General features: G+C 71.4%; 98 protein-coding genes and 2 pseudogenes (2 of these 100 only partly in view). 62 read left to right on the top strand and 38 right to left on the bottom strand.

Annotation, left to right across the window (positions count from 1 at the left end; genetic code table 11):
- Positions 1–274, bottom strand: partial view of an NAD(P)H-binding protein gene (locus tag OG453_RS42530; protein ID WP_266874154.1) — the 5' end (the start) only. It extends 554 nt beyond the left edge of the window; only the first 274 of its 828 coding nucleotides appear in the window; the start codon lies at positions 272–274; its stop codon lies off the left edge, out of view.
- 150 nt (positions 275–424) lie between these two features.
- The gene (locus OG453_RS42525; RefSeq protein ID WP_266874153.1) at positions 425–1,111 is read right to left on the bottom strand and encodes a restriction endonuclease; all 687 of its coding nucleotides are present in this window, start codon (positions 1,109–1,111) and stop codon (positions 425–427) included.
- Positions 1,112–1,331: 220 nt separating this feature from the next.
- Here OG453_RS42525 and OG453_RS42520 point away from each other — a divergent pair, with 220 nt between their 5' ends.
- Positions 1,332–2,507 (top strand): D-alanyl-D-alanine carboxypeptidase family protein, encoded by a 1,176-nt coding sequence (locus tag OG453_RS42520; RefSeq protein ID WP_266874152.1) that lies wholly within the window; start codon positions 1,332–1,334, stop codon positions 2,505–2,507.
- Positions 2,508–2,516: 9 nt separating this feature from the next.
- Here the strand turns inward: OG453_RS42520 and OG453_RS42515 are convergent, their stop codons facing one another.
- From OG453_RS42515 to OG453_RS42505, 3 genes are all read right to left on the bottom strand, one after another.
- Positions 2,517–3,248, bottom strand: coding sequence for a siderophore-interacting protein (locus tag OG453_RS42515; RefSeq protein ID WP_266874151.1), 732 nt, complete (start codon positions 3,246–3,248; stop codon positions 2,517–2,519).
- 93 nt (positions 3,249–3,341) lie between these two features.
- On the bottom strand, positions 3,342–4,232 hold the full coding sequence (locus OG453_RS42510; protein WP_266874150.1) for a serine protease: 891 nt from the start codon (positions 4,230–4,232) through the stop codon (positions 3,342–3,344).
- 121 nt (positions 4,233–4,353) lie between these two features.
- Positions 4,354–4,767 carry an SsgA family sporulation/cell division regulator gene (locus tag OG453_RS42505; protein ID WP_266874149.1) on the bottom strand — a complete coding sequence of 138 codons (414 nt, stop codon included), beginning with the start codon at positions 4,765–4,767 and terminating at the stop codon, positions 4,354–4,356.
- A 207-nt stretch (positions 4,768–4,974) separates the two neighbouring features.
- Here OG453_RS42505 and OG453_RS42500 point away from each other — a divergent pair, with 207 nt between their 5' ends.
- The 4 genes from OG453_RS42500 to OG453_RS42485 all read left to right on the top strand — a co-directional run bounded on the left by OG453_RS42500 (position 4,975) and on the right by OG453_RS42485 (position 10,008).
- Entirely contained in the window at positions 4,975–6,486 is a 1,512-nt protein-coding gene (locus OG453_RS42500) for a sigma-70 family RNA polymerase sigma factor (protein WP_266874148.1), read from the top strand.
- A gap of 108 nt (positions 6,487–6,594) precedes the next feature.
- Entirely contained in the window at positions 6,595–8,133 is a 1,539-nt protein-coding gene (locus OG453_RS42495; RefSeq protein WP_266874147.1) for an ATP-dependent DNA ligase, read from the top strand.
- Positions 8,134–8,255: 122 nt separating this feature from the next.
- Complete coding sequence (locus OG453_RS42490; protein WP_266874146.1) at positions 8,256–8,741, top strand: TrkA C-terminal domain-containing protein; 486 nt, start codon at positions 8,256–8,258, stop codon at positions 8,739–8,741.
- 4 nt (positions 8,742–8,745) lie between these two features.
- Entirely contained in the window at positions 8,746–10,008 is a 1,263-nt protein-coding gene (locus OG453_RS42485; RefSeq protein ID WP_266874145.1) for a cation:proton antiporter, read from the top strand.
- 162 nt (positions 10,009–10,170) lie between these two features.
- Here OG453_RS42485 and OG453_RS42480 read toward each other — a convergent pair whose 3' ends face one another.
- Genes OG453_RS42480 through OG453_RS42455 form a run of 6 tightly spaced genes read right to left on the bottom strand, consistent with a single transcriptional unit; the run spans position 10,171 to position 17,605 of the window.
- Entirely contained in the window at positions 10,171–12,015 is a 1,845-nt protein-coding gene (locus OG453_RS42480; RefSeq protein WP_266874144.1) for a gamma-glutamyltransferase family protein, read from the bottom strand.
- 11 nt (positions 12,016–12,026) lie between these two features.
- Positions 12,027–13,085 (bottom strand): ABC transporter ATP-binding protein, encoded by a 1,059-nt coding sequence (locus OG453_RS42475; RefSeq protein WP_266874143.1) that lies wholly within the window; start codon positions 13,083–13,085, stop codon positions 12,027–12,029.
- Positions 13,082–14,107, bottom strand: coding sequence for an ABC transporter ATP-binding protein (locus OG453_RS42470; protein WP_266874142.1), 1,026 nt, complete (start codon positions 14,105–14,107; stop codon positions 13,082–13,084). Before OG453_RS42470 ends, OG453_RS42475 begins: the two co-directional genes overlap by 4 nt.
- Entirely contained in the window at positions 14,104–14,988 is an 885-nt protein-coding gene (locus OG453_RS42465; RefSeq protein ID WP_266874141.1) for an ABC transporter permease, read from the bottom strand. Before OG453_RS42465 ends, OG453_RS42470 begins: the two co-directional genes overlap by 4 nt.
- The gene (locus OG453_RS42460; protein WP_323178752.1) at positions 14,985–15,938 is read right to left on the bottom strand and encodes an ABC transporter permease; all 954 of its coding nucleotides are present in this window, start codon (positions 15,936–15,938) and stop codon (positions 14,985–14,987) included. Before OG453_RS42460 ends, OG453_RS42465 begins: the two co-directional genes overlap by 4 nt.
- Before the next feature lie 56 nt (positions 15,939–15,994).
- Positions 15,995–17,605, bottom strand: coding sequence for an ABC transporter substrate-binding protein (locus OG453_RS42455; RefSeq protein WP_266874139.1), 1,611 nt, complete (start codon positions 17,603–17,605; stop codon positions 15,995–15,997).
- A 280-nt stretch (positions 17,606–17,885) separates the two neighbouring features.
- Between OG453_RS42455 and OG453_RS42450 the strand changes: the two genes are divergently transcribed.
- The 3 genes from OG453_RS42450 to OG453_RS42440 all read left to right on the top strand — a co-directional run bounded on the left by OG453_RS42450 (position 17,886) and on the right by OG453_RS42440 (position 21,507).
- On the top strand, positions 17,886–18,299 hold the full coding sequence (locus OG453_RS42450; RefSeq protein ID WP_266874138.1) for a VOC family protein: 414 nt from the start codon (positions 17,886–17,888) through the stop codon (positions 18,297–18,299).
- 130 nt (positions 18,300–18,429) lie between these two features.
- Positions 18,430–19,956, top strand: coding sequence for an MFS transporter (locus OG453_RS42445; protein WP_266874137.1), 1,527 nt, complete (start codon positions 18,430–18,432; stop codon positions 19,954–19,956).
- A gap of 33 nt (positions 19,957–19,989) precedes the next feature.
- The gene (locus OG453_RS42440) at positions 19,990–21,507 is read left to right on the top strand and encodes an MFS transporter (protein ID WP_266874136.1); all 1,518 of its coding nucleotides are present in this window, start codon (positions 19,990–19,992) and stop codon (positions 21,505–21,507) included.
- Positions 21,508–21,543: 36 nt separating this feature from the next.
- Here OG453_RS42440 and OG453_RS42435 read toward each other — a convergent pair whose 3' ends face one another.
- Positions 21,544–22,020 carry a GNAT family N-acetyltransferase gene (locus OG453_RS42435; protein ID WP_266874135.1) on the bottom strand — a complete coding sequence of 159 codons (477 nt, stop codon included), beginning with the start codon at positions 22,018–22,020 and terminating at the stop codon, positions 21,544–21,546.
- Positions 22,021–22,221: 201 nt separating this feature from the next.
- On the opposite strand from OG453_RS42435, the gene hemC reads away from it, so the two are divergent.
- On the top strand, positions 22,222–23,157 hold the full coding sequence (gene hemC / locus OG453_RS42430; RefSeq protein ID WP_266874134.1) for a hydroxymethylbilane synthase: 936 nt from the start codon (positions 22,222–22,224) through the stop codon (positions 23,155–23,157).
- Between the two features lie 35 nt (positions 23,158–23,192).
- Here the strand turns inward: hemC and OG453_RS42425 are convergent, their stop codons facing one another.
- Positions 23,193–24,107, bottom strand: coding sequence for a trans-aconitate 2-methyltransferase (locus OG453_RS42425; protein WP_266874133.1), 915 nt, complete (start codon positions 24,105–24,107; stop codon positions 23,193–23,195).
- 47 nt (positions 24,108–24,154) lie between these two features.
- On the opposite strand from OG453_RS42425, the gene OG453_RS42420 reads away from it, so the two are divergent.
- Entirely contained in the window at positions 24,155–24,727 is a 573-nt protein-coding gene (locus OG453_RS42420; RefSeq protein WP_266874132.1) for a helix-turn-helix domain-containing protein, read from the top strand.
- Between the two features lie 12 nt (positions 24,728–24,739).
- On the opposite strand, the gene OG453_RS42415 is transcribed toward OG453_RS42420, so the two are convergent.
- Positions 24,740–25,738 (bottom strand): YafY family protein, encoded by a 999-nt coding sequence (locus OG453_RS42415; RefSeq protein ID WP_266874131.1) that lies wholly within the window; start codon positions 25,736–25,738, stop codon positions 24,740–24,742.
- A 62-nt stretch (positions 25,739–25,800) separates the two neighbouring features.
- Here OG453_RS42415 and OG453_RS45295 point away from each other — a divergent pair, with 62 nt between their 5' ends.
- The gene (locus OG453_RS45295; RefSeq protein ID WP_323178746.1) at positions 25,801–26,778 is read left to right on the top strand and encodes a DinB family protein; all 978 of its coding nucleotides are present in this window, start codon (positions 25,801–25,803) and stop codon (positions 26,776–26,778) included.
- A gap of 33 nt (positions 26,779–26,811) precedes the next feature.
- Here the strand turns inward: OG453_RS45295 and OG453_RS42400 are convergent, their stop codons facing one another.
- Positions 26,812–27,564 (bottom strand): sulfite exporter TauE/SafE family protein, encoded by a 753-nt coding sequence (locus OG453_RS42400; protein WP_266874130.1) that lies wholly within the window; start codon positions 27,562–27,564, stop codon positions 26,812–26,814.
- Positions 27,565–27,820: 256 nt separating this feature from the next.
- Between OG453_RS42400 and OG453_RS42395 the strand changes: the two genes are divergently transcribed.
- The 10 genes from OG453_RS42395 (at position 27,821) to OG453_RS42350 (ending at position 38,007) form a co-directional block, all read left to right on the top strand.
- Complete coding sequence (locus OG453_RS42395; RefSeq protein ID WP_266874129.1) at positions 27,821–28,738, top strand: LysR family transcriptional regulator; 918 nt, start codon at positions 27,821–27,823, stop codon at positions 28,736–28,738.
- Between the two features lie 41 nt (positions 28,739–28,779).
- Positions 28,780–29,436, top strand: a complete 657-nt coding sequence (locus OG453_RS42390; protein ID WP_266874128.1) for a hypothetical protein — start codon at positions 28,780–28,782, stop codon at positions 29,434–29,436.
- 98 nt (positions 29,437–29,534) lie between these two features.
- A complete protein-coding gene (locus OG453_RS42385) occupies positions 29,535–30,707 on the top strand; it encodes an RICIN domain-containing protein (RefSeq protein ID WP_266874127.1) in 1,173 nt (390 codons plus the stop codon).
- 293 nt (positions 30,708–31,000) lie between these two features.
- Positions 31,001–31,942: an L-threonate dehydrogenase gene (ltnD, locus tag OG453_RS42380; RefSeq protein ID WP_266874126.1), complete on the top strand. Its 942-nt coding sequence runs from the start codon at positions 31,001–31,003 to the stop codon at positions 31,940–31,942.
- Positions 31,943–31,945: 3 nt separating this feature from the next.
- Positions 31,946–33,244, top strand: coding sequence for a 3-oxo-tetronate kinase (gene otnK, locus OG453_RS42375; RefSeq protein ID WP_266874125.1), 1,299 nt, complete (start codon positions 31,946–31,948; stop codon positions 33,242–33,244).
- Complete coding sequence (locus OG453_RS42370) at positions 33,241–33,924, top strand: aldolase (protein ID WP_266874124.1); 684 nt, start codon at positions 33,241–33,243, stop codon at positions 33,922–33,924. The genes otnK and OG453_RS42370 overlap by 4 nt, the downstream gene beginning before the upstream one ends.
- Before the next feature lie 75 nt (positions 33,925–33,999).
- Positions 34,000–35,304 carry an MFS transporter gene (locus OG453_RS42365; protein ID WP_266874123.1) on the top strand — a complete coding sequence of 435 codons (1,305 nt, stop codon included), beginning with the start codon at positions 34,000–34,002 and terminating at the stop codon, positions 35,302–35,304.
- Between the two features lie 47 nt (positions 35,305–35,351).
- Positions 35,352–36,191 (top strand): 2-oxo-tetronate isomerase, encoded by an 840-nt coding sequence (gene otnI / locus OG453_RS42360; RefSeq protein WP_266874122.1) that lies wholly within the window; start codon positions 35,352–35,354, stop codon positions 36,189–36,191.
- Positions 36,188–37,228 carry a D-erythronate dehydrogenase gene (gene denD, locus OG453_RS42355; protein WP_266874121.1) on the top strand — a complete coding sequence of 347 codons (1,041 nt, stop codon included), beginning with the start codon at positions 36,188–36,190 and terminating at the stop codon, positions 37,226–37,228. The genes otnI and denD overlap by 4 nt, the downstream gene beginning before the upstream one ends.
- Before the next feature lie 17 nt (positions 37,229–37,245).
- Complete coding sequence (locus OG453_RS42350; protein ID WP_266874120.1) at positions 37,246–38,007, top strand: FadR/GntR family transcriptional regulator; 762 nt, start codon at positions 37,246–37,248, stop codon at positions 38,005–38,007.
- An 87-nt stretch (positions 38,008–38,094) separates the two neighbouring features.
- Here the strand turns inward: OG453_RS42350 and OG453_RS42345 are convergent, their stop codons facing one another.
- Positions 38,095–39,246, bottom strand: a complete 1,152-nt coding sequence (locus OG453_RS42345) for a hypothetical protein (RefSeq protein WP_266874119.1) — start codon at positions 39,244–39,246, stop codon at positions 38,095–38,097.
- Positions 39,247–39,446: 200 nt separating this feature from the next.
- Positions 39,447–40,382, bottom strand: coding sequence for an NADP-dependent oxidoreductase (locus OG453_RS42340; protein ID WP_266874363.1), 936 nt, complete (start codon positions 40,380–40,382; stop codon positions 39,447–39,449).
- Between the two features lie 135 nt (positions 40,383–40,517).
- Here OG453_RS42340 and OG453_RS42335 point away from each other — a divergent pair, with 135 nt between their 5' ends.
- Positions 40,518–41,504, top strand: coding sequence for a GlxA family transcriptional regulator (locus OG453_RS42335; RefSeq protein ID WP_266874118.1), 987 nt, complete (start codon positions 40,518–40,520; stop codon positions 41,502–41,504).
- Positions 41,505–42,013: 509 nt separating this feature from the next.
- Here OG453_RS42335 and OG453_RS42330 read toward each other — a convergent pair.
- Complete coding sequence (locus OG453_RS42330; protein ID WP_266874117.1) at positions 42,014–42,163, bottom strand: hypothetical protein; 150 nt, start codon at positions 42,161–42,163, stop codon at positions 42,014–42,016.
- Positions 42,164–42,499: 336 nt separating this feature from the next.
- Positions 42,500–42,739, bottom strand: coding sequence for a hypothetical protein (locus tag OG453_RS42325; protein ID WP_266874116.1), 240 nt, complete (start codon positions 42,737–42,739; stop codon positions 42,500–42,502).
- A 443-nt stretch (positions 42,740–43,182) separates the two neighbouring features.
- Here OG453_RS42325 and OG453_RS42320 point away from each other — a divergent pair, with 443 nt between their 5' ends.
- The 21 genes from OG453_RS42320 to OG453_RS42220 all read left to right on the top strand — a co-directional run bounded on the left by OG453_RS42320 (position 43,183) and on the right by OG453_RS42220 (position 70,344).
- Positions 43,183–43,842 carry a DUF4255 domain-containing protein gene (locus tag OG453_RS42320; RefSeq protein WP_266874115.1) on the top strand — a complete coding sequence of 220 codons (660 nt, stop codon included), beginning with the start codon at positions 43,183–43,185 and terminating at the stop codon, positions 43,840–43,842.
- Positions 43,839–44,570, top strand: coding sequence for a hypothetical protein (locus OG453_RS42315; RefSeq protein ID WP_266874114.1), 732 nt, complete (start codon positions 43,839–43,841; stop codon positions 44,568–44,570). Before OG453_RS42320 ends, OG453_RS42315 begins: the two co-directional genes overlap by 4 nt.
- Positions 44,571–44,584: 14 nt before the next feature.
- Positions 44,585–46,426, top strand: coding sequence for a phage tail sheath subtilisin-like domain-containing protein (locus tag OG453_RS42310; protein ID WP_266874113.1), 1,842 nt, complete (start codon positions 44,585–44,587; stop codon positions 46,424–46,426).
- Between the two features lie 60 nt (positions 46,427–46,486).
- The gene (locus tag OG453_RS42305; RefSeq protein WP_266874112.1) at positions 46,487–46,945 is read left to right on the top strand and encodes a phage tail protein; all 459 of its coding nucleotides are present in this window, start codon (positions 46,487–46,489) and stop codon (positions 46,943–46,945) included.
- 13 nt (positions 46,946–46,958) lie between these two features.
- The gene (locus OG453_RS42300; protein WP_266874111.1) at positions 46,959–48,578 is read left to right on the top strand and encodes a phage tail sheath subtilisin-like domain-containing protein; all 1,620 of its coding nucleotides are present in this window, start codon (positions 46,959–46,961) and stop codon (positions 48,576–48,578) included.
- The gene (locus OG453_RS42295) at positions 48,575–49,090 is read left to right on the top strand and encodes a phage tail protein (RefSeq protein WP_266874110.1); all 516 of its coding nucleotides are present in this window, start codon (positions 48,575–48,577) and stop codon (positions 49,088–49,090) included. The genes OG453_RS42300 and OG453_RS42295 overlap by 4 nt, the downstream gene beginning before the upstream one ends.
- A gap of 74 nt (positions 49,091–49,164) precedes the next feature.
- Positions 49,165–49,389 carry a putative phage tail protein gene (locus OG453_RS42290; RefSeq protein WP_266874109.1) on the top strand — a complete coding sequence of 75 codons (225 nt, stop codon included), beginning with the start codon at positions 49,165–49,167 and terminating at the stop codon, positions 49,387–49,389.
- Positions 49,390–49,445: 56 nt separating this feature from the next.
- Positions 49,446–50,096 (top strand): LysM peptidoglycan-binding domain-containing protein, encoded by a 651-nt coding sequence (locus OG453_RS42285; RefSeq protein WP_266874108.1) that lies wholly within the window; start codon positions 49,446–49,448, stop codon positions 50,094–50,096.
- Positions 50,096–51,313, top strand: a complete 1,218-nt coding sequence (locus tag OG453_RS42280; protein WP_266874107.1) for a phage late control D family protein — start codon at positions 50,096–50,098, stop codon at positions 51,311–51,313. The genes OG453_RS42285 and OG453_RS42280 overlap by 1 nt, the downstream gene beginning before the upstream one ends.
- A 7-nt stretch (positions 51,314–51,320) precedes the next feature.
- Complete coding sequence (locus tag OG453_RS42275) at positions 51,321–52,052, top strand: phage baseplate assembly protein V (RefSeq protein WP_266874106.1); 732 nt, start codon at positions 51,321–51,323, stop codon at positions 52,050–52,052.
- The gene (locus OG453_RS42270) at positions 52,049–52,528 is read left to right on the top strand and encodes a GPW/gp25 family protein (protein ID WP_266874105.1); all 480 of its coding nucleotides are present in this window, start codon (positions 52,049–52,051) and stop codon (positions 52,526–52,528) included. Before OG453_RS42275 ends, OG453_RS42270 begins: the two co-directional genes overlap by 4 nt.
- Complete coding sequence (locus tag OG453_RS42265) at positions 52,525–54,684, top strand: hypothetical protein (protein WP_266874104.1); 2,160 nt, start codon at positions 52,525–52,527, stop codon at positions 54,682–54,684. The genes OG453_RS42270 and OG453_RS42265 overlap by 4 nt, the downstream gene beginning before the upstream one ends.
- A complete protein-coding gene (locus tag OG453_RS42260) occupies positions 54,681–56,840 on the top strand; it encodes a putative baseplate assembly protein (protein ID WP_266874103.1) in 2,160 nt (719 codons plus the stop codon). The genes OG453_RS42265 and OG453_RS42260 overlap by 4 nt, the downstream gene beginning before the upstream one ends.
- 3 nt (positions 56,841–56,843) lie before the next feature.
- Positions 56,844–58,316, top strand: coding sequence for a hypothetical protein (locus OG453_RS42255; RefSeq protein ID WP_266874102.1), 1,473 nt, complete (start codon positions 56,844–56,846; stop codon positions 58,314–58,316).
- Positions 58,313–59,695 carry a hypothetical protein gene (locus OG453_RS42250; RefSeq protein ID WP_266874101.1) on the top strand — a complete coding sequence of 461 codons (1,383 nt, stop codon included), beginning with the start codon at positions 58,313–58,315 and terminating at the stop codon, positions 59,693–59,695. Before OG453_RS42255 ends, OG453_RS42250 begins: the two co-directional genes overlap by 4 nt.
- Positions 59,692–60,831: a hypothetical protein gene (locus OG453_RS42245; protein ID WP_266874100.1), complete on the top strand. Its 1,140-nt coding sequence runs from the start codon at positions 59,692–59,694 to the stop codon at positions 60,829–60,831. The genes OG453_RS42250 and OG453_RS42245 overlap by 4 nt, the downstream gene beginning before the upstream one ends.
- A 12-nt stretch (positions 60,832–60,843) precedes the next feature.
- On the top strand, positions 60,844–62,052 hold the full coding sequence (locus OG453_RS42240; protein ID WP_266874099.1) for a hypothetical protein: 1,209 nt from the start codon (positions 60,844–60,846) through the stop codon (positions 62,050–62,052).
- 65 nt (positions 62,053–62,117) lie between these two features.
- Positions 62,118–62,708, top strand: a complete 591-nt coding sequence (locus OG453_RS42235) for a hypothetical protein (protein WP_266874098.1) — start codon at positions 62,118–62,120, stop codon at positions 62,706–62,708.
- A 43-nt stretch (positions 62,709–62,751) separates the two neighbouring features.
- Positions 62,752–64,800, top strand: a complete 2,049-nt coding sequence (locus OG453_RS42230) for a hypothetical protein (RefSeq protein WP_266874097.1) — start codon at positions 62,752–62,754, stop codon at positions 64,798–64,800.
- A gap of 1 nt (position 64,801) precedes the next feature.
- Positions 64,802–66,994: an ATP-binding protein gene (locus OG453_RS42225; protein ID WP_266874096.1), complete on the top strand. Its 2,193-nt coding sequence runs from the start codon at positions 64,802–64,804 to the stop codon at positions 66,992–66,994.
- A gap of 959 nt (positions 66,995–67,953) precedes the next feature.
- Complete coding sequence (locus OG453_RS42220) at positions 67,954–70,344, top strand: DNA/RNA non-specific endonuclease (RefSeq protein WP_266874095.1); 2,391 nt, start codon at positions 67,954–67,956, stop codon at positions 70,342–70,344.
- Positions 70,345–70,346: 2 nt separating this feature from the next.
- On the opposite strand, the gene OG453_RS42215 is transcribed toward OG453_RS42220, so the two are convergent.
- The 3 genes and pseudogenes from OG453_RS42215 to OG453_RS42205 all read right to left on the bottom strand — a co-directional run.
- A complete protein-coding gene (locus OG453_RS42215; protein WP_266874094.1) occupies positions 70,347–73,094 on the bottom strand; it encodes a helix-turn-helix transcriptional regulator in 2,748 nt (915 codons plus the stop codon).
- A gap of 421 nt (positions 73,095–73,515) precedes the next feature.
- Positions 73,516–73,917: a hypothetical protein gene (locus OG453_RS42210; RefSeq protein ID WP_266874093.1), complete on the bottom strand. Its 402-nt coding sequence runs from the start codon at positions 73,915–73,917 to the stop codon at positions 73,516–73,518.
- Between the two features lie 262 nt (positions 73,918–74,179).
- A pseudogene (locus OG453_RS42205) lies at positions 74,180–74,554 on the bottom strand (IS5/IS1182 family transposase); the annotation flags it as partial.
- Positions 74,555–74,901: 347 nt separating this feature from the next.
- Here OG453_RS42205 and OG453_RS42200 point away from each other — a divergent pair.
- From OG453_RS42200 to OG453_RS42180, 5 genes and pseudogenes are all read left to right on the top strand, one after another.
- A pseudogene (locus tag OG453_RS42200) lies at positions 74,902–75,534 on the top strand (ATP-binding cassette domain-containing protein); the annotation flags it as partial.
- Positions 75,535–75,620: 86 nt separating this feature from the next.
- On the top strand, positions 75,621–76,439 hold the full coding sequence (locus OG453_RS42195) for an ABC transporter permease (RefSeq protein WP_266874092.1): 819 nt from the start codon (positions 75,621–75,623) through the stop codon (positions 76,437–76,439).
- 16 nt (positions 76,440–76,455) lie between these two features.
- Positions 76,456–77,847 (top strand): sensor histidine kinase, encoded by a 1,392-nt coding sequence (locus tag OG453_RS42190; protein WP_266874091.1) that lies wholly within the window; start codon positions 76,456–76,458, stop codon positions 77,845–77,847.
- Between the two features lie 12 nt (positions 77,848–77,859).
- Positions 77,860–78,504: a response regulator transcription factor gene (locus OG453_RS42185; RefSeq protein ID WP_266874090.1), complete on the top strand. Its 645-nt coding sequence runs from the start codon at positions 77,860–77,862 to the stop codon at positions 78,502–78,504.
- 170 nt (positions 78,505–78,674) lie between these two features.
- On the top strand, positions 78,675–80,096 hold the full coding sequence (locus tag OG453_RS42180; protein ID WP_266874089.1) for a PP2C family protein-serine/threonine phosphatase: 1,422 nt from the start codon (positions 78,675–78,677) through the stop codon (positions 80,094–80,096).
- A gap of 35 nt (positions 80,097–80,131) precedes the next feature.
- Here the strand turns inward: OG453_RS42180 and OG453_RS42175 are convergent, their stop codons facing one another.
- Positions 80,132–81,631, bottom strand: a complete 1,500-nt coding sequence (locus OG453_RS42175; RefSeq protein ID WP_266874088.1) for a hypothetical protein — start codon at positions 81,629–81,631, stop codon at positions 80,132–80,134.
- A 232-nt stretch (positions 81,632–81,863) separates the two neighbouring features.
- Between OG453_RS42175 and OG453_RS42170 the strand changes: the two genes are divergently transcribed.
- Positions 81,864–83,003 carry an aminoglycoside phosphotransferase family protein gene (locus OG453_RS42170; RefSeq protein ID WP_266874087.1) on the top strand — a complete coding sequence of 380 codons (1,140 nt, stop codon included), beginning with the start codon at positions 81,864–81,866 and terminating at the stop codon, positions 83,001–83,003.
- 78 nt (positions 83,004–83,081) lie between these two features.
- Here OG453_RS42170 and OG453_RS42165 read toward each other — a convergent pair whose 3' ends face one another.
- Genes OG453_RS42165 through OG453_RS42140 form a run of 6 tightly spaced genes read right to left on the bottom strand, consistent with a single transcriptional unit; the run spans position 83,082 to position 91,872 of the window.
- A complete protein-coding gene (locus tag OG453_RS42165) occupies positions 83,082–86,219 on the bottom strand; it encodes a ThuA domain-containing protein (RefSeq protein WP_266874086.1) in 3,138 nt (1,045 codons plus the stop codon).
- Between the two features lie 50 nt (positions 86,220–86,269).
- Positions 86,270–87,142, bottom strand: coding sequence for a sugar phosphate isomerase/epimerase (locus OG453_RS42160; RefSeq protein ID WP_266874085.1), 873 nt, complete (start codon positions 87,140–87,142; stop codon positions 86,270–86,272).
- Positions 87,139–88,347, bottom strand: coding sequence for an ABC transporter substrate-binding protein (locus tag OG453_RS42155; protein WP_266874362.1), 1,209 nt, complete (start codon positions 88,345–88,347; stop codon positions 87,139–87,141). The genes OG453_RS42160 and OG453_RS42155 overlap by 4 nt, the downstream gene beginning before the upstream one ends.
- 5 nt (positions 88,348–88,352) lie before the next feature.
- Positions 88,353–89,363: an ABC transporter permease gene (locus tag OG453_RS42150; RefSeq protein ID WP_266874084.1), complete on the bottom strand. Its 1,011-nt coding sequence runs from the start codon at positions 89,361–89,363 to the stop codon at positions 88,353–88,355.
- Positions 89,360–90,328 carry an ABC transporter permease gene (locus OG453_RS42145; RefSeq protein WP_266874361.1) on the bottom strand — a complete coding sequence of 323 codons (969 nt, stop codon included), beginning with the start codon at positions 90,326–90,328 and terminating at the stop codon, positions 89,360–89,362. Before OG453_RS42145 ends, OG453_RS42150 begins: the two co-directional genes overlap by 4 nt.
- A 38-nt stretch (positions 90,329–90,366) precedes the next feature.
- Positions 90,367–91,872, bottom strand: a complete 1,506-nt coding sequence (locus OG453_RS42140; RefSeq protein WP_266874360.1) for a sugar ABC transporter ATP-binding protein — start codon at positions 91,870–91,872, stop codon at positions 90,367–90,369.
- A 191-nt stretch (positions 91,873–92,063) separates the two neighbouring features.
- Between OG453_RS42140 and OG453_RS42135 the strand changes: the two genes are divergently transcribed.
- Positions 92,064–93,263, top strand: a complete 1,200-nt coding sequence (locus tag OG453_RS42135) for an ROK family transcriptional regulator (protein ID WP_266874083.1) — start codon at positions 92,064–92,066, stop codon at positions 93,261–93,263.
- Positions 93,264–93,317: 54 nt separating this feature from the next.
- Here the strand turns inward: OG453_RS42135 and OG453_RS42130 are convergent, their stop codons facing one another.
- Entirely contained in the window at positions 93,318–93,569 is a 252-nt protein-coding gene (locus OG453_RS42130; protein WP_266874082.1) for a hypothetical protein, read from the bottom strand.
- Positions 93,570–93,731: 162 nt separating this feature from the next.
- On the opposite strand from OG453_RS42130, the gene OG453_RS42125 reads away from it, so the two are divergent.
- Entirely contained in the window at positions 93,732–94,568 is an 837-nt protein-coding gene (locus OG453_RS42125; RefSeq protein ID WP_266874081.1) for an alpha/beta hydrolase, read from the top strand.
- Positions 94,569–94,597: 29 nt separating this feature from the next.
- Entirely contained in the window at positions 94,598–95,419 is an 822-nt protein-coding gene (locus OG453_RS42120; RefSeq protein WP_266874080.1) for an alpha/beta fold hydrolase, read from the top strand.
- Here OG453_RS42120 and OG453_RS42115 read toward each other — a convergent pair.
- Positions 95,409–96,344 carry an SDR family NAD(P)-dependent oxidoreductase gene (locus OG453_RS42115; RefSeq protein ID WP_266874079.1) on the bottom strand — a complete coding sequence of 312 codons (936 nt, stop codon included), beginning with the start codon at positions 96,342–96,344 and terminating at the stop codon, positions 95,409–95,411. The two genes, OG453_RS42120 and OG453_RS42115, sit on opposite strands and share 11 nt — an antisense overlap.
- A 69-nt stretch (positions 96,345–96,413) precedes the next feature.
- On the opposite strand from OG453_RS42115, the gene OG453_RS42110 reads away from it, so the two are divergent.
- From OG453_RS42110 to fxsT, 7 genes are all read left to right on the top strand, one after another.
- Positions 96,414–97,016 carry a TetR family transcriptional regulator gene (locus OG453_RS42110; RefSeq protein WP_266874078.1) on the top strand — a complete coding sequence of 201 codons (603 nt, stop codon included), beginning with the start codon at positions 96,414–96,416 and terminating at the stop codon, positions 97,014–97,016.
- 145 nt (positions 97,017–97,161) lie between these two features.
- Positions 97,162–98,196 (top strand): permease, encoded by a 1,035-nt coding sequence (locus OG453_RS42105; protein ID WP_266874077.1) that lies wholly within the window; start codon positions 97,162–97,164, stop codon positions 98,194–98,196.
- Entirely contained in the window at positions 98,193–98,954 is a 762-nt protein-coding gene (locus OG453_RS42100) for a TIGR03943 family protein (RefSeq protein WP_266874076.1), read from the top strand. Before OG453_RS42105 ends, OG453_RS42100 begins: the two co-directional genes overlap by 4 nt.
- Positions 98,955–99,072: 118 nt before the next feature.
- Positions 99,073–99,420 carry a trypco2 family protein gene (locus tag OG453_RS42095; RefSeq protein WP_266874075.1) on the top strand — a complete coding sequence of 116 codons (348 nt, stop codon included), beginning with the start codon at positions 99,073–99,075 and terminating at the stop codon, positions 99,418–99,420.
- Positions 99,421–99,423: 3 nt separating this feature from the next.
- Positions 99,424–101,688: a hypothetical protein gene (locus OG453_RS42090; RefSeq protein WP_266874074.1), complete on the top strand. Its 2,265-nt coding sequence runs from the start codon at positions 99,424–99,426 to the stop codon at positions 101,686–101,688.
- Entirely contained in the window at positions 101,685–102,686 is a 1,002-nt protein-coding gene (locus OG453_RS42085) for a MoxR family ATPase (protein ID WP_266874073.1), read from the top strand. Before OG453_RS42090 ends, OG453_RS42085 begins: the two co-directional genes overlap by 4 nt.
- Positions 102,683–106,657: an FxSxx-COOH system tetratricopeptide repeat protein gene (fxsT, locus tag OG453_RS42080; protein WP_266874072.1), complete on the top strand. Its 3,975-nt coding sequence runs from the start codon at positions 102,683–102,685 to the stop codon at positions 106,655–106,657. The genes OG453_RS42085 and fxsT overlap by 4 nt, the downstream gene beginning before the upstream one ends.
- Before the next feature lie 20 nt (positions 106,658–106,677).
- Here fxsT and OG453_RS42075 read toward each other — a convergent pair whose 3' ends face one another.
- Both OG453_RS42075 and OG453_RS42070 read right to left on the bottom strand, forming a co-directional pair.
- The gene (locus tag OG453_RS42075) at positions 106,678–108,396 is read right to left on the bottom strand and encodes an HEXXH motif domain-containing protein (protein ID WP_266874071.1); all 1,719 of its coding nucleotides are present in this window, start codon (positions 108,394–108,396) and stop codon (positions 106,678–106,680) included.
- A 5-nt stretch (positions 108,397–108,401) separates the two neighbouring features.
- A complete protein-coding gene (locus tag OG453_RS42070) occupies positions 108,402–108,575 on the bottom strand; it encodes a hypothetical protein (RefSeq protein WP_266874070.1) in 174 nt (57 codons plus the stop codon).
- 536 nt (positions 108,576–109,111) lie between these two features.
- On the opposite strand from OG453_RS42070, the gene ssuE reads away from it, so the two are divergent.
- Positions 109,112–109,666, top strand: coding sequence for an NADPH-dependent FMN reductase (ssuE, locus tag OG453_RS42065; RefSeq protein WP_266874069.1), 555 nt, complete (start codon positions 109,112–109,114; stop codon positions 109,664–109,666).
- Between the two features lie 17 nt (positions 109,667–109,683).
- Here ssuE and OG453_RS42060 read toward each other — a convergent pair whose 3' ends face one another.
- On the bottom strand, positions 109,684–110,196 hold the full coding sequence (locus tag OG453_RS42060; protein WP_266874068.1) for a hypothetical protein: 513 nt from the start codon (positions 110,194–110,196) through the stop codon (positions 109,684–109,686).
- Between the two features lie 4 nt (positions 110,197–110,200).
- Positions 110,201–110,620, bottom strand: a complete 420-nt coding sequence (locus OG453_RS42055; protein ID WP_266874067.1) for a TetR-like C-terminal domain-containing protein — start codon at positions 110,618–110,620, stop codon at positions 110,201–110,203.
- Between the two features lie 108 nt (positions 110,621–110,728).
- Here OG453_RS42055 and OG453_RS42050 point away from each other — a divergent pair, with 108 nt between their 5' ends.
- Positions 110,729–111,175 (top strand): anthrone oxygenase family protein, encoded by a 447-nt coding sequence (locus OG453_RS42050; protein WP_266874066.1) that lies wholly within the window; start codon positions 110,729–110,731, stop codon positions 111,173–111,175.
- Between the two features lie 35 nt (positions 111,176–111,210).
- Here OG453_RS42050 and OG453_RS42045 read toward each other — a convergent pair whose 3' ends face one another.
- The gene (locus OG453_RS42045) at positions 111,211–111,618 is read right to left on the bottom strand and encodes a MerR family transcriptional regulator (protein ID WP_266874065.1); all 408 of its coding nucleotides are present in this window, start codon (positions 111,616–111,618) and stop codon (positions 111,211–111,213) included.
- 49 nt (positions 111,619–111,667) lie between these two features.
- Between OG453_RS42045 and OG453_RS42040 the strand changes: the two genes are divergently transcribed.
- The gene (locus tag OG453_RS42040) at positions 111,668–112,552 is read left to right on the top strand and encodes an NAD(P)-dependent oxidoreductase (RefSeq protein ID WP_266874064.1); all 885 of its coding nucleotides are present in this window, start codon (positions 111,668–111,670) and stop codon (positions 112,550–112,552) included.
- A gap of 8 nt (positions 112,553–112,560) precedes the next feature.
- On the opposite strand, the gene OG453_RS42035 is transcribed toward OG453_RS42040, so the two are convergent.
- A complete protein-coding gene (locus OG453_RS42035) occupies positions 112,561–113,217 on the bottom strand; it encodes a M15 family metallopeptidase (protein ID WP_266874062.1) in 657 nt (218 codons plus the stop codon).
- 350 nt (positions 113,218–113,567) lie between these two features.
- Positions 113,568–115,343, bottom strand: the 3' portion of a protein-coding gene (locus tag OG453_RS42030; RefSeq protein WP_266874061.1) for an AfsR/SARP family transcriptional regulator. It continues 1,281 nt past the right edge of the window; only the last 1,776 of its 3,057 coding nucleotides appear in the window; the start codon falls outside the window, past its right edge — the gene reads right to left on this strand; its stop codon occupies positions 113,568–113,570.

The raw sequence follows: 115,343 nt of genomic DNA, 5'->3' as shown, positions 1-115,343 counted from the left end.
CGCCACAGGACCGCGCGGCGTCGAGGACGCCGTGCACATCGCCGTCGGCCAGCGTGAAGTCGCCGGACGTCAGCAGGAACAGGGCGTCCGCACCGTCGAGCGCGGGCTTGAGCCGCTCCGGATCGGCCACGTCCGCCCGCAGATGCCGCACTCCCGCCGGGACGTCCGTCTCCGACACCGCACGCGAGACGGCCGTGACCCGTTCTCCCGCCGCGACGAGTGCCTTGACAAGCGGCCGCCCGACATTGCCCGTTGCTCCGGTCACCACGATCATGTTCGCTCCCCATGGGTTGGTCTTTCTGCCCGTCCGCTGCGGACTTGAAGGAAGCTATCTGCGCCGGGGCATTAGGTACCTAGGGGAAAGTAATGGGGAACGGGCCTGATGGTGACCGGGATCACAGTCCGCGGAGGGTGGCCGGCGGCACTATCCGTACGTCCTCTTCCAGCGGGCCCGGTGCCGGCCGTCGCCCTGCCCCGCGGCGCTGACGTCGAGGATCGAATCCAGCGGGGTTCCGCTGTTCCACAGGCCCAGATGGTCGCGGTGCACGGTGGCGATCGAGTGCGTCGCCGCGAACGCCGCGGAGGGACGGCTGAACCGTGTGGTCGTCACGAAGATCGCCACATCGGCCCCGAAGTGCACGCGGGAGCCCAGAAGATCGCGCAGTTCACGGCTGGCGATGGTGCCGCTCGGGGCGTACCGCTTGCACTGGACGACCATGCTCCGGCCGTCCGGAAGCCGCCCGATCACATCGGCGCCCTGGTCGCCGGCGCCACCCACGCGGCGCACTTCGGTGCATCCGTCCCTGCGGCACAGCCCGGCGACATGCTCCTCGAAGGCGGTGCCGGTCATCACGTCCACATCCGCGAGGGTCCGGTGCCCCGCCCGTACCGCCTCGTGTTCGCGCCACTCGCGATCCCGCCCGCGCGCCATGCGGTCCGTGCGCCACAGCCACCACGCCACGGCTCCGAGGCCGCCGACGAGCAGCACGGCGGCCGCGTAGGGCCAGACCACCGACCAGAACACCACCACCAGGAGCAGCAGGGCGACGACCAGGGCGCCCGCCTCGCGCCGATTGCTCTCCGCCGTGCGCCGTCCCCGTCGAGCGGCCATCGGTGCCCCCTCCGCCGTCCTTGCCAAGGAGTGTGGGCAGAGAGTGCCGGTTCGGGAAGGGCGGCCGTTCGGCCACTGGCCGAAGCCGGCCCTCCCGGCCCTCGCGGCGGCCCTGACCGACGCCCGCCGGCCCCGGCCCGGCAGCGTCCCTCACCCCCCGATACATCCAGCCGGACCAAGCTGACCTGCGGACTTCTGGCCGTGCTCCTACGGTGGCTGAATGGCCATCAGGTACCTTCCGCGCTCCTCATCCGTCCGCACCGCGGCCCTCGCAATCGTTGCTCTGGCCCTCCTGCCCACACCCTTCGCGGCGGCCGCCACGGCCGAGCCCGCACCGCCCAAGCCGGTGCCCGCGTACTCCTCGACCCTGCTCGACCGGCCCGGCACCCAGGCCAAGCCGGGCGCCGGCGCACCGGCGCTGCCGGACGGCGTCTCGGCGCTGTCCTGGCTGGTGGCCGACGCCCGTACGGGCGAAGTGCTCGCCGCGCACAACGCGCACCGCCAACTGCCGCCCGCCTCCACCCTGAAGTCGCTCTTCGCCCTCACGGCCCTCCCCCACCTGGACGCCGCGGCCCGCCACAAGGTCTCCGCGAGCGAGCTCTCCGGCGTCGGTGACGGCAGCAGCCTGGTGGGTGTCGAGGCGGGCCGCAGCTACCGCGTCTCCGATCTGTGGCGTGGCGTCTTCCTCAGCTCCGGCAACGACGCCGTTCACGTGCTCGCCGAGCTGAACGGCGGCTGGCAGCAGACCGTCCGTCAGATGCGCGCCAAGGCCCGCGCCTTGGGCGCCCGCGACACCCATGTGGTCTCCCCCGACGGCTACGACGCGGCGGGGCAGGTCTCATCGGCGTACGACCTGGCGGTCTTCGGCCGGGCGGGTCTCGCGGACCCCGAGTTCGCCCGCTACTGCGCCACGCCGTTCGCGCAGTTCCCCCACGGCAACTGGTCCCATCCGATCCGGAACACCAACCGCCTGCTGACCGGCGCGGACGGCGTGGCACGCTACCCCGGCCTCATCGGCATCAAGAACGGCTACACCAGCCGTGCCGGCCACACCCTGATCAGCGCGGCGCAGCGCGGCAACCGCACCCTGGTCGTCTCCGTGATGAACCCTCAGGAGGGCGGCGGACACGCCGTGTACGAAGAGGCGCGGTGGCTGCTCGACTGGGGCTTCAAGGCCGCGGGGCGCGTGCAGCCGGTGGGTTCACTGCTGTCCCAGAGCGAGCAGTCGCGCACCGCGCTGGGTCCGGCCCCCGCCGCGCCGAGTCCGGAGTCCGACGACTCGGACTGGACCGCGATCCTCCTGGTCGGCGCGGGCTCAGCAGTGGTCCTTGTGGGTGCGGTGCTGATGATCCGGCGGCGGACGGCCCGCGCCTACCGCTCCTCCGGGCGCGATTAGCCGAGCCGGCTACCCCTTCTCCGGGCGCCAGTAGCCGAGCGCGTGCACGCGGTGCTTCGGGACGTTCAGCTCTTTGCCTACGTATGAGGCGAGGGCCCGGGTGGTCGTCGTGTCGCAGGTGATCCAGACGTAGACGTCGGCGGGGTCCTGGACCAGGGCGGGCAGTGCGGCCTTGACCTCGTCGACCAGATGGGCGCCGGACGCGCGCCGTTCCACCCGGTGCAGCTCGTGCAGGGCCGGGTCGAGGCGCAGGTCCAGGTCGTGGTCCTCGGCGTGCCGGGTCTCGAACCAGATCGTCGCCGGTACGCCGGGCAGGGCGGCCAGGAGCGAGTTGAGGGCCGGGAGTGCCGCCGTGTCGCCGATCGCCAGGAGCCGTGACGGCTGCGGTTGCGGCGCCTCGAAGCCGGTGCCCTGCAGCGTGGCCTCGATGGTGTCACCGGGGGCGGCCTTGCGCGCCCAGTCGCTGGCGCGGCCGTCGTGCAGGGCGAACTCCAGGCTGAAGGTTCCGCTGTCCGGGTCGGGGTTCACCAGGGTGTAGGCGCGCTGGTGGCTCTTGCCCGCGTGGTCGAACCACAGGCGCACCCACATCGTGGGATGCACCCCGGTCAGGGCGAGCATGCCGCCGTCCGTCAGGTGCAGGCGCCGGTAGTGCTCGGTGACGTCTTCGGTGCCGGTCACCGTGAACTCGAAGTCCTTGCCGCGGAACAGCTTGAGGACCACCCCCTCCCAGCCGTGTCCCATCGTGGTCCCCTCCCCTGAGCGACCTGAAGCCGTCGATAAGTTAGGGCAGCCTAACCTAAAACAGGGGAAGCGGAGAACGGGGCTCGGCACTGATCACAACTGCTGTGACCGCTTGAGGAGTTCACCCGCGGTGGCGCCCAGGACCTCGCCCTCCATGGCCGAACCGCCCTCGGCCGTGTCACCGAAACTGTTCACGGACACCAGCTTTCCCCGGCCCGACTTCTCGTCGAAGCCGGCCAGCCAGGGCCCGCCACTCGACCCGCCCTCCATCGGGCAGCGCACGCTCTGCTTGCCCTGGGGCGCGGCCGACGTGGTGCCCGCGCAGTACATCAGCCGCTCGCCGCGCCGCTCCTGGCTGTCGGGATAGCCGAAGACGGTCACCTTGCCGCCCGGCTTGCGGTCCACGGCCACGGCCTGCCCGCCGACCGTGTCGGTCAGCGACTTGCCCTTCCGCTGGTCCACCACGACGACGGCGACGTCGTTCTTGGCGCCTCGCTCCCAACTGCGCGGCATCACGGAGGCCCGGACCGCGAACACCCCGTATGGGCGCTTGCCCTCGCCGTATCCCGGCACGAAGACCATGTAGCTGTAGTGGTTTCCCGGAGAGGCGGGCAGTTGTACGCAGTGCCCTGCGGTCATCACCGCGGAATGGTTGCGGCTGCGGACCGCAGTGGCGGTGCAGTAGGAATCCTGGCCCTGCTCGTTGGTGAAGAAGAGCCGCCCGACCGTCTTCATCGCCGGGCCGCTCCAGGGCTTGACGGATGCGGCGTCGTGCCCGAGGTCGACATCGGCGGCGACCTTGCGCATCCGGTCGGCCGTCCAGTACCCGAGGGTCTCGCGGCGCTCTTCCGCGGTGAACCTCACCGTGGTGATCGCCGCCTCACCGCTCGCCGCCTCACCGCTCGCCATGCTGCCGGCCGTGTTCCCGGCGACGACGGCCACGACGGAAGCGACGGCCAGCGCGGGCGCAACCATCCGGTGCATGCCTTCCACCTCCGCACCAAAATGCGGAACTCATGGGCTTGAGACCCCCTGGAAACCGCCCCCGATACGACGCTAGGCGAGGGCCGGACGATCCGCCCGTCGAGTCCGGTGGGCTCGGCGTTCAGACCCCGCCCAGCAGACGCGCGAGGTTCCGGTCCAGGTCGAGCCCCGTCGCCTCGCTCCCCGCGCCGACGACGGCGTACGAGCGCAGCAGGAACCGCTGCAGCACGGCCCGGTCGAACTGCACCAGGGCCAGGCCCTGCGGCGCGTGGAACTCCAGGACCGTCCGCGCGCGACCGCACGGCCAGATGTGCACGTCACCGCTGCCCGCGGGGGCGCGCAGCCCCTCCTCGAGCAGCTGACGGGCGAAGATCCAGGTGACCTCCGCGCCGTCGAGGGAGGCCTCGGACGGGAAGGTGATCTGAGCGGCCAGGGGGTCGGCCGACGAGTACCGGAGGGTGACGGACAGGCCGCGCTCGCGCCCCTCCGGGGTGATCAGGCGGGCTCGGGCGGGCTGCTCAAGGATGACGGCCATGATCGGCTCCTCTTTCTCGTAAGGCTTCCGCTTCGCGGTCTGGTTCCTTCCGCGCCTGAACGAGTCCGCGGCGAGCGCGTGCATTACGGCGACACGCCAGGAGTTCCTGTGACCTACGCCACTCTCGCGTCATAAGTCAGACATTTCTGACCTAGGCTTTCGAACTCGTCCTAATCCCCCGCAGTGGAAACGGGAGAGTGCTCTGCCATGTCCGACGTCCCTGCCGAGGCCCCCGCCGACGGGCCGGTGACCGTGCCCGCCACGGCCGCCTACGCCCGCCTCTACCGGGAGGAACAGCCGCGCCTCGTCTCCTACGCCCGCTCGCTGACCGGCAACGCCTGGATCGCCGACGACCTCGTCGCCGAGGCGCATTTCCGCGTCTGGCGGCGGCTTTCGGCCGGGCACGAGATCGAGAACGTACCCGCGTATCTCATGACGACGGTGCGGCACCTCGCGGCCGCGGTGGGGCGCGGCGCGGCCCGCGAGACGCCACGTGACCCGCGGACGGTCGAGTCCGCGGAGCGGGTCGGCGTGCACTGCGACGGCGCGGACGATCCGGGCGACCGGGTCTCCTCCGTGGACCTGCTCGGCCGGGTCCTCGGCCAGCTGCCCGAGCGCTGGGTGAAGGCGCTGTGGCTCGCGGAGGCTGAGGGCCAGCCGCTGGAGGCGGTCGGGCGCCGGATCGGGGCCGGGCAGGGCGCGACCGCCGTGCTGCTACACCGGGCGCGCGAAGGGATGCGGCAGGCGTTTCTGCGCGCCCATCCCGGTACGCCGGAGGATCCCGCGTGCGAGCAGCACTGGGACCGCATACCCGGCCACATACGCGGCGAGGCATCGGCCCGGCAGTCCGAGCGTCTCCTTGCCCACCTCGACGGCTGCGCCGACTGCCGGGCCAGGCTCGCGCTGCTCGCCCGCGCCAACGACCGACTGCCGGCGCTGGTCGGACCGGCGCTGCTGATCTTCGTCCTGGGCGGCGCGGGCAAGTTCCTCGTGCCGCTGGCAGGGGCAGCGGGGGTCGCTTCGGCACCCGGCGGCCACGGCGGCTTCCTGCACGGCGTACGTCACGTCTTCACCGGCGGGGGAAAGCTCCCGGCCGCAGCGGTCGGCGTGGTCGGCGCTTCGGTGGCGGGGGCGGCCGTGGTGGCGGGGCTCGTGCTCGGCGGCTCCGGCAACGCGGCACCGCCGCAGCGGGCCACCGCGGTGGAGAGCAGGCCGGCCCAGCCACCGGCCGCGGAGGCGCCGGCGCCTCGCAGCGAGGAGCGCCCTGCGACTCCGGCCGAGAAGCCACCGCCCGCCCCGGCGGAACCGCAGGCACCGGCACCTCCGGCCGCACCCGCCGAGCAGGACGCCCCGGCAGAGGAGCAGTCACCCGCACCACAGCCACCGCCCCAGCAGCAACAGGCGGAGCCGGAAGCCCCGGCGCCCGCGGACCCGGCAGACCCGCCCGCACCGCCGACGCCTGCCGAACCGTCGGAACCGGCCGAACCGGTGACCCCGACGGAGCCGACCGAACCGGTCACTCCGACGCCTCCGCCCCCTGCACCGACGCCTACTCCGACCCCCACGCCGACACCGGTGGACCCAACTCCCCCTGTACCGACGCCCGTCGACCCAACCCCTCCCCCGGAGCCGACGCCGACACCGGTTGAACCCACACCGCCCCCGGAGCCGGTCTGCGAGCCCTGGATAGGGCCGACCTACATCTGCCACACCCCATGACAGAGGGGTGGCCGCCGGTCACCGGGCTAGGCGACCGCCGGTCACCGGGGACCCGCCACCCGGCGGAAAAGGTGTCAGGAACGGGTGCGACCGGGGAAAGGGAGACACATGCTCCTGGCCCGGCTAGCCCATGTGTCCCACTCGGTCGCCACGACCTCCGCCCGCTCGGGGAAGATCGCCCTCCTGGCCGATCTCTTCCGGGCCGCGGAGCCGGACGACGTCCCGGTCGTGATCCCGTATCTGGCGGGGCGGCTTCCGCAGGGGCGTCTCGGGATCGGGTGGAATCTGCTCAAGGACCCTGTCGAGCCCGCCTGCGAACCCACCCTGACCGTCCGGGGCACAGACGCCGCCCTCACCGCCATCGGTGCCGTCACGGGTCCCGGCTCCCAGGCCGAACGCAAGCGCCTCATCCGGGAGTTGATGGGCGCGGCCACCGCCGAGGAGCAGCGGTTCCTGTTCGGGCTGCTGACCGGCGAGGTCCGGCAGGGGGCGCTTGACGCCATCGCCGTGGAGGGGCTCGCTCGCGCCACGGAGGTTCCGGCCACCGCGGTGCGGCGTGCCGTGATGCTGGCCGGGGCGGTGAGCCCCGTCGCGCAGGCGCTCCTCGCCCGTGGGCCCGCCGCCCTTGACGAGTTCCGGCTCAGCCTCGGGCGGCCCGTCCTGCCCATGCTCGCGCACGGCGCCGCCTCCGTGGGCGAAGGCATCGACAAGCTGGGACCGTGCGCGGTCGAGGAGAAGCTGGACGGCATCCGCGTCCAGGTGCATCGCGACGGGGACGACGTACGTGTCTACACCCGCACCCTCGACGACATCACCGACCGGCTTCCCGAACTCACCGCTGTGGCAAGGGAGTTGAGGGGCGAGCGGTTCATTCTCGACGGAGAGGTGATCGCCCTCGGCGGCGACGGCAGGCCGCGCCCCTTCCAAGAGGTCGCGGGACGTGTCGGCTCACGCGTCGACGTGGCCACCGCGGCCGCCGAGCTGCCCCTCTCCCCCGTCTTCTTCGACGCCCTGTACGCCGACGGGCTCGACCTGCTCGATCTGCCGTGCACCGAGCGGCACGCACGCCTGGCCCGGCTCGTCCCGGAACCGATGCGGGTGCGCCGCACCGTCGTCGACGAGCCGGAGGACGAGGCCCGACGGCGGGACGCCGACGCCTTCTTCGCCGACACGCTGCGGCGCGGCCACGAAGGAGTCGTGCTCAAGGCGCTCGACTCCCCCTACAGCGCAGGGCGGCGCGGCGCGAGCTGGCTGAAGGTCAAGCCCGTGCACACCCTGGACCTCGTGGTCCTGGCCGCCGAGTGGGGGCACGGGCGGCGGACCGGCAAGCTCTCCAACCTGCATCTGGGCGCCCGGCGCGCCGACGGGACGTACGCCATGCTCGGGAAGACCTTCAAGGGCATGACCGACGCGATGCTGGCCTGGCAGACGGAGCGGCTGCGCGAGCTCGCCGTCAGCGACGACGGATTCCTCGTGACCGTACGCCCCGAACTCGTCGTCGAGATCGCCTACGACGGGCTGCAGAAGTCCACCCGCTACCCGGCCGGCGTCACGCTCCGCTTCGCCCGGGTCGTGCGCTACCGCGAGGACAAGTCGCCCGCTGAGGCCGATTCGGTCGAGACGGTGCTGGCAGAGCGTCAGCCATAGCCCTCCCCCTCTAGTCCTGAGGCGCGGCGGCTACCACCAAGTTCAGGCAAAGATCCGGCCGATAGGGTGACCTTAACGCTTTATTGACGCCCATTCGCATCAGCAGCATGAGAGGGAGAGCTGTGCCCGCATCACGCCTGAGCCAGACGCCGCTTCCAGGCATCGGCATCCGGTACGACCTGACCACCCGAGAACAGCGCCAGATCTCGGTGGTCGCGCACCGGGACGGCGCGCGCACCCTCAGCGCCTACCGTGCCGACGACCCCGACGCCTGCGCGCTCTCGCTGCGGCTGAGTTCCGGCGAGGCGGCCGCACTGATCGACGCGCTGATGCCCTCGCACCACAGCCCGAATCTCCTGCACACCACCGATCTGGGCCTGGTCGCCGAGCGCATCGAGATCGCGGGCACCTCGCACTGGAACGGGCGGCTGCTCGGCGAGACCCAGATGCGCACCGAGACCGGTGCCTCCATCGTGGCGGTCCTTCGCAGGGCCGAGGCCATCCCGTCGCCCGCACCGGACTTCCGCCTCTCGGGCGGGGACACCCTCATCGTGATCGGCACCCGCGAGGGTGTGGAGAGCGCCGCCGCGATACTCGGGCGGGAGTGATTCGATGCATTCGGCTGTCTTCCTGATCGAGTTCGGCGCGATCATCCTCGCGCTCGGCCTGCTCGGCAGGTTCGCCGGGCGGTTCCGCTTCTCCCCCATCCCCCTCTATCTGCTCGCGGGGCTCGCGTTCGGTGAGGGCGGGCTGCTTCCGCTCGGCGCCAGCGAGGAGTTCGTCGCGATCGGCGCCGAGATCGGCGTCATCCTGCTGTTGCTGATGCTGGGGCTCGAGTACACCGCGAGCGATCTGGTCAGCAATCTCAAGACCCAGTACCCGGCCGGTCTCGTCGACATGGGGCTCAATGCCGTGCCGGGCGCGATCGCCGCGCTCCTGATGGGCTGGGGTCCGGTCGCCGCCGTCGTCCTCGCGGGCGTCACCTGGATCTCGTCGTCCGGGGTCATCGCCAAGGTGCTCGGCGACCTGGGCCGGCTCGGCAACCGCGAGACCCCCGTCATCCTCAGCATCCTGGTCCTCGAAGACCTGGCCATGGCCGTGTATCTGCCCATCATCACCGCCCTGTTGGCCGGTGTCGGCTGGGCCGCGGGCAGTCTCACCCTCGCCATCGCGCTCGGCGCCGCGGGTCTGGTGCTGTTCCTCGCCGTGCGCTACGGGCGTGTGATCTCGCGCTTCGTGTCGAGCGACGACCCCGAGAAGCTGCTCCTCGTCGTCCTCGGACTGACCATCCTGGTCGCCGGGATCGCCCAGCAGCTCCAGGTCTCGGCCGCCGTGGGCGCCTTCCTTGTCGGCATCGCGCTGTCCGGCGAGGTCGCCGAGGGGGCGCACAGTCTCCTGGCGCCGCTGCGGGACCTGTTCGCCGCCGTGTTCTTCGTCTTCTTCGGTCTGCACACCGATCCTGCGAGCATTCCCCCGGTGCTGCTTCCCGCGCTCGCCCTCGCGGTCGTGACGGCCTGCACGAAGATCGCCACGGGGTACTGGGCCGCCCGCCGCGCCAAGATCTCCGTGAAGGGACGGTGGCGGGCGGGCGGTGCGCTTGTGGCGCGTGGCGAGTTCTCCATCGTCATCGCGGGGCTCGCCGTCACCGCGGGCATCGAGCCGTCGCTCGGCCCGCTGGCCACGGCGTACGTCCTGATCCTCGTGATCGTCGGCCCGCTCACCGCGCGCTTCGTGCAGCCGGTGGCCGCGCGGGTGGGTGGTGTCGTCTCGCGCCGCCGGGAGGCCGCCGCCGCGGTGGCCCTGCCGTCGCCCCGAGAGCCCGAGCGGGCGACCGAGGAGTCGCTCGACGGGCAGGGTACGAGCGGCAGGTCCTGACGCCCGCCTTCGGCCGGGTACGCGGCGCGCTACGCCCCGTACCCGGCCGAGCCACAGGGATCCTCGGATCGGCTTCTGCCGGGTTCGCGCCGTTGCCGACCGCGGGTCGTGGTCCGTCCTCGCACAGTTCCCCGCGCCCCTTCGGGGCGCTCTCCGGGTTCTCTACCGCCCCACGGCGTACCCCTGCATCCCCCGCGGGTTGGCCGCCGCCGAGAGCACCCCGGTCCGCGGGTCACGTGCCACCGCGCACAGCCGGCCCTCCGACCAGGGCTCGCCGACCGTCACGTCGTGGCCGCGCCGGCGCAGCTCCTCGATGACCGCCTCGTCCATGCGGGACTCGACCGTGACGCTTCCCGGGCGCATGCCGCGCGGGTAGAAGGAGCCGGGGAAGCTGTCGTTGTGCCAGTTCGGGGCGTCGATGGCGCCCTGGAGGTCGAGGCCGCCGCGTACGGAGTCGCGCAGCGCCACCGCCAGGAAGAAGTGCACCTGCCACTGGTCCTGCTGGTCGCCGCCCGGCGTACCGAAGGCCATGACCGGTATGCCGTCCTTGAGTGCGAGGGACGGGGTGAGGGTGGTGCGCGGACGGCGGCCCGGCGTGAGGGAGTTGGGCAGGCCCTCCTCCAGCCACGCCATCTGGAGGCGGGTGCCGAGCGGGAAGCCCAGTTCGGGGACGACCGGGTTGGACTGCAGCCAGCCGCCGCTCGGCGTGGCCGCGACCATGTTGCCCCAGCGGTCGACGATGTCCAGGTGGCAGGTGTCGCCGCGGGTGGCGCCGTCCGCCGAGACGTCCGGTTCGCCCTGCAGGGGCGAGGCGACGGTCGGCTCACCGGCGCCCGCTCCGGAAAGGCCAAGGGCGTCGAAGCCTTCCCCTCCCTCAGCCACGGAGCGCGCGTGGGCCGAGATCTTCGCGGTACGGCCGCCGGGGCTTCCGGGGCGCAGTTCGTACGAGGCCTTCTCGCCGATGAGCTTCCGCCGCTCCTCGTTGTACGCGGGGGACAGCAGGTCGGCGACGGGCGCCGTGTCGGGGCCGAACGCGTCGCCGTACCAGGCCTCGCGGTCGGCCATGGCGAGCTTGCAGCCCTCGATGAGCAGATGGACGTAGTCGGCCGAGCCGTAGGCGGGCAGGTCCGCGCGCTCGGCGGGGAGCAGGGCCAGCTGCTGGAGGAAGGCCGGGCCCTGGCTCCAGCCGGCCGCCTTGCACAGGGTCCAGCCGTTCCAGTCGTACGTCGCCGGGGCCTCGTACGTCGCTTCCCAACCGGCGAGGTCGGCGGCCGTCAGCGTTCCGGTGTGCCGGGATCCGCTGGTGTCCATCGTGGGGCGGGCCGCCTGGCGGATCAGCGCCTGGCCGATGAACCCTTCGCTCCAGATCTTCCGCGCGGCCTCGATCTGCTCGGTGCGCGTGCCGTCGCCCGCCTCCTCGATCAGGCGGCGCCAGGTCGCGGCGAGCGCGGGGTTGCGCAGGAGTTCGCCGGGGCGCGGGGCGTGGCCGCCTGGCAGGTAGACCTCGGCCGACGACGGCCACTCGGTCTCGAAGAGCTCGCGCACCGTCTCGACGGTCTCGCCGACGCGCTCCACGGGCGCGTGCCCGTCATCGGCGTACCCGATGGCGTACTTGAGGACATCGGCGAGGGACTTGGTGCCGTGGTCGCGCAGGAGCACCATCCACGCGTCGAAGGCGCCCGGCACGGCGGCAGCAAGGGGTCCCGTGCCCGGTACGAGGTCCAGGCCGAGCGAGCGGTAGTGCTCGACGGTCGCTCCGGCGGGCGCGACGCCCTGCCCGCACAGGACCCGCACCTCTCCCCCGGCGGGCGCCAGGATGATCGGCACCTCGCCCGCCGGGCCGTTGAGGTGCGGCTCGACGACGTGCAGGACGAAGCCCGCGGCGACCGCGGCGTCGTAGGCGTTGCCGCCGTCCTCCAGGACGGCCATCGCGGACTGGGAGGCGAGCCAGTGGGTGGAGGACACCATGCCGAAGGTGCCTTGGAGGGTCGGCCGGGTGGTGAACAAGGGGGCTGCTCCTAGCGTGCGGTGCGGGTACCGGGGATCGTACGGAGGGTCTGGGCGGCGGCCGCGTCCGGAGCCGTGCCGTCGTCGGCGACGAGGTGGCAGGAAACCTGGCGGCGGCCGTCTCCCGGGAGTTCGCGCAGTTCGGGGACCTCGACGCGGCAGCGGTCGACGGCCAGCGGGCAGCGCGTGTGGAAACGGCAGCCCGGCGGCGGCGCGAGCGGGCTCGGCAGTTCGCCGCTGAGGACGATGCGCTCGCGGGTGCGCTGGAGGGCCGGGTCGGGCACGGGCGCGGCGGAAAGGAGCGCCTGCGTGTAGGGGTGCTTGGGGTCGGCGAACAGCTCGGCGGTCGGCGCCTGTTCGACGATCTGGCCGAGGTACATGACCGCGATGCGGTCGGCGAGGAACTCCACGGCGGCCAGGTCGTGGGTGATGAACAGACACCCGAAGCCGCGGTCCCGCTGCAGGTCGGCCAGGAGGTTGAGGACGGAGGCCTGGACGGAGACGTCGAGGGCGGAGGTGGGTTCGTCGGCCACCAGGAGATCGGGGTCGACGGAGAGCGCGCGGGCGATGGAGATACGTTGCCGCTGCCCGCCGGAGAGTTCGTGCGGATGCCGGTCGGCGTGCTCGGGGCGCAGGCCGACCTGACCGAGGAGTTCGGCGACGCGCGCGCGTGCCGCGTCGCCCTTGGCGATGCCGTGCAGGCGCAGGGGTTCGGCGATGATCTGCCCGACGGTCATGCGGGGGTCGAGCGAGGAGGAGGGGTCCTGGAAGACGAGGTGGAAGTCTTTGCGCAGGGGCCGCAGGGCGCGCCGCGAGAGGCGGGTCACGTCGGTCCCGTTGATGCGGACCGTTCCGCCGGAGGGCTCGTCGAGGCGTACGGCGCACCGGCCCACCGTCGACTTGCCGCTCCCCGACTCCCCTACGAGTCCCAGGACTTCGCCCTTGCCGACGGTGAGCGTCACGCCGTCGGCGGCGCGCACGATGCCGCCGTGTCCCGTGAAGTGCCGTTCCAGGTCGCGCAGTTCGAGCACCGGCGCCGCGTCGCTGTCGCGCGTCTGGGTGGGGATCACTGGCCGGCCTCCTGGGTGGTGGGCGTGAGCGCGGGGGCGTCCTGCGGGTGCCAGCAGGCCGCCCGGTGCGCGGCATCGGCCCCGGCGTGCAGGGAGACCGCCTTGAAGGCGGGCCGGCCCGCCGTGCACTGGTCGTCGGCGTGCGCACAGCGCGGGGCGAAGGTGCAGGCGTCGGGCTGTGCGTCGAGGCTCGGCACCAGGCCGGGGATCTCGGGCAGCCGGCGCTTGCCCTCGCCGCCGGGGCGGAGGACCGCGCCCAGCAGACCGCGGGTGTACGGGTGGCGCGGCTCGGCGAACAGCTCGTCCACCGGGGCCTGTTCGACGGGGCGGCCCGCGTACATGACCAGGACCCGGTCGGCGGTGTCGGCCACCACGCCCAGGTCGTGGGTGATCAGCACGATCGCGGTGCCGAGCCGTTCCCGCAGGGACTGCAGGACTTCAAGGATGCCCGCCTGGACGGTGACGTCGAGCGCGGTGGTCGGCTCGTCGGCGATCAGTACGGACGGGTCGCAGGCGACCGCGATGGCGATCATGACGCGTTGCCGCATCCCGCCGCTGAGCTGATGCGGGTACTCGTCGACGCGCTGGGCGGGAGCCGGGATGCCCACCAGGTCGAGGAGTTCGACGACGCGCGGGCGTGCCTCCTTCTTCGACAGGCCCTGGTGGCGCCGGAGCACCTCGCCGATCTGCCGGCCGATGGTCAGGACCGGGTTCAGTGAGGTCATCGGCTCCTGGAAGATCATCGCGATGTCCTTGCCGCGGACCCGCCCGAGCTCCTTCTCGCTCGCTCCGGCGATCTCGGTGCCGCCGAGTCTGATCGACCCGTCGATGTGCGCGGTGGGCGGCAGGAGGCCCATCACGGCCATCGCGGTGACGGACTTGCCGCACCCCGACTCGCCGACGACCGCGAGCACTTCGCCCGGTGCGACGTCGTACGAGAGATGGTCGACGGCGTGCACGGTGCGGGTGTCGGAGCGGAAAGAGACCGACAGATCGCGCACGCTCAGTACCGGGTTGGTCATCGGGTGGCTCCTCGGGGGTCGAGGACGTCCCGCAGGCCGTCGCCGAGCAGATTGAACGCCAACGTGGCCGCGACGACGGCGAGTCCGGGGAAGACCGCCATCCACGGCGCGGGCGCGAGGAAGGACTGGGCGCCGGAGAGCATCACGCCGAGCGACGCGTCCGGTGGCTGCACACCGAGGCCCAGAAAGCTGAGCAGCGCCTCGCCGATGATCGCGGCGGGGATGCCGACGGTCGCCTGGACGGTCAGCGCTGAGGTGGCGTTGGGCAGGATGTGCCGGAAGAGCACGGTGGCGTCGCCGCCTCCGTTGGCGACGGCTGCCGCCACATAGTCGACGTGCCGCAGCCGCAGCGTCTCGGCGCGGGTGATGCGGATGACGGCCGGGATCTGCGAGATGCCGATCGCGATGGTCGCGTTGGTGAGCGAGGGGCCGAGCACCGCGGCGAGTCCGACTGCGAGCACCAGGAAGGGGAAGGCCAGCATCGTGTCGGTGAGCCGCGAGACGACGCTGTCGGTGAACTTGCCGTAGTAGCCGGCGAGCAGCCCCAGCGGTACGCCGACGACGAACGCGAGGGCCACCGCCAACACACCCACCTGCATGGACGCCCGTGCCCCGTACACGACGCGGGAGAGCTGGTCGCGGCCGAGGTCGTCGGTGCCGAGCCAGTGCGACCAGCCGGGCGCGGCAAGGGCGTTGGCGAAGTCGGGGCGCGCGGGATCGTACGGCGCGATGAGCGGCGCGAAGAGCGCCGCGAGGACGAAGACCGCGGCGATGATGCCGCCGGTCATGGCGAGCCGGTTCTTGCGCAGGGCGCGCAGTTTGCCGCTGCGCGCGCTCGCGGAACGTATCCGCCCGAGCGTGGTGAGCACCGCTGTCGTCACCTGGCACCTCCGAGCCGGATGCGCGGGTCGATGACCGAATACGCCACGTCGACCAGCAGGTTGATGAGGATGTACGCGGCGGATGTGCAGAGCACCACGCCTTGCAGGGTCGCGTAGTCGCGGGTGAAGACGGCGTCGATGGTGAGCTTGCCGAAGCCGGGCAGGACGAAGATCTGCTCGGTGACGACGGCGCCCGAGATGAGGTGGCCGAGCTGGAGGCCGAGCACGGTCACGACCGTGACCAGGGAGTTCCGCAGTGCGTGCCCGCCGATGACCTCGCGCCGGGAGAGGCCCTTGGCGCGTGCGGTGCGTACGTAGTCGGCGGAGAGCGAATCGAGCATCGCCGCCCGCGTCTGGCGCATCACGACGGCCGCGAGACCCGAGCCGAGGACGATCGAGGGGAGCACCATGCGGCGCAGATTGTCGAGCGGGTCGGTGGTGAACGGGACGTATCCGGAGGCCGAGAAGACCGGCAGGGCGATGGCGAATCCGAGGACGAGGACGATGCCGAGCCAGAAGGTGGGGACGGAAAGGCCCAACAGGGCAAGGGCGTTGGCCAGCCACTCCTCCGGCTTGCCGCGCCGCACGGCGGCGACGATGCCCGCCCCGATGCCGAGCGTGACAGCCAACAGCAGGGAAAGCGCGGCCAGTTCGAGGGTGATGGGCAGCGCCGCGGTGATCGCGTCGGCGACGGGCAGGCCGGTGCGCGATGAGGTCCCGAGGTCGCCGGTGACGGCGTGGCCGATGAACCGCCCGTACTGGACGACGATGTTGTCGTCGAGGCCGTAGCTCTCCCGGATCGCGGCGAGCGCCTTGGGGCTGCGCTCCTCACCGGCGAGAGCGAGCGCCGGGTCGCCGGGCAGCGCGCGGATGCCGGCGAAGACGACCATGCTGACCAGGACGAGGGTGATGAGGGACTGCCGGATCCGGGTGAGCAGATAGGACGTCATGGGGCTCAGGCGCACCGGCCTCGGGCGGGCGGCAGCCAGGCGCAGCGGGATCAGGCTCATCGGGTGTACCCCGCAGCCGTGACGCGGACCAGGCCGTCTCCGTAGACGCGGACGCCCGCGACGTCCTTGCGGGTGACGACGTAGTTCTTCTGTCGGTAGAGGTAGACGAGTCCGCGCCGCTCAGTGGCGAGCTCGGTCAACTCCTCGTATATTCGCGCGCGTTCGTCCGGGTCGGCCTCGGAGCGGCCACGTTCGACCAGTCGGTCGATGGCCGGGTCGGAGAGCCCGTAGGCGTTCATCGCGCCGCGCGTCTGCAGGAAACTGGCGATGTTGCCGTCCGGGTCGAGCCGCCCCGACCAGCCGCTGGTGAAGGCGTCGTAGTCCCCGGAGTCGGTCTCTTCCAGCATCGTGGCGTACTCGGTCGGACGCAGCGTGACGGCGAAGCCCGCTTCCTTGGTCATGGCCTGCAAGACCTGTCCGAGGCGGCTGTGCTCGGGCGTCGTGGACACCTTCAACTCGATGCGGACCGGGGTCTTCACCCCGGCCTCGTCGAGCAGCCGCCTGGCCTTGGCGACGTCCCGCTTGGGGCAGGCGGACGCCTTGACGCCGGGTGCGATGGCCGACTCGGGCGAGACGGGGCCGCAGGCGGGTTCGTACATGCCCTGGAAGACGACCTTGTTGATCAGTTCGCGGTCGATGGCCAGCTCGAAGGCCTCACGGACCTTCGGCTCGCGCGCGAGGGGTGTGTCGATGCGGCCCGGCTTCTCCCCGAGCCCCTTGACGTTTCCCACGTTGAGGCCGATGCCCTGGTAGCCGAGCGAGGGCGAGTTGAAGAGCTGGAGACCGGGCTCGGTCAGCGCGCTGCGCACGTCGACGGGCGTCATCTGGTCGCCGACCTGGATGTCGCCGGACCGCAGATTGGCCAGGCGGACGTTGCCGTCGGGTATCGGCTTGTAGATCACCTTGTCGAGGTGGACCCGGTCGGCCGCGTAGTAGTTCGGGTCCTTGGCGAGCACGATGCGGTCGCCGCCGACGCGTTCCACGTACTTGAACGGGCCTACGCAGGAAGGGTGGTTGGTGAAGTTCTTGCCGTACTTCTTGAGCGCGGTGGGCGACATCACCATGCCGGAGCGGTCCGCGAGGACGGCGGTGAGCGGGACGTAGGCCTGCTTGAGCGTGAGCTTCACCGTGTACGTCCCGGTCGCCTCCACCCGTGCGAGCGGGGCGAGTTCGGTGGCGCGCGCCGAGCCGGCGAGGTCGCGGTGGCGCAGCAGCGAGGTGACGGCGGCGGCCGCGTCGAGGCGCGTGCCGTCACTGAACTTCAGGCCCTTGCGCAGGGCGAAGGTGACGGTGCGGCCGTCCTTCGACGTCTTGGGCAGGCCCCTGGCCAGCTGCGGGATCACGGTCCCGTGCTCGTCGATGTCGTAGAGCTTCTCGCACATTCCGGCGAAGACGGTGCGGCCCACGAGGGTCTGCGCGAGGGTCGGATCGAGCTTGTCCGGGTCGGCGTTGAGGGCGACGGTGAGGGTGCCGCCGTCGCGCACGGGACGGTCGTCGGTCATGCGCTCACCGCCGACCTCGGTGGCCGAGGACTGCAAGGAGCCGCAGCCCGCCGTCAGGGACATCACCAGGGCAACTGCCGTAAGGACAACCGCTTTTCGGCGCACGGGTGGGTACCTCCGCCAGGGTGGTTCCGGGCTGATCGCGGACGATCAAGGAATACCGCAGAACGTATTTCGCATACAGTCCGCACACAAGAGGCCCGCTCGGATGACGGCCCAGATTTGATGAAGATTGAATGACCGAACGCGACAATCCGTGCCCGGTGCTCCCGGATCCGTGCCCGACCCCTGCCGGATCCTTGCCCGGTCGCTCCGGCGGGCCGTTGCCAGTGCGCCGCGCTACTCTCCGCGCAACTGACCGTTTACCCCGATCCGGGAGGTTTTCATGGGTTCGCGCCTCAACCCGTACATCAGCTTCGACGGCGATGCACGCCAGGCGATGGAGTTCTACAAGGAGGTCTTCGGCGGCGACCTCTCGCTCAACACCTTCGGCGAATCCGGCCAGCAGGGCACCCCGCACGCCGAGCAGATCATGCACGCCATGCTGGAGGCGCCCAACGGCTTCACCCTGATGGCCGCCGACACCCCGCCCGGCATGCAGCACAACCCGGGCACCAACTTCTCGGTGAGCCTCAGCGGCGACGACGAAACCGAACTGCGCGGCTACTGGGACAAGCTCTCCGCCGGCGGCACCGTGGCCGTGCCGATGGAGAAGCAGATGTGGGGCGACGTCTTCGGCATGTGTACGGACCGTTTCGGTATCCCCTGGATGGTCAACATCAGCGAGCCGGAGAGCTGAACGACAGAGCGCGAGCGGCGGCGGGGCCGACCCCGCCGCCGCACCCGTACGCCCAGGTCGCGGGCCCGCACCAGCACGCCTACCGTGTGACGGGGGTGTCTTGCGCGACGGGGGCGTCTGGAGGCAACCGATGGACCGCTCGCCCATGCCGGAACCCTTCGAGACCACACAGTCGGCAGGATCCCCACCCGACTCCACGCCCCACATCAGCGGCGGACGGCACGAGCACCGCTGGCTGATCCTCGGGGTCGTCGGGATAGCCCAGCTCATGGTGGTCCTCGACGCGACGATCGTGAACATCGCCCTGCCATCGGCGCAGCAGGACCTCGGGTTCAGCGACGGCAACCGCCAGTGGATCGTCACCGCGTACGCACTCGCCTTCGGCAGCCTGCTGCTCCTCGGCGGTCGCATAGCCGACCTGGTGGGCCGCAAGGCCGTCTTCCTCGCCGGACTCGCCGGATTCGCACTGGCCTCGGCCCTCGGCGGCGCGGCGACGAGCTTCACCATGCTGGTCGTGGCCCGCGCCCTCCAGGGCGTGTTCGGCGCGCTGCTCGCACCCGCCGCACTGTCCCTGCTCACCACGACGTTCACGGACCCCAAGGAGCGGGCGAAGGCGTTCGGCATCTACGGCGCCATCGCGGGCGCGGGCGGCGCGGTCGGCCTGCTGCTCGGCGGCGTGCTGACCGAGTATCTGGACTGGCGCTGGTGCCTCTACGTGAACCTGATCTTCGCGGCGGTCGCGATGCTGGGCGGCGCCCGGCTGCTGCACGGCGGCAGGCCCGCCGACCGGCCGAAACTCGACGTCCCCGGCACACTGCTGGTCTCCGCGGGCCTCTTCTGCATCGTCTACGGCTTCTCGAACGCCGAGACGCACGCCTGGAGCGACGTCGACACCTGGGGGTTCCTGGTCGTCGGCGCCGTCCTCGTGGCCGCCTTCGCCTGGTGGCAGACGCGGGCCGAGCATCCGCTGCTTCCGCTGCGGGTGGTGCTCGACCGGGACCGCGGGGCGTCGTTCCTCGCCATGTTCATCTCGGGCGCCGGCATGTTCGGCGTGTTCCTGTTCCTGACGTACTACCTCCAGCAGATCCTCGGCTACACCCCCGTCAAGACCGGTCTCGCGTTCCTGCCGATGGTCGCCGTGATGGTGGTGGTCTCGGTCGTCACGACCAACTCGCTCGTGCCACGGTTCGGCGCGAAACCGATCGTGCCGCTCGGCATGGGTCTCGCGGCGGCCTCGATGGCCTGGTTCACCGCCCTCGACGTGAGCAGCGGATACGGCGCGCACGTCCTTCCGCCGCTGCTCGTCGCCGGTCTCGGCCTCGGCCTGGTCTTCGCCCCTGCGATGAGCATGGCGACCGCCGGTGTCGCGGCGCACGACGCGGGTGTCGCGTCGGCGATGGTCAACACCAGCCAGCAGGTGGGCGGTTCGATCGGCACGGCCCTGCTCAACTCGCTCGCCACCAGCGCCGCGGCCAACTACCTCGTGGGCAAGGACCCGACGCCTCAGGTGGAGGCCCAAGCGGCGATGGAGAGCTACTCGACCGCGTACTGGTGGTCGGCTCTCTTCTTCGCCGTCGGCCTCGTCGTTACGGTCGTGCTCTACCGCCGCGGTGCTCCCGTCCATTCCGAAGCGAGCGGCGGCGCGGTGCACATGTAGGAACGCGGTGCACATGTAGGAGAGGGCGAGGCGATGGCGTCCACATCGGAGGCTTCGGCGACGGACAGTGCCGACGGCGGTGTCGCACTGGCGTCGCCACGGGGCCGCTGGGTGCTCGCCTGCGCCGTACTCGCATCGGGCATGGCGATGCTCGACGGCACGGTGGTCAATGTCGCCCTGCCCACCCTCGGCCGCGACCTCGACACCTCGATCGCCTCGCTGCAGTGGGTCGTCAACGCCTACATGCTCACCCTCTCGTCGCTGCTGCTCCTGGGTGGAGCGCTCGGCGACCGCATCGGCCGGCGGCGCACCCTGGTCATCGGCATCGTGTGGTTCGCCCTCGCATCCGCGCTCTGCGGGCTCGCGCCGAACGCGGGGATGCTCATCGCCGCCCGCGCGCTCCAGGGCATCGGCGGAGCACTGCTCACGCCGGGCTCGCTGGCCCTGGTGCGTACGTCGTTCCGCCCGCAGGACCAGGCACGCGCGGTGGGCGCGTGGTCGGGGCTCGGCGGCGTCGCGGGGGCCATCGGACCGTTCCTTGGCGGCTGGCTGATCGACGGTCCCGGCTGGCGCTGGATCTTCCTGATCAATGTGCCGCTCGCCGCGCTCGTGCTCGTCGCGGCACGCCATGTCCCCGAGAGCCGCGACGAGGGCGCCGCGGACAAGCCGTTCGACGTTACGGGGGCGTGCCTGGCCGCGCTGTTCCTCGCGGGCATCAGCTTCTCGCTGATCGGGGCGTCGGGAGACTCCTCGGCGGCGGCCCTGCTTCCGGGCCTGCTCGGCCTGGTGGCGGGCGTCGTCTTCGTCCTGGTCGAGCACCGCTGCAAGGACCCCATGCTGCCGCTCTCGCTCTTCCGCTCCCGCCTGTTCAGCGCGGCGAACATCATGACGCTCTGTCTGTACGCGGCCATCGGCGGGCTCCTGTTCATGCTGCCGGTGCAGTTGCAGACGACGCTGGGCTACGACGCCCTGGAGGCGGGCACGGCGACACTGCCCATCACCGTCCTGATGCTGCTGCTCTCGGCGGCCGCCGGTGATCTCTCGCGGCGGGTCGGCCCCACGCTGCCGCTGGTCGCGGGCCCGCTCATCGCGGCCGCCGGGGCGCTCCTGATGCTGAGGATCGAGCCGGGTGCCTCGTACGTCACCTCCGTCCTGCCCGCGGTCGTCGTCCTCGGCCTGGGGATGAGCATCTTCGTCGCCCCGCTCACCGCGACCGTCCTCGCCTCGGTGGACGCGAGCCGCGCGGGCCTTGCCAGCGGGGTCAACAACACCGCGGCGCGGGTCGCGCAGATGCTCGTCGTGGCCGCCCTGCCCCTCGCGGTCGGCCTGTCCGGCACGGCGTACGCGGATCCGGCCGCGCTCGACACCGCGTTCGGCAAGGCGGCCGTGGGCTGCGCGGGACTCTTCGTCCTCGCGGCGGCGGCAGCGGCGGTCTTCATCCGCCCTAGCCCCGCTGCCTGGCACGAGGATCCGGGCAACACACCGCGGTGCAAGTCCCATCTCGGGGTCGGCGCACCGCCGTTGGAGCCTGGGAAGGACTGCGCGGGGTGAGGTCCCTCAGGGCGGAGGCCCTCAGAACGGAGACTCTCAGAGCGGGGATTCGACCTCACGTACGAAAAGAGTGACCGTCACGCTCTCCTTGAAGCCGTTGCGCCGCATGAGCGCGGCGGAGGCGGTGTTGCGCGCGGCGACATCGGTCACGACGGCGGTGGCACCGGCGGCGGTCAGCGTCGCGCAGCAGGCCTGTACGAGATGGCTGGCGACGCCCTGCCCCTGATAGTCCGGCGCGCTGGCGATCCACTCCAGGTTCCCCCAGTCCGCCCGCTGCTCGAAGCCCATGGAGCCGAGGACGAACCCGGCGAGACGCTCACCGTCGAGCGCCACCCAGCAGGCCGAGGCGTCGGCGTCCATGTGCCCGGCGATGGCCGAGAGCGACCAGGACGTGTACGGCTTCACCGTGGTGTCGTACAACTCCCGGCCGAGGGCGAGGACGTCGACCAGATGGGTGGGCGCCATCGGTTCCAGGACGATCGGGGACCGCTGGTGACCGGCGGGGGCGGACATGGGACCTCCCAGGTGGCTGACGCCGCGGACGGCACGACGGCCTGACGCCGGGCGCAGGCTGCTTCCACGCTATGAGGCCCACGGGCCCGGCGCATGCCGAGCCGGCGGCGGCTCGGGCACCGCCGGAGCCGCGCTCGAACCGGCATCGAGGTGACCAGCCCTTGTCCCGGCGGCTGTTGGGCAGGGCCTATCGTTATACACATGTCCGCTCCTGAGCTGATCCGCATCGTCTCCCGTTCCTCGCCCATGGCGCTCGCCCAGGTGGAGCGCGTCCGCGCCGAACTGGCCGTGCTGCACCCGGGGATCCGTACCGAAGTCGTGCCGGTCACGACGTCCGGTGACCGCTGGATGGGGGACCTCGCGAAGCTCGGCGGCAAGGGCGCGTTCACCAAGGAGGTCGACGCGGCGCTGCTCGCCGGTGAGGCGGACCTCGCGGTGCACTGCGTCAAGGACGTGCCCGCGGACCGGCCGCTGCCCGCGGGCACCACGTTCGCCGCTTTCCTCAAACGGGACGACATCCGTGACGCGCTCATCCACCCCGGTGGGCTGACCCTGGACGAGCTGCCCGCGGGAACCCGCATCGGCACGTCCTCCGTCCGGCGCATCGCCCAACTCGCGGCTTCCCACCCGGAGTTGGAGTGCGTACCGATGCGCGGGAACGCGGGGCGCCGGATGGAGAAGCTGGCCGCGGGCGACGCGGACGCGCTACTGCTCGCCGTGTCCGGCCTCGAACGCATCGACCGGATGGACGTGGCGACCGAGGTCCTCTCGGTGGAGACGATGTGCCCGCCGATCGGCGCCGGGATCCTGGCGCTCCAGTGCCGCGAGGAGGACACGGAGACGATCGACGTCGTGTCCGGCCTCGGTGACCCCGACGCATGGCGGGAGGCGACCGCCGAGCGGATGTTCCTGCACGTCCTGCAGGGGCACTGCAACTCCCCCATCGCCGGGTACGCCCGCTGCGAGCCGAGCGGCGACCTGTCGCTGCGCGCCAGCGTGTTCACCCCTGACGGCAAGACGGTCCTGAACGCCCACGAGTGGGCAGGACGGCTCGACCCGGCGACGCTCGGCACGTCCGTGGCGGTGACGCTGCTGCGCCAGGGCGCGCGCGAGCTCATCGACTCGATCGCGCACTGACGGCCGAATACTGACAGCCGTCTACTGACGGCCGCCTACTGGCCGGGGCGGCGGGCCACCCAGAGCTGACGCGTGGAGCGCACCACGAGGTCGTCGCGGTGCCGCACGTCCTGGGGACCGCCGTCGAGCAGCGCGTCGAACGCGGCCAGGTCCGCGGGGTCGATCCGGCCGTCGAGCGCGCCACGGATACCGCCGAGGGCGAGGTACGCGTAGCGGCCCGCGCCTTCGGGCAGGGGCGCGCGCAGCTCCAGCTGCTCGGTGCGCTCCCGCTCGACGGTGAGGCCGGCCGCCGCGAGCAACACTCCCCAGTCGGCACCCAGGTGCGGCACCTGCTCGGCGTGGAGCGCGTCCAGTGCCTCGCGGCAGCGGGCCTCCAGGCCGGGACGGTCCGGTACGGCGTCGGCGGGCAGGAAGCGCGGCATGCCGTCCAGTTCGGCGACGGCCAGCAGACCGCCGGGGCGCAGCGCGGTGCGGATCCCGGCCAGGGCCGCGGCGGGGTCGTCCAGATGGTGCAGCGAGGCCGAGGCCCAGACGAGGTCCGCGTCCGTGACGCCGGGCAGACCCGCACCGGCGTCCGCCCGCAGGGTGTGCACGCGATCCCCCAGACCCCGCGCGCGGGCGGCCTCGGTGAGCCCGGCCAGCATCTCGGCCGAGCTGTCGACGGCGGTCACCCGGGCCGTGGGGAACTGATCGAGCAGCGCGAAGGTACCGGTGCCGGTGCCCGCGCCGAGGTCGACGATGTGCGTGACGTCGCTGCCGGCCAGGCACGCCACCCGGCCGGTGACGGCGGTGAGGTAGGAGGCGAACAGCGCGGCGTCGAGATCGAGTATCTCGGCGAGGCTGTGCTGCGACTGCGGTCCGGCGCCGTCTTCTCCAGGGGCGTGAGGGTGGGGGCCGGTGCCGTGCGGGGCCGGGGTGTGGGAGTGGGGCTGCGATGCGGGGTGTGCCATGCGCCCGACCGTACGACGGTTTGCGGCCAGCGCATACACTCTTGCGCATGACGCAAGAAGGTACTGATCTGGACGGCCTCGTGCGCAAGCGGATCCGGGCCTTGCGGGCCGCGCACGGCTGGTCGCTCGACGACCTGGCCGGCCGCAGCCATCTCAGCCCTTCGACCCTCAGCCGGATCGAGACCGGGCACCGCAGGATCGCCCTGGACCAGCTCACCGCGATCGCCCGTGCCCTGAGCACCTCGCTCGACCAGCTCGTCGAGACCGACGCCGAAGACGTCGTCTCGAACCCCACCTACCACCGGTCCCGCTCCCAGACCCACTGGACGCTGCGCGGCGAACCGGGCGTCACGGTCGCCCGGATGCGCCTGACCGACCCGCCCCCGCAAGGCCCCACCGCGCTGAAGGCGCACCCCGGCCGTGAGTGGTTCACGGTGCTGTCCGGAACGGTCGAACTCCTCCTGGGCGAGCGCCGGTTGCGGGTCGAGGAGCGGCAGGCGGCGGAGTTCCCGACCATGCTTCCGCACGCGGTGGGCGCCATCGGCGGCCCCGCGGAGATCCTCGGCATCTTCGACCGCGAGGCCCGGCGCAACCACCTCACTGAAGGCGGCCGAACGTGACGAGGACGGAGCTCATGACTCCTGCGTGTCCGGCCCCGGTGCGGCGGTCGCACCGGCCGCCATCAATCTCTCCGCCAGCGCGCGGCAGCGGCTCCCGAGCTCAGGCGGGTCAAGTACCTCGAAGTCGTGGCCCAGCAGGAGTACATGCATGAGTACGGCGTCGAGTCCGGCGGCGCCACTGAGCACCTCGCAGTGCTCACTCCCCCGCTTTCGCACGACGGCCGCCGACGCCGGAAGCTGCGCGCGCACCGTGTCGGCCGACGCGTGCACGAGGAACCGCGCCCGGTGCGGGTAGACCCGACTCGCCACACCCTCCTGCACGTACGCCGCCGCGTCCGGCGCCGGGCGCGGACGGAAGCGCCAGGTCCGGGCGACCGCCTCGGTCATCCGGTCGACGCGGAAACTGCGCCAGTCGTCGCGGTCGAGGTCGTAGGCGAAGAGGTACCAGCGCCGGTCGGATGCGACCAGGCGGTAGGGCTCCACGCGCCGCCGGCGGACCTCGCTCCCGGACGGGTAGTCGAAACCGGCCTCGACCTCGTCGCGGCAGGCTCTGGCCAGCGTCATGAGCGCCTGGGGGTCGACCGGTGTGCGGCCTCCGTCGAAGGACTCCACCGAGCCGGAGAGCGCGCGCACCTCGTGCCGCAGCCTGCTGGGCAGCACCTGATCAAGCTTCGTCAGGGCCCGGAGTGCGGCGTCGCCGGCGCCGGCGACCGCGCCACCCGCGCCGGCGAGCAGTGAGACCGCGGTGGCGATCGCCTCCTGGTCGTCGAGAAGCAGCGGCGGCAGGTCCTGTCCCGGACCGAGTCGGTAGCCGCCGCCGACGCCCTGGCCGGCATGCACCGGATAGCCGAGGGTGCGCAGCCGCTCGACATCGCGGCGCACCGTGCGCGTCGTGACCCCGAGCCGGTCGGCGAGCTCGGGGCCGCTCCAAGTCTGCCGCTGCTGTAGCAGCCCGAGCAGGGTGAGCACCCGCTCCGTCGTATCTCGCCCGTCACCGCTTGCCGCGTTCATGCCGCCCACATTGCCAGAGATGGCGGACCGATCCTGTCCGCCTCAGGTGTCACGGTGGCTCCATGGACGCAAACGAACTCGATGTGAACCGGTCGCTGCGCGAGCAGCTTGAGTTCCACTGGAACCATCAACTGCGGGCCCGTCTCGACGGCCTCACCGACGAGGAGTACTTCTGGTCGCCGGTGCCGGACGCCTGGAGCATCCGGCCGCGCGGCAGCTCGACGGCGCCCATGCAACTCGGCGCCGGAGACTTCACGTTGGAATACGCATACCCCCAGCCGGTCCCCGCGCCCTTCACGACGATCGCCTGGCGGCTCGGACATGTCATCACCGGTCTGCTCGCCGCGCGCAACGCGGCACACTTCGGCGCGCCGGCAGCGTCGTACGAAACCTGGGAGTACGCCGACAGCGCGAAGATGGCGCTCGACCAGCTCGAAACCCAACTCGACGTCTGGCTGGCCGGGGTACGCGACCTCGGCGACGCCGGGCTCCGGGTCCCGGTCGGCGCGAAGGAACCCTTCCCCGACATCCCCATGGCCGATCTGGTGCTGCACATCCACCGCGAGCTGATCCACCACCTGTCCGAGGTCTGCCTGCTGCGCGACCTCTACCTGCACACGAATCCAGGCACCCGTCAGGAGAAGCTCATGACCGCGAAGACGACACACATCGACCCTGAGGAGCTCCACCACAACCCTGCCTTCACCCAGGGCGTGATCACGCCCGCCGCCCGGATGCTCCATGTCGGCGGCCAGCTCGGCACCGACAGCACCGGAAACCTGCTCGACGGCATAGAGGCGCAGACCGCTCAGGCGATGCGCAACGTACTGACCGTGCTCGCAGCCGCGAACACCGGTCCCGAGCACGTCGCCAAACTCACCATCTATCTCGTCGACGGGGTCGACGCGCGGGTGGGATACGGGGCGTCGCGATCAGTGTGGGGCGATCACCGCACGGCCATCACGGTTGTCTCCACCGCGGGACACGCTCGCCCGGGTGCGCTCGTGGAGATCGACGCAGTAGCGATCATCCCTGACTGAGTCGGCGAACTGGGCCCATGCTCCCGCCAGTTGCTACGCGATGACGGCGACGGACGCGATCACGCCGACCGCGACGATCACTGCGCGCAAGACGTTCGGCGACAGGCGGCGGCCGACTCGGGCACCCAGTAGTCCGCCGACCGTGGAACCCGCGGCGATCACGCCGGCCGCCGTCCAGTCGACGTCCGTCACCGCGATGAAGACGATCGCGGCGACGCCGTTGACGATGGCGGCCAGTACGTTCTTGGCGGCGTTGAGCCGCTGCAGGTCGTCCCGGACGAAGGTGCCGAACAGGCCCATGAGCAGGACGCCCTGGGCCGCGCCGAAGTAGCCGCCGTAGACCGCCGTTCCCAACACCCCGAGCAGCACGGGCGCCTGGCGGTCCGCTCCGTCGTGGCCGGGGCGCTGCTGCAACCACTTGTTCAGGCGCGGCTGGAACAGGACCAGGACACAGGCCAGCAGAATCAGCACCGGCACCACGGACTGGAACGTCCCTTCGGGCAGGAGCAGCAGGAGCGCCGCCCCTATCAGCCCGCCGACGAGTGCCGCACCGCCCCACCGCAGCAGCCGGGGCAACTGCCCTTTCAGCTCACGGCGGTAGCCATACGCGGCGGTGATCACCCCTGGCACGAGGCCGATGGTGTTGGAGACGTTGGCAAGGACGGGCGGCAGGCCGCAGGCGAGGAGGGTGGGGAAGGTGATCAGGGTGCCGGAGCCGACGACGGCATTGATGCCGCCCGCCCCGACGGCCGCGGCCGCCAGGGCCGCTGTCTCGAGTGCGTGCACTGCTCGCCTTTCCGGGCACGGCCCAGCACCGGAGCGCGGAGGCTCCGGTGAAGGCATGGCCAGGTACTGGGTGTCGGGAGTGATCAGTTGTGTGTGATGGAGGGTCGGCACCCAGGAGGGACCGGGCGCTGTCCGGAACTACGCCCGGGCCCACCCGGGTTGCCGCCCTGGGCCCGCCAAAGATCGTCTCGCCCGGCCACGGCCAAGTCAATCCTCGGGTTTCCTTACCCATCCCCAAGCTGTAGCTTCACCCTCCATGACCCTCGACGACCTCCGTGTCTTCGCCGCCGTATGCCGCACGGGCAGCCTCAGCGCCGTGGCCCGCGACCTGTCCTGCACGCAGTCGGCGGTGAGCCAGCACATCAAGCGACTGGAACGGGAGACCGGCATCACCCTGCTGGAGCGCCGCCCCCGCGGCGTCACGCCCACCGCGGCCGGACACCTCCTGCACACCGCGGTGGCCGGCGGTCTCGGCGACATCGACCACGCGCTGCTCCGGCTGCGCGAGCTGGTGCGCGGCGAGTCGGGCTCGGTCCGTGTCACCACCGGCGCCACCACCGTGCGCCACTTCATGTCGGCCGCCGTGGTCGCGTTCCGCCATCACTACCCCGACGTCAGCCTGGAGTTCCAGACCGCGCACTCCAGCCGCAGCTGCTTCGATGCCCTGCTCGCGGGCGGCCTCGACCTGGCCTGGATCACGCTCGGGGAACCCGTGCGCGGCATCGAGCAGCGCCCCGTCGTCGAACTGCCCTGGGTGCTCGCCGTCGCCGCCGACGACCCCCTATCCGCCAAGTCCCGTGTCGACATGGCCGATCTCGCGGACATCCGGCTGATCGGCCTGCCCGAGAATGCGACGTCGCGCTCCCGCCTGGACGCCTGGCTGGCCCAGTGCGGCGTCCGGACGACATCCGACACGAGCGTCGCCGACTGGGACACGGCGATCCTGCTGGCCGAACTCGGCCTGGGCCACGCGGTCGTCCCCGACCTGCCCGGCTGGCACGGCCCCACGCACCCCGGTCTGCGTCTGATCCCGATCCCCGAACTCCCCACACTGTGGACCGGCTGGGCGGTACGCCGCTGGGATGCGCTGTCCCCCCTGGCCAGGGCCTTCGCGGAGACGGTGGAGGAGAACTGCGACGAGACGTTCGGGAGCGAGGCCGCCCACCGCGGATAGCCGAAAAGCCCTGGCAAACCGCCATTGTTACGATCCACCGCATGCACAGCGCAGACACGTCGGACACGACAACCACCGCCATCGACGCGGACGACGTACGCCACATCGTGGCTCTGGCCATCCAGACCCTGAGGGACGCGGACCCCCAAGGCTGGGAAGCCAAGGCGGGAACCCTTGAGTGGACCTGCTGGGAGACGCTCGAGCATCTGGCCGATGACCTCTTCACCTACGCCGCGAGGTTCGGGCTCGCGGAGCCGCCGACGTCCGCGGTGCTGCCGTTCCGGACGGACAGCGACCGGAGCGGTGGGCCGGCGAATGTCTTCTTCGTCAAGCGGGCGTCGGGCCCGCAGGGTCTCCTGACCGTCCTGGAGGCCTGCGGCGGTCTGCTGGCGTCCGTCCTGCGCACCGCCCCTTCCACCACCGTCGCGTTCCACGTCTTCGGACCTTCGGGCCCAGAAGGCTTTGCCGCCATGGGTGTTGTCGAGACCCTCGTGCACACGCATGACATCGCCCAGGGGCTGGGCCTGGAGTGGTCTCCGCCAAAGGAGTTGTGCGCACACGTCCTGAAGAGGCTCTTCCCGCACGTCGTCATCGGCTCCGACGCCTGGGACACCCTGCTGTGGGCAACTGGACGTATCGACCTGCCCGATCGTCCACGGCTCACCGAGTGGCGCTGGTACAACGCCCAGGGCGCATGAGCTAAGTCCAAGTGCCGATGCGCACCCGTCCATGGGCGGAGCGACGCCGCACGGGCACTCTCCTTGTCGCCACCCCTCCTCCGGAAGGAGCTCTGACGATGGCGACAACCTCCCCTCCCCGTAGACGACGGGCGCGCTGCGGTGCGCTGGCCGGCGCGGCGGTCCTGGCGATGTCCGTCGGGACGGTCATGACGACCGCCGGCAGCGCATCGGCGTCCGACACACCAGGCTCGTACACGCATTACGGCTTCCCCTCCGGCACCGGGGGCCTGAACAGCGTCACCTTCCGCACGACCGTCACCAAGGACGCGGGGCCCGCCTCCAACATCTTCTGGAGCCACCAGTTCGGCTTCACCGCGGGCAGCGGCGCCTACACCGGGATGCAGTCCAACGGCCCTGGCCAGACCCGCACTTTCCTGTTCTCGCTGTGGGACGCGACGGAGGCGAAGCCCGGCACCGGCGACAGCTACTGCGTCGACTTCGGCGGCGAGGGCGTGGGCAAGAGCTGCCGCCTGAAGACCGACTGGAAGGAGGGGCACACCTTCCGTACACGGGTGGCTCACGAGGGGGACCGCTGGTTCGGCGTGACGGTCACCAACGAGACCACCGGCGCCTCCTTCAAGCTGGGCAGCATCCGTGCCGGGTCGACGCAGATCTCACCGAGCGGCATGGTCGACTGGACCGAGTACTTCGAGTGGAACAACCCGAAGGCGTCCTGCGACGACCAGCCGTACTCCCAGGCGAAGTTCGACCTGCCGGTGGGCGACGACGGGGCGGTGACGGCGAGCGTCTCCTCGACGCGCACGAGCGCGACCTGCGCCGACTACACCCGGGTCGAGCAGGTGTCCGGCGGCACCCTGCAGACCAACGCCGTCGGCAATTCGGTGCGCGGCCCGATCACCGGCCTCGGCGGCAAGGTCGTCGACGGCTCGCGGAATGTCAGCGGCGACCCGGCCATCGTCTACGGCCCCACAGGCGGAGCCAACCAGGCCTGGGTGCTCGGCAAGGACGGCGCCCTGCATCTGATGGGCCAGGGCCTGTGCCTCGACGTCAAGGACGGGGCGCACGCCAACGGCACCCCGGCGATCATGTGGACCTGCAACGGCGGCACCAACCAGCAGTGGCGCCACGAGAACGGCGCCCTGCGCAACCCTGCCGCCAACCGCTGTCTCGACATCCCCGGCGGCGACACCTCCGACGGCACCCGGCTCGTCATCTGGGACTGCAATGGCGGCTCCCATCAGAAGTGGACGGTGCCGGCCAGGCCGTGAGCGGCTCGGCCAGCGCGCTCCACGGCAGCCCGCCGAGTCATGGCTTCAAGAGGCTTCTGCAGGCGGCCACTTGAGCGTGGATCCGCCGAAGGCGTCCGACGGGAATCCCTCCCGTCGGGCGCCTTTCGCGTGCCGCAGCCGTCACGTCGCCGCGAGCGGCAGCCGTCCGACTCCAGAACATGTGACCGGCATCACAGTTCAAGTTTCCCTGTCCGCAGGTCATCATATGACCCGATCGCCGCACGGATTTGAGAGCCGGGCCCGCACCCCGGCACAGCGAGACGAGGATGGGCATGAACGACCAGGACAGGCCGGCACGACCGAGCGTCGGCGTGGTGGGCCTCGGAGCCATGGGGCTCGGCATGGCGCGCAGCCTGCGCACGGCGGGCTTCGACGTGGGTGTCCACGATCTGCGCCCCGAGGTGGCCGCGGCCTTCGCCGCGGACGGCGGGACCGCCCATGCCTCCGCCGGTGAGCTGGCGGCCGAGGTCGACGTCCTGGTCGGCGTCGTGGTCAACGCGGCGCAGGTCGAGTCGGTCCTCTTCGGCACCGACGGCGCGGCCGAGCGGCTGCGTCCGGGCTCCGTCTACGTCATGTGCTCCACGGCCGACCCCAACTGGTCCGCCGGGCTGGAGAAGCGCCTCGCCGAGCGTGGCGTGCTCTACCTGGACGCCCCCATCTCGGGCGGCGCCGCGCGGGCCGCGAACGGCGACCTCACCATGATGACGTCGGGCGCCCCCACCGCGTACGCGATCGCCGACCCGGTGCTCGAGGCCATGAGCGGCATGGTCTACCGCCTGGGCGACGAGGCCGGCATCGGCTCCAAGGTCAAGATCGTCAATCAGCTTCTCGCGGGCGTGCACATCGCCACCGCGGCCGAGGCGATGGCGCTCGGCATCAAGGCGGGCGTGCCCGCCGATGCGCTCTACGAGGTCATCACGCACAGCGCGGGCAACTCGTGGATGTTCGAGAACCGCATGGCGCACGTGCTCGCCGGAGACTACACGCCGCTGTCCGCGGTCGACATCTTCGTCAAGGACCTGGGGCTCGTGCTCGACGCGGCCCGCCCGGAGAAGTTCCCGCTGCCGCTGGCCGCCACCGCCCACCAGATGTTCCTGCAGGCATCGGCCTCCGGTCTGGGCGGCGAGGACGACAGCGCGGTGATCAAGATCTTCCCGGGGATCGAGCTGCCCGAGCAGGATCCGGCCGAGCCGACCGAGCAGGAAGAGGTCTGACCCATGGGAATCCGCCTCGGCTGCATCGCCGACGACTTCACCGGCGCCACGGACCTCGCCAACAACCTCGTACGCGCGGGCATGCGCGTGGTCCAGCTGATCGACGTGCCGCAGGACGGCACCGAGGGCCCGGTCGACGCGGACGCCGTCGTCATCGCGCTCAAGTCGCGGACCACCCCGGCGCCCGACGCCGTCGAGGCCTCGCTGCGGGCCCTGGACTGGCTGCGGTCCGCGGGCGCGGAGCAGATCTACTTCAAGTACTGCTCGACCTTCGACTCGACGCGGGCCGGCAACATCGGGCCCGTCACCGAGGCCCTGATGGACGCCCTGGGCACGGACTTCACCGTCGCGACACCGGCATTCCCCGACAACGGGCGCACCGTCTTCAAGGGACATCTCTTCGTCGGCGACGTACTGCTCAGCGAGAGCGGTATGCGGCATCACCCGCTGACGCCGATGACCGACTCCAACCTGGTGTCCGTGCTCGGGGCGCAGACTGCGCGGCCCGTCGGTCTCATCGACCACACCGCGGTCGCCGCCGGTGCCGACGCGATCCGGCAGCGCGTCGACGAGCTGCGTGGGGAAGGCGTGGGCGCGGCGATCGTCGATGCCGTCTCCAACGACGATCTCGTACGGCTCGGTACGGCGGTCAAGGAGCTGCCGCTGGTGACCGCCGGTTCGGGGCTCGCGATCGGCCTGCCCGCGAACTGGGGGTTCAAGCCCTCCCCCGCCGCCGCCCAGCTGCCCCCGCCCGGCGGCCATCAGGCCATCGTCTCCGGGTCGGTGTCCACCGCCACGAACGGTCAGGTCCTGGAGTTCCTGCGCGGCGGCCGCCCCGCGTTCAGCGTCGACCCGCTGCGGATCGCGGCCGGCGAGGACGTGGCAGGACAGGCCCTGGCCTTCGCCGCCGCGCACCTCGCCGACGGGCCGGTCCTCGTGTACTCCACCGAGGCTCCCGACGCGGTCAAGAACGTCCAGGGGCGGCTCGGCGTCGCCGAGGCCGGTGAGCTCGTCGAGCAGACCCTCGCCCGCGTCGCCCAGGGCCTGGTGAACCTCGGTGTCCGGCAGCTCGTCGTCGCCGGCGGCGAGACCTCGGGCGCCGTCGTCCAGGCGCTGGGGCTCACGGGCCTGCGCATCGGACCGCAGATCGACCCCGGTGTGCCGTGGTGCGCGGCGGCCCTCCCCGACGGGGAGACGCTCCACATCACGCTCAAGTCCGGCAACTTCGGCGGCCCCGACTTCTTCACCGCGTCCTTCGCCCACCTCGACCGAGACGCCCGTCTCGACCGGGAGACCTCATGAGCCAGCTCCCGAGCACTGCCACCAACGCCGTGGCCGAGGCCCGCGCCGAGATCGTCCGGGTGGGCACTAGCCTGTTCGCCCGCGGGTACGTCCACGCGAGCGCCGGCAACATCAGCGCGCGGGTCGGCGACTCCCACCTGATCACGCCCACCGACGCAGCCCTCGGCTTCCTCGACCCGGAGCGCCTCGCCCTGGTCGACGCCGCGGGCGAGCAGAGCGCGGGCGACCGCGCCAGCAAGACGCTCACCCTGCACCGGCGCATCTGTGCCGCCGACCCCACCGCACGGTTCGTCATCCACACCCACTCCACACATCTCGTCGCGCTCACCCTGGCCGGCGTGTGGAGCCAGGACGACGTGCTCCCGCCCCTCACGCCGTACTACGTCATGAAGGTCGGGCACGTCCCGCTCATCCCCTACCACCGGCCCGGCGATCCCCGCGTGGCCGATCTGGTGGCCGGCCACATCGCTGATCGCGCCGCGCGGCGCACACCGATCAGGGCCGTACTGCTCGACCGTCTGGGCCCCGTGGTCTGGGGTCCGGATGCCGCGTCCGCTCTCGCCGTCCTCGAAGAACTCGAGGAAACGGCACGTCTCTGGCTCCTGACCGACCGTCGCCCCGAGCCGCTCCCCGTCCCCGCTCTCGACGAACTCAAGGCCGCGTTCAGCGCCGCTTGGTGATCGCTCTCTTATCGCTCTCTTGGTGATCGAGCACCGCCCGTCGGAGAATCCCCTGAGCCGCAGTAAGGATTCAGCATGTCCACGTCCACCGCGACGGCCGAGGCCCCCGACCTCGCCCGCGAGAACGCCGTATTCCGCAAGGTCGTTCTCCGTATCGTCCCCTTCTTGATCCTCTGTTACGTCTTCTCCTACCTCGACCGCGTCAACGTCGGCTTCGCGAAGCTGCAGATGTCCGACGACCTGGGCCTGAGCGAGGCGGCGTACGGTCTCGGCGCCGGTCTGTTCTTCATCGGCTACTTCCTCTTCGAGGTCCCGTCGAACCTGATGCTGCAGCGCATCGGGGCCCGCACCTGGATCGCCCGGATCATGATCACCTGGGGTCTGGTCTCGGCTGCGTTCTCGCTGGTCACCAGCGAGACGATGTTCTACGTGCTCCGCTTCCTGCTCGGCGCCGCGGAGGCCGGTTTCTACCCGGGTGTGATCCTCTACTGCACCTACTGGTTCCCGTCGCACCGCCGGGCCCGCGTGATCGCGATGTTCATGTCGGCGATCCCCGTGGCCGGCATCTTCGGCAACCCGCTCTCCGGCTGGATCATGGACACTTTCGACGGGCGGAACGGCTGGGACGGCTGGCAGTGGATGTTCCTGCTCGAGGCAATCCCCGCGCTCCTCATCGGTGTCGCCACGATGTTCTACCTCGACAACAACGTGCGCAGCGCCAAGTGGCTCTCCGACGAGGAGAAGGCCATCGTCGAGGCGGCGATCGCCAAGGACACCGCGCACCAGAAGCACGGCAGGGTCTGGGACGGCTTCCGCGACCCCAAGGTGTGGCTGATGTGCCTCATCTACTTCTGCTTCGTGATGGGCCAGTACGCCCTGACGTTCTGGATGCCCACCTTCGTCAAGTCGACCGGCATCGAGGACAACTTCACCATCGGCGTGCTCAGCGCCGTGCCGTTCCTGGCCGCACTGATCGCGATGAACCTGTTCGGACGCTCCGCGGACAAGCGCCGCGAGCGCCGCTGGCACCTGGTGATACCCAGCCTCATGGGCGCGGTCGGCTTCTCCCTCGCCGCAGGGTGGAGCGGTTCCACCGTGCTGTCCCTGGTCGCCCTGTCCTTCGCCGCGGCCGGTGTGCTGACCTGTGCCCCGCTGTTCTGGTCGCTGCCCACCGCGTTCCTCGGCGGCACGGCGGCCGCGGCCGGCCTCGCCCTGATCAACTCGGTGGGCAACCTGGCCGGCTTCGTCAGTCCGTACATGATCGGCGGGCTCAAGGACGCCACAGGATCGACCTCCATCCCGATGTACGTCCTGGCGCTCAGCCTGGTCATCGGCGCCGCCGCGGTGCTCACCACCAAGAAGGACGTCGTCAACCGATGACCGGGTCCGGTCCCGGGTCCGGTCCCGGCCCCAGCACAGGAGCAAGCATGCCGAGGTTCGCCGCGAACCTGTCCATGATGTACACCGAGCACGACTTCCTCGACCGCTTCGCCGCGGCGTCGGCGGACGGCTTCGACGCCATCGAGTACCTCTTCCCGTACGACCACGAGCCCACCGAACTGCGCCGACGGCTCGACGAGCACGGCCTGCGCCAGGTGCTGTTCAACGCGCCTCCCGGCGACTGGGAGTCCGGGGAACGTGGCATCGCCTCGCTGCCCGGCCGCGAGGCCGAGTTCCGCTCCGGGATCGACCGGGCGCTCGCATACGCCGTGGCGCTCGGCTGCGGCCAAGTGCACGTGATGGCCGGTCTCCGGCCTGCGGACGCCACGCCCGCACAGCTCGCCGAGCACCGCGCCACGTACCTGGACAACCTCACCTGGGCGGCGCAGCGGGCCGCCGCAGTGGACATCGACGTACTGATCGAGCCGATCAACGGCCGTGACATGCCGGGCTACTTCCTGCACCGGCAGGCCGAGGCACACGCGATCGTGCAGGAGGTGGGCGCCCCGAATCTCAAGGTGCAGCTCGACCTGTACCACTGCCAGATCGTCGAGGGCGACCTCACCACCACACTGCGCCGCGACCTTCCCACCGGCCGCGTCGCCCATCTGCAGATCGCGGGCGTGCCCGACCGCCATGAGCCCGACCAGGGCGAACTCGACATCCGGTATCTGTTCGACGTCGTCGACGAGCTGGGCTTCGAGGGATGGATCGGCTGCGAATACCGCCCCCGCTCCGGTACGAGCGAGGGGCTCGGCTGGCTCAAGAACTACGGCCAGCTGAAAAGCCACGGCCGGCTCAAGAACAACCGAGGAGAACGCGCATGAGGATCGTCATCACCGGTGGCTTCGGCTTCCTGGGGCAGCAGGTCGCCGAGGCGTTGCTGAAGCGGCGGACCCTGTGCGGCACGCCCGTGGACCGCCTGGTGCTCGCCGACCGGTTCGTCCCTGCCGGGTCATCCCTTGCCGCCGAGCCGCTGGTCGATGTCGTACAGGGCGACCTGAGCGAGCGTCTCGACGAGATCTTCGCGCGGCCGGTGGACGTCCTGATCCACCTGGCGTCCGCGGTCTCGGCCGAGTGCGAGGCCGACTTCGACCTCGGCATGAGCGCCAACCTGGACACCACCCGCGCGCTGCTCGATGCCGCCCGCGCGCAGTCCGCGGCCGGCGGGCCGACGCCCCGGGTCGTGTTCTCCAGCAGCGTCGCGGTCTACGGCTCCGACCCCGCGCTGCCGCTGCCGCCCGTGGTCGGCGAATCGACGCTGCCCACACCGCAGTCGAGCTACGGAACGCAGAAGCGCGTCTGCGAGATGCTGGTCGCCGAATACACCCGCAAGGGCTTCGTCGACGGGCGTGTGGCACGCCTGATGACGGTGTCGGTGCGGCCGGGCAAGCCGAACGCGGCCGCCTCCGGCTTCCTGTCCGGCATCATCCGCGAGCCCCTCTCCGACCTCCCCGCGACCTGCCCGGTCGGCCCCGAACTGCGGGTCGCGCTGGCCTCTCCGCGGCGCACGGTCGACGGCATCCTCCGCATCGCCGAGGCCGAGCGGGGCAACGGCCCCGGGCAGCTCGACGGCGGGCTCCCGGTCAACCTGCCGGCGCTCACGGTGACCGTCGCCGAGATGCTCGCCACGCTGCGCCGAGTGGCCGGAGACGCCGTCGCCGATCTGGTGACGGTCACGCCCGACCCCGCCGTCGAGGCCATCGTCGGCTCATGGCCCGCCGCCTTCGACAACGCGCGCGCCACCGCGCTCGGTCTCGCGCCCGACGAGAACTTCGAGTCGGTCGTACGGGCGTACGTGGCGGACCACCCCGATGCGGTGGCGGCGGGTTCGCTGCCCGCGCCAGGGGCGATCGGGGCCTGACGGATAGACTGACGAGCATGTTCTCCAAGGTGAGTGGTCCCGTACGGCTCGCGGACAGGGTCGCCGCGATCCTCGCGGAGGAGATCGAGTCCGGACGTCTGGCCGAGGGCGACAAGCTGCCGACCGAGGTCGAGTTGGTCAAGCAGCTCGGCGTCAGCCGCACCGTGATCCGCGAGGCCGTTTCGCGGCTGCGGAACGCGGGCCTGGTCGAACCGCGGCAGGGCCGGGGCGTGTTCGTCATGCCCCGGCGCACCCGGCCGCTCGACCTCGAGGCGGAGACCGGGGCCGGGGCATCCGACACCAAGGCCAAGGTGCTGCAGATCGTGGAAGTCCGCCGCGCCATGGAGGGTGAGGCGGCCTCCCTCGCGGCCACCCGTGCCACACCGCAGGACGTCGACCGGATGCGGCAGTCCCTGGCCGCGATCGACGAGGCGGTCGCGGCGGGCGGCGACGGCGTGGACGAGGACCTCGCGTTCCACCAGTCGATCGCCGAATCGACCGGCAACGCGGTGATGGTCTCGACCGTGCGGTACCTCGGAGAGGTGCTGCGCAGCGGCATCCGCGTCACACGGGCCAACGAGGCGCGGCGGGGCGACTTCATCGAGGCGGTCCGGGTCGAGCACCACGCGATCCTGGCGGCCGTCGAGTCCGGCGACGCGCGGGCGGCGCGCACCGCCGTGCGCCGTCACCTGAAGCACGCCGCGTCCCGTCTCCAGGACGCGGACGAGGGCTTCTGGACAGAGGCGGACGACCTTGAGGTGGATCTGGACGCGCCGTGAGGTGGACGCGCCCTGAGGTTGGACGCGCCGTGACGGGCGGGAGCCCTCGGTAGCGGCGCGCCCTACTACTTGTTCGAACCCCGGAAACTACTTGCTCGACCCCCGGAAGCGCCCGAACGCCTTCGTGAGGGAGCCCAGCGGTGAGCCGTCCGCCTTGGCGAGGCCAGGCGCGGACGGCCGGGGCACACCGTCGCCGCCGGTCACCTCGGCCAGCGCGGCGTGCGCCGTCTCGGCAGCCTCCTGGTACAGGTCACGGGATTTCGTCATGGCGTCGAGCTCTTCGGCGTACCTGGCGACCATGGACTGGGCGTGCACCAGCTCCTCGTCCGGGGTGAGCAGGTGCCAGCCCCGGCGCAGCCGCGTCAGGGCCTGCTCGGCCTCGGCGGGCAGCGGCCGCGGCAGCACGGCGAACTCCTTGATCCTGTCGAGGAGTTCGGTCGGTTCCGAGCCGTCCAGGAAGACGCTGCGCACCGTGAAACGCTCCGCGTCGTAATCCGGGCCCTGCGGAGCCGCGGGCAGCACGACGGCGCCGCCGCGCGGCATGCGCACGCTCAGCTCCCGCTTCATCGCGAAGTCGGCGATCTGCGCCTGCTCCGGCGTGCCCCGGTGCTCGACCACGCGGTGCCGCAGGCTCGGCGGCAGGAACTCCGCGATGGGCCGCTGCCCCTTCGCGTCCGGCGTCATCGCCTCGTGCACCACGATGTGGATGCACCAGCTCTGCCGGGTGCACTCCCGCAGCCTGCGGCGCAGCTCGTCGTCGTCCTTCGGCAGGTGGTTCGTCGTCCGCAGCCGCAGGCCCGGCACCGTGTCATGGTCCCAGGCGACCTGGTCGCTGTCGGGCCAGAACATGGTGGCGGGCGAGGGCCAGCGCGCGTCCCACGCACGCTCCGCCTCGGCGGCGATGACCCAGGTGACACCCTCGCCGTCCTTGCGGCGGGCTTCGGGGTCGTACGTGGTCAGCTGTGCGCGCACCGTGACGTCGTCGGCCACGCGCCAGCGGGCCTCGAAGAGGCGGCGAGCCGACGGACCGGGGTCGGCGGACTCGTCCCGCGGGTGCAGGACCGTGGAGCGGGCCGCCTCGACGGGGTCGAGGTCCAGGAAGTCGTCGAGCACCCCGGCCGCCTTGAGGGCGATCAGGTTGCGCCGGACGTCCTGCTCGGGCTCGGGCCCGAGATGGCGCCCGCGCCCCAGCCACGCGGTGTCGGGGGCGGTGGTCGAAGAGTTGCTGTTCTTGGCCATGGAGTCGTTCTGTGGGTGATCGGGGCCCGACCAGTATGGCCCGTGTACCTGGCGATCGAAGAGGTACCCCGTCAACGACTTCGACGTGCGGGGCATCGGGGCCGGGAAAACGCGCGGGGCGTCGGACCGGGGAGGGGGCACTGGCGCGCGCCAGTGCCCCCTCCCCTCGTCACCGTCGCGCCGGTACAACCGGCTGGCACCTACGGGCGGACCGTGAGCACCAGCTTCCCCGTGACGCGGCCCGTCTCACCCTCTTCGTGGGCCTTGACCGCATCGGCGAGCGGATACGTGTCCGAGACGTGGACCCGCAGCTGCCCGGACTCGACGAGTGCCGCGATCGCCGCCATGCCCGCCTGGTCGTGCTCCACCAGCATGTCCGTGGCCCGCACCCCCAACTCGGCGGCGCGCTCGGCCACTTCACCGAAGTTGCCCGGCAGGATCGACACCAGGATGCCGCCGGGCCGGAGCACCTCCAGGGAGCGCAGCCGGTCCTCGCCGCCCAGCGGGTCGAGCACCACGTCGATGTCGCGGGCCTCCTTGACGAAGTCGGCGGTGCGGTAGTCGATGACCTCGTCGGCGCCCAGGCCCCGTACGAACTCGTGCTTGGCGGCGGAGGCCGTGCCGATGACGTACGCGCCGCGCGCCTTGGCGATCTGCACCGCGACATGGCCCACACCGCCGGCCGCCGCATGCACCAACACCCGCTGGCCCGCCTCCACATGGGCGTTGTCCACGAGGGCCTGCCAGGCGGTCAGCGCGACCAGCGGCAGCGCGCCCGCCTCGACGTGGCTCAGCGTGGCGGGCTTCGGCACGAAGGCGCGGGTGGGGCCGGTGACGTACTCGGCGTGCGAGCCGACTCCGTACGGGTACGGCAGCATCCCGAAGACCTCGTCGCCCGGCTGGAACAGCGAGACGCCGATGCCGACCGCCTCGACGACGCCCGACACGTCCCAGCCGAGCGTGAACGGCGGCTCGCCCAGGAAGTAGCCGAGCCCGCGGTGCTTCCAGTCGGTCGGGTTCACGCCCGCCGCGTGCACGGCGACGAGGATCTGTCCGACGCCGGGCTTCGGGCGCGGGACCTCGATCTCCTTCAGTACGTCGGGATCGCCGAGGACGTCCTGGCTGATGGCCTTCATGATCGGCTGAGTCGGCTCTGCCTGCTGCGCCTGCTGTGCCTGCTGAGAAGCGGTGTTCTTGGTCATGGATTCAGCCTGCGGCAAGGGCTTGACCTGGACAATGGCAAGATAGCCATTAAGCGATAGAATCGTGCCATGGCTTCAATGGAATTCCGTGCCGCTCGCCCGCACCGCGTGGCCGTCCTCGCTCTGGACGGCGTCTACCCCTTCGAGCTGGGCATCCCGAACCGCGTCTTCCCGCTGGTCCCCGGGGCGTACGAGGTGGTGACCTGCGCGGCGACGGACAAACGCACCCTGGCCACCAATGCCGACTTCAGCATCACCGTCGAGCACGGCCCCGAGGCGCTGGAGAGCGCGGACACGGTGGTCGTACCGCCCTTCGACCTGCGGCACATCACCGCCGAGCTGTCGGAGCCGGTGCGCGAGGCGCTCGCCCGGATCAGGCCGGGCACGCGGTTGGTGTCCATCTGCACGGGGGCGTTCACGCTCGCCGCGGCCGGGCTGCTCGACGGGCGGCCCGCGACGACGCACTGGTCGCTCGCGGATCTCTTCCGGCGGATGTTCCCCCAGGTCGACCTGGATCCGGACGTGCTGTTCGTCGACGACGGCGACATGCTCACCTCGGCGGGCGCCGCGTCCGGCATCGACGTGTGCCTGCACATGGTCCGCTCCGACCACGGCAGCGCGGTCGCCAACCGGGTCGCCCGGCACTGTGTCGTACCGCCGTGGCGGGAGGGCGGCCAGGCCCAGTACATCGAGCAGCCGGTGCCGGACGAGGGCGTCACCGGCACCGCCGCGACCCGCGCCTGGGCCATGGAACACCTCGACCGGCCGCTGGCCCTGCGGGAGTTGGCGACGCACGCCCGGATGAGCCCGCGCACGTTCGCGCGCCGCTTCCAGGAGGAGACGGGCACGAGTCCCGGCCGGTGGCTGATCCAGCAGCGGGTGCACCGGGCCCGCCATCTGCTGGAGTCCAGCGATCTCGCGGTCGACCGGATCGCGGCAGAGGTCGGTTTCGCCACCGGGACGTCGCTGCGGCAGCACTTGCAGGCGGCCATCGGGGTGTCACCGCAGGCGTACCGGAAGACGTTCCAGGCGGGGGCGGCGGCTGTGGGCGGATAGGCGGTTTCGTTTGGGCGCCGCGGTGGCGGCTGCGCGTGACAGTGCGCACGGCCAACAAGTACGGCGCCGCAGCCTGGGCGGAAACCTGGTGCGACACGGTGCCCTACTGACGGTGGGTAGTTGAACAGCGGGCCGGATCGACAGTAGGCCTGATAGGCGGAGGCCGGGCACTTGGGAGTGTGCTCGTCAAGGCAAGGCGCGCTGCAGGTCGTTGAGCAGGGAGTGCGCCCACTGTGCCGCACCGGTCCCGGCGCCAGTCGCGGCTCCGGTGACCGCTCCGGCCGTGACAGAGGCCAGGACGTTCCGGTGCCGGCAAGCACGGCTCAGGCGGCTGCCTCCGCGTCCACGGCATCGCTCTTGCCCCGCCGACGGCGCATCGCCCGGTTGGGACGGTTGACCTCAATGACCTGCATGCCGGCTGCCCGCAGAGTCCGGGTGAGGCCCGCCCCATAGCAGCCGGTGCCCCTCGACCCCGACCCTCGTGAGGCGACCCAGTTCCTGGGCCCAGGTCAGCAGGTCCCGGCAGCCGTGGTCGGGAAGGACCGGCCGCCCAGCACCACGCCGAGCAAGCTCAGGACGACGGCCACATGGCAGTCCTTGTGCGTGTCCACACCGATGACGATCTCGGTCTGGTCGGACGCCCTCAAGAGGGAAACCACTGCATGTCTCCCCACATCACAGCACCGGACGGACGGCACACCGGGCGAGAGAGCGGTCAGACCTGTGACGATGCCGAAGCACGGCCCCTATACGGACACGGCTCCCGCCCGGAGGCAGATGCACAGCCCCGCGTACAGCCGACAGATCGCACTCAGGGCATCCCCGGAAGGAGCCAGGCAGGATACGGGCCAGACCATGCCCTGGGACAGCAACTCTCCATCCACAGGCAGGATAGGGAACCAACGGGACCCCTCAGGTGAAGAGTTGAGACGTCAAGCACCTCTCAGAACACCCCAGGGGCCTCGCCCGCATCTGCCGCCAGCGCCGGCACCCGATCAGCGGCCGCTCTCAAAGAGCTCCTTGGAAGCCAGCGGATCACTGGACTGACGCCCGATGTGATTACTGAACTCGTTGCCAAGATTGGCCCGTTGCGGCAGGAGCAGCACCTGAACCGGCGTCAGTCGAGGCCCGTACCAGACCTTGTCCTCCTTCGCCTCCCCCTGGATGAGCGCCAGTTTCTGCAGTACCGCCCGCCCCGCCGCGTCAACGTCCCCCACCGTGACGCTCTCCACCAAGCGACGCGCGGCACCATCGTGGTCGTTCTCCGCCTACCACACATCAACCAAATCCAGGAGGTCGATCAGGGCCAGCCACAGAGCGAGCGTGAACTCGGCGACAACAGGTCGGTGGGTAACAGGATTGTGGGCGGCGGCAATCACCGTCTACAGAGCGATGTCGGCGTCCACGAACGCGACGCCTTCCCCGCTGGCCGTCGCTCGTCGAGCGTGGCGAGCCGTACGGCAGCTGGCCGTAGCTCTGTGACTCAACCCCTGCCGTCCCGGGCTCCAAGCGCAGTCCGACCAGCCCGCATTCCGGTGCCGCACAGCCCACCCGATCACCCACGTGCGGCACCAAGCCTAGGGGGATGCAAGGGATTTCCCGGAAGAACCGGGATGCGCCCCACGCCTAGCCTCGGTGGTAGCTGACCGGTCCGGCCCGCAGCTGTCGGGACGCATACGTGCCGCAGCCGCACGATCAGGGGGTGATCGCCGTGGGCAGTCCCGATGTGATCGCCGATGTGTCCGACATCCTGCTGCAGGTGCTCACCGCCGCGGTGCACGAGTCCGATCCCACGGCTCAGGTGCGTCTCGTCGAACTCGTCGGGCAACAGCAGGGCGGAGGCGGTGGAACGCTCGGTCTCGAGCTCTTCCTCTACGAGGTCACCGAGGATCCGAGCACACGCAACCGGCCTCCGCGCCGCACCGTCGTCGAGGATCCGGTCAGCGGCGCGATCCTGCAGGAGCGCCGCAGGGCCGACATGGCGCTGTTGCTGCGCTATCTGGTCATTCCAACCGGCAAAACCCCAGACGCACAACAGCGGTTACTCGGCTCGGCGATGCGGGCGCTGTACGACCACGCCATCCTGCAGGCCCCACAGCTCGTGGCGGCCGCGCAGAGCAACAGTGTGGCCGACGCCGGGGAGCCGCTGACGCTGCGCCTGGCCCCGCTGTCCCTCGACGAGCGGGCCAAGGTGTGGTGGGCGATCGCGCAGCCGTACCGGCTCTCCCTCAACTACGAGGTGAGGGTGGTCAATCTGGCCTCCCGGGACATCACCACGGACTCCGCCGTCACCGGCGGTGCCGTCGACGTCGGACAGATCGCGGGAGTACGCCCATGAGGGCCGGTGGACCGGCGGTGGACACCGTACGGATCGCGGCGGGACCGGTCTGTCTGCTCCCGCTGGACGCCTTCACCGGGCGCGCGCCCGTTCTACGGGTCACCGCCGTGGTCGAACGGCTCCTGACCGGCGGGCGATGGGCCGCTGAGGACGATGTTCCGGTCGTGACCACTCCGAGCGGTGTGGTCGTACTGCCGTCCCTGGCGAGTGCGCATCCGGCTCCCGCTCCTGGCGCGGTGCAGCGTCTGCGTATCCGGCTCATCTCGCCGTATCTTCTGGCCGCCGAGCACCCGGCCGGCGTGGAGTTCGACGCCCCGGCGTCCGCGGCGCCTCCGGTGACACGCGTACGGCTGTATCCGTTGCCCGCCTACCCGTTCCCGCCCGGGACCAGGCTGCTGCGCGGGCGAGTGCGGCGTGGCGGGGCCCCGGGCGCGGCCGTGGCGGGAGCTGCAGTCTCCGGCCGGGCCCGCGCGGACCCAGGCCACGTCCCGCGGGTCGCCGACTGGATGGAGTACGCGGCCACGGCATGGGACGGCACCTTCCGGCTGCCGCTGCGGCTGGTCGGCAGCAAGCCGCAGCTGCCCCCGGCGAACCCGGCCGAACCGGAGGCCGAGTGGTTCACGGTCACGGCGCTCGCGGCTCCCGGCCAGGCCGGCGGCCCCGAGGCGTCGGTCCATCTGACCGCGCAGGACATCCGCGGTACCGAGCAGCTCATCGAGATCCCGTAGCGGAGGAAGCCCCGATGCCCCAATATCTCAGCCCAGGCGTCTTTGTCGAGGAAATCTCCAGCGGTCCGAGGCCCATCACCGGGGTCGGCACCAGCACCGCCGGCATGGTCGGGGTGACCGCTCGGGGCCCGGATTCGGGCAAGCCCAAGCTAGTGACCAGTCTGCAGGACTTCCATCGCCTCTTCGGCGGCTTCCTGCCCCGGCCGAGCGACGCCGATGTCCTCACCGCCAACGGGAAGAAAATACGCTGGTGGCTTCTGCCGCTGGCAGTGAAGGGCTTCTTCGACAACGGCGGCCAACTGCTCTACGTCAAGCGGGTCATGCCCCCGGCCGACAGCACTGCTGCTTCCGCGACTATTGAAGAGGATCCCGTGCCGCCGGCGGCGGCCGTTATGGTCCTCACCGCGCAGGCACGGCAGAAGGGTGAGCACGGCAACACTCTGAAAGCCCTGCTGCAGCTCACGCGGGGTGCCGCCTTGAATGTCGTCGCACCGCCCGCGGGCAGCCCTCCGAACACCGTGACGCTCGCCAGTCCCGGCGCGATCAAAGACAAAGACACCGTCCTCCTCATCCCCACCGACACCACACGCGACCCCAGTCTGTACACGGTCGTGGGCCCTCCCACGGAGAACACGGTCGTGGGCCCTCCCAAGACGACCAGTTTCTCGCTCACCCTGGACCGCCCGCCCGCGCCGGCGGCCATCGCGGGCGACACCCTCAGGCTGGTGAGGTTCCGGCTGGAGATCGTCAACAAACCAACCGGCGTACCGGCGCATACCCTGACGATCCCTTCGGAGCCCGACCCGCCGACCGCAACCCTGGCGGAGCTCCAAACAGCCGTCGCCGCGAATCCGGACGCGCTGCTCACCCTCACGATCGGCGCCGCCCCGCTGCCGTTCCTGGGCAAGCTTGTCTCCAGGACCGATCCGAACCTGCCACTCGCCACCCTGAATCTCACAGACGGGACAGGAACCTTCACAGCCGCCTCCTACATCGGCGTGGACGGCGGCAGCGGGAACCGTACGGGCATCCAGGCGCTCGAGGACATCGACGAGGTCTCCATCTGCGCCGTGCCCGGTGTCTGGGACGAGACGGTCCTGGAAGGCCTCACCACCCACTGCGAGCTGCTCGGCGACCGGTTCGCCGTATTCGATGGCCCTCCCGCGGCCAACCTCGAAGACATCAGGACCTTCCGTGCACCGCTGTCCACTGACCGGGCAGCGCTGTACTACCCCTGGCTCCAGGTGCCAGATCCAGCGGGCGACGGCATCGCACAGGCGCCCCCGTCGGGGCACATGATCGGCGTATACGCCAAGACGGACCTGGAGCGAGGGGTCCACAAGGCCCCGGCCAACATCGTGCTGCGCGGCATCGTCCCCGGCTCGGGCCTGGCCGCCGACATCACACGGCGTGAGCAGGACACCCTGAATCCCGTCGGGATCAACGTGCTTCGGGCCTTCCCCAATCTGGGCCAACGGGTATGGGGGGCACGGACCCTGGCACCGCCCGCCGAAGCCCAATGGCGATACGTCAACGTCCGGCGGCTCTTCCTCTTCATCGAAGAGTCACTCGACGAAGGCCTTCAGTGGGTCGTCTTCGAGCCCAACGCCGAGGAACTGTGGGCCTCGGTCCGGCAGAGCATCAGCAGCTTCCTGGCCGGGGTCTGGCGATCCGGTGCGCTGCCCGGCGCCACCGAGGAAGAGGCCTTCTACGTCATCTGCGACCGCACCACGATGACCGAGGACGACCTCGCGCAAGGCCGTCTGATCTGCCAGGTCGGGGTCGCCCCCGTCTTCCCGGCCGAGTTCGTGATAGTGCGGATCCAGCAAGCGACCCGCGAATCGATCGCGACCTGAACAACGCCCGCGCCGCGACACCGATAACGCGGCAGCCGCCGCAGAAGAGAGGGGTCGGCTGTGCCACCCATCACGCGCAACGATCCGTACGGCGTCTACAACTTCCTCGTTCAGGTCACCGGGGTCGCCCCCGACGGCCAGGACGTGCAGGCGTCCTTCACCGAGGTCTCCGGGCTCACCGTGGACATCCAGCCGATCGAGTACCGCAACGGCAGCGACAAGAACAACCGTGTGACCAAGCAGACGGGCCTCACGAAACACTCCAACCTGGTCCTGAAGCGCGGCATCACCGGCCATCCGGACTTCTGGAACTGGGTCAAGCTGTCGATGAACGGCCAGACTCTGCGCGCCACCGGGTCGATCATGCTTCTCGACGAGAACCGCCAGGAAGTCATGCGCTGGAACTTCGACCGCGCCTGGCCGGTGAAGTACACCGGCCCCTCACTCGGCGCGACCAAGAACGAGATCGCGATGGAGACCCTAGAACTCTGCGTCGAAGCACTCCAGATCGACGTGTGACCCGGAGACCGCCGTGCCCGCATCCGCTCCACAACCGCCCCTGCCCGCCGGACCGTCGCTGCCGGGACTGACCGCGACGGCCCTCGCCGCGGCCGATCCGGTACAGCCCCTGCGCACCGATGTGGCCTGCTTCGCCGGGCGCACCCGGCGCGGCCCGCTGGCCGCCCCTGTGCGCGTCACGGACTGGGCGGCCTACACGGCTGTCTTCGGCGGCCTGGACAGCGCGCTCGATCTGCCGTACGCGATCCGGGGCTTCTTCGCCAACGGCGGCAGCGCGCTGTGGGTGTTGCGGACGGAGCCGGCGGGGCCGACCTCCGCCGCGGCCGCCTGGCCGGCCGGGGCGCCCTCGCCCTTCGCCCCTGAGGCAGGCTGCCGCATCGCAGCCGCATCGCCGGGCGGCTGGGCCGACGGAACCCGGGTGACGGTCCGTCACCGTCCGGCCGGAGGCGCAGGCGCAGGACACCCTCAGGTACTCGCGCGAATCGACGCACCCGGTGAGTCTCCCGAGTCGTTCGGCTGGCTGCGCGCCCCCGAACTCCCCGACGCCGTGGCGGCGCTCTCCCGGCTCGTCCGGCTGCTCCCCGACGGCCCCGCACCCGCCGACCGGTCAGGGGCGGCCCACGCGGGAACGCACACGGCCACCCTCACGGGAGGAACTCCCGCCCCCGGCAGCCCAGATGACAGCGGGACCCTCGCCGACGCCTACACCAAGGCCGTACGGGCCATGGCTGAGTTGCCGGAACCCGCTCTGCTCGCGCTGCCCGATCTGGACCGCTCCGGGGTCGGAGAGGGCCACCGAGACCAGCTGGCCGATCTGCTGGTCGAGGAGTGCGCGGCCGCGCTCGACCGACTGGCCCTGCTGGACCCGCCCTTCACGGGCACCTGGGTCTCCGACCCCGCCGCGGCGACGCTGCGGACCACCGTCTGGATGGACGCCCTGCGACAACGCCACGACACAGCAGGACTGCAGGCCTGCGCTGTGCACTGGCCACCATTGCGTGTGCCCGATCCGCTGGCCGCCACTCCGTCGGCGCTGCGTACGGTGCCTGCCTCCGGCCATGTCGCCGGAACAGCGGCACGCCTTGACCGTGAGCGGGGCGTGTTCGCGACCCCGGCCAACGCCGCCCTCGAGGACGTCGTCGACCTCGCCCATGTACTGCGCCCCGAGCAGGAAGCGGCTGTCTACGCGTCGGGCGCCAATCTGCTTCGCTGCCCGGCCGGCCGGGGTCCGCTCGTGTGGGGCGGCCGGACCGCCGTGCCGCAATTGCGGGCCGGGGGTGTGGGCGACGGCTGGTTCATCGCCCACCGCAGGCTGGTCCATCGGTTGGTGCGGGCGGCCCGCGCCGTGGCCGAACCGCTGCTCTTCGAGCCCGACTCACCCGGTCTGCGGCTGCTGCTCGTGCAGGGCCTCACCGAGGTTCTGCTCGGCCTGTTCGAGGCGGGCGCCCTGGCCGGGGAACGGCCGGCGGAGGCCTTCCGGGTGAGGTGTGACGAAGGGCTCAACCCTCCGGAGCTCATGGCCCTCGGGCAGCTGATCTGCCAGGTGGAGGTGGCTCCGGCCGCCCCCATGGAATTCATCGCCGTCCGGCTCCTGATGGGCCGGCGGGACCGACTCGAGGTGGTGGAGGGATGACCGAGCGGGCGCTGGAGTTCTTCACCGAGCCTTTGCCGAAGTTCCGGTTCCTGGTGGTCCTTGGCCCGGCCGCCGCCTATCTGCCGCCCGCGCAGGCGGCGTTGCTGTCGCTCACCGCGCAGGGCGCCTTCCAGCAGGTCGCCGGGCTCGGCGCGCAGCTGGAGGTCACGGCGTATCCGGAGGGTGGAGTCAACGACCGGGTCCGGCAGTTCCCGGTGCGGCACTCCTGGAACCGGATCGTGCTGCACCGCGGGGTGGCCCGGGGGCCGAGTCTGTGGGCCTGGTACCAGGCGGGGCTCAGCAATCCGCTGGGTGCGCGCCGCAGTGGCGCGGTGCTGCTGATGGACGCGGCCGGCCTGCCCGGTGCGGTGTGGGCCTTCCGCGGCGGCCTTGCCTCGAAGTGGACGGGCCCCGATCTGCACGCGGAGCGCAACGAAGTGGCTGTCGAGCAGTTGGAGATCGCGCACGAAGGTCTCGTGTCGGTGGAGCAGGCGGTGGCGGCTCTTGGGTGACGTACGAGAGACCGACCGCAGGCAGCCGCGCCGCAGGGCGTGAGAACGGGTTCGCACGGGTTGGGGAGATTGAAATGCTAACGATCCATCACCTTTCTGTCGACTTCGAGGTCGGAGGCGATGACACGGCAGTCTTCGCCCGGCTCTTCGCGGAGCACATCCGTGAGTGGTCGCAGCGGCAGGAGGACGCCAAGTCCCGCGACCGGTTGCTGGCCCGGGAGGCGTCCCTGACCGGTGACGGGCCAGGCGGCCGGGACTCCTCCGGCGAGTCCGCGGCCGGCTGCTTCGGGGGTGCCTGATGCTTCCGCTGCCCGGCCTCTCGTCAGGACGGGGTGCGGCACCGACGCTGGCGACCTTGAGCGTCCACCCGCTCGGTTCCGTGTCGGGGCCCACAACCCCGCTGCTGACGCTGCCGATCAATCCCACGGAGTACGCCGTCTCCAAGGCGGTGACGTTCGCCGAGATCGGCATCCCGGGCCTGGACGCGCCCCCGATGCAGTTCGTCCGGGGCGGCGCGCGGACGCTCAAGTTGAACGCGCTGGTCGACGCGGCCGAGGAGCCGGTACGCGCGGACCGCGATGTGCAGAGGAAATGGCTCGACGCCTTCCAGAAACTGACGCTCCGGCAGGGCAAGACCCATGCACCGCCCGTGGTGACCTTCGCCTGGGGTGCCAATCCCTCGTTCACCGGCGTGGTCGACAGTCTCGCCATCACTTACGTGCTGTTCGACCGGGACGGTACGCCGACCCGGGCCAAAGTGTCGCTGTCGCTCAAGGAGTTCAGGGCGGCCAAGGAGCAGCAACTCGCGACGGGGCAGAGCTCACCGACCGTGGAGAAGGTCTGGACGGTACGGCGCGGCGACACGCTCTCCTCCATCGCGGCCGCGGTCTACCGGGACTCCGGACGCTGGCGGGAGCTGGCGGCCGCCAACGCTCTCGCCGATCCACGGGCACTCACCCCCGGCATGGCACTCGTCGTTCCCGCGCTGGGACGGGAGCGAGGGTGATGGCACTGCCACGGAACACGACCGCGACGCCCCTGCCGGCGGACACCTACGCCCCCTGCTTCAAGATCAAGATGGGCGACGCCGAGTTCACCGAACAGCTGAATCAGTCGCTGCTCGACATCCAGGTGGTCCGTGAGCTGGACAAGACCGGAACACTCTCGCTGACGCTGAGCAACTGGGACGAGCTGACCATGCGGCTGCGTTTCGACGACGCAAAGCAATTCGCCGCCGGACAGTCGGTGGAGGTCCGGCTCGGATACGCCTGGCAGGAGAAGCCACCCGTGGTGGCCAAGGGCCAGGTCACCACGGTCCAGCCGGACTTCCCCTCGTCGGGTCCGCCGACGCTGCAGGTCTCCTGCCAGGACCGCACGACGCAGATGAAGGACCGCAAGCCGCTGCCGGGCGACGAGAAGAAGTTCCTGAACCTCGCCGACTGGCAGATCGTGAACAAGATCGCGGAGCGGCACGGCCTGGAGGTGGTGGCCGAGGAGGAGGGCGTGGTGCATCCGCTGGTGGTGCAGAAGAACCAGGACGATGTGGCCTTCCTGCTGGAGCGGGCGAAGGGCATCGATCGGGAGCTCTATGTGGCGCCTGACCCGGGGAGCGGGGAGGAGACTCTGTTCTTCGTCTGCCCAGCCGACGGCCGGGCGGGCTCGACGAAACGGCAGCCGCACACGTTCGACCTCTGGTACGCGGTACTGGCCGAAGGCGCCCGGTCGGGACGCGCGGAACAGGGCGAGGCGTCCAGGACCTCCCCGGAGCCCAACCTGATCTCGTTCCGTCCGACCCTGAAACTGGCCGGTCAGGTCGCCAAGGTGACGGTGCGCGGCTGGAACCCCCGGACGAAGAAGGCGATCGTCGCGAGCGCGACGCGGGCGGATCTGCAGGCGGAGCGCGACGCCGGACGCAGCGGTCCCTCGGCGGCCGCCGAGGAGATGGGCGACCGGGAAGAGGTCATCGTGGACCGTCCGGTGAGCTCCGAGCCGGAGGCACGGGCCCTGGCGGTGAGCGTGCTGCGCGACAAGTCGTACCAGTTCGTCACCTGTACGGGGCAGTTGGCAGGCCTGCCCGATCTGGTGCCCAGCGACTCGCTGCGGATCGGCGGGGTGGGGAGCAGGTTCGGCGGCACCTACTACACGACCAAGGTGACACACTCCTTCAACTCCTCTGGATTCTTCACCTCGTTCGAGGCACGACGCACGTCCGAGGGGCGGTGACCAGGCGATGACGGGAATGCCGGGATCGGCTGTCGGCAAGAAGTACTTCGGTGTGATGTCGGGTGTGGTGGATCGGGTGGAGGACGACCCGGAGAAGGAGTGCCGGGTGCAGTTGAGCCTGCCCTGGTTCGACGGAGCCACGATCTTCGAGTGGTGCCGGGTGGCACAGCCCTACGCGGGCAACGGATACGGGGCCAGCTTCGTGCCGGAGAAGGGCGACGAGGTGCTCGTCGCCTTCGACCAGGGCGACATGCGGTTCCCCATCGTTATCGGCTGCCTCTACAACGGCGTCGACAAACCGCCCACGGACCGTTCCGGCGGCCGGGACGAGAAGCTGCTGCGGACCAAACACGGCCACGAACTGGCCCTCGACGACAGCTCCGGCACGGAGGCCGTGCGGCTCACCTCGTCTGCCGGGCACCGCATCGAACTGGACGACGCGAACCACTCGGTGGTGGTGAGCACCGCGTCCGGCGGCAAGGTGACGGTGACCGCCGACGGCTCGGTGGAGATCAGCGCCGGTTCCCATCCCGTGAAGATCAGCGGCAGCTCGGTGACGCTGGAAACGACGGAGGTGAAGCTGGGCGGCGGTGCCTCGGACCACGCGGTCGCGTGGGAGAGGTTCCTGCCCTGGTTCACCGCGCACACCCACACGGTCCCCGGGGTCGGCGCAACCCTTCCGGCGATCGCCGCACCGGGTGTCCCGCCGATGTCGACGACCGTGCAGGTGGGGCCGTGACCGGCGGTGCGCCCGGCGGCGCGGAGGCGTTCCTCGGCCAGGGCTGGCGCTTCCCGCTGCTGCCGGATGCCTCCGGGCGCCTCGCGTACGCGGCCGGCGAGGAGAGCGTCCGCGACTGCCTGCTGGTGCTTGTGCGTACCGCGCTCGGTGAACGGGTGATGCGTCCCGGACTGGGCACCCGCGCACCCGAGTTGGTCTTCGCACCAGGCAGCTCACGCGCTCTGCGCGAGCTCGAGGACTCGATACGGGTAGCCATCCGCGACTTCGAGCCTCGGGCGGCCGTGGACGACGTACGGGCGCAGGCTCAGCCGGGCGAGGAGTGGCGGGTGACGGTCTTCGTCGACTACCGGGTCAGGGCGACCGGGCGGCACGAGACGCTGGTCTTCCCCTACTACCTCGACGGCGGCTCCGGCCTTGTGGGCGGCGCGGGCGCGTTCGGGGCCAGCGGACCCTCCGGCGGGGGTGACTCCTCATGACCCTGACGCCGTTGCGGCTCGACGATCTGACCTGGGGCGATCTGGTGGACGCGGTCCGCACCCGGATCCCTGCTGACTCCTCGGGCCGCTGGACCCTGCACGCCCCTGTGGACCCCGGCATGACCCTGCTCGACCTCCAGGCCTATCTCCTTGAGCAGCAGGTGTACCGGCTCGACCAGGTCCCGGACGCGGTCGTGCACGCGGTGCTCCGGCTCCTCGGCGTGCCGGGCCCCGCCCCCGCGACGGCCGCGGTGACGGTGCTGCAGATCGTCCCGCAGGAGCCCGGCACCCGGCTGCGGATCCGGGAAGGCGCCTCGTTCAGCCGTGAGCCGGGGCGCGGGACCAGCTTCCACCTCGGCCACGATCTGGACGTACTGCCGGTGAGCGTGACCGGATTGTCGGTGCGGGACGCGAACGGCGTGCGGGATCACACCGCCGACCTCGCCGCCGGACGCCCGGTGCCGCTGGCCGGCGCCCACGTCGGTCCCGCGCGGATCCGCGTACGGCTCTCCGTTTCCGGTGACGGTTTCCCGGACGGCGGAACGCTCTCGCTCCTGCTCGCGCTCGAGCAGCCGGCGGGGCCGTGGACCGGGAACCGGACACCCGACGGCTGGACCGCGGCGGCGGTGCCCGATGTGCCGCCACCGGTTCAACTCCTCTGGCACTACGGGCCTGTTGGGGATGTCAGCCCACTACCGGCCGCGGCGGTGGTGGACGGGACCGGCGGGCTGCGCCGCTCCGGTCTTGTCCGGCTTACGCTGCCGGCTACGGCCGCGGGGGCCGAGCGGGAACTGGTCTTTGCCACGCCTGCCGCGACGTTCGCCGCACCGCCTCGGCTGCTGCGGCTCTCCCCCAACTCCGTGCCCGCGCACCACGCGCAACGCGTCCGTCTGGAGGAGAGCGTCGACGGGCCCGTGGTGGCCCAACTCACCGACCGGCCACCGCTTCCCGGCTTCGCCGTCATCCTGCCGGGTGACGCCGCCGGGCGGCTGATCGATGTCGGGCGTTTCGCGCTGTGGGAGTCCGACGACGCCGGGAGCGGTCGCGCCTACGACTGGACGGCCGTACCGGATCTGGCGTTCAGCGGCCCGCTGGACCGGGTGTTCACCTTGGACCGGGCCTTCGGGGCGCTGCGCTTCGGCGACGGCCTGACCGGTCAGATCCCCCGGCCAGGTCGCCCCGGGTCCGGGGCCGTGTTGTGGGCGGAGTACCGGCTGGGCGGCGGGCCGTCCAGCAACGGCGGCGCGGACCCCGCCGTGAGCGTCCCCGCCCGTGCTGCCGTGCCTGCGGCGCTGCTCGCCTTCCCCGCGCTGGCCACGTTCGCCAGGCCGCGACCGGGGCGCGCGCCCGGGGAGGAAGCTCTGCCCGGGGACTGGGTGTTCACCGGCGGATCCTTGGACACCGAACCACCCGACGCGCCGTGCACCGCGCGCGCCCTGGTGCCGTCCGAGGGCGGCGCCGAGCCGGAGACCCCGGCGGCCGCGCGGCGCCGGGCCGCCACCGCGCTCGCCGTCGTCACCCGCGCCGTGACCGCCGCCGACCACGAGGAACTCGTCCTCTCCACCTCCGGCGTCGCCGTCGCCCGCGCCCACGCACTGGTCGGCGCCCACCCCGCGCACCCGGGCCGGACCGTGCCCGGCGCCGTGACCACCCTCGTCGTCCCCCGGGTACCGCGCGCCCCCGGCGACAGCGCCGCGCCCGACGCCGTACCGCTGCCCGTGCCCGACCCCGGGGCACTGGCCGCCGTTTACAGCCGCCTCGCGGCCGCACGCCTCCTCGGCGCCGGCGTGTTCGTCGCGCCGCCGCGCTACCGGTGGGTCCGTGTCCGCGTCACGCTCGCCGCGGACACCGTCCGCCGACAACTCCTCGACGCGGCACTGCGCCGCCATCTCGACCCCCTCACCGGTGGCGACGGCAACGGCTGGCCCTTCGGCGGTGTGCTGCGCCCCTCGGCGCTGTTGCGCGCGGCCGAACGCGCTCTGGCAGCGGCGGGCGATCGCACCCCGGTGCGGTCTGTCGCCGTGGCCCTGGATGAAGGCCCCTACGAGTCCTGCGGAGATCTGCCGCTGCGCGCCGGTGAGCTCCCCGGCCCCGTCGAGGTCCTGGTGTGCACCGCGCCGCCGTCCGGTGCCGCTCCACGGGAGGTCCGCGCATGAATGCCCACGACCCCGGCCGTCCCGCCGCGATCGATCCCTCCGCGAGGCTCGCGCCCTGCGCGGACGAACCGTGGTGGACGCTCTCCGCCGGTGCCGCGCGCACCGCGCTGCTCGACGCGGACGGCCGCCCGGTGCCGCTGGGCGTCGCGCGGGAGGACCTGGTCGCCGCGCTGCGCGCGCGGGTCGGTGGCTTCACCCCCGACTGGACCGGGTCGGGTCCCGACGACGCGGGGGACGCGCTGTTGCGGCTGTTCGCTCTGATGGCCGAGGCGGTGGCTGCTCGCGTCGACCGGCTGCCCGCGAAGCTGCTCGTCGAGCATCTGCGGATCGCCGGGGTCTCCCCACTGCCCGCCTCGCCCGCCCAGGTACTGCTGCGCCTCACGGCAACGGCCGCTGCCGGACCGGGTGTTCAGGTGCCCGCGGGCTTCCAGGCAGGCGCTCCCGGCGAGGACGGCACGGAGGTGGTCCTCGAGACCGTGGACGACATGTGGGTGTCGCCCGCAGAGCTCGCGTTCCTGGCGGTGGGCCGCCCGGCGACGGGCGCTCTGCCGGGGCCCGTGGACGAGGTGACGCCGGGGCAGGGTCCCGCCGCCGAGGGCTTCCTCCCGTTCGGCGCACAGGGCATTGCCGGTTCGGCCCTCTGGCTGGGGTTCACCGCACCGCAGGACCTCGAGGGCGGGCTCTCGCTCGCCTTCGTGGCGGCCCCGCGCCCCGGTGGTCCTGCCGCCGCCGCGCGGGGAGCCGTCGCGCCGCCCGGCGCGCCCCCGCCGGAACTGCACTGGTCCGTGCTGGACGGCGACACCTTCCGGCCGGTCTACGTCTTGGTGGACCACACCGGCGCTCTCTCGGGCACCGGGACCGTACAGCTGCGGCTGCCCGCCGGCTGGCGGCCGGGCCACCCGCCGGGCGGGGCCCAGTTGCCCGAGGCCCGCTGGCTGCGCGTGCGGCTCACCGGAGGGTCGTACGCGGAGCCGCCGCGGCTCGTCGCCGCCCTGCCGCATACGGTGCTCGCCTCAGCCGTACGGACCGTTCGCGACGAAGTGCTGAGCCCCGTACCTCTGGAGCCCCGGGAACTGGAGGGTGGCACGGGCGTGCGGCTGCGGGTGGCGACGCCGCCCGTCGTCCCGGGTTCGCTGACCGTCACCGTCGCTGACGACCCCGCCGCACCGCTCTTCCCCGACGCCGCCCCATCCCCCCTCGCGCAGGGCCCGGTGCCCGTGTGGCGCGAGGTGACCGACCTGGCCCTCGCGGGCCCCGCCGACCGGGTGTTCGCCCTCGACGCCGAGACCGGCGTCCTCATCTTCGGCGACGGGGTGCACGGCGTCGCGCTGCCGCCCGGCGTCGGCAACGTACGGGCCGTCAGCTACCACACCGGCGGCGGCAGGCAGGGTGCCGTGGCGGCGGACGCGGCCACCGTGCTGCGTACCGCCGTACCGGGCGTGGCAGCGGTGTCCAACCCGCTGCCCGGGACCGGCGGTTCGGACACCGAACTGTTCGGCGCGACCGTACGGCGCGGCGCCGCCGAGATCCGCACCGCCGGGCGGGCCGTCACTCCCGCGGACCACGCGCTCCTCGCGATGCGCGCCCCGGGCGCCCGCATAGCCCGCGCCCACGCCGTACCCGGGCATCACCCGGACCATCCCGGCGCCCGGCTGCCCGGCATCGTCGGCGTCTACCTGGTACCGCCCGACGAGGACCCCGCCACCACCGGTGCGCCACTCCCCACGGCCGGAGACCTCGAAGCCGTCACGGATCATCTGACGCACACCCTCGCCCCGACCGGCATCACCGTTGTCGCCGCCGCGCCCCGCTATGTCCGAGTCGACGCCCGGATCGAGCTGGCGCTCGAGGCGGGCGCCGACCGCGCCGCGGCCGTACGCCGTGCAGAGGGCGAGCTGCGCCGCTTCCTACATCCACTCGGCGGAGGCCCCGCGGGCGACGGCTGGCCCTTCGGCGGGCCACTCGTCCACACCACGCTGCTGCGCCGGTTGCTCACCGACGGCGCGGTGACAGCAGTGCCGCTGCTGACACTCACGGTGGACGGCCTACCCGTGCGGCCCTGCGCCGATACGCCACTGCCGCCGCACGCGCTGATCCGCGTCGGACGGGTGACGGCCTCCGTCGTCGCCGACACCACCGCGCAGAAAGGGAGGTGACCCATGGACATCCGCGCCGATGCACCCGCGTACCTGCTCCTGGACTCCGCCTCGGGCTGGTGCCCGGCCGCGGGAGCCGCCGCACCTCTCCCCGAACCGGTCCAGGAAGGCGACGCGCTGGTCCTTCCCTCCGGCGTCACCGAGGCGGCTCTGGTCACCGTCCCGCTCGACAGCGGCATCTCCCGGTGCCGCTGGCACCGCGTCCGCGTCGACGCGGACGTGCCCTCGGGCAGCGCACTGGTCGTCCAACTGGCCACCACCGGCGACGATCCCGAGGCCGCGCCGGGGCCCGACGACTGGCAGACGGTCGTGGGGCCGTCCTACGACGTCCTGGTGGACCAGCCGCCGGGCCGGTACCTCGCCGTACGGCTGCTGCTCGGCCGCAGCGACACGGCCGGGCCCGGGCCCGCCGTGCGGCAGCTGCGGCTCGACCTTCCCCGTGCCACTTCCGCCGACCTGCTCCCGGCCGTCTACCGCGAGGATCCCACCGCCGACGACTTCACCGAGCGGTTTCTCTCGCTGTTCGACTCGGTGGTCGAGACCCTCGACCGGGCGACGGAACGGGCTCCCGCGCTGCTCGACCCGGCCGGCGTGCCCGATGGCGTGCTGCCCTGGATCGCGGGTCTGCTCGGCCTCGATCTGGGCCCCGACCCCAACCCCGCCCCGGGTGCGAGCTCCGGCGGTGGCCTCGGGAGCAGGTCCCGGCCCGGGACTCCGGACCTGGGAAACGCGCAGCTCTCTCCAGCCGTACTGCGCCAACTCATCGCTGCAGCACCAGAGTTGCGCAGGCGGCGCGGCACTCCCTGCGGGCTCGCGCTCGCGCTGGAGATCGTCCTTGGGATGCGCCCGGCGATCCTGGAACCGGCCGCCGTGCCGTGGGGCGCCGTGGGCCGGGACACCCGCCTGGGCGAGGTGCGGCTGTTCGGACGGTCGACGGCGCGGGTTCGGCTCGGCGGCCCAGCAGTCCTGGGCTCGCGGCTTGCGGGAACCGGCGAGGGCCGGGGCGGGTCGCCGCTGCGTTCGCTCGGCGACCCGGACGACGACCCGTTGACCGGGAGCGCATTCCGCTTCCGCGTACTTGTCCCCCCGCACCCAGCCTCCGGCACCCGGAGTCCGGCGTCGCTCCACGGCATCGCCAGAACCACCGCCGACCTGATCGAACGGCTCTCCCCCGCACACACCACGGCGACCGTGTCCCTCGGCGGACTCGGCTTCACCGTCGGCGAACGCAGCGCGGTCGGCGTGGACACCCTCCTCGTCGGTCCCACGGCGTCCCCGGCCGGCCTGGCCGTGCTCGGCGCCGACACCCTGCTCGGGACGGACCGTTCGGGGCGTCGCGGCATCCTGCTTGACGGCACGTCAGGTGCGGGCCTCCGCACGGTGGCCCTCGACGAGGGCGGCGTCGGCGGACAACTCGACGCCAACGGCACCGGCGGACACACCCACGAGAACGAGAAGAAGGGCAGGACACCATGACGGCTACCCCGACCGGGCGTGACAGCGCCCCGCGGACCGGCCGGCGGCGGCTGACGTACTTCCACGGCCAGTTGCTGTCCGCGCAGGACCTTCGCCAGGAGCAGGGGCAGTTCCTCGCACGGCTGCGCCTACACAACCTCGCCCTGCACGGCTACGGCGTGGCCTACGGGCTGTGGACACGCCCGGTGCCGCCGCCCGCCGGCGAGTGCCCCGATCCAGATCGTGCGGAGCCCTGGATCGAGGTGAGCGACGGCGTGGCCGTGGACCGGCACGGCGACGAGCTGACGGTGCCGTGCGGCGTCCTGCCGCGGCACAACCTGTGGCGGATGCTCGACGAGGACGACCGCGGCCACGCCCTGGACGAGCTCCGCTCCGGCCGCGACGTCATCGCGTACCTGACGATCCATCACTGCGAGGAGCCGGTCGACAGCGTCCGCGCCGTCTACACCGAGGCCTGCGACGGCCTCCCGCGCACCGCCTACGCCCGTATCCGCGAAGGTTTCGCCCTGCGGGCGACGATCCGGCCGCCGCGGGTGGATCCCTGCGACCCTCCGTGCCCGTGCGAACCATCCGCACACAACACGGCGGACACGCACGGGTGCGGTGACGGCAGGGTCATCGGACCGGGTCTCCTGCTCGCCCGCGTGGACGGCCTGCGCCCCGACCGAGCACTGGCCCCGGAGCAGATCCATCCCGAAGTCCGCCGCCCGCTCGCGCGGCGTCCCACGACCGTGATCACCGGCATCTCGTGGCAGCACGGCGACCGGCTGACGACTCAGGAGGCCCGCACGCTGCTCGGCGAGCACGGCCTGCAGATCCACTTCTCCCGCCCGGTGCGCACCGCGACCCTATGGGACCCGGGCATCGCCGACCTGTTCCAAGTCACCGGTGGCCGGGGCGTCCACGGCACCGTCATGCGCCTGGAGACCGAGTTGGTCACTCAGAAGCCGGACGCCGAGACCGCGGAAAGGATCACGATCCGCCAGACCGACCACGAGTACCTCAACGACGGCGACCGGATCCATCTGGTGCTGCGCACCCCGTTCGTCCTGGACATCTGCGGCGACCCGGTGGACGGAACCCACACCGGCGGCCTCGTACCGCAGCCGGGCAGGCCGATCGCGCACCGGTCAGGGCTCCTGCCGCCGGACGGCTCCGGCCCCCGCACCTCCGGGACGCCCGCGGGCGCGTCCGGTGTCTTCGAGAGCTGGATCTTCATCGACAACCACCTGCACGGCCAGTCCCCGAAACGCGAAGCCGTCGCCCAGGCAGGCGCAGAGGCCGAGGCTGTCGCCGAGGCCGAACCCGTCGAGCGGACGGACACCACGGCCGAGGACGGCGAGACCGTCGGCAGCGAGACCCCTGAGGGGCGGCCATGACCACCTCCGACACCCAGACCGCCGACCGCCGCGACTGCGGCTGCGGCTGCGGCTGCGGCTGCGGTGAGAGCGGCGGCACCACTGCCTCCCTCGCCTCACCTGCCGGATTCCGCGCGGGTGGAACCGTCCGGCCGGTCTTCTTCGCGGGCCAGCTGCTCACCGAGGACGACCTTGGACGGCTCGCCGCCTGGACCACCGGGCTCATCCGCGCCCACAACCGGCTGAGCTACGTATCCGGGGAAGGACACGGCGCGGTCCTGTGCGGACTCGCCGTCAGCTGCGACTCCTGCAGTCGTGGTGTGGTGCGCGTCGGGACGGGCCACGCGGTGGACGGCTCGGGCAGCGACATCCCGGTGATCTGCGCCGAGGACGTGGATGTCGTCGCCCTGGTACGGGGGTTCCGTGCCTCGGGCGGCGGCTGCCCCGACCCCTGTCCGCCGGGGCCGGAGCGCACGTACGGCCTCTTCCTGCGCTACGAGGAGGAGTTCGCCGAGCCCGCGGCCCCCTACGATCCCGGCGACGGCTGCACGGCGGTCGGCTGCGTGCCCACGCGCGTACGCGAGGGTCACCGTTTCTCCGTGGGCTGCGTCCCCGATCCGCCGTCGGACCGCTTCTGCGCACTGTTGCACCGCCGGTTCGGCGATGACCGGGAGTTCCTGACGGCCTGCCAGAGCGAGGAGACACGGCCTTCGGCGGACGGTCTCACGGGCTGGCTCACCGCCCGCCTCGACCTCAACGGAGATCTGTGCGATCGCACACCCGCGGCGCTGCTGTGCGACGTGCCGCGCAAACCGCTCGACAATGACGTGCACCACAACCGGCTCCGCAAGATGGGTGCCTGGTGCGCCTTCGAGGCGTATCTGCGCGCGGCCGTCCGCTCGCTCCTCGTCGTCCCCTGCCCCGGTGGCTGCGCCCCGGAGGTGCTGATCGCCGAGGTGACGCTCGACGGCTGCGAGGTCGTACGGGCCGTGCCGGCCGGACGGCGCGGCGCCCATCTGTCGGATCCGGTGGAACAGCAGTGGCGGACACAGCTGGGCCGGCTCTCCGAACACGAGCCCAGGACGGACGAGTTGCTGGGGTTCCTGCTGGGTCTCCTCGACCTCACGGGCTGCCTGCCGCAGTCGACCGAGAACTAGAAGGAGCGGACCATGCCCGCACCCCTGCGGCCAGAATTCCACGAGGGCCAGGTCCTGGCCGCTGACGACCTGTCAGCCGTGGTGCGTTACGAACGCGACGCCGCTGCGCGCCACCACCGGCACCTGCACACCTGGGGGATCGCATCGGGCCTCGAGGTGACGGTCCGCGCGCGGGCCGGTTCCGACGTCTACAAGACGGTCATCGTCGCCAGCGGCACGCTCGTCGACCCGTCGGGCCGGGAGATCGTGGTGCCCGCCCCTGTGGAACTCTCCACTCCCGACCAGGGGTTCGTGATCGCCGACCCGGACGACGACTCCCCCCGCCCGCTCCTGCTCATGTGGAGCGACCAGGCCGCCACGGGTGGCGCCGCCGTGTTCTCCGGCGGCTGCTCCTCGGACGGTGCCGCCGCCCGTACCTCGGAGGGCTTCCTCCTCGTGGTCGGCGCCCCCGGCGACGAGCTCGACCTCGGCGAACAGCAGCCGCCCGCGCCCGACGCCGGACCCGACCGGCTGAGCGGCGGCGACCGCGGCCGGGTGCTGCTCTCCTTCGTCACTTGGGTCGGCGGGCAGGACGGCGGCTTCACCGCGGTACTGCCTCGGGCGAACGGGGTCGGCCGACGCTACGCGGGCGTCCTCGCCGACCGGGTGTCCGCGCGCGGCGGCACGCTGGAACTGGCGGCCGAGTGCCGTCCGGTGGCCGGGAAGGTGGGGGTCAGGATCGGCGGCGCGGACGGCAGCCTGGACATCGGCCGGTTCACCGCGGCCGGTGCTCTCGCCCCGGCGTTGCGCGTCCTCGGCGACGGCAGCACTCAGATCCACGGCGATGTGAAGGTCACGGGGGGCCTGGCCGTCACCGGCGTCGTGGACAGCCCTCTAGTCAGCGGCAGCGTCCTCGTCCAGTCCGGGACGGCGACGCACGGCGTCATCCTGCCGCTGCCCGATCCGGTGACGGCCGATCAGGTGGAGTCGGGCGAGATGGCTCTGCACATCTGCGTGACGCCGAGGCTCCAGACGTACGGAGCCCCCACCGAAGGCGGTGTCGAGGTATCCGGCTTCGGCGCGCTGCCCGTGGTGCTGCGCTGCGAGGTGGACTCCCGGCGCCGGTTGAGCTGTCTGATCGCCTGGTACGGCGGGTTCGGCCCGAGCCGGACGCTCGGCGGTCCGACCGTACTGCCGGGCGCTGTCGACTACTTCGTCCTGGCCACACGCCCGGCCGACTGATCCGGCCGGGCCCTCATTAGCGTCATCCACGCCCGTGCGTACGGCAGTGTCGAGGGAGAGCAGTCATGGCAATCGCGATACCGGCCCCATCGGCGGGGCAACCGGCGAAAGTGGCCGTCACGGTCGTCCACCTCCAGCACACCGGCCATGTGCTCGCGGCACTCTCCCGGGCAGCCACCGCTCCCCCGTCCTCCGTTGGACAACTGACTGGAAGCGTCTTTCCATTGGCCGAACCGGGAGCGTCCGGGCTCGTCCTGGTCCCGGCCGAGCTCCTCACAGCCGCGGAGCTCAGTGCGCCGCCCGCCATCCTGACCGCGTTCTGGCGCTGGTACGTGGACACCGGCGGCAAGCCGGTCGCCGCCCCGGCGACGCCGGAGCCAAAGCCGGTCACCGGCACCGCCCCCACCGTCCAGCTCAACGCCGGATCACTCAGCGTCAGCTCCGCGGGCGACGGCAAGGCCCCCGTCCTCGCCCTGGTCCACCCGACCGGCCATTGGGGCACCGGCACCACGACCAGTCTGCAGATCCGCGCCACCCTCGACGCAAACGGTGTGGCCCAACTGGGCAATGGCGCCGTCACGCTGACGGACGAGGCCCTGGTCTTCGTCCGGGGACGACCAGTGGTCAAGTACGCACCGGCGCCTGTCATCAACTGACGCACAGTCACGTACGACCACGTCAGGACGGAGGCGCGACCGCATGACGACATTTCCCACTGGGCCGACAATCGACGACGGCGGACTCCTCACCGCACTCGGCGGCTGCACCGTACTCGACTGCCGCGTGCGCGTGGTCAGGACCGACGGGTGGAGCTGGGGGCCGGAAGCGTCCGAACTGGCCCGCGGTGCCGTCGCGATGCTTTCCCGCCTGCTGGAGACGTATCTCGCCGGGGCACTGCACCGAGGCCTGCCCCTCCCCCTGTCCGGCACCGGGCAGCTCCCGTTCCCGCGTCCAGGCCTCGTGCCGCAGGACATCGAGGTGACCGTCCCCGTGCACATACGGTCCTCCGCCACGCTCGACGAGTTCCATGTGGCGGCCGCGCTCGCGGCGGACCAGAGCGGTACGTCAGGATCCCGTCCCGACGCGGCGGAGCTCCTGCGCCGCGGGCACGCGAGCCCAGCGGTCCTGGGTGTCATGTCGCCCGCCCATGCCGCCGGATCAGAACCCGGTGCCGAACGAGGTACGCCTACCGACGCCGATGCCGGCGCACCACCCAGGTCTGGACCCCTCGTGCCGCCCGCGCCGTCAGTCTTCGACCGTGACCGCGTGCTGGTCGGCCTCCTCAACGAGGCTTGCGCGTGCGGGGCGTTCGACACCGTACTGGCCGGGCTTCCACACGACGCGCTGCTGCTCCTGCTGAGCGCCCTCGACGCGGCGGCGAGCCGCACCGCGCCCGAGTCCGGCCCGCAGAGGGACCCGGAAACTCCGGTCCCTGGTACGTCCGGAGCCTCCCCCAGGGCGACCGACGGTTCCGGGCATCCCGACCCGGGCGACCTCGCCGTCGCCCTCCTGGCCGCCCTGCACCGCATGCCGCACGAGCGGACGGACATCACGCGCGCGGCCACCGGCCTCGAGATCGACCCGCGCACTGCACAGTCCGACCACCCTGCGCCGATCGTCGGCCGGTCACAGGAACACCAGGCAGGTTCGGCGCCGTCCCCGGGCCGCGCACAGCAACACCACACCGGCCCCGCGTCCGGCACGGTCACCGACACCGACCGTGTGCTCCCCTTCCTGCTGCTGCCACCGCTCCATGACCGCTGCTATCTGGAGGCGCTGGCCGCCGTCCTCACCGGTGGTGGCGCGCAGGCCGCCGACGGAGCGGCCTTCGCCGGCTGCCTCGCGCACAAGGTGCTGCCGCCGCCCGCGCACGGCTGGCTGCGCTCATCGCAGGACGCGCACGCGGTCGCCGTCTTCGCGGGCACAGCGCCGACAGAACCCGGCACTGGCGCCACCGCACCGGATCTCGAACGGCGCATCGGCCCGCTCCTGGCCCTGCTCGACACCAGGCTCGGACTCCAGGCAGCCCAAGGGCACACGGCCACCAGCCCTTTGCTGCTGCGCGTGGTGGCCCCGGACCGGCTGCTCCTGCTGGACGTCGACGGTCTATACCCGGTGTGGGAGGCGCAGCAGCCTGCGGAACTGCTGCGGCCATGGGAACTGGCCGGAACACCCGTCGTCCTGCTGCCCGCCCGGGCCGACGTCCCCACGGCCGCCGGTCTTACGCTCGCTCTGGACGAGCTCGGCATGGGCTTCGTGACCGACCTGCCGCCCGCCCGGGGCGAGCGATTGAGACGAGTGCCGGGCCCGCGCCGGTGCTGGACCAACATCGGCGCACCGATTCACTCCCGCTCAAGGCCGGACGACGACGCGCTGGTCGGGGCCGCCCGGCGGCTCACGTACGAGGCATCCCGCGCCGCCCGGTTCGACGAGGCGCTGATCGAGCTGCGCCCGGCCGTCCGCGCCGGGCAGGCCCCCGCGGTCGAACGCACGACGACGCTGGCCGCCGCGGTCGCACTGGCGGATCTCGCCTGGACACTCTGGTCGGAACACGAAGCCGCCGACCCCGTGTACGCCCTCGAGCGCTTCGCCGACCTGGGGGCTCGCGTGGCATTCCACGACAGCACCGTAGAGGTACGTCTGCCGCTGGGCGCCCGCCATGCCGATCTCTACCGGCACCGGCTGCTCGCCGACGTGCCGGACGTGCCGTGGTTCGGCGGCCGCACCGTCGTCTTCACAGGAGGGTGACATGCAGACCCGATCAGCCGCCGCGGCAGCCCATTTGGCCCTTCGCTATGGCGCCGTCCACCGTGCGCTGCGGGCAGCCGCGGCCCGGCGCGCGAAGCGTTCCGCGCTGCTCGCCGGGGCCGAGCTGTCCCCGTACTGCGTCACCGACGAGCAGGCCGGTCTGCTCCTCGACGTCACCGACCCCGCCGTCGTGCACCCGTTGTCCCAGCCCGTCGAGCCGCCTGCCGCACAGACGCGGGCGGAGCACGAACTCCGCCGCCGGGCCGCCGCAGAGGGGATCTCACTGCCACTGGACGCTCTGGCCCGTGCGGCCGACCTCGACTCCTTCGAGTGCGATGCGCTGCTGCTGTGCCTCGCACCGGCGCTCGCACCCGAGCACTCCCTGCTGTTCGGCTACCTCCTTGACGATCTCGACCAGCGGCGCCCCACAGCCGAGTTGATCCTCACTGTCCTGGCGCCCTCGCCCACCGAGCGGTGCAACCGGCTGCCCGCGCTGGGACCGTACGGGCGGCTGCGCCGCTTCGGACTGCTGATCCAGGACGGCGACCCGGAATCGTACGGCGGGCCGGAGCCCTCCGGAGCCGATCTGCTGCGCTCGCTGCACGTCCGCCCCGAACTGCCCGCGTTCCTGCTGCACGGCCTCGGCGATCCCGGACTCCTAGTGCACGACCCGGGCGGGATGCTCGCGCCTCTCCCCGGACTGCTCGACGGGCCGACGCGCCAGCGCATCGAGCGGCTGGCTGCCCATCTGAGGGCGCACCCCGCGGGAATCGCCGCTCTGTGGGGGCTGCCGGACGGCAGCCAGGCCGACGCGGCGTACGCCGTGGCCGAGCGGGCTGGGCTGGCGCTTCGGCACGCGCCGGACCTGGAGATGTGCCGGACCCCCAACGAAGTGCGGGCCGCCACAGGGCGCGCCCTGGCGGCGGCGGCCGCCCTCGGCACGGGGCTGTGGCTGCCCTCCGACCGATTCCACGACCCCGACGCGCGATGGGCCGCGGCATCGGTCTGCGACATCCTGACCCGGTCGGGCACCCCGGTCGTCCTGACCGGGCAGACGCCGTGGCGCCCCCTCGGTCTGCTCTCCTCGGGCCGCTACGCGGAGGAGTCCGCTGCCGAGCCCGGCTACCAGGAACGCCGCGACCTCTGGAGCACAGCCACCGCCAGCGCCGCAACCGAGGCGGGCCCGGCTCCTCATGTCCTCGACGACCTGGCCGCCCGCTTCCGGCTGTCGCCCGCCCAACTGCGCGCAGCCGTACGGCTCGCCGCGTCCGGCGGCATGTCGCTGGACGCAGCCGTCGCCCGCGTCCTGGCCGCCCTGCCGGGCCGTATCGCCGATGTCCGCACACCCGCCCGTGGCGCTCCGGATCTCGTGCTCCCCGCGGAGCAGGCGCGGCAGATCAGCGAGCTCGCCGCCGCGTTCCGGGCCTGGCCCAAAGTCTCCCAGGAGTGGGGCTTCGGTGGGCAGCACGGCGGCCCCGGCCTGAAGGCCCTGTTCACCGGCGAGCCCGGCACCGGCAAGAGCCTCGCCGCCGAGGTGGTCGCCGCCATCCTCGGAGTGGATCTGGTCAGGGTCGATCTCGCACAGACCGTCTCCAAATGGGTCGGCGAGACCGAGAAGAACCTCGACGAGGCCTTCAGCCACGCGGAAGCAGCGAACGCACTGTTGCTCTTCGACGAGGCCGACGCCGTGTTCGGCAAGCGGGGCACGGTGAGCCGCGGCACCGACCGCTACGCCAATCTCGAGGTCGGCTATCTGCTGCAACGCCTGGAGCACAGCCCGGCGTTGGTCGTTCTCACCACCAACCTGCAAGGCAATCTGGACGAGGCCTTCACGCGCCGCTTCCAGTTCGTGGTGCACTTCACCCGGCCGGGCGAGCGGGAGCGAACCCGGCTGTGGCGTATGGCGTTTCCCCAACACGCCCCGCTGGACCCACAGTTAAGCCTGGCAGGGCTGGCGCGGCTCGATCTCACCGGTGCGGCCATCATGGCCACCGCCCGTGGCGCCGCACTGCTGGCGGCGGAGAGGGGCAGCCTGGTCATCGACCGAGACCATCTCGCCGAGGCGCTCACCCGCCAGTTCCGCCAGGAGTCGCGACTGCCCCGGTCCGGTGAACTCGACCTGGCGCTCGGTCCGTTACCCGTACGAGACTCCGGCACGCCTGCGGCGTCAGCGACCCCCTGCGTGCTGCCATGAGCGCCCCCGCGCGGACCGCTCCTACGCCTCCGCCCGCCGTGACCCAGGCGAGCACGCGACCCTCGCCCGGCAAGCTCAAAGCGCTGCGGAAACGCCCCGCCCCGGCGGCAGCCCGGACGACGGCTGCACCCGGGGCCGCTACCGAGAGCGGAAAAGCTGCCGCGGTGGCGGGAGCAAGGAGGTCCGCCAGCGCTCCGGCGAGCGTGCGCAGGGCCACCACCACGGCTCGGGCGAGCGTGCGCGGCCCCATGTCTGCTGCGGCGAAGGCACGAGGAGCCAACGGCAGCGCACCCGTCAGGCGCCCAGGCCCAGCACGGCCCGCCGTCGGCAACGCCGCCGCCGTGGCGCTCGCCGTCCAAGGCGAGGCGGCGTCCGACCGCACCCGGGGCGAGACTCCTGGGCGGGCCACCGTCGGCAAGAAGACCCCCGTGCCCGGGCTGCGCCGGATCGCCGCCCAAGTCACCGCGGGCAAGCGGGTGCTGACCCGGCACCCCGCGCCCGCCTCCGAGGCCGCGACCGCCCAGCGTGCGGCGGTGGCACCGCAGGGGGAGCGCACCGCGTACGCCGGTCTTGACCAGGCGGAGGCCATCGCCTCGACGCAACCTAAGCCCTTCGACCGGTCCGGCTTCATCGCGAGGTTCGAACAGCGCATCAAGGAGCAGCAACCGACGACTGCGGAAGACGCCAAGGCGCTCGCGGACCCGGACCGACGCGACGAACTCACCCCCAAGCTCTCAGGTGAGTTGCACGCCGCCGCAGATGCCACGTCGAGTGAGGTGCGGGAGACCGCAACGGCCCAGCCGGACCCGGCCCGCGTACCCGAGCGTCCCGCCATACCCCTGACGCCCGACCGGCCACCCCCCGTACCGGCCCCGCCCCATGCGGCGGACACCGTACCGGCCCCGGCGCCTGCCGCCGCGGTGGACCTTTCCGCCCACGCGTGCGGCACGACGGCCGCAATGGACAAAGCAGAGCTCACCGACGAAACTCTCCGGCGCGCCAACGAACCCACCTTCTCGACCGCCCTCCAGTCCAAGAAGGCCGCGGAGCAGGATTCCGCCGCGGCGCCGGACTCTTTCCGGGCCGAGGAGGCGGAGCAGCGGGCCGCGGCCGAGCAGCGGGCGGCCGGCGCGGGCAAGGTCGCGATGACCGCCATGGCCGGCGTACGGGCCAGCACAGGCAAGTCCGTGATGAGCGGCAAGCGAGCGGCCCAGGCACGTACCGAGGCCGATCGCGCCAAGGTCACGGCAGATCTGACCAAGATCTACGAGGAGACCAAGGACGACGTCAAGGCCGCGCTAGCGGACCTGGACGTCACCGTCCGCACGCTCTTCGACGAGCGGGCCGGGCAGGCCCGGAAGCGCTTCCTCGCCGCCTGCGAAACGAGCTGGTTGGACTTCTTCTCCGGCGACCCCGACTACGAGGCACACCAGGCCGTCTACACGGCCGAGATCTGGGGCGCGGTCAACGAGGTCGCCGACGTCGTCGAGAAGCGCGTCAACTACGCGCGGCAGCGGGCCGCGTTCGGCCGGTTCCGGATGGACGCCTACGTCGCGGGCCTGAAGCCCACGATGCGCGCCTTCGGGGAGGAGGCGGCCGCCGGATTCGCCGCACGGTACGACGAGTTGGAAGCGTCCATCGACGAGAAGGCGGACGCGATCGTCGACCAGCTCGCCGAGTCCTACGCGCAGGCGCAGGAGGCTACGAAGGCGGCCCTTGCGGCAGTGAAGCAGGCCAACAGGAGCCTGTGGGAGCGGGCCCGTGACGCGGTGGCCGGCGCGATCAAGATCCTGATCGGTCTGAAGGACCTGTTGGTCAGTGTGGTGAAACGAGCGGCCGGTGCGGCCGAACGGATCGTCAGGAGCCCGATCGTCTTCCTCGCCAATCTGGCCGCCTCGGTCAAGGCAGGGCTGACACAGTTCTTGCTGAATATCTCCAAGCATCTCTCGAAGGCCGTCAAGGACTGGCTGTTCGGCAATCTGGCCTCCACCGGGGTCGAGCTGCCGGAGCAGTGGGATCTGCGGGGCGTAGTCAAGTTGGCGCTGTCACTCTTCGGGATCAGCCGGGCCTTCATCCGCGCCGAGCTGCTCAAGCACATGCCCAAGCCGGTGCTAAACGCCGTGATCGGCGCGATCAGGATCATCGGGGTCGTCATGGAGAAGGGCACCGCGGGCCTGTGGGAGGAGATCAGGGAAAAGATTGGGGACCTGAAACAGCGGGCCTTCGACATGCTCAAGGACTTCGTCGCCGAGACCGTCGTCAAAGCGGGGATGAAATGGTTGCTGTCCCTGATCACTCCGGCCGGCGCCCTGATCAAGGCCGTCACGGCCATCTACGAGTTTGTCACCTTCCTGGTGGACAAGGCCCGTGCGCTCGCCGAATTCGTCAACGGCATCCTCGACACGCTAGAGGAGATCTGCAACGGCGTCTCCCAGAAGGTCGCCGACAAGATCGAGAGCTCCCTCGCCGGCGTCCTCCCGCTCGCCATCGACCTGTTCGCCCGCGTCCTGGGGCTCGGCGCGATCCCGGCCAGGATCAAGCGCATCCTGGAGAAGGTCGGGGCCCCGGTCCGCGGCTTCATCTCCAAGATGATCGCCATGGCCGCGGCGTACGGCAAGAAGCTCATGGCCGGCGGGAAGAAAGCCCTCGGCAAACTGATGGGCAAGAAAGACCGGCGTACGTCGGAGGAGAAGGAGCGCGATGTAACGGCTGGCGTCGAGCTCGGAGCCAGGACGGTCAACAAGCTGAAGGGAACCATCCTCGATGGGACGGTTCTCAAGGCCGCCCTACTTGCCATCCGGATCAGGTACCGACTCACTTCCCTCGAGCCGGTGGGGGACGGCGGCGTGTGGAGCGTGGAAGGAAGCCTGAATCCGAAGGGCAAGAAGAAGACCACCAAGAAGGCGAGAAAGGCCAAGCGTGAAGCAGAGGTCAAATACGGCGAACTGGATATGAAGCGCCCAACGTGGGCAAGGGCGAAGATCTCGGTGGATACGCTAGGCGGGGAAACCAAGCCAAGCTTCAACCCCATCGGCTGGGAGAGCAAGAAGGACCTCAATCGGTCTCATTTGATCGGCGCCAATCTCGGCGGCTCCAATGAGGAACGGAAGAACTTCGTCGCCCTGTATCGTCGCGCCAACCATCCCGGGATGACCACATACGAACGCGAGGTGAAAGGCAAGGCGTTAGAAGGAGAGGAACTGACGTACTGCGTCGAAGCCATCTACAAGAAGGATTTCCAACGGCTCACCAAAGCGACTCTGCGACCCATTTCGATGAATATGAAGGCCACCTGGGGAAAGAACAACAAGATACTCTTCGAGACCAACGTACCCAACAAGAAATCGTAACGTCACGCCCCGCCAACCGTGTCATAAGCCCGCGCCAACTCACTCCGCGACCGCACCCCCAACTTCCGGTAAACATTCCCGAGATGAAACTCCACAGTCTTCGGACTGAGGAAAAGCGCCGCCGCCGTCTCCTTGTTGGTGGCCCCGCCCGCCACCAACGCGGCGATACGCCCCTCCTGCTCGGTCAGCTGCCCGCAGCTCGTCCGGGCAGCCCGCGCACCCGCCGCCCGCAACTCGCTGCGGACCGCCTCCTCCCACGGGACGGCACCGAGCGCGGAGAAGACCGACAGCGCCTCCGCCAGGGCAACGCGCGCCTCCGGCGTACGTCCCGTACGGCGCAGCCACTGTCCATGGCAGAGCAGGGTCCGCGCACGTTCGAAGACGACCGCCCCCCGCGCATGCCACTCCAGGGCCTCGTGAAAGGCCGCCTCGACCGCACCGGGCGTGCCCCGCCCGTCGCTCTCAAGGAGCAGGGCACGACAGCGCGCACTCACCGCGAGCGCCCAGGACGGCCCCGCGCGCCGCATCTCGGCATCGAAGCAGCCGTGTTCGCGCTCCGCCTCCGCGATCCTCCCGCTACGCACGTAGGCCTCGATCAGGTTCGCCGCCCACGGGGCCACCGACGGGTCCTCGATCCCCGCCCTTTGGGCCAGGACACCGGCCCGCTCATAACCGGTCACCGCCTCTTGGTATTTGCCCGCTCCCAGCGCCAACAGGCCCTTGGCCACGGCGATCTGGCCCGGGACCAGTTCAAGGCCGTGTGCCCGCGCCACCCCAGAGGCACGAGCCAGTACCGCTCCGCACTCCACCACCCGGCCCTGCGCGGCCTCCAGCCGCCCGAGCGCCACAAGGCCCTGAGCCAACGAAGCGGTCTCCTGCCGGTGTTCGGCACATACGACGGCCGCTGTCGCGTCGGTGCGCGCTCCGGACCAGTCCCCCGTCCACAGCCGGATCCAGGCCCGGCAGCCGAGCGCGGCCGCCCGCCGTGCCACGCCCGCTCCCGCCTCGACGCCAGGCTGCTCCCCCAACACCCGGTCAAGGAGCATGCAGCCGGCCTCGTACTCCTCGAGCCACCCCAGCACTTCCGCCCGCCCCACCAGCGCCCCCGCGGCCTCGCCTGCCGACTGGGCCAGCAGGAGTTCGCGGGCCTGCGCGCGTTCGCCGCGCAAGGCCATGACCTGCGCGAGCTGGACGGCTGCCGCCTCCGCCAGGTCCCCGCCGCACAGCCGGGTCAGCCGGTACGCCTGCCAGGCACTGCCGAGCGCGGCACGGCTGTCGGCCGCGCACACCGCGGAATCGACTGCCTCCAACAGCAGTTGGGCCGCCTGGCCGGGCTCCCCGGTCAGCTGCCGGGCCGCATCACGGAAGGTTCGGTGCGCGGAAAAGGGGTGGCCGGTGGCACCGCGCTGGCGCGCCTGGATGACGCTCAGTTCGCGGCGCAGCGCCGGCTCGTGGGTGAGCGCCAACGCCCTGCCCAACAGCACCGGTACGTGTTCTGCGGCCCCGGCCCGCTGGCGACAGCCCGCCGCCAGGCCGAGAAGCCGAGCCGCTTCGTCGTGTCGGTCGGCGAAGCCCGCTGCACGCTCGTACAGCTCGGCGCATGTGTCCGGGTCGGTCTCTTCGGCCACGCTCGCCACCGCCTCGACGGCGTGGATCACGGCCTGGTCCGGGCCTATGTGCGCGGCAGTCAAGTGCCAGGCGGCGACGGGGCCTTCGAGGACCTGCGCGAGCATCCGGTGGACGGAGTGCCGCCGCGACATACAGGCGTCGTGGTAGGCGACAAGGCGCAGCCGCCGGTCGGCGAAGACCAGCCGTCCCCTGCGTATCTCGATCACGCCTTCCTCTTCCGCGGGCAGCAGCGCGTCAGGCGCGTGCCCGAGCAGCACCAGCGCGCGCTGCAAGTCGTCACTCGGACCGTCCCCCGCCGCGGCGGGCACCAGAAGGGCGGCACGGGCGGTATCGGGGAGCCGGGCAAGCCTGGGGAGATGAGTGTCTCGCAGCCGCTCACCGGGGGCGAGCGGGTCGTCGAGCGGCAGGTTCCCCGAACACTGGGCCGGCGTGAGGAGCGTCGGCAGTTCGGTGAGGGCAAGCGGATTGCCCTCCGCGACGGCGAGCAGCCGCTCGGCCACGAACCGTCGCAGCGGATGGGGAACGGACTGCTGGAGCAGGGCCCGCGCATCGGCAGGGTCCAGCGGCCCCAGCCTCAGCTCGGGTACACCGGTGACTGCCGGGCGGAGGGCTGACCGGACGGAGCGGCAGTGTTCGGCCGTGAGGACCATGGCGATCGGCTCTCCCGCGATCCGCCGGGCCACGAAGAGAAAAGCCTCCCTGGACGGAGTGTCCAGCAGGTGCACGTCGTCGATCGCGAGCAGGAGCGGACGCCGCGCGGCCGCGGCACCGAGCAGGCCGAGCGCCGCCGCACCGACCGCAAGCCCGGTGTCTCCTGGACGGTTCTGACCGGTGGCCAACAGGTAGCCCAGCAGCTCGCGTTGGGGTGCGGGCAGTCGCTGCAAATCACAGCGGTACGCCTGGACCACCTGGTGCAGACCCGCGTAACGCAGCCCTGACTCGGCGGCGGTACATACGACGTACGCCGACTGGACGGTGTCGTCAAGGGTGGCGATCTCGCGGAGCAAGGTGGTCCGCCCCAGCCCCGGCTCTCCGACAATGAACAGCGCACCGCCACACCCGGATGCCGTGGCACGGATCAGCCGAGCCAGTGCGGCAGTTTCCGTGATCCTACCGAGCATGCTGCGCGCGACAGGCCCGGAGGACAGACGTGAGGCCCCACGTCTCCGGTGCCGCTCCCCCCTGCGCAAGTCTTGCACGCGACGGTCCGCCGGAACCGGAAGACACTGGCCATTCGCCTGGCCTCCCAGCACCTGCCGGGCGGTGGACGCGACCACGCAGCCGCGCGGAAGGGGTGGAGATTTTGGCACAGCCTGGGAGCCAGTAGTACGAGGTCCCCGTCGGGGCTCATGAGACGCCCCATCCGCACTAGGGCGTAACGATGAATATGCGGTACGTAGTTGGCTTGAACGAGATGTAGTGAGGTTTTTCCAACCTCACATTGATGCGTGGTTAGGGACAACGACCGCTTTCACAAGGTCCGTGACTTGCTTGTGGCCCTTGTGCTTGTCGGGGTAGTAAGGGGTGGAAGCGGCGGCCCGGTCAGTCGTCAACGCCGAGGTCGGCGCGCATGGACTTCCTCAGTGCCCCCACGGAGGGCCAGACCTCCCGGTGGAGATGCCTCTCCAGGTTGGCCAGTTCCCCCGCGTACCTGGAAGGTTCCGCGCCGTACCTCGCGAGGTCGCCGTATGCGTGGTTTAGGCGCTTCTTTGCCGCGCGGGAGGCGGCCAGCACGGCATTCGGGACGATCATCTGGGCTTCCGCGTAGCTGTCCCGATAGGTCATCCTGGCCGCCTCCAGACTCTCCAGGGCCGCGGCAACGCCCTCGTCGTGTTGCAGCGCGTGGAGGTAGTTCCCCATCTCCGTCAGATACTGGCGCGCGGCGGTATTCAATGTGATGTAGCAGGTGCGCCGCCGCTCAAGGCTCTCGCTCTGACTTTCCATACGCCTGGCACGATCCGCGCGGCTCTGTGTCAGCACCGCGGCGCCCAGCGTCCCCGCCACACCCACCACGGCGATCCACAACCCCGACCAACTGGCGTCCACAATGCCCCCGTGAGTCCTCACAACGTCACGCCTTCTAGGCCGCGGCGGAACTCTCGAACTCCCCAGACCGACGCCAGTAGCCGTGAAGCACGGTCTCATTCATCATGCCGGGCCAGCAGGTCCGGCATCACACGAACGCCCAGGAACTCGCCGGTTGTGATCAAGGGGTGGTTCGTGTGAGGCCGTTGATCCAGACCGTGGAGGCGCGCAGATGCAGTCCGGCGAGGTAGCTTTCGGGCCTCTTGTCGTAGCAGGTGGCGATGCCCCGCCCGGCTTTGGGTTTGTTGATCAGGCACTCGACAGTGTTCCTCTTCTTGTAGATGTCGGTGCCATGGCCGACGGGTCGGCCGCCCCTGCTGCCCTTCCTCTTTCGATGGGCGGCCTGGTCCTTCTCCTCCGGGATGACCACCTTGATCTGGCGTGTTCGCAGGTACGCGCGGTTGCCGCGGGACGAGTACGCCTTGCCCCCGGCGACCGCAGCGGGTCGGGTGCGCGGACGGCCGACCGGGCCGCGGACCCGCACCATCTTCAGCACGGTGAATTCCCGTGAACTCGTTCACGGTTCACCTCCAGCACGAGCACCCTCGCGGTGTTCCAGTCCCGGAACCCAGGGAGCCATCTCCCGCACTGCCGGGGGCACATCCCGTGCACATCCGCGCGGGAAATCCCGGGAACTCACGGGAAGAAAAGGGATATTCAGCGCCACGCCGCAGATACGCCGCCACGTTCTGCCTGGTCAGCGCACGCAAGGCCACCGCCCCGCCCCTGGGGGAAAACCCCCAGTACAGACGGAGGAAAGCCACGTTCCGGCGGGTCCTGTCGCAGACCTAACGTGAAGTTGTCCGGCCCCACCGGGTCTGCGTGTCTGCGGCAGGAGATGTGATGATCGAGGCTCAAGGTCTCACCAAGCGGTACGGCCCCACCGTCGCCGTCGACGCATTGAGTTTCGACGTGCGGCCCGGCGCCGTCACCGGGTTCCTCGGCCCCAATGGGTCGGGCAAGTCGACGACGATGCGCATGATCATGGGCCTGGACCGGCCCGACGCCGGGCAGGCCCGGATCAGTGGGCGTGCGTACGGCGAGTTGCGCTGGCCGATGCGTGAGGTCGGGGCGCTGCTTGAGGCTCGGACGTTCCATCCCGGGCGAAGCGCGGCGTCTCACCTGGCTGCGCTCGCGGCCGCCGGCGGCATCGCACGGTCCCGGGTCGGCGAGGTGCTCGACCAGGTGGGGCTCACCACCGTCGCGGGCCGCCGGGCGGGGACGTTCTCGCTGGGGATGGCACAACGGCTTGGTATCGCGGGGGCGTTGCTCGGGGATCCGGATGTGCTCCTCTTCGACGAGCCTGTCAACGGCCTCGATCCAGAAGGGGTGCGCTGGATCAGGGACTTGATGAAGTCCCTGGCCGGCGAGGGGCGGACGGTACTGCTCTCAAGTCACCTCATCAGTGAAATGGCGCTCACCGCCGATCACTTGGTGGTGATAGGCCAGGGCCGGCTGCTCGCCGACACCTCGGTGCGGGAGCTGACCGCGCAGGGCCGCTCGCTGGAGGAGGCCTTCTTCGCCCTCACCGGGGACAGCGCCGACTATCGAGGAGTTTCGTCATGAGCAGCCCTGTAAAGCCGTCGCATGCCCTGAAGCATGGCACCCGCTCGGCCCCTGAGGGATACGGGTTCCGCAACGCCGCCCGCATGGAGTGGATCAAGCTCCACAGTCTCCGGTCCACGTTCTGGGCGCTGCTTCTCGTGGTCGTCTCCATGGTGGCCATCGGCGTCGTGACGATGGCCAATACGAAGGCGCCGAGTGCCGACAAGGCGGCCGCCTTCGACCCTACGAACAACGTGCTGGCCGGTGTAGCGGTCGGGCAGCTCTTGATCGGCGTGCTGGGCGTTCTTGTCGTCACCGGTGAGTATTCGTCGGGGACGATCCGCTCGACCCTGGCGGCCATACCGAACCGGCGTCTGGTCCTTGCCGCGAAGGCGGCGGTCTACGGCGGGATCTCCCTCGCGGTGGGCGAGGCCGTCACGTTCGTGACCTTCTTCGCAGGGCGGGCCGCGCTGGGCGAGGGGCTGCCCGAGCCCGCGCTCAGCGATCCGGGGGTGCTGCGGGCGGTGCTCCTTTCGGGGGCGTATCTGGGGCTCATCGCCTTGATGGGCATCGGGATCGGCGCCATCACGCGGCACACCGCGAGCGCGATAGCCGTGCTCGTGTCGGTCACGTTCGTGCTGCCGGCGATCATCGGCGGGGCCTCGGGGACCACCGTGGCGAAGTTCTTCCCGACCATCATCGCCGGGAACTCCCTGGCCGTTTCCAAGCCCGTGGCCGACGTCCTCTCCCCCTGGGTGGGCTTCGCGGTGCTCTGCCTCTACACACTCCTCGTGCTCGGCGCGGGCCTGCGCTTGCTGGCACGCCGTGATGCCTGACGGGACACTGGACACCATGCACGTCACACCCCCGATGATCACGCCGGAGCGCCCCGCGCCAGCGGGTGGCGCGAGTAAGGCTCGCGCCCTCGGGCGCGCCGTCCTGCGCGCCCCCCTCACCCGGCGGGCATGGGCCGAGGCGGCGTACTGCCTGATCGGGTTCCCGCTCGGCCTCGCAGGTGGGGCGGTCCTCCTGGTGTTGCTCGCTCTGGGCGCGGGGTTCACGGTGTCGGTCGTGCTCTTCGTGGTCGGCGCGCTGCTGGTGATCGCGGGGCTCCAGCTGGCCCGAGCGCTGGGCCGGCTGCACCGTCGGCTGGCCGCGGGGCTGCTGGGCGAGGAGACCGAGTCGCCGCCGCCGCTGCGGCCCGATGGGAAATTCGTCAGCCGCATCGATGCCCGGCTGTGGGACGGGAACGGATGGCGGGCGGCGGCCTACACGCTGGCGAAGCTGCCGGTCAGTTGCCTCGGGGCGTACGCCGTCCTGTGGTGGGTGACGGGACTGGTGAGCCTGACCGCGCCGCTGCGGTGGGCGGTGTTCGGGCAGCGGCCCGCGGCGGGTGATCCGGAGGGCATGCCGGTGCTGTCCCCCATTCCCGCCGGCGGGCTGCATGTGGACACCTTCGCGGGCACCTTCTTCGCGGCCGCGGTCGGAGTGGCCGTCCTGCTGTGCGCGCCCTGGGTGACCCGGCTGGTGACGGAGACCGACCGCTGGCTGATCCGCTCGCTCCTCGGTCCTGGTCAACTCGCCGACCGGGTCCGTGACTTGGAGGAGACCCGGGCGCTCGCCGTGGATGACTCGGTGGCCCTGCTGCGGCGCGTCGAGCGCGATCTGCACGACGGAGCGCAGGTGCGGCTCGTCGCGGTGGCGATGAGTCTGGACATGGTCAGGCAGCGGCTGACCGAGTACGACGGTGATGACGGGGGCGCGCCGCTGGACGTCGGCCGTATTCGTCAACTGGTCGACGGTGCGCATCAGAACGCCACCGACGCGCTCACCGAACTGCGCGATCTGGCCCGCGGCATCCATCCGCCCGTGCTCGACGACGGGCTGCCCGACGCGCTCGCGACGCTGACCTCGCGCAGTGCCATTCCCGTCGACCTGGTCACGGAGGTGCCCGAGCGGCCGACGCCGGCGATCGAGACCATCGCGTACTTCTGTGCCGCCGAGTTGCTCACCAATGTCATCAAGCACAGCGGTGCGCGGCGGGCCGCGATCACGGTGGCTCAGTCGGACGGCCGGCTCTACCTCCAGGTCAGTGACGACGGGCAGGGCGGCGCGGAGATGGGGGCCGGGAGCGGACTGAGCGGGCTCGTCCAGCGCGTGCGTACGGTCGACGGCGGGATAGAAATCAAGAGCCCCGCGGGTGGGCCGACGGCGGTCACTGTCGATCTTCCCCTGCGTGCGTGAGAGCATGCGGCCATGCGCGTCGTGATCGCTGAGGATGCCGCGGTACTGCGGGAGTTGCTGGCCCAGATGCTCGCCGAGCGGGGGCATGAGATCTGCGCGGCCGTGGGGGACGCGGACGCCTTGCGCGCCGCGGTCGCCGAGCACCGCCCGGACGTCACGGTGACCGACATCCGGATGCCCCCGACCCACACGGACGAGGGGCTGCGCGCGGCCATCGACATCCGCCGCGATCACCCCGGCACGGGCGTTCTGCTCTTCTCGCAGTACGTCGAGACGAAGTACGCCACGCGGCTGCTCGCGGAGGGGTCGGCGGGGGTCGGCTATCTGCTCAAGGACCGGGTCGCCAATGTCGCGGAGTTCGCCGATGCCCTGGAGCGGGTGGGCGCGGGCGGCACGGCCCTGGACCCCGAGGTCGTCACGCAGTTGGCCGGTGCGGGACACCGCGCGGCCGAGCTCGCGCCGCTGACCGAGCGCGAGCGCGAGGTGCTCTCCCTGATGGCCGAGGGGCGGTCCAACGCGGCAATCGCGCAGAGCCTCGTCGTCTCGGCGGGCACCGTCGAGAAACATGTGGCCTCCGTCTTCGAGAAGCTAGGCCTGCCCGCGTCACATGACCACAACCGCCGCGTGCTGGCCGTCATCCGCTACTTGCGCGGCTGACGCAGGGGGTGTGCGGAATGTCGCCCACCCTATGGACATAGGCATATGCCGGATGCAACAACGCCTCGGGTGTTGCCAAATCCCTTACGAGCCCCCTCTCGCTGTGCGAAAGTCATTAGCGGTCCATCCCCCGTCCGTCTGGTCGCACCGCATCGTCAACGGAGCACCTCATGCCGTCCCATGTCTTCGCGGACCGCCCAGCCGCCCAGCCGCCCGAGCGTGGCTCGGTCGAAGCGCTGATCACGCAGACGCGTCGGCTCCGCGGCGAGGTCGACGCCGTACGCCGCGACGCCATGACCGACCACGGCGACCCCCAGGGACGCTGGCAGCGCGCCCTGTGCGACCTCGCGGTCCACCAGCTCAACGACCTGGACGACCACCTGGCGCAGTTGCGGGACGGGCCCGTCCAGCCGACGCCGGAGCCGTCGGCGCCGGCCATCCCCCCGCCGCTCGAACCGCAGCACGGTTCGCTGCTCAGCCGGGTCGGCAGCGCGGAGTGGAACCTCCTGAACGACGAGGCGAGTTGGTCCGGCGAGCTCTATCAGATCCTGGGCCGGGACCCGGACGCTCCCCCGCTCTCCCTGGACGAACTGCCCTCCCTGGTGCACGTCGACGACCAGCCGATGCTGACGGCCATGGTCACGGACTGCCTGATCGACGGTAAGCCGATCGACGGCGAGTTCCGGATCACGCGCCCCGACGGCGGCGTACGACAGGTGCACATGATGGGCGAGCCCGTGCTCGCCGCTGACGGCAGCACCGCCTCCATGTGGGCGGTCCTGCGGGACGTCAGCGAGCTGCGCCGCAGCCAGCGAGTGGTGCGCGAGACCCGTGACTCGCTGCAGCGCCAGCGGCACATCGCGCAGACAGAGCACCGGCTCGCGGTCGAACTGCAGGAGGCCGTGCTGCCGCCGTGGCGTGGCTCCCTGCGGTTCCCGCACGGCGGACCCGCGGCACTGGACCTCGCCGCGCACTACCTCCCCTCGTCGACGAGCGCACTGATCGGCGGTGACTGGTACGACGCCATGGAACTGCCCGACGGCCAGTACTTGTTGAGCGTCGGCGATCTCACCGGTCACGGCGTCACCGTCACCTCCGGCATGGCGATGCTGCTCGGCGCCGTGCGCGGCATGGCGGTCGCCGGGGTGCGCCCCGGTCAACTGATGGGCTGGCTCAACCAGTTACTGGACACCACCGCCCAACCGGCCCTGGGCAGCGCGGTCTGCTGCCAGTACTCCCCCGCGACGGGCACGCTGTCCTGGGCGCAGGCGGGACACCCCGCCCCGCTGCTGTTCCGCGACGGGACGGGGCGCACGCTGACACCACCGGACGGCGTGATCCTCGGGGCGACCTCCGGCGCCACCTACGAGCAGGCCGAAGAGCAACTCCGGCCGGGCGACGTGCTGTTGCTGCACACCGACGGCCTTGTTCCCCGGCGCGCCAGGGACGCGGCGACCAGCAGGCTGCTGGCCCTCGCACCCCGCTTCACCGACACACGCGGCGCACAGGACTGCGTACGGACGATCGTCGAGGAGTTCGGCGTGGCCCCACGCGAGGACGACGCCTGCCTGTTGGTCGCACGGGTCAACTAGGACCACGGGTCAACCAGAACCCGGGCACCGGCCCCTCACACCTGGACCCGCCTGCCACCCCCGCCCTTGCCCGCCGACTTCGGCAGCGCCAGCTTGATCTCCTCGCGCAGGTCCTGGATCTTCGGATAGCCGGAGTACTGAGCGGTCAGCCGGTACATCTCCCGCAGCCGGTCCCAGGTGCGGTGTGAGGAGTTGGACCCCATCGACACCAGCGCCAACCGCGCGTACCGGTCGGCCTGTTCGGGATCGTCGGCGATGAAGCACGCCGAGGCCAGCGAGATGTAGTCGAAGATCTGCGACCGGTCGCGGCCCTTGGACCGCAGGTCGATCGCCTCCTTGGCATGGCGCTGGGCGGTGGCCGCCGCGGATGCCTCGTGATCGGCGAGGGTGCGGTAGGCCAGCGCCTGCATGCCGTGCATGTCCGCCTCGTCGAACATCTGCATCCAACTCGGCGGGGGCACATCCCCCTTGTCGGACACGAAGAGGTCCTCCGCGATGCCGAGCGTGCGGCGCATCGCCTGCCCCTTGCCCATCGACGCCTGTGCCCAGGCCTCGATGGTGTAGAGCATGGCCTGCGTGCGCGGCAGCATCTCCTCGCCCGATCCCGACTGGGCGAGCTTCATGAGGTCCAGGGCGTCGTCCGGCCGGCCCAGATGCACCATCTGGCGCGCCGCCCGGGACAGGGCCTCACCGGCGCGCGGCCGGTCACCGCCCTCGCGGGCCGCGTGCGCGGCGATCACGAAGTACTTCTGTGCCGTGGGCTCCAGGCCGACGTCGTGCGACATCCAGCCCGCGAGGACGGCGAGGTTGGCAGCGACGCCCCACAGGCGCCGCTGGAGATGTTCAGGGTGTCGGTAGGCGAGCATGCCGCCCACTTCGTTGAGCTGTCCCACCACAGCCTTGCGCTGCAGCCCGCCGCCGCGGGCCGCGTCCCAGGCCCGGAACACCTCGACGGAGCGCTCCAGTTCCTCGATCTCCTGCGACCCGATGGGGGCGGCCTCATAGCGGTCGAACCCGGCGGGGTCGGCGTGCAGGGGATGTTCGGTGCGGGGAGCGTCGGCAACTAGGGCCGGATCGGTGTGCAGCCAGTCGTGCATGGCGCTGCTGAGTGCGGAGCCTGCGGCAAGCGCAGCGCCCGCGCCCACCAAGCCGCGTCGGTTGAGCATGAGGTCCATTCCCGTGAATTCGGTGAGGACCGCGGCTGTCCGTTCGGGCGCCCACGGCACGCCGTCGGGGTGCTCCACACTCCCGTCGCCGCGCCGCTTCCCTACGCGCCCGTGCCGCACCAGACCGAGATCCTCAATGGTCACGACACGGCCGAGACGCTCGGTGAACAGAGCCGCCAACACCCTGGGCACGGGATCGCGCGGGATTTCCCCCATGTCGATCCAACGCCGCACCCGCGAGGTGTCGGTGGCCAGCTGCGGGTGGCCCATGGCCGCCGCCTGCCGGTTCACCAGTCTCGCGAGTTCCCCCTTGGACCAGCCTGCCAGGCCGAAAAGGTCCGACAGTCGGGTGTTGGGTTGTCCATTCACGTCAAGCCCCCAGGTTCTCGGCTGAGTTGACAGTAACCCTCTGTCAGTTGCTGGGCGACTATTCGCCAGGGTTCGCCAGGGTGCGCCACATGGTGTGCCAGGGGACGCCGGGTGTCAGGTAGGAATGCGCCACCCCGACCCGGACCACCTCGGGACATTCCCCAGGGTGCACCAAGGCGTCCGGGCCGGTGGCGCGGCAACTCACAGGCACACGAAGGGATCTGTATCGCCCATGTACGCAGCATCGTCCTCCGTGTCCGCCCCGCCCCGGCCGCTGCACTCCCGACAGCCGGGCAGCGGCCCCTACTTGGAGCCCGCGCGGCCGGCGGCCGGGTCGCTCGGCGCCGGCCGGACGCGCCGCGTCCCGGGGTCCGGCACCCAACCGCTCAGCGGGAGACTCGACTTGTCCGGCCCCCAGGGGGCGCAACTGCGCACCGCGATCGCCTCGGTGCACCGCATCTGTCCGGAGTTCAACCCGGTGCAGGTGCTCCGCCGCAGCGGACGCACCGTGCTCCTGGTGGGAACGACAGGGCGCAGCACGGCGATCGCCAAGTGTTTACTGGACCATTCGCCAGTGTGGGCCGAGCGGATCCGGCACGAGATAGCGGCATACCGCTCGTTCGTCCGGCACCGCCCGCCCGTCCGGGCCCCGCGGCTGATCGCCGCGGACCCGGAGGACTGCACGCTGGTGATCGAGCGGATGCAGGGCCGCGTCGCGGCGCTGACCCGGCATCCCGTGGAGCCGCCACCGCGCGCGGACGTACGGCTCGCGCTCGGTGCGATCGACCGCCTCAACCGGTGGCGTCCGCCGCAGGAGATGTTCGGCAGGCCCCTGGACTACGGCAAGCGGATCTCCCGCTTCCATGAGCTGGGTCTGCTCACCGACCGGGACATGGGTGACCTGCAGAAGCTGTTGCACGGCATCGCGCACTCGGCGGGGCAGCAGGACACCTGGCAGTTCTGCCACGGTGACGCGCTGCTCTCGAACATCCTGCTCTCGCCTGCCGGTCCGGTGTTCGTGGACTGGGAGCACGCGGGCTGGTATCTGCCGGGCTATGACCTGGCGACGCTCTGGGCGGTGCTGGGTGACGCACCGGTGGAGCGCCGCGAGATCAGTCAGCGGGCGCAGCACGCGGGGACAGCGGCGCGGGACGCGTTCCTGGTCAACCTGATGCTGATCCTGACCCGGGAGATCCGTACGTACGAAATGGCCGTGCAGCGCTCGATGCACGACGCGGCCCCGGCGGCACCGGGCCCGGCCCATCCCGGTGCTGCGCCGTCCGGCGAGGAACAGCGACTGCTGCTGAGGCGGTTGCACGACGACTGCCAGCTGGCCCGGCGGGCCGTGCGGGCGGCGGTCGGTACTCGCTGACGGGGATGACGGTCCGCAGTGCGCCTTGGACAGCGGCGCACTGCGGACCTTCGTATGCCTCTGGCGACTACCGGGCGACTATGACGTAGTGAACTGCACCGCGTCTACGTCGAAGGAATTGTCCTGCGTCGACTTGAAGACCACATACAGCTTGTGGGTGCCGGTCAGCGCCTCGACAGGGACGTCCGGAGTTGCCTGATAGGTGTCCCAGCCCCCGGTGTTGGGGACAGGGGTGGTGGCGAGCAGCTTGCCGTCGGGGGCGTCCGCGCGCAGTTCGATGGAGCCGACGCCGTAGGGCGAGGACAGCTTGTAGCTGACCTTGCCGACGCCTTCGACGCTCATCGGGCTGTACGCGATCCAGTCGCCGTTGCTGATGTCGCCGATGCGCTTGCCGTTCTCGGCGCCCTCCTGGGAGACGATGCGGGTGCCTGACTGGTCGTCGCGGTACTCGGCCTGCTTGTGCTTGGGCTGCAGGACGGAGCGGCCGTAGCCGGTCAGCGCGCTGACGCCGTCGCCGCCCTTGTCGGTGTACTTGGCGTTGAGTACGTAGGTGAGGTCGGCGCCCTCGGGGTGGCCGCCCAGGTCACCGGTGTCCACGGTGCCTTCGCAGCCGGGGATGTCGGTGGTGGGGTGCTCGTGGTCGTCGTGGCCGAGGGCCGGGTTGACGGTGACCTTGGTGCAGTCGATCGTGCCGTCCTCGGGGTCGGTGACGGTGACCTTGTAGGGGATCTTGTCGCCGAACTGGATGAGCTTGCCGTCGACCGGGGTCTCGATCGTCACCTTGGGTGCGGTGTTGCCCGCCGTCACGGGGACGTTGGCGTAACCGGACTTGCCGGTGGAGTCGGTGACCTTCAGCTGGGCGTTGAAGTCTCCCTTGGTGTCATAGGTGTGGGAGGGATTGGCCTCGGTGGAGTCATAGGTTCCGTCGCCGTTGAAGTCCCAGGCGAAGGTGAGCGGATCGCCGTCCGGGTCCTTGCTGCCCTCGCTGGAGAAGTCGACCTTCAGGGGGACGGGCCCGTTGGTGGCGGACGCCTTGGCCTGGGCGAGCGGGGTGCGCTGGCCCTGGGCATAGTCGATGCGGTAGAGCCCGGAGTCGTTGTTGCCGCCGCCGAACTCGCTGCCCCACTCCAGGACATAGAGCGAGCCGTCGGGCCCGAAGGTCATGTCCATGGGCTTGGCGAACTTCGCCGACTTCAGGAAGTCGTTGATCTTCAGGAGCTTCTCGTCCTTGTCGAAGCGGATCTCCTTGACCGAGTCGCGGGCCCACTCGTAGAAGAAGCTCGCGCCCTCGAAGTAGGCGGGGAACTTCGTCTTGGAGGGGTTCTTGGGGTCGTAGTGGTAGACGGGTCCGCTCATCGGCGCCGAGCCGCCCGCGCCCATCTCCGGGAACTCCTTGGACTCGCCGTAGCCGTACCAGATCTCCGGCTGCTGCAGCGTCGGCAGGTCCTTCAGGCCGGTGTTGTTCGGCGAGGGGTTGGTGGGCTTGGCGCAGTCGAACTTCGTCCCGACCTTCTGGGTGTCGGGGTCATAGGGCGCGTACGCCTGGTTGTTGCCGTGGCAGAACGGCCAGCCGTAATTGCCGGCCTTCTTGATGACGTTGTACTCGACCAGGCCCTCGGGGCCCCGGTCGGTCGTCGGTCCTCCGCGGTCGGGGCCGTAGTCGGAGGCGTGCACATAGCCCGTCTTGGGGTCGACGGTGAAGCGGAAGGGGTTGCGGAAGCCCATGGCATAGATCTCGGGCCGCGTCTTGTCCGTGCCCTTCGCGAAGAGGTTGCCCTTGGGGATGGTGTAGCCGCCGGAGTCCGTCGGCTTGATGCGCAGGATCTTGCCGCGCAGGTCGTTGGTGTTGCCCGCGGTGCGGGCTGCGTCGAGGCGCTCCTTGCCGGGGCGCCAGTCGAGCGGGGCGTAGCCCTGCCAATTCGGGTCGAGGTTGGGCGGGACGTCGTCGCCGACGCCCAGGTAGAGCGTGCGGTCAGGGCCGAACTCGACGGCGCCGCCGGTGTGGCCGGGCTCGGGGAAGCTGCGGTCGCGGTAGGCGGGGACGTCCAGGAGCTTCTTCTCGCTGGCCAGGTCGAGGGTGTTGTCCGCCTTGACCGTGAAGCGGGAGAGGCGGTTGACGTCTTCCTTGGCGCTCGCGGGCGCGTAGTACAGGTAGAGCCAGCGGTTGTCGGCGAACTTCGGGTCGAGTTCCATGCCGACCAGGCCGTCCTCGCCGCCGGTGTAGACGTCGAGCTTCCCGGCCGTGGAGGTGGAGTGGCTCTTCGGGTCGAAGATCTTCACCTCGCCGCTGCGCTGGACGTAGAAGACCTTGCCGTCCTTGGCGACGTCGAGCTCCATGGGGTCGGCGGTGTTGTCGTCGAGCGCGGTCTTCTCATAGCCCGACCAGACCGTGCCGCCGCAGTCGCCGGCCTTGTTGCCCGAGGCCCACTGGATGCCGCCGAGCACATGCTCGCGGAAGGCGGCTTCGGTGTACGACGTCTTGTCGTGGCCCATGGCGGTGGCCCAGACCTTGCCGCCCTCGGCGTTGCGGCACCAGGAGATGGGGTGGTCGGCGCCCATCTTGGAGCCGCCCGGGTCGTACGTCGTCTCGTCGGCGGTGACCAGGACGTGCACGTCGCCGCGGGGATTCTTGTCGAAGTTGTACCACTCCTCCGGGCGCTCCCAGCGCTCGGGAAGACCCTTGGTGGAGGGGTGGTCGCGGTCGGCGACCTTCGCGGTGCCCTTGAGGACGCCCGGCGAGTGGGCGGGCATGTGGGCACCTGCGTTGATGAGCTCGTCCCACCAGGGGAAGGAGTCCTCGACGCCCATGTCGAGGGTGTTGTGCAGCGCGACGACGCCCTTGCCGCTCTTCACGTACTTCTTCATGGCGTCGCGCTGGGCGTCGGTGTCCCAGACCATGCCGGAGTTCTGCAGCATGATGATGACGTCGAAGTCCTTGAGCTTCGCGTCGTCGAAGACGCTGGCGTCGTCGGTCTGGACGACCTCGAAGTTCTCAGCCGCGGCCTGTTCCTTGACCATCTGGATGCCGGCCGGGATCGAGTCGTGGACGTAGCCGACGGCCTTGGTGAAGAGCAGGGCGCGGAAGGCGGGGTCCTTGTCGGCCGCGGTCGCTCCGGAGCCGGGCAGAAAGCCCACGGTGAGGAGCAGTGCCGCCAGCAGGGCGACGACCCCTCTTCGTAGACTCCTTAAATGAATGTCACGAGCATGACAGCTCATGAGCGGTTCCTCTCTGTGTGGACGGGGTGCGGGTGCCTGGTGCCGGAAACTCAGAGGGCCGCGAGTGTGCGGCGCAGGAAGCCGAGGCCGTCGGTCGCGAGCGCGTCCTGGGTGGATGCGAGGGGGCGCCAGACGGAGGCGGCGACCGCGATGGCGTCGTTGTGTGCGGTGAACGACTCGATGCAGAGGGGGCCTTGGTAGCCGGACTCGCTCAGGGCGCGCAGGAAGCCGGGCCAGTCGAGGTGGTCGGTGCCGGGCGCGCCGCGGTCGTTGGCGCACACCTGGACATGGGCGATGCGGCCGGCCGCCGCGCGGACCGCGACCGGCAGCGTGTGTTCCTCGATGTTCTGGTGGTACGTGTCGAGCGCGATGCCGATCGCGTCCTCGGGCAGGCCTTCGAGGCCGGTGAGGGTCTGGGCGACGGTGTTGAACAGGCTCGTCTCGTAGCGGTTGAGGGGTTCGACGGCGATGCGCACCCCGGCGCGGGCCGCGTAGGCGACGACCGGCGCGATGTGCTCACGCCATTCCTCGTACGCCGCCGAGCGCTCCGCCCGGTCCATGCGCCAGGTGCGGCCGACCGCCGCGTACACGGGTCCCGCCACCACGGGGGCGCCGATCGCGTGGGCGGCGTCGACACAGCGGCGCAGGTAGTCCTGGGTGGCGCGGACCATGGCCTGGTCGGCGCGGACCAGGTTCCGCCGGTCGGGCATGACGGCGACGACGGCGGCGGGCGTCAGGCCCGTGGCGTCCAGGAGCTTGGCGGCCGCCGCGGGCTCCCAGTCGTCGGCGTTTTCGAGAGGCAGCTCCACACAGTCGAAGCCCCAGCCCGCCAGACGGGGCAGGGTTTCCGTGAGCACCTCACCGGAGACCGGCGAGTGCCAGATCCAGGGGTTCGCCCCCAACTGCCAGGCGGCGTGCGTCACTTCTTCCTCCAGTCCTTGGGGTAGCCCGGCATGTCCTGGCACCCGCACATCGCGTAGTGCAGCGGCGGCATGCTGTCCTGGAGGTACTCGTCCAGGTTTTCCTGGGTGACGGTCGGCTGCGGCAGCTTCCACTCCTTGGGCACCTCCTTTCCGTCCAGGATCCGCAGGGCCGCGATGACCGGCGTACGCCATTGGAAGGTCGGGTAGGTGGGGGCGATCGCGGTGAGCTTCTTGTCCTTCCAGGCCTCGAGGAAGTCCTGCTGGTCCTCGCCGGTGATCGGCGGGACGTCGACGCCCGCGTCCTCGAAGGCCTCGACGGCGGCGACGGCTGTGGCGCCGGAGTCCATCCAGACGCCGTCGATGGAGCCGTGCCGGGAGATGGCATCGGAGACGATCGACTTGGTCTTGGCGGGGTCTCCGTCGGTGAACTTGGCGTCCACGACGTCCAGTTCACTCTTGTCGAAGGCCAGTTTCGCCGCGGACCAGCGGGTCTCCAGGACGTCCACGCCGGGCGAGATGCGCAGGGCGAGGATCTTCCCCTTGGGCTTGACCTTGTCGACGAGGAAGTCGGCGGCGACGGCGCCGTAGCCGTATCCGCCGATCGGGTTGACGAAGGTGACGGCGCAGTCGGTCTCCACGCCTCGGTCGAAGACGATGACGGGCAGCTTGCCGCAGGCCTCCTTCACGGCGGGGGTGAGGGTGGCGGTGGTGTTCGGCGAGACGATCAGCGCGTCGCAGTCCTTGTTCCCGGCCAGCTCCTGGATGTCGGAGATCTGCTTGTCGTCCTTGCCCTGGGCGTCCAGGACGGTGAAGTCGCTGATCTCCTTGTGGAGTTTCACCTCGGCCTTCATGTTCTTCAGGCCGACCTGCCGCCAGGGGTTGAAGACTCCGGCGTTGGAGAAGCAGAGGTGGGTGCCGCCCGAGCCCTTCTTCTTGTACTGGGCGGTGTCGGTCATCTTCGGTTCGAGCATCTGCTCCCAGGGCTTGTCGGCCGGGCCCTGGGGCGTCTCCTTGCCGAGCGCCAACTGACGGTCGTACTCGGCCTGTTCGAAGAACTTGGAGGGTTTGTCGCCCTGCTCCGACGAGCCGCTCTCCGAGGCCCCGGCCGGCGAGTCGGGCGGCGTGTCGCTGGAACAGGAGGCGAGCAGCGCGCCCGCGAGGAGGACAGCGGCGGGTGCGAGCGCGCGCCTGCGGTTCGGGTGGATGTGCGTCACGAGGGTCTGCCTCCTGAGGAGTGGGGACGACGGCGGCGCAGCCGGGACCAGTCGGCGGCCCCGAGCCCGACCGCGGCGATGACGATGACGCCCTGGACGGTGGATTCCAGGGCGCCCGATACGCCCTGCAGGTTGAGCAGCGTGAACAGTGCCTGCAGCGAGAAGGCGCCGGCCATCGCGGCGACGACACTGCCCCGCCCGCCGCCGAGCACGACCCCGCCGAGGACCACGGCGGTGATCGCCTCGAACTCGTAGCCGCGGCCGGCCTGCGCGGACACCCCGGAGAAGCCGCCGACGAGGACGGCGGCCAGCGCGGCGGCCGCGCCGGACAGCACGAAGGCGATGACGCGGGCGCGGTGGACCCGCACCCCCGCGAGGGCGGCGGCGCGTTCGCTGTCCCCGGTCGCGATCAGCGTGCGGCCGAAGTCGGAGCGCATGAGCAGGACGGAGACGACGCCCGCGACGAGGCAGGCAAGGACGGCCCAGGGCAGCCAGCCCATGGCGGTGCCGCGCCCCAACTGCCGGAACCCTTCGGAGAGTTGGCCGTGCGGCGATCCGCCCGTCCAGTAGAAGACGGCGCCCTCCAGGATCAGCATCATGCCGAGCGTGGTGATGAAGGAGGGCACTCTCAGACGGGTGGTGATCAGCCCGTTGACCAGCCCGGTGAGCGCCCCCGCGAGCAGCAGTCCAGCGGTGATGAGCAGCCACGGCGCGTCCGGGAACGAGCCATAGACCTCCGCGGCCGCAACGACGCCCGCCGTGACGATCGCCCCGACGGACAGGTCGAACTCGCCGCAGACGATGACCAGATACTGCCCGGCGGCGAGGATCACCAGGGGCGCCGCCCGTTTGACGAAGGCCAGGAAGCGGTCGGGTTCGTAGAAGCCGGGGTCGGTGGCGGCGAGCGCGACGAGGAGCACCACGAGCAGGGCGTAGACGGGCGCTCCGCTGCCGAGCGAGCGGGCAACTCTCTTGTACGGAGCGACCGTTGCCGTATGGCTGCTCATGCGGACCTCCTGCTGCCGCGCCGGGCGTAGATCGCGACGGCGGCGATGATGACGATGCCGCGGACCACGTTCTTGAAGAACGGGTCGACGCCGAGCTGGTTGAAGACGGAGTCGAGCACCGCGAGCACCAGGACCCCGCCGAGCGTGCCCGCCACTCCCCCGCGGCCGCCCGCGAGGACGGTGCCGCCGAGCACGACCGCGGCGATCGACTCCAGGTCGTAGCGGGCCTCGGTGCCCGCCCAGGGGGCGCCGGCGCCGAGCCGTGAGGCGAGGAAGAGGGCGGCGGCGCCCACGCAGAGCGAGCACAGGACGTGGGCGGCGATGATCGTGCGCCGGGTGCGGACACCGGACAGGCGCGCCGCGTGTTCGTCGCCGCCCGTCGCGTACAGATGATGTCCGAAGCGGGTGCGGCGGGTGACGAGCCACATCGCGGCGGCGACGGCGGCGAGCAGGAAGATCGAGACCGGGATCGGGCCCATCCGGTCGTAGCCCAGATGCTGGAAGGAGGCGGGGACCTTGCCCGCCGGGCCGGTGTAGTTGTCCTCGATCCAGCCGCGCAGGATGTACGCGGTGCCGAGCGTCGCGATGAACGCGTTGACCTTGAGGCCGGTGACGATGAGGCCGTTGGCTAGTCCGACGGCCGCCGACAGGGCGAGGACGGCAAGCACCGCGGTGACGACGCCGCCGTCCTCCATGGTGGTGGCGGCGACCAGCGTGCCGAGGCTGATGAGGTAGGCCACCGACAGGTCGAGCGAGCCGGTGAGGATGACGGCGGTCTGGCCGACGGCGACCAGGCCGAGGGCGACGCAGTTCTGCAGGATGCCGACGACGTTCGACACGGTGAGGAAGTCGCCGCCGCGCGCGGCGACCACGATCCAGCCGAGGACGGTGACGGCGGCGGCCGCGAGCCAGACGCCGACGGCCGGGTCGGTGAGCCGGCCGCGCTGTACGGCACGGGACTTCACTGCGGGCGGCGGGGCGACGGTGGTACCGGTGGTACCGCTCACGCGGCGGGCTCCTCTCCGGAGGAGTCGGACAGGGCGGACGGGCCGGTCGTGGCGAGCCGCATCACGTCCTCCTCGGCGGCGCCCGCCGGGAGCTCCCCGGCGATGCGGCCGTCGGACATGACGAGGATGCGGTCGCTCATCCCGATGAGTTCGGGCAGCTCGGAGGAGACGATCAGGACGGCGATGCCCTCGCGGGCCAGCTCGCGCACGAGGGTGTGGATGGCGGCCTTGGCGCCGACGTCGACGCCCCGGGTCGGCTCGTCGAAGAGCAGGACGCGGGGGCGGGCGGCGAGCCACTTGGCAATGACGACCTTCTGCTGGTTGCCGCCGGAGAGGTACTGGGCCTGCTGGTCCTCGCCGCGCGCCTGGAGCTTGACGCGTTCAAGGAGCGCGGTGAGTTCGCGGGCCGCGGGCGGGCCCTCGCGGGCGGGGACGGCGCGCGTGACGAGGAGGGCGTTGTCGCGCACGGACTGGCGCAGGGCGAGCCCCTCGGCCTTGCGGTCCTCGGTCACCAGGGCGATCCCCGCGCGGATGGCCTGCCGCGGAGTGGTGGGCCGCAGGGCGTCGCCGCCCACCGTCATGGCCCCGCCGGTGAACGGTGCGGCGCCGAACAGGGCCCGCGCCAGGGACGTACGCCCGGAGCCTTCGAGGCCCGCGATGCCGGTGACCTCGCCGGCCCGCAGCGTCAGGTCGATGCCGCGGAGCCGGTCGTTGCCGCCGCCGGTGACCGTGAGGCGGATCTCGCCGATGTCATCGGGGCGGGCGCGCGGCGGGTAGTAGGCGCTCAGCTCCCGGCCCACCATGGCGCGTACGACCTGGTCGGTGTCCGTGTCGGCGGTGCGCACGGTCGTGACGTGGCGGCCGTCCTTCAACACCGTGATCCGCTGCGACAGTTCGAAGACTTCCCGCAGCCGGTGCGAGATGTACAGGATGCCGAGGCCGCGGCCCGCGAGGCGGCGCACGAGGTCGTGCAGGAGGCCCGCCTCGTGGTCGGCGAGCGGCGCGGTCGGCTCGTCCATGACCAGGACACGGACGTCGGATGCGAGCGCCTTGACGATCTCGACGGTCTGCTGCCGGGCGACGGACAGATCACGGACGTACGTGCGTGGCGTGATGCCCGATACGCCGACCTCGGCGAGGAGTTCGGCCGTACGCGCCTCCATCGCGCGGCGGTCGACGAGGCCGTAGCGGGTCGGTTCGCGGCCCAGGAAGACGTTCTCGGCGACCGTGCGGTGCGCGAGCAGCGCGAACTCCTGGTGGATGATGCCGATTCCGGCGGCCTGGGCCTGCGCGGGATGGCTGAAGGAATGCTCTGTTCCGTCGAGCACGATGCTGCCCTCGTCCGGTACGTGTTCGCCCGCGAGGACCTTCATCAAGGTGGACTTGCCCGCGCCGTTCTCACCGACCAGCGCGTGCACCTCACCCGCGGCGAGGTCGAGCGAGACACCGTGCAGCACCCGCACTCCGAGAAAGCTCTTGGACACCCCTCGCATCGCCAACATCACTTGAGTCGCCTGCATCGCCTGCACCCTCGGCTCCTTCGGCAGCGGTCTGCAGAGCAATGTGATGAGCGAGCTTTGACCTGTCAAGGGCTCAAGCAGCTTTCCTTGTACGGGAGTTGACGGTGACTTAGGTCGATGACCGAACACCATCAGCCTTGTGAGCAGCAGAAGTCGTCCCTATGGTGGCTGCCATGTCTGGAGCGCCGGATCACCCCGTTTCCCTGCCGTCGTCGCCCGGCGAGGTCCTCGCCCTGATCCGGACGGGGGCCGCGGCGACCCGCGCCGACATCGCCCGGCTCACGGGGCTCGCGCGGTCGACGGTCTCGCAGCGGGTGGACGCGCTCATCGCGCACGACTTCGTCATCGAGGAGGCCGACGGCGGTTCCACGGGCGGCAGACCACCCCGGCGGCTGCGCCTGCGCACGCGCGAACACGCCGTCGCCGGCGTCGACTTGGGGGCGTCGCACTGCCGGGTCGCCCTGCTCGACATCGGCGGCGAGATGCTCGCCCTGCGCGAGGATCCGCTCTCCATCGCGGACGGCCCGCAGGAGGTGCTCGGCCATGTCGAGCGGACGCTGAACTCCCTGCTCAAGGAGGCCGATCGGGACGCCGCGTCGTTGCAGTCCATCGGGGTCGGCGTGCCGGGTCCCGTGGAGTTCTCCACGGGCCGTCCGGTGGATCCGCCGATCATGCCGGGCTGGCACCAGTACCCGATCCCCGAGTTCTTCGCCGAGCGCTTCGGTGCGCGGGCCCTCGTCGACAACGACGTGAACGTGATGGCCCTCGCCGAGCAGCGCCGCGCCTTCCCCGACACCCGCTATCTCCTCTACATCAAGGTGGGCACCGGCATCGGCTGCGGCATCGTCGCGGACGGCCGGCTGCACCGGGGCGCGCAGGGCAGCGCGGGCGACATCGGGCACATCCGGGTCGGTGACACCGAGGAGCCCTGCCGGTGCGGAAACTCCGGCTGTCTGGAGGCCGTCGCGGGGGGCGCGGCGATCGCCCGCAAGCTCTCCGGGCTCGGCCTGGAGGCCGCGTCGGGCAGTGATGTCGTACGCCTGGTGAAGTCAGGAAACCGCGACGCCGTCCGCATGGTGCGGGAGGCGGGCCGCGCGGTGGGCGAGGTGCTCGCGGGCCTGGTGAATTTCTTCAACCCCGACACGGTGGTGGTCGGCGGCGCGCTGGCCGCCGTCCACGACCAACTCCTCGCGGGCGTACGGGAAGCGGTGTACCGGCGCTCGCACCCGCTGGCCACCCATGTGCTGCGCATCGAGCCGAGCCGCACGGGCGAGAACGCGGCGGCGGTGGGCGCCGGCATCCTCGCGGTCGAACACGCCCTGTCGCCGCGGCAGGTGGACCGCGTCCTCGCGGGCGGTGAGGCCAGACGCTGAGGGACGGAGGCGGCCGTCGGAAGACGGCCGCCTCCCTACGCTCCTGAACCCCTGTCAGGCCCGCGCGCCATAGGCCTCGACGGGCTTCTTCAGGCTCGAATTGACGGAGGTGCAGTAGGCGTACGAGGTGGTCCCCGCGGCCGCCTTCGCACCCTGGGCCCACTTGCCGTTCTTGCACTTCGCGACGGCGATGAAGGGTCCGCCGCCGGTGCACTTCACACCCGCGGTGTTGTTGTCGTTCCACACCAGCTGACACCGGAAGGCCCGGGTGTCGTCCGGTGCCGGTTCACTGAAGCCGGAGGTCATCCCGGCCACCACCGAAGCTAGGTCAGGCCCCGCGCCGTGGCGTCAACTCCTGGTTGGGCATCGGGTAAACCCTCGCCGTAGACCGGACAAGCACCATGCAACACCGGCCAACCCGTCAACTGCCCTATATCGCCGGGGGACTTGCGACCGTAACTTCGGGCTATGCCCCCCAATGACGCACAGCAGATCGACCGGGCCAACGCAGCGACCGACCGCGTGCCCGTCGTGTTCGTGCACGGTTTGTGGATGCTGCCCAGCAGCTGGGATCTGTGGACCGCACACTTCGAGGCGGCCGGGTATGTGCCCGTCGCGCTGTCCTGGCCCGACGACCCGGACACGGTGTCCGAGGCCCGGGAGCGCCCCGAGGCCTTCGCGGGAAAGACCGTCGGACGCATCGCCGACCATCTCGCCGGGCTCATCGACCGTCTGGAGCGCAAACCGGCCGTCGTCGGGCACTCCGTCGGCGGGCTGCTCACGCAGATCCTCGCGGGGCGTGGCCTGAGCGCCGCGTCGGTGGCGATCGATCCGGCGCCGTTCCGCGGCATCATGGCGCTGCCGCTGTCGACGCTGCGCTCCCTGCGCCCCATGATCGCCAACCCAGCCAACCGGAAGCGCGCGCTCCCGCTGACCTTCGAGCAGTTCCGCTATGCCTACGCCAACGCGGTCAGCGAGCGGGAGGCCAGGGAGCTGTACGAGAAGTTCGCCGTCCCCGCCCCGTGCGCGCCGCCGTTCCAGGCCGCGGCCGCGAACCTCAATCCGCGGACCGAGGTGAAGGTCGACTGCCGCAATCCCCGGCGCGGCCCGCTCCTGATCATCTCCGGCGAGAAGGACCATGCCGTGCCCTGGGCGCTCGCCAACGGCGCGTACAAGAAGCAGCAGCAGAACTCCGGCGTCACGGAGATCACCGAGCTGCCGGGCCGCGACCACGCGCTGATCATCGACAGCCGCTGGCAGGAGGTCGCCGACACGGCGCTGGCCTTCGTGCGCCGCTTCGTCTGACCGCCCCGGCCTCCCGAGAGGACACCCGCATGGGCACGTTCACCACCGTCGACGGGACCACGATCCACTACAAGGACTGGGGCGAGGGCCGCCCGGTCGTCTTCAGCCACGGCTGGCCGCTCAACGCGGACGCCTGGGACAACCAGCTGCGCCTGGTCGCCGAGAGCGGCTACCGCGCCATCGCGCACGACCGCCGCGGCCACGGCCGTTCGGGCCAGCCGTGGCAGGGCAACGACATGGACACCTACGCCGACGACCTCGCGCAGCTCGTCTGGAACCTGGATCTGCGGGAAGCGGTTCTGGTGGGGCACTCGACGGGCGGCGGGGAGGTCGTCCGCAGCATCGGCCGGCACGGCACCGACCGGATCGCCAAGGTGGTGCTCCTCGGCGCCGTGCCTCCGCTCATGCTGCGGACACCGGCCAACCCGGAGGGCCTGCCCCGCGAGGTGTTCGACACCATCCGGGAACGCGTGCGCACCGACCGCTCGCAGTTCTACCGGGAGTTGAGCGAGAGCTTCTACGGCGCGAACCGGCCGGGGTCGACCGTGTCGCAGGGCACCCGGGACGCCTTCTGGCTGCAGAGCATGCAGGCCGGCGCGAAGGCGGCGTACGACTGTGTGGGCGAGTTCTCCGAGACGGACTTCACCGAGGACCTGCGGCGCCTCGACGTGCCCACGCTGATCGCGCACGGCGACGACGACCAGATCGTGCCGATCGTGGCCTCGGCCCACAAGTCGGCCCACCTGGTCAAGGACGCGGCCCTGAAGGTCTACCCGGGCGCCCCGCACGGTCTGACGGGCGCGTTCGAGGAGGCGTTCAATACGGACCTGCTTGAGTTCGTCAGCTCTTGAACTCGCCCACCGCGCCCTGGTCGTACAGCCGCTCGCACAGCGACCACACGGCCTTGCGGGTACGGGGATCGGTGGCGAAGTCCGGCCACGGGACGCGGCGGCAGCGGCTGTCGAAGTAGGCGCCGGTGACACCTGCGACCTCCGGGCTCGTGGCGAGGTGGATGCTGGACCGGGCGGGCTTGGCGAGGTCGGCGAGCAGGATCGGCCCGAGGAGCCGGACGAGCGGTGCGGCGGGGCGGTACAGACGGGGGAACGCGCGCATCGGCGTCGCCTGGTTGCCCGGCGTGTACGCGTGCCCGGGGTAGGCCACGTTGACGGTGACGCCGTCGTCCGCGATCCGCTGCGCGTACTCGTAACTCACCGCCATGAGCTGGGCCTTGGTGTGGTTGTACTGACCGAAGGTCCAGCCGATGAAGGCCTTCTCCGCCTGGAGGTTGGCCGGGTCGACGGGGCCGCGCGGGATGCCGCCGGTGAGGTTGATGACGCGGGCGGCGGGCGACTTCCGCAGGTTCGGCATGAGCAGCCGGGTGAGGGCGAAGGGCGCGAGGACGTTCGCCGCGAAGGCGGTCTCCACCCCGTCGGCGGTCAGCCGGCGCTCGGCCGGATTCATGCCGAAGTTGTTGACGAGTACGTCGAGTCCGGCGTGCCCGGCATGCCCGGCGTTCACCGCGTCGGCGACCCGTCGCAGCCCGGCACGCAGCGTCAGGTCGGCGGTCACCGCCTCCACCCGACCGCCGCCGACCTCATGTTGGAGTTCGCGTACGGCGTCGGCGGCCCGCCCGGGGTCGCGGCCCACCAGGATCACGTGCGCGCCGCGCCTGACAAGTCCACGGGCCGTTTCCTTGCCGATGCCGCCGGTGCCGCCGGTGATCAGCGCGGTCGTGCCGTGCAGGGTCGCCATGTCCGCCTTCAACTCCGCCTCCATGTCCGCCTTCCGAAATGCGTCACTCGGTGACACGTTAGGCAGTCGGTGAATCAAAGTAAACTCCGGTGCATGGATAGCCGAGCAAGCACCGAGAGCCCGGAGAGCGGCGGTCTTCGGGCTCGCGCCCGACGCACCATGCGGGCCGAACTGGCCGCGCTCGCCCTTGAGTTGTTCACCGAGCGCGGTTTCGACGAGACGACCGTCGAGGACATCGCCCGCGCCGCGGGACTGTCGAAGCGGAGCTTCTTCCGGTACTTCCCGTCCAAGGAGGACGTGGTCTTCGGCGCCGTCGAGTCGATGGCGCAGGACGTCGCCGACGAGGTGCGCGGCCGCCCCGCCGACGAGGCGCCCTGGGACTGCCTCCATCAGGTGCTGCGCGCATGGCAGCAGCGGATCCACGGCTCCGGGCAGGAGTTGGCCGAGCTCACGCTCATCGAGGCCACCCCGTCGCTGCGGGCCCGGCTGCACCAGCGGCGCGACGCGATGCGCGCCCAGGTCGCCGAGGCCCTCGCGCAGCGCCCGGACACGAAGCTGGACGCCTTCACCGCCGACGTCCTGACCTCGGCTGCGGCCGCGGCACTTGACGCGGCGGACCGGGAGTGGCTGCGCTCGGGCGGCACGGCGGACCGCGCCGCACTGGTCGACCGGGCGTTCGCGGCGCTGCGCCCCTGAGGACCACGGGGTTCGGCGCGGCCCGCAGCAGCTGGTCCACCCCGGCGGGTGCGCCCCGACCCCGGGCACACGGCCCGCCGAAATCCCGGACGGGGCCCGACCGGCTCGCTATCGTGACGCTCCTGGCCCAAAAATCGGAGAAAATGTGCGCAATTCGGAGCTGATCGAAAGACCGCCGGCCGGTCCCGACCCCGCGCCGACGGGGCCGCCGAACGGCAGCCCCGTCCCCGGCCTTGTCGCCACCGGCGTCCTTTCCGTGGCTCTGCTCCTGGCGCTGGGCTGGGCCATGGGAGGCGCGCAGTGGCTGACCCACCCGGGATTCCGGGCCTGGCAGACCGTCTGCCTGGCGATCACGGTGCAGGCCCTGCCCTTCCTGGTGCTCGGCACGCTGATCTCCGGGGCCGTCAACGCCTTCGTCCCCGCGCATGTGTTCAGCAAGATGCTCCCCCGCAACCCCGCGCTCGCGGTGCCCGTGGCGAGCGCGGCGGGCGTGGTCCTTCCGGGCTGCGAGTGCGCTTCGGTGCCGGTCGCGGGAAGCCTGATCCGGCGCGGGGTCACACCGGCCGCCGCGTTCGCGTTCCTGCTCTCCGCGCCCGCGGTCAACCCGATCGTGCTCGCCTCCACCGCGGTCGCCTTCCCCGGCGACCCGGAGATGGTCGCCGCCCGCCTGATCGCCTCACTGGCCACCTCCGCCGCCATGGGCTGGCTCTGGCTGCGGCTCGGGCGTTCCGAATGGCTGCGGATGCCGTCCCGGCACACCGGCCACCAGCACGGACACAGCCGCTGGGAGGAGTTCCGGCTCGGTTTCCAGCACGACTTCCTGCACGCCGGCGGGTTCCTCGTGCTCGGCGCCATGGCCGCCGCGACCTTCAACGTCACCGTGCCGCGCTCGGTCCTCGACACCTTCGCCGGATCGCCCTGGCTGTCGGTGCTCTTCCTCGCGGCGCTGGCGATCGTCCTCGCCGTCTGCTCCGAGGCCGACGCCTTCGTGGCCGCCTCACTGACCGGCTTCTCCCCCACGGCCCGCCTCGCGTTCATGGTCGTCGGCCCCATGGTGGACCTCAAGCTGATCGCCCTGCAGGCGGGCACCTTCGGCCGCGCCTTCGCCCTGCGGTTCTCGACGGTGACGGCAGTGACGGCCGTGGCCTGCACCGCCCTGACCGGATGGTGGCTGCTGTGAACCGGAATCTCCAGGCGGTGCTGCTCCTGCTGACCGGTGTCGCCGTGCTGCGGGCCGCCCTCTTCGACGATCTCGCGCTGCGGTACGTGAAGGAAGGCCTGCTGCCCTTCCTCGTCATCGCCGGCTTCGTCCTGGTCGGCGTGGGGCTGCTGGGTGTCGTACGTGACGGGCTGCCCTTCGCCGGGCGGCGCCGCACCAAGACACCCGAGCCCGCCCCCGAGCCGCCGAGCGACGGCGCGCACGGCCACGACCACTCCCACGGCCCCCGTGTCGCCTGGCTGTTGCTGCCGCCCGCGCTCGCGCTGCTGTTCTTCGCGCCGCCCGCCCTCGGTTCCTACACGGCCGCCCGTGACAGCCCGAAGGTCGTCGCGGACTACGACCGTTTCGAACCGCTGCCGGCGCACGGACCCGCCCCGCTCTCGCTGACCGAGTTCATCGGCCGGGCCCAACAGGACGACAAGGAGAGCCTGAAGGGACGTACGGTCCTGATGTCGGGGTTCGTCACCCCCGGCAAGGGCGGCACTTGGGAACTGACCCGCCTCCTGGTGGCCTGCTGCGCCGCGGACTCGCAGTCCCTGACGGTGACCGTGCACGGCGCCAAGGCACCGCCCGCCGACACCTGGGTGAAGGTCACCGGCACCTGGCACCCGAAGGGCACCCTGGGCACCTCGTCGGCCGCCCTCGCCCTGGACGTCGACTCGCTCGAGCGGATCCCCGAACCGCCGAGCCCCTATCTGGACCGGGCGCCTGCCCTTTAGCCACCCGGTCGGGAGCCCCGCACCTCTGCCGGCCACCCAACTCCCGTTCCGTGTCGGCCAATTGACATCCGGGTAGGACGAACGCAGATGTCGGCGCTTGGGATCCGGGGGGGACCGAATGGCACGTGAACCACGGCGACTGACCTTGACCGAGGCGATCGAGTCGCTGCGTCAGGATCTGACGGCCGCACAGCAGCAGGGGATCGGCCAGGCCGTCGGGTTCTCCGTCGACGGCATCAGCGTCGAACTGGACGTACAGGCCGAGCGGAACGACACGCTGGAGGGCGGGGTCTCCTGGTACGTGAGCGCGAAGGGGAGCCGCAGCAGCGTCCGGCGGACCGGAACCCGCCTCGTGGTGACACTGAAACCGCGCGGCGCCCTGAACGTCGGCGAACGCGGCGACCGCCCCCGGAACAGTCCACCGCCCCGCGCTCCCGGGCAGACGGCGGCCGGCAGCGGAGAGTGATGCGTGGTCGGCTCCGTCCGGCTGGTGCCGGACCGGCTGGTCGAGATCAGTGTGCGGGACGACAGCGGACGCGCGGTCGGCTACGGCTCGGGCTGGGTCATCGACACGGATCTGATCGTCACCGCCGCCCATGTGCTGCTGCCCGATGAGACCGCGGGCCACCCGGCCGACATCGGCGCCCTCGTGGTGGAGGTGCGGCAGGGCATGCACGCGGCCCATCTGCCCTGGCACCCCTGCGAGATCGTCTGGAACGGCCTGGCGCACCGGCCGTCCCGGACGCCGGGCGCCCCTGACGGCTCCCGGTGGGGCGGGGCCGTCGAGCCGAGCCCCGATCCTCCGCCGGATGCCGCGCTCCTGGTCGTGACCGGCTCCGGCTGGGTGCCCCCGGAGCCGGACACCAAGCCGCAACTGGGCCTGCTGGAGGCCGACATCGTCGACTTCCAGATCTTCGGCTTCCCCAGCTTCAACTACGAGGCAGCGCACGCCCACAATCCCTTTCAGGGCGGCGGCCGGCTCCGGCCCGCGAACCTGGCGCGGTCACAGCTGATGGCGCTGTACGTGGCCGAGGACGACTGCCCGGAGACGGGCGCCGACTGGGGCGGCATCTCCGGCGCGGCGGTCCTCGTCGACCAGCGGCGCACCCTGGTCGGGGTCGTGCTGCAGAGCGACTACGGCAGCCGCAGGAAGCTGACCGTGCTGCCGGTCGACGCGCTCCTCGACCAGGCCGACTGCCGCCACCGCCTGTCCGAGTGCGCGGGCGGCCTCAGCGAGCCGCAGAACCGGCGCCGCATCCTGTCCGACGTCCGGGCCCAGCTGGAGAAGGCGGAGTCGCTGCGCGGGCACGAGAGACGCCTCGCCCTGCTGCGTCGGCTGTTCCCGGACGTCGCCGACGACGCCAAGAGCATCGCCCTTCCCGAGGGGTTCCTGCTGCCCGTGCTCGTCGACCGGTGCGCCGAGAGCCCCACCGGGATGAGCGACCTGGTCGCGGCGTACGAAGAGATTCACCCCCAGGACCGGTCGGTGGCGGCCGGACTGCGCTTCCGGGCCGACGAGTTGGAGGCGCTGCGTCAGATGGGCGCCGACGGCTGGGTCCAACTCCGGGCCGCGCTGACCAAGTTGTACGAGTCGGATCTCAACGAAGTGCCGGTGTCCGCGCTGTACGCACGCGCGACCAGGGCGCTGAGCGAGGGGATGCCACCCCACTGCGACGGGCTGTGGAAGGCCTTCGTCAACCTCGCCGGCAGCAACATGCCCTCCGAGGGCCTGCCACCCGCCGTGCACTTCCTCGAACTCGTCGCCAGCGCCGTCGGCGGCGCGACCGCGGGGGAGATCCAGGCGTACAGCCGTGCCTGGGCGCTGCGCCTCGAAACCGACCGGCAGGGTCTGCTGCCCTACGCGGCACGGCCCCGGACGACGCGGCGCGCCGGCTACCAGGACCAGGTCGACGCCCTGCGCGCCGGCCTCGTCAAGGCCCCGGTGCAGCCGGCCACCGCCGCGAAACTCCTGGTCGAGCTGGAGCCCGATCCCGGCAACGACCCCGACGACTGGGCGGTGTCGTTCTACTTCCACTGCCGGCCGCGCCCCGGCACCTGGCTGCGGCTGCCCCTGCCGCACACCGAACGGAGCATCCGCCTGACGGATCTGCTCGCGCGGGTCGAACTGGCCAGGGAACGGCTGAAACGGGACTACGGCGTGCCGCCGGAGCGCATCGACGTCGAGTACGTACTTCCCCTGGACCTCATCGACCACCCGGACACCCTCATCCGGCGCGGCGGACTGCCCGAGTTCGGCGTGGTCTTCCCCGTCATCGTGCACAGCCGCGACCGTATGCGGCACCCTCCCTGGTGCCGGACCTGGCGGGAGCGCTGGCGTCCGCTCAGCGGCCAGCCGGAGGCGGGACGGCTGCTGCAGCAGGTCAGGCCGCTCAGTGCGGACGGCAGCGAGTTCGACGGCGACGACCCGGTGGCCGGTCTCGTCCTCGCCCACAAGCCCAGCTCGGCCGAGGGCCGCAAGGACGTCACCACGGCGCTGCGGCACGGCGTGCCGTTGGTGATGTGGCGGCACGACGAGCGGGCGCAGCCGGACTTCTCCCTGCTGTTCACCCGCATCATGACCGAAGGAGGCCTCGACGTACGGGAGTTCGGTCGGGATGATGGCGAGGACGGCGGCGCCGCCCGGCCCGAGACCGTCGGCTGGCAGCGGCAGATCGTCATCATCTACGACACGCCGGACGGGCTACCCGAGCTGATTTACGGAGCGGCTTCGTGAACTCGCCACGCAGCGCCGGTCCCCCGGCAGGCACCGTCACCGACCCCGGCCCGTACCGCGGCACGGGCGTGCCCCACCGGCCGCCCGCCGTCCTGCCCGCCGCGCCGCCCTGGCGTACGTACCGGGGCGGCCCGGATCTGGCGCCGCCGCCGGACGACGAGGCGGAGGCCGACCGCAGGCTCGGCGCGGCGACGCCGACGCCGGTGGCGACGGGGCCCGTGGCCGGTGAGACGGCCGCGGTGAACGCGGCGCTGCTGCTGCGCAGGCCCCTGCTGATCACCGGCCCCTCCGGAGTGGGCCGGTCCGCGGTCGCGTTCCGGGTGGCCCGGGAGCTGGGTCTTGGCCGGGTGCTGCACTGGACGGTGACCGGTGCCTCGGTGCTCCGGGGGGCGCTGTACACCGGCGGCCCCGCGGGGGTGCGGCTCGGGCCCGTGGGCACGGCGCTGCTCCCGTACGGCAGGCCCCGCGTCCTGCTCGTCGAGGGGCTCGACCGCGGCGACTTCGACCTGCCCGTCGAGCTGCGCGCGGCACTGCGGCGCGGCGGCTTCGACATCCCGGAGCTGGCCGACGACGCCTCCGCCACGGTCACGGCCGACGACCCGGGGGTGGTGGCTCCGGCACCGCACGGTGTCGTCGCCTGCCACGAGCCGCCCATCACGGTGATCACGGCAGGGCGCAGCCAGATCTTCCCGCCGGAGTTCCTCGCGGACTGTCTGCACTGGGAGCATCCGGTGCCGACCGTCGCGGACCTGACGGCGCTGGTGCGGACCCGGGCCGGGATCACCGACAGCGCCGACCCGCGGCTGCTCGCACTGGTGGCGGAGCTCGCCGAGGCCTGGTCGGCGGATCCGCAGGCGCTCGGACGACTCACCTCGGGCCAGGTCCTTGACGCGGTGGCCCTTGCCGCCGCCGCTCCCTGGCCGCGCGAGGAGGCTCCGGACGCCGTCGCGGCGCGTCTGCTCGGCCTGTTGCGGGCGCACGCTCCAGGCGCACCATGAACGACCGCCGCCTGCTCGACCGGCTGGACGGCGCTGTACTCGGCCAGCCGTTCGATGCCGGTCCCGGCGCGGAGCCCGGGCGGGCGGCCGCCGCGTCGGACGTACCGGACTGGGCGGTCGTCGCGCGCGGACTGCACCGGCTCGGCCACGCGCAGGGCGGCCGCCGGCTCAGTCTGGTCATCGACACCGCCCCGGGGATGGCCCTCTGGCAGCCGGTCACGTCGCGGCTGCGCGCCTTGCTGCGCGGCCAACGTGGCCTGTGCGTCCGGGAGTTCCCCTGGGACGGCGTTCAGGAGCCCCTGCGCCCGGACGGCCGCGGGCCCGACCGCTTCCCCGCCGGAAGCGAGAACCGGCTGATCCTCGTCGTCACCGACGCCCTCGCCCCGGCGTGGCGGGACGGCACCGCACAGGCCGCCATCGCCGGCTGGGCGGCCCGGCATCCGGTGGCCTGTCTGCATCTGCTGCCGCAGCGGCTGTGGTCCCGGTCCGGTCTGCCGATGCGCCGGATCCGCCTCGCCGCACCCGGCCCGGGCCGTGAACCCCCGGGCATCCTCGTCGGCGACAACGCCCTCGCCCCGCACGACACCCCGCTTCCCGGCGGAACGGTTCCCCTCCCGCTCCTCCCGCTGCGCGGCCGCTGGCTCGCCCGCTGGGCGCGGTGGCTGACCGGCGCCGCCGACGGCTGGACGGAGCTGCCGACGCACACGATCGCGCCGGGTGGCGGACCCGAACCGCAGGGCGCGTCCGGAGCTGCGTACGGAAATGGGCCGGCGTACGGAGAAGGACCGGCATACAGAGAAGGACCGACGTACGGCGAAGGACCGGCGTCCGAAGAAGCACTGGCCGCTCCCCCGTCGGATCCCGCGAGCCGGATCGCCGCCTACCGGGCGGGCTGCTCCGCGGCCGGATCGGCACTCGCCCCGCTCCTCGCCGCGGCGCCGCTGACGCTTCCGGTCATCCGCACCCTGTGCGAGCGGTTCGCGCCCGGCACCGGGCCCGCCGACCTGGCCGAGCTTGCGGCGTTCGGCCTGCTCGTGCCGGTGGCCGGCGAGGACGGCCGCTTCGACATGGACGACGGAAGCCGGGCGCTGCTGCTCGACGGGGCCCGGCGCACCGACACCCAGCGGGTGTTGCTCGCGCTGGACGACCTCGTCCCCGCGGCGGCCAGGATGCGGCGGGGCGGCTACTTCAGAGCGGTGGTCACCTCCCCCAAGACGGTGCCGATCCCGGAGGTGAACGCCGCCAACTCCCGGCTCCTGCGCATCGAGCAACTCGCCCTGCGGGCGCTGGCAGGACCCTTCCAGGAGCGCGCCCGCCTCCTGGACCGCGCCCTGGCCCACTGGCACAGCACACCGCACACGGCAGACAGCACCGCCTTTCAAGCCCGAGGGGGATCCATGACCAGCGCGCCCGTCCCGTCAGGGAACCCGCCACGGGATCCGCAGACGCCTCGGCACGCGGCGTCCTCCCCGGCCGTCTGGGAGAACGTGCCCCCGCGCAACCCGAACTTCACCGGCCGCGAGCAGCTGCTCACGGAGCTGGTGGAACGCCTCGACAGCGGCGGGACGGCCGCCGTCCTTCCCGAGGCGATGTACGGACTTGGCGGCATCGGCAAGTCCCAGCTGGCCGTCGAGTACGTCTACCGACACCAGAGCGCGTACGACTTGATCTGCTGGATCTCGAGCGAGCACACCTCCGGCATCATCAACGCCCTGGCCCAGCTCGCCCCCCGCCTCGGCATCAGCCATGGATCCGAGACGAGCAGCACCGTGCCGGCCGTCCTGGACGCCCTGCGCCGCGGCGAGCCGTACAGCCGCTGGCTGCTCGTGTTCGACAACGCGGAGAACGCCGAGACACTCGCGCCCTTCCTGCCCAACTCCCGCCTCGGCACCGTCCTGATCACCTCGCGCAATCCGCACTGGGACAATGTGGCGCGCTGCCTTGAGGTGGACGTCTTCGAGCGCGCCGAGAGCATCAACCTGCTCAACAAGCGCGGCCCGGAACTCTCCCACGAGGACGCCGACCTGCTCGCGGAGGCCCTGGGCGACCTGCCGCTGGCCATCGAGCAGGCCGCCGCCTGGCGGGCCGAGACGGGGATGCCGGTCCAGGAGTATCTGCGCCTGTTCAAGGAGAAACGCAGCGAGCTGCTCTTCGAGTCCGCGCCGTACGCGTACCAGCAGTCGATCGCGACCGCCTGGAACGTCTCCCTCGACCACGTCGAGCAGACCAACCCCGAGGCGATCCAACTCCTGCAGGTGTGCGCCTATCTGGCACCCGAGCCGATTCCGCGCGATCTGTTCTCCCATGTGCACCGCAGTTCCATCGCCCCGCAGCTGGACGCGGCGCTCGCGGATCCGCTGCGGCTGAGCCGTGCCGTCCGGGAGATCAAGAGGTACTCGCTGGCACGGGTGGACCTGCGGACCAACTCCATCCTGATCCACCGGCTCGTCCAGGCCGTGCTGATCAACCGCATGACGCCGCTGCAGCAGGAACAGATGAAGCGCGGCGCCCAACTCCTGCTGGCCACGGCCGATCCGCGCAACCCGGAGTCCAACGCGACCTGGAACCGCTACTCGGTGCTGTACCCGCACGCCGTGGCCGCCGGCACGGTCCGCTCCACGGATCCGTGGGTGCACGGCCTGGTGGTCAACATCGCCAAGTACCTCCAGCGCTGGGGCGATCACGAGAGCGCGCTGCGCTTCACCGGCGAGGCGTACGACGCGGCGCGCGAGCTGTTCGGCCCGGACGACGAGAAGACGCTGACCCTCGCCTTCTGGCTCGGCTGGATCCTCTTCAGCACGGGGCACTACACGGAAGCCGCCGAGATCAACAAGGTGACCCTCGCCGCATACGAGTCCGCCCAGCGCCCGTCCCCCGTCCCGGTGTCGGAGACCCGGGAGAGCCATCTGGACGCCATGGGCGCCGTCGCCGCCGATCTGCGGGTCAAGGGCGACTTCGAGGACGCGCTCGCGCTGACCCAGCGGGTGTACGAGCAGGCGACGGCGGCGTTCGGCCATGACGACCCGGCGACGATGAACGCCGCGCACAACCTGGGCGTGTGCCTGCGGCTCGTCGGGCGTTTCCAGGATGCGTACGAACTCGACCGCACCACCTGGGAGTTGAAGCAGACGCTGTTCGGCACCGACCACGAACTCACCCTGCTGACCCGGGTCGGCCTGACCATCGACGAACGGGAACTCGGCCGGTACGCGCACGCCCGCGACCGCCAGGAGGAGGTCGTCGCCCAGTACGAGCGGCAGGTGCAGGCCGACACTCCGGCCACCCTGCACGCCAAGCGCGTCCTGGCGGTGGCCCGGCGCAAGGCCGGTGACCACCGTGCGGCCCTCGAGGTGTCGGAGGAGGTGCTGGATGTGATGGTCAGCCGTTTCGGGCAGGAGCATCCGGACACCATCGCCGCCTCGCTCAGCCTGTCGGTCGACCTGCGCCACGACGGGCAGCTGGAACGGGCCCGCGAACTCGCCGAGGCCTGCTGCCGCCGCTACCGCCGCATCTTCGGTCCACAGCACCCGCACACCGTCTCGGCGGAGGCCAATCTGGCCATCACCCTGCGCCTGGACGGGCGTCCGCAGCAGGCGTACGACCTGGATCTGCGCGCCCATGCCGCGCTGAGCGAGAACCTGGGCGAGCGGCACCCCCTGACCTTGGTCGTGGCGACGAACCAGGCCAGTGATCTGGCGGCGCTCGAACGGTACGAGGAGGCGCTGGAGCTGGGCACGGCGACGCTGGCCCGCTGCACCGAAGTCCTCGGCCCCGTGCATCCGTCGACGCTCAGCACGGCCGCGAACCGCGCCCTCGATCTGCACGCGCTGGAACGGCGGGGCGAGTGCGACGCGCTGCACACCGCCATCCTGGACGAGCTGCGGGCCCAGCTCGGTGACACCCATCCGGCGGCCACCAACCTGGCCAACTGGACGCGCGCCAACTGCTACATCGATCCGCTGCCGTTATAAGGGACGGCTCTAGGGCGCGGTCAGGAGCGGAACGACGAGGCCAGGTGGACCGGGTCGCCGCCGCCCAGTTCGGCGTGCACCGCCATCACGAACTCGGGCCGGGTCAGGAGGACTTGAGCCGCCGTGTGCTGCTCGGCCCGCAGGGCGAGCCCGAGGCCGACCCACGCGTCGGGGGCCGCGCTGCCCGCCCGCACCCGGGCCTCGAAGCTCTGCCGGGCCCCGTCCACGTCCCCGGTGAGCAAGGCCACGTCCTCCGGGCGTGCGCCCTCGACCACCGCGCCCGGCGCCGCGCTCAGCGCCCGCAGTCCTTCGGGGTCGTCGAGCAGGCGCCGCAGCAGGACCGCACGGGTGTCGAGACCGCGCTCCGGACGGGCCGCGGCGATCGTGTTCTTGCCGCGCGGTGGCAGCCGGACCGGGCCGCTCCGGGCCGCGTATGCGGCGGCGGCTCGCGTGACCTCGTCCAGATCGGGCCTGACGTGGTGGGCGCGCCAGGTCGCGTGGTGGTCGGCGGCGGCCAGATGCGCCGCGTCACGTGCCCGCGGGTCGACCGGTTCGTCCTGCCAGGCGGTGAGGCGCCCGGTCAGCTCGTCGACCAACTCCCGTCCCAGGTCCGTGAGTCGGTCCGCGCCACGGATGCCGTGCAGGGCACGCAGCGTCTGGGCCCGCCACAGGGCGTACTCGAACTGCGCCGTCGGACCCTGCCGGTGCCGCCAGAACCGGGCGACCCCGAAGAAGGCGTACACGCCTTGCAGCAGCCCGCCGAGCGGGCGCGGATCGTCGCGCCAGGGAGCGTAGAAGCGCTCTTCGCCACCGTCGTCGTAGAGCGTGAACAGGTGCATGAAGGCGCTGAGTTTGTTGTGCTGGAACTCGTGGACGAGGGTCGCGGCGAACTGCTCCGCGTCGTCGGGTTCGGAGACGAGTACGGCGCCGAACGCGTCGCCCGACGAGGCGCTGTTCGGACGGTGACGCTCGGCGCGCGGCCGCGGGACCACCGAGCTGAGCCCGCAGGACGCGGCCCGCGCGCCTTCCGGGTCATGCCGGGCGAGCAGCTCCCATGCATCGGCGAAGAGCGCGGACCAGCGGTCGGCCGTGTCCAGGGGGTGCGGCGGCTGCGGGGCACGCAGGCCGCGGTGCGGGTCGAGGTCGTCGAGCACGAGCGTGCAGCCGTCGGCGCTCAACTCCCGCAGCGGGGACCAGCCGGGGCCGTCCCTTCGCACATCGCCGACCATCACCGCGCCCGCTTCGGAGGACACCTCGACGGTGCCCCAGCGGTCGGTCTGCGCCACGCGTGCGCCGCCCAGCATCGGCAGCACCACCCAGCCGTCCCGCACCGGCACGGAGGTCCGGAAGTCCAGACCGGCGAGTACGGCGGCGGACGCGGCCACGGCGTGCAGCCGGCCGAGCTCCACCCACAGGGGGGAATCGCCGGTCACCGCGCCGCGCACGCGCCGCAGCGCGTACGCCGCCCAGGTGCCGACCGCCGGATAGAGGAGCAGGCGCTCCACCGGCTCGGGGTCCGCCTCCCAGGCACGGGTCAGCAGCTGCCAGCCGTCGTCGAGGGACGCCAGTGACGCGGTCGGAGTGCCGTCGGCGGCGTCGATGAGCGCCCGCAGCAGAAGCAGTCGCCAACTGCGCTCGGCGGAACGCAGCGAGGCCACCGCGTCCGGACCGCACGCGCCGGAGAGCAGATCGCCGTAGGGCTTGGGGGCCACGCGGTGCGGTTGCGTGTCGAGGTGCATGACAGCTACTCGTCGCGCTGCGGGTTGTAGCCGCCCATGCTGCTCGCCGGATCGTCGATGCGGCTCAACAGCCGCTGCATCGAGGCCTCGACGAGTGCGGCGTCCAGGGTGCGGGCATCGGCCGGACTGACCCCGCTGAGGTCGACCAGCTCTGATTCGACACCGTACTGCTCAGTCACACCGCACCCATCCACGTCAGGAGTTGCCGCCGCAGGGCGGCAGGTGATGAACGCGCACGGGCGCGCGATCGTAAGCCCTGGCAGACCGCCGGACCACAATAGCGCGGATTGTAGCCCAATCCTTCCCATTTACTGCGCACAACGATCAGTTGGCCCGCTGTTCACGATCCGACCTCCAGGGGCGCGCTCTGTGATGGCTGACTCGACGCCCGCGCGGGCAGATGCTTGAATCGAGCACATGAATGCAGTGCGACACCACCTCACGCGGCGACGTCACGTCGACCTCGCGCGGGTGTGCAGCGCCTGCTGTCGCCCTGGCCGCTGAGCAACCGCCGGGCAGTACGCGCGCGGCTCGTACGCCGCAACTTCCTTTCTCTCAGACTCCGTTGACCAAGTCTGGCTGACGGGCTGCCCGTTCCGCCCCGCCCCATCGCCCGTATGCGTCGAACTCCCGCCGCGCGTACGGCACTTGAGTGTGCCCCCTCTCCCCATGACTCGTACGGCCCTCGCGGCCGCGTACCCGAAGGACTTCCACCATGGCCACCGTCCTCGCCCTGACCGGCAGCGCCTCCGCCCCCGGTTCCTCACGCACCGCGCGTCTCGTCCAGCACCTCGGCCGCGAACTGGCCGCCCAGGGACACCAGGTGCACAGCCTGGACGTACGGACGCTGCCCGCCGACGCGCTGCTGTCCGCCGACACCTCCCACCCGGCCGTCGCCGACGCCGTCGCGCTCGTGGAGGGCGCCGACGCACTGCTCGTGGGCACGCCGGTCTACAAGGCCGCGTATTCGGGAGTGCTGAAGACCTTCCTCGATCTGCTTCCGCAGTACGCACTGCGCGGCAAGAGCGTCCTGCCCCTTGCCACCGGCGGCTCCCCGGCCCATGTCCTGGCCGTCGACTACGCGTTGCGGCCCGTGCTCACCTCGCTCGGCGCCGATGTCGCCCAGGGATGGTTCGTCCTGGACCGGCACATCACGACCGCGGAGGACGGGGGCGTGACCCTGGCGCCCGACGCCGACGCCGGCCTCGGCCCGGTCGTCGCCCGCTTCCGCGCGTCGCTTCCGGAGCCGACACGGCTCGCCGCCGCATGACCAGGTGATCGGCGCGGTCAGAGTCTGAACACCACTCCGCGCCACGTCCATCCCGCGCCAAGGACCGCGCCCCGCAGGGGATCCTTCATCTCTGCGGGGTCGAAGCGGAACACCTCGGTCTTCTCCAGGCCGCCGTCGGCGCCCCGTTCGAGCTTCCACTGGCGGGAGACCATGGTCACCTGCCCTCGGGAGTACTCGCGCGACAGCGCGAGGCGCGGGGTGTCCCCGGACCAGGTGACCTCCCACTGCTCGTCGACGGCGCGGACCTCATGGTCCTTGGCGTCGAGGCGCATCCGCGTCTTGACGGTCCGGTCCAGCTGGGTCCGGACGAAGAAGGTGCGCCAGGCAGGCTCCAGAATCCGCCACTCGGCGACCAGGTCGGCGCCCTCGTCCGGGGTCGCGTCGCGTACGGCGTACGGCACGTCCGGTCCGTTGAGCGCGAGGAGCGCCGCCCGGACGCCCCCGGCCGAGCGGGGTGCGACACCTGCGTCGGGACGCTTGGTGCCGGTCAGTTTGTCGAAAAGGCCCATCGGGTCAACCTATGTCGCGGGGGACGAAGTGGTCGACCAGGAGCGCGAGGCGGTCGGCGACCCGTTCTGCGGGCAGGCGTCCCGCGTGGTCGACGAGCGGGTCCAGAGGGGCCCGGAACGCCTCGCGCAGCGGTCTGGGGGTGGCCTCGTCGGCGAAGGGGAGGCCGTTGTCGAGGATGAACATCGCGTCGTACAGGGCGTGATGGCGCGCGGCGAAGTCCGTGTAGGCGCGCGCAAGGCGCGCCACCGCGTCGCGTCCCGCGGGCCCGTCCGGCACCGCGGCGCGCAGCGCGCTCGTCAGCTCGGCGAGCCGGCGCGTGGTGACGGCGTCCCAGCCGTGCGTCTCGGCGAGTTCGCGGGCCGTGGAGACGATCAGCCTGTGGCGGTCGGCTCGCTCGCGTTCCTTGCGTCCGCGTACCGACATGACCCGATTCTAGCAGCGCTAGACAATGGAGCAATGACATGTCTAGCATTGCATCTGAACCTAGCGTCGCTAGGCACTGCTTTTGAAAGCTTGCCCTTTGGAGGGGACATGCAGGACACCCTGGCCGTCGTCGCGGTCGTCGTGGTCGGGCTGATGGTGGGCGTGGAGTTCGCGGTGGCGGCGTTCGTCAACCCGATCCTCGACCGGCTGCCGAACGACGGCGGGATCGCGGCCCGCAGCGACGGGGCACGCGTCCTCGGCCGCGTCATGCCGTTCTGGTACATCTGCTCGGTCGTCCTCGGCGTGGTCTGGGCCGCACTGGCGTGGGGCGACGACGGCACGGCGCTCGTCACCGCGGGCACGGCGCTGCTCGTCGTGAGCGTGGTCATGTCGGTGCTGCTGCTCGTGCCGATCAACTCGCGCGTCGCGACGTGGTCGAAGGAGGGCGCGCCCGCTGACTGGAAGCAGCAGGTGGGGAAGTGGGACCGGTTCCACTACGTCCGCGTCGGCATCATCGTGCTCGCCTTTGCGCTGTTCGCCGCGGCCCTCGTCTGAGCGGCCACGGCGGGCCGCACGGTCCGGGCCGCGGCTCAGGCGGGGACGGGATCCTGCTCGGCGCCGTCCAAGGGCGGATAGCTGTCGCCGCCCATCTGCTCGGCCGCATCGATGTAGTCGGCGAGAGCGGCGCGGGAGCGGGCGATGCTTTCCATCTGCTCGTCGAGTCGCCGCAGCCGCGACCGCATCGCGGCCACCAGCTCGTGGCACCCGGGCAGCTCCGGAGCCTCTCCGACCGCACAGGGCAGCAGATACGCGATGTCCTCGGAGGACAGCCCTGCGCCCAGCAGATGCCGGATCTGCTTCACCCGCAGCACGGCGTTCTCGTCGTACTCGCGATAGCCGTTCGCGCGCCGGTCGGACTCAAGGAGCCCCTGAGCCTCGTAGTAGCGCAGTTGATGGGCGTTGACGCCCGTCCGACGGCCCAGTTCCCCGATCCGCATCAAAACCTCGCTTGACCTTCATACCGGTATCAACGTTGACGATGCTGCCATGAACAACGAAACCGCAGCACCCGTTACCGTCATCGGCCTCGGACTGATGGGCCAGGCGCTCGCCGGCGCCTTCCTGAAGGCCGGGCATCCCACCACCGTGTGGAACCGTACGGCCTCCAAGGCCGACCAACTGGTCGCCGGGGGCGCGCTGTTGGCGCCGACAGTCGACGCCGCGCTCAAGGCGAGCCCCCTGACGATCATCTGCGTCACCGACTATCAGGCCATGCACGAACTGCTCGGTCCGGGCGAAGTCGAGCTTGACGGCGCCATGTTGATCAACCTGACTTCGGGCGACTCGGCCCAGGCACGGGAAGCCGCCCGATGGGCCGAGCAGCGCGGCGCCCGTTACCTGGACGGCGCCATCATGGCCGTCCCGTCCGGGATCGGGACCGACGGTGCGGTGATTCTGCACAGTGGGCCCGCATCGGACTTCGAGGCACACAAGGCGACGCTCGGCGCGCTCGGCACCGTCAACCACCTCGGTGCGGACCATGGCCTGGCGTCCCTGTACGACGTGGCAGGACTGGCCATGATGTGGAGCATCCTGAACGCCTGGCTCCAGGGCACCGCCATGCTCAGGACGGCCGGTGTCGACGCCGCGACGTACGCCCAGTTCGCACGGAAGATCGCCTCCGATGTGGCCGAATGGCTGCCCGGGCATGCCGAGCAGATAGACAGTGGCTCCTTCCCCGCCGAGGTGGCGTCCCTGGAGACCCACGTCCGGTCGATGGAGCACCTGATCGAGGAGAGCGAGGCCCTGGGCGTCAACGCCGAACTGCCGAAGCTGATCAAGGCGATGGCCGACCGCTCGATCGCCGCCGGACACGGTGGAGAGGAGTACGCGGTCCTGATCGAGGAGTTCGGCAAGCCCCGCGAGGACTGACCGATCCGCTAGCCCTCGTACGTCATCGGGCCGTACTGGGCGGCGGGCGCGTTGGTCGCCAGCGCCCAGTAGCGGTCTCCGTAGGACCAGTGCCACCACTCGGTGGGGTAGTTGACGAGGCCCGCAGTGGCCAGGGCCGCGGTGAGGGTGCGGCGGTTGCGGCGGGCGGCGGCGGAGATGCCGTCGGCGTCCATGTAGCAGCCGCCGTCGCTCTCTTCGGGGCTGGCGTTCACCGGGGTGCCGAGGTCCAGTTCGGCGCCGGAGGCCGTGCACAGCGTGAGGTCGACCGCGGCGCCCGCGACGTGCGGGCCGACTTCGGGAGGCGAGAGGGAGCGGCTCGTCTGGCGGCGCAGATGGACGTCCGACCAGTCGGGGTGGGCCTTCCTCAACTCGGCGGCGTAATCATCGAAGTACGTGATCTGCAGTGCGAGCGGGCGATACCCCTCGGTGACCAGGAAGCGCAGGCCGTCGGGCAGCAGCCGGGCTGCGCGAGCGAGGCGCCAGGCGACTCCCTCGCGCAGCTGGGCATAAGCGCCGGCCGGGTCGGCCAGGCGGTCGTCAACGTCCACGAAGGGCAGTTGACGCAGATCGACGAGGGGCTCGCCGCATTCTCTGACGGGTATGTCGACGACTCTCGGATCGTTCATGAGGATGATCGGCGGCATTCCGGCCCTTCGTGGCGTCTGTGACGGGCACAGCTCCGGGGGCGGGCTGCCGCCCGCCCCCGGAGTCCCCTCCTCGTTACTGGCGGGGTCGTGACGCGTGGAAGGGCCCACACCTCCGACGACGCCGGTGGTGTGGGCCGCGCGAGGCATCAGTGGCCTTCCCCCGTCGACCCCCGTCGAATTCCGCTGAGTCCCCCGTTATTTACCCTGAATCCCCCGTTGTGCCGGCAGGTCTCCCTGCCGACACAGACAGCCTGCCGGACGCCGCTGCAAGTTCTCTGCAATTCCACGGCAAGTGGAATGCCGCGGACCCTGGGCTCGTCAGGCCGAAGGGCAGACCCGGGGGCGCATCAGACCCAGGGCTCGTCCCGCTCCCGCGCCTCGTACGCCGTGAAGACCTCCAGCGCCTCGGCACGCAGCGCGTGTGCTCCCGCCGGGTTCCCCGCGGCCTCCCGTGCCGCGGCGAGGTCGCGCAGGGTGCGGGCGCGGGGCAGCGGCAGCTCCAGGGCTTCCCAGCAGGCGGCGGCCGTGGTCAGGCTCTGTTCCGCCGCCTCGATGCGGCCCGCTGCCAGCTCGCACTCGCCGAGGGTGCGCAGGGCGAGCGCCTCGCCGAAGCGGTCGCGGTAACCGCGGCAGACTTCCAGTACGTGGCGGATCTCGGCCTCCGCCTCGGCCGAACGCCCCAGGCGGACCCGGGACTTGGCGCGGGCCTGCATCGCGTACGCGGACATCAGCGTGTCCCCCAGGGTGCTCAGCAGGTCCACCGCGCGGCCCGCGAGTTCCTCCGCCGCCGCGTACTCGCCGAGCGCGCGCCGTACGAGGCTGATGGAGCGCAGGGTGAGCGCCTCGCCGCGGCGGCTGCCGAGCCTGCGGTAGGCGCGCAGCGACTCGTCGAGGAGCTCGCTCGCCGCGTCGTGGTCGCCCAGTTCGAGCCGGACGGTTCCGGCGTACCGGCAGGAGAGGCCGACGCCGGGGTCGTCGTCGATGCCTCGGAAGCCGGCGACCGCCTGGGCGAGGACGTCCTGTGCGGCGCGCAGCCTGCCCGCTTCGCGCAGGGCGCTGCCGAGACCGGCGAAGGCGGCGGCCCTGCCGCGCGCGTCGCCGAGTTCGGCGCAGAGCCGGGCGGCCTGCCGGAAGTAGCCCTGCGACTCGGGGAACCGGTCCTGCTCGAAGCGGAGTTGCCCGAGTCCGATGAGCAGCAGCGCCTCTCCGGAGCGGTCCTCGGCGCGGCGGGCCGCGGCCAGGGCGGCGTCATGGGTGCGCCACCACGCCTCGAAGCGATTGCCGACGGTGTACGCCGACGAGCACAGGGCGGCCGCGGCCTCGCAGGCCAGGGTGTGCAGGTCCAGGGAGGCCGCGCGTTCGACGGCGGTGGCGATCGCGTCGGCCTCGGCCTCGAACCAGGCGGTCGGATCGGCGAGGGCGCGCCGGGTGGCCTCCGGGCCGATGGGCCGCACGAACCGCCCGACCGTCCCGTCCGTCGGCCCGTCGCCGTCGAGGAGCCCGCGATGCAGTTCGACCGCGCCGGACGGCGTGTCGGACGCGACGCGGCCGGTCAGCCAGAGCCAGGCGCCGAGCGCACGGGCGATGGCGGCGGCCCGTTCGGCGGGCGGCTCCTCTGCGTCGGCGCGTTCGGCGGCGTACACCCGCACCAGGTCGTGCGGCCTGAAGCGGGCCTGCCCCGCGCGGTCGACGCCGGTGCAGTGCAGCAACTGGGCGTCGACGAGCTGCTCCACGACGCGGTCGGCGGCGGCCTCGTGCACGTCGAGCAGCGCGGCGACCACCCAGGCGGCGACGTCGGAGGCGGCGAGCAGGCCGAGGCGGCGCAGGGCGGTGCGGGCGGGGGCGTCGAGCACCCGGTAACTCAGGCCGAGACCGGCCCTGACCTCCAGGTCCCCGACCGCGAGTTCGTCGAGCCGGTTGTGCTCGTCGGCGAGCCGTCCCGCGAGCATCCCCGGTGTCCAGTGCCGCTGGGTGGCGAGGCGGGCCCCGGCGATCCGGATGGCCAGCGGGAGGCCGCCGCACAGCTCGACGATGCGCCGGGCGGCGTCCGGCTCGTCCCGCACGCGCCGCTCGCCCGCGACACTGGCAAGGAGTTCGATCCCCGGCTCCGTGGCGAACACTTC

Origin of the sequence: Streptomyces sp. NBC_01381 (assembly GCF_026340305.1) — a bacterium.
Taxonomy (GTDB): domain Bacteria; phylum Actinomycetota; class Actinomycetes; order Streptomycetales; family Streptomycetaceae; genus Streptomyces.
Note: the sequence above shows the minus strand (reverse complement) of the source record. Positions and strands in the feature narration are given on the sequence as shown.

Excerpts from the sequence above, each read along its gene's own strand:
- OG453_RS42450 (WP_266874138.1), top strand. The coding sequence starts at position 17,886 with ATGGGTTCGCGCCTCAACCCGTACATCAGCTTCGACGGCGATGCACGC.
- OG453_RS42180 (WP_266874089.1), top strand. The coding sequence starts at position 78,675 with ATGCCGTCCCATGTCTTCGCGGACCGCCCAGCCGCCCAGCCGCCCGAG.
- OG453_RS42125 (WP_266874081.1), top strand. The coding sequence starts at position 93,732 with ATGCCCCCCAATGACGCACAGCAGATCGACCGGGCCAACGCAGCGACC.
- OG453_RS42515 (WP_266874151.1), bottom strand. The coding sequence starts at position 3,248 with ATGGGACACGGCTGGGAGGGGGTGGTCCTCAAGCTGTTCCGCGGCAAG.
- OG453_RS42095 (WP_266874075.1), top strand. The coding sequence starts at position 99,073 with ATGGCACGTGAACCACGGCGACTGACCTTGACCGAGGCGATCGAGTCG.
- OG453_RS42495 (WP_266874147.1), top strand. The coding sequence starts at position 6,595 with ATGCTCCTGGCCCGGCTAGCCCATGTGTCCCACTCGGTCGCCACGACC.
- OG453_RS42420 (WP_266874132.1), top strand. The coding sequence starts at position 24,155 with ATGACGCAAGAAGGTACTGATCTGGACGGCCTCGTGCGCAAGCGGATC.
- OG453_RS42415 (WP_266874131.1), bottom strand. The coding sequence starts at position 25,738 with ATGAACGCGGCAAGCGGTGACGGGCGAGATACGACGGAGCGGGTGCTC.
- OG453_RS42295 (WP_266874110.1), top strand. The coding sequence starts at position 48,575 with ATGACCGAGCGGGCGCTGGAGTTCTTCACCGAGCCTTTGCCGAAGTTC.
- OG453_RS42505 (WP_266874149.1), bottom strand. The coding sequence starts at position 4,767 with ATGGCCGTCATCCTTGAGCAGCCCGCCCGAGCCCGCCTGATCACCCCG.
- OG453_RS42255 (WP_266874102.1), top strand. The coding sequence starts at position 56,844 with ATGGACATCCGCGCCGATGCACCCGCGTACCTGCTCCTGGACTCCGCC.
- OG453_RS42060 (WP_266874068.1), bottom strand. The coding sequence starts at position 110,196 with ATGGGCCTTTTCGACAAACTGACCGGCACCAAGCGTCCCGACGCAGGT.
- OG453_RS42340 (WP_266874363.1), bottom strand. The coding sequence starts at position 40,382 with ATGAAGGCCATCAGCCAGGACGTCCTCGGCGATCCCGACGTACTGAAG.
- OG453_RS42130 (WP_266874082.1), bottom strand. The coding sequence starts at position 93,569 with ATGACCTCCGGCTTCAGTGAACCGGCACCGGACGACACCCGGGCCTTC.
- OG453_RS42260 (WP_266874103.1), top strand. The coding sequence starts at position 54,681 with ATGAATGCCCACGACCCCGGCCGTCCCGCCGCGATCGATCCCTCCGCG.
- OG453_RS42275 (WP_266874106.1), top strand. The coding sequence starts at position 51,321 with ATGACGGGAATGCCGGGATCGGCTGTCGGCAAGAAGTACTTCGGTGTG.
- OG453_RS42265 (WP_266874104.1), top strand. The coding sequence starts at position 52,525 with ATGACCCTGACGCCGTTGCGGCTCGACGATCTGACCTGGGGCGATCTG.
- OG453_RS42510 (WP_266874150.1), bottom strand. The coding sequence starts at position 4,232 with ATGCACCGGATGGTTGCGCCCGCGCTGGCCGTCGCTTCCGTCGTGGCC.
- OG453_RS42170 (WP_266874087.1), top strand. The coding sequence starts at position 81,864 with ATGTACGCAGCATCGTCCTCCGTGTCCGCCCCGCCCCGGCCGCTGCAC.
- OG453_RS42370 (WP_266874124.1), top strand. The coding sequence starts at position 33,241 with ATGAGCCAGCTCCCGAGCACTGCCACCAACGCCGTGGCCGAGGCCCGC.
- OG453_RS42315 (WP_266874114.1), top strand. The coding sequence starts at position 43,839 with ATGAGGGCCGGTGGACCGGCGGTGGACACCGTACGGATCGCGGCGGGA.
- OG453_RS42045 (WP_266874065.1), bottom strand. The coding sequence starts at position 111,618 with ATGCGGATCGGGGAACTGGGCCGTCGGACGGGCGTCAACGCCCATCAA.
- OG453_RS42040 (WP_266874064.1), top strand. The coding sequence starts at position 111,668 with ATGAACAACGAAACCGCAGCACCCGTTACCGTCATCGGCCTCGGACTG.
- OG453_RS42150 (WP_266874084.1), bottom strand. The coding sequence starts at position 89,363 with ATGAGCAGCCATACGGCAACGGTCGCTCCGTACAAGAGAGTTGCCCGC.
- OG453_RS42385 (WP_266874127.1), top strand. The coding sequence starts at position 29,535 with ATGGCGACAACCTCCCCTCCCCGTAGACGACGGGCGCGCTGCGGTGCG.
- OG453_RS45295 (WP_323178746.1), top strand. The coding sequence starts at position 25,801 with ATGGACGCAAACGAACTCGATGTGAACCGGTCGCTGCGCGAGCAGCTT.
- OG453_RS42345 (WP_266874119.1), bottom strand. The coding sequence starts at position 39,246 with ATGGCCAAGAACAGCAACTCTTCGACCACCGCCCCCGACACCGCGTGG.
- OG453_RS42335 (WP_266874118.1), top strand. The coding sequence starts at position 40,518 with ATGGCTTCAATGGAATTCCGTGCCGCTCGCCCGCACCGCGTGGCCGTC.
- denD (WP_266874121.1), top strand. The coding sequence starts at position 36,188 with ATGAGGATCGTCATCACCGGTGGCTTCGGCTTCCTGGGGCAGCAGGTC.
- OG453_RS42075 (WP_266874071.1), bottom strand. The coding sequence starts at position 108,396 with ATGCACCTCGACACGCAACCGCACCGCGTGGCCCCCAAGCCCTACGGC.
- OG453_RS42050 (WP_266874066.1), top strand. The coding sequence starts at position 110,729 with ATGCAGGACACCCTGGCCGTCGTCGCGGTCGTCGTGGTCGGGCTGATG.
- hemC (WP_266874134.1), top strand. The coding sequence starts at position 22,222 with ATGTCCGCTCCTGAGCTGATCCGCATCGTCTCCCGTTCCTCGCCCATG.
- OG453_RS42435 (WP_266874135.1), bottom strand. The coding sequence starts at position 22,020 with ATGTCCGCCCCCGCCGGTCACCAGCGGTCCCCGATCGTCCTGGAACCG.
- ssuE (WP_266874069.1), top strand. The coding sequence starts at position 109,112 with ATGGCCACCGTCCTCGCCCTGACCGGCAGCGCCTCCGCCCCCGGTTCC.
- OG453_RS42120 (WP_266874080.1), top strand. The coding sequence starts at position 94,598 with ATGGGCACGTTCACCACCGTCGACGGGACCACGATCCACTACAAGGAC.
- OG453_RS42140 (WP_266874360.1), bottom strand. The coding sequence starts at position 91,872 with ATGTTGGCGATGCGAGGGGTGTCCAAGAGCTTTCTCGGAGTGCGGGTG.
- OG453_RS42350 (WP_266874120.1), top strand. The coding sequence starts at position 37,246 with ATGTTCTCCAAGGTGAGTGGTCCCGTACGGCTCGCGGACAGGGTCGCC.
- OG453_RS42225 (WP_266874096.1), top strand. The coding sequence starts at position 64,802 with ATGCAGACCCGATCAGCCGCCGCGGCAGCCCATTTGGCCCTTCGCTAT.
- OG453_RS42310 (WP_266874113.1), top strand. The coding sequence starts at position 44,585 with ATGCCCCAATATCTCAGCCCAGGCGTCTTTGTCGAGGAAATCTCCAGC.
- OG453_RS42395 (WP_266874129.1), top strand. The coding sequence starts at position 27,821 with ATGACCCTCGACGACCTCCGTGTCTTCGCCGCCGTATGCCGCACGGGC.
- OG453_RS42365 (WP_266874123.1), top strand. The coding sequence starts at position 34,000 with ATGTCCACGTCCACCGCGACGGCCGAGGCCCCCGACCTCGCCCGCGAG.
- OG453_RS42290 (WP_266874109.1), top strand. The coding sequence starts at position 49,165 with ATGCTAACGATCCATCACCTTTCTGTCGACTTCGAGGTCGGAGGCGAT.
- OG453_RS42110 (WP_266874078.1), top strand. The coding sequence starts at position 96,414 with ATGGATAGCCGAGCAAGCACCGAGAGCCCGGAGAGCGGCGGTCTTCGG.
- OG453_RS42165 (WP_266874086.1), bottom strand. The coding sequence starts at position 86,219 with ATGAGCTGTCATGCTCGTGACATTCATTTAAGGAGTCTACGAAGAGGG.
- OG453_RS42445 (WP_266874137.1), top strand. The coding sequence starts at position 18,430 with ATGGACCGCTCGCCCATGCCGGAACCCTTCGAGACCACACAGTCGGCA.
- OG453_RS42055 (WP_266874067.1), bottom strand. The coding sequence starts at position 110,620 with ATGTCGGTACGCGGACGCAAGGAACGCGAGCGAGCCGACCGCCACAGG.
- OG453_RS42115 (WP_266874079.1), bottom strand. The coding sequence starts at position 96,344 with ATGGAGGCGGAGTTGAAGGCGGACATGGCGACCCTGCACGGCACGACC.
- OG453_RS42230 (WP_266874097.1), top strand. The coding sequence starts at position 62,752 with ATGACGACATTTCCCACTGGGCCGACAATCGACGACGGCGGACTCCTC.
- OG453_RS42520 (WP_266874152.1), top strand. The coding sequence starts at position 1,332 with ATGGCCATCAGGTACCTTCCGCGCTCCTCATCCGTCCGCACCGCGGCC.
- OG453_RS42485 (WP_266874145.1), top strand. The coding sequence starts at position 8,746 with ATGCATTCGGCTGTCTTCCTGATCGAGTTCGGCGCGATCATCCTCGCG.
- OG453_RS42035 (WP_266874062.1), bottom strand. The coding sequence starts at position 113,217 with ATGCCGCCGATCATCCTCATGAACGATCCGAGAGTCGTCGACATACCC.
- OG453_RS42240 (WP_266874099.1), top strand. The coding sequence starts at position 60,844 with ATGCCCGCACCCCTGCGGCCAGAATTCCACGAGGGCCAGGTCCTGGCC.
- ltnD (WP_266874126.1), top strand. The coding sequence starts at position 31,001 with ATGAACGACCAGGACAGGCCGGCACGACCGAGCGTCGGCGTGGTGGGC.
- OG453_RS42500 (WP_266874148.1), top strand. The coding sequence starts at position 4,975 with ATGTCCGACGTCCCTGCCGAGGCCCCCGCCGACGGGCCGGTGACCGTG.
- otnK (WP_266874125.1), top strand. The coding sequence starts at position 31,946 with ATGGGAATCCGCCTCGGCTGCATCGCCGACGACTTCACCGGCGCCACG.
- OG453_RS42250 (WP_266874101.1), top strand. The coding sequence starts at position 58,313 with ATGACGGCTACCCCGACCGGGCGTGACAGCGCCCCGCGGACCGGCCGG.
- fxsT (WP_266874072.1), top strand. The coding sequence starts at position 102,683 with ATGAACGACCGCCGCCTGCTCGACCGGCTGGACGGCGCTGTACTCGGC.
- otnI (WP_266874122.1), top strand. The coding sequence starts at position 35,352 with ATGCCGAGGTTCGCCGCGAACCTGTCCATGATGTACACCGAGCACGAC.
- OG453_RS42470 (WP_266874142.1), bottom strand. The coding sequence starts at position 14,107 with ATGACCAACCCGGTACTGAGCGTGCGCGATCTGTCGGTCTCTTTCCGC.
- OG453_RS42210 (WP_266874093.1), bottom strand. The coding sequence starts at position 73,917 with ATGGAAAGTCAGAGCGAGAGCCTTGAGCGGCGGCGCACCTGCTACATC.
- OG453_RS42440 (WP_266874136.1), top strand. The coding sequence starts at position 19,990 with ATGGCGTCCACATCGGAGGCTTCGGCGACGGACAGTGCCGACGGCGGT.
- OG453_RS42220 (WP_266874095.1), top strand. The coding sequence starts at position 67,954 with ATGGACAAAGCAGAGCTCACCGACGAAACTCTCCGGCGCGCCAACGAA.
- OG453_RS42185 (WP_266874090.1), top strand. The coding sequence starts at position 77,860 with ATGCGCGTCGTGATCGCTGAGGATGCCGCGGTACTGCGGGAGTTGCTG.
- OG453_RS42235 (WP_266874098.1), top strand. The coding sequence starts at position 62,118 with ATGGCAATCGCGATACCGGCCCCATCGGCGGGGCAACCGGCGAAAGTG.
- OG453_RS42190 (WP_266874091.1), top strand. The coding sequence starts at position 76,456 with ATGCACGTCACACCCCCGATGATCACGCCGGAGCGCCCCGCGCCAGCG.
- OG453_RS42135 (WP_266874083.1), top strand. The coding sequence starts at position 92,064 with ATGTCTGGAGCGCCGGATCACCCCGTTTCCCTGCCGTCGTCGCCCGGC.
- OG453_RS42460 (WP_323178752.1), bottom strand. The coding sequence starts at position 15,938 with ATGACGTCCTATCTGCTCACCCGGATCCGGCAGTCCCTCATCACCCTC.
- OG453_RS42215 (WP_266874094.1), bottom strand. The coding sequence starts at position 73,094 with ATGCTCGGTAGGATCACGGAAACTGCCGCACTGGCTCGGCTGATCCGT.
- OG453_RS42245 (WP_266874100.1), top strand. The coding sequence starts at position 59,692 with ATGACCACCTCCGACACCCAGACCGCCGACCGCCGCGACTGCGGCTGC.
- OG453_RS42525 (WP_266874153.1), bottom strand. The coding sequence starts at position 1,111 with ATGGCCGCTCGACGGGGACGGCGCACGGCGGAGAGCAATCGGCGCGAG.
- OG453_RS42195 (WP_266874092.1), top strand. The coding sequence starts at position 75,621 with ATGAGCAGCCCTGTAAAGCCGTCGCATGCCCTGAAGCATGGCACCCGC.
- OG453_RS42390 (WP_266874128.1), top strand. The coding sequence starts at position 28,780 with ATGCACAGCGCAGACACGTCGGACACGACAACCACCGCCATCGACGCG.
- OG453_RS42280 (WP_266874107.1), top strand. The coding sequence starts at position 50,096 with ATGGCACTGCCACGGAACACGACCGCGACGCCCCTGCCGGCGGACACC.
- OG453_RS42425 (WP_266874133.1), bottom strand. The coding sequence starts at position 24,107 with ATGGCACACCCCGCATCGCAGCCCCACTCCCACACCCCGGCCCCGCAC.